This window comes from Pseudoalteromonas sp. McH1-7, from assembly GCF_013366255.1.
Taxonomy (GTDB): domain Bacteria; phylum Pseudomonadota; class Gammaproteobacteria; order Enterobacterales; family Alteromonadaceae; genus Pseudoalteromonas; species Pseudoalteromonas peptidolytica.
Map to the genome: position 1 here is coordinate 1 of NZ_JABWPQ010000022.1, position 104,305 is coordinate 104,305.

Here is a 104,305-nt window from a genome sequence, read left to right on the forward strand (position 1 = left end):
TGCCGTTAAAAAAACTAACAACAGAATCTCTCTACTAGAAACTAAGTATAAAGATCAAAGTAAAGGCTTATAACAAGTAGCTCAAAGTGGACGCAAAACAGTTGGCTTTCGCTCCTTCGTCGCTAATTTTAGCCAAGCATTTATGCGCCCATTAGTAAGGCGTTAGTATTCAATGGAGATTGACATTAAATTTCACCAATATATTCCCAGAATAGAAAATTTAAATGAGCAAGAAAGGTGTGACTTTTACCGTTGGTTGGCTCACTCTTTGACAGTTTCTATAAGGGTTACAATTTGTGATAAGACTCTGCCACAGAATGAAATTCTGAATCGCGTGAAGTGGCTTAATGAAATTGAGCATAGGGCTATCACCAAAACTTATGTAAGACCATTCGATATAGAAGATACATTAGACTTCTTTGACATGATCAGCGATTACATAGATAAAAATAATAATATCAGCTCTCAACTTCATCATTGTTTTACAAAATCTTTGAACCAGTTGAACAAATGAATACTAACAAGTTAATTAAACAGAGGACACAAAACAGCAGGCTTGCGCTCCTTCGTCGCTAATTTTAGCCTGCTATTTTGTGCCGTTTACGGCAAGCGTTATGTTTCAAGGAAAATTTGTGGATAATTCTAGAAAAGTGAAATCATTAAAGTCTATTGAGTTTGCAATTGAACATCCCCAAGAGCATGAATCCAAACTAATTAAAAAGAGTCGGCTTTTAGCTGTCGTTGCATGGATTGGATTCTTTGTTAGTTTTCTTTTGTATTTTCAAGAATTACGTGGTTTGTATTTACCTGCATTAGCATCATTTTCTGGAATCCTATATGGCTTGTCTATGTACCTTGATTTAACCATAAAACAGTGGCCCGTGGTCGCAAAGCACGTTGATATTGACTCGGTTAAGAAAGAAATCAGTGAGACTGAAACATAACAAGTTAATCAAACAATGGGCGTAAAACAGTAGGCTTGCGCTCCTTCGTCGCTAATTTTAGCCTACTATTTTTCGCCGTTTATTAAGGCGTTGGTATGACTTCCACTGTCAAGTTAAACACACTGATCCTTGCTTAACTTTAAGCCATAATTTCTAAACTCGAATTAGAGAGAGTTAATGTATAGGGTGAAGCAAGTAATTTCGTCGGTTTTCTTGCTGGTATTCGTTGGTTACTCATTTTCATGAGCAGAGCAGACCTTACTTAACTCGACCTATGCCGATTATCGGTGGCACCTGTTTTCAGTCTATGTTCGTGGTTCAATGCTGTGTTAGCAGCATTGCCATCCTAACGCCGTCGGTGGTTGTGCCACACCCGATGCTTGACCCAATACATTAACTCTAATTCGTTCATTTTAAGCTGGTACTCTTGATAATCTTAACTTAGGATTTATCGGCGAGAGTACAATCTGTTTTGCGATTGCCCAGATATAAGCGATCATTTCACGGGCAATGGCGGTGACAACGAGGTTGTAATGCTTGCCTTTATTTATGAGCTTTTTATAACGTTTACAGAGCCTTAATTGTGCTTTCCATGCGATATCAACAATCTACTTTGGTAAACCCTCTTGTCGTTTTTGTAACTCGGTCGATATGTTGGCTGCATGACGGTAACTGTGAGCACCTTCGACTAATAAGCGCCTTGCACGACCATTGCCACATTTAGTAATTGCGCCAATATGCCTTTTACCACCACTCGAGTGTTCACTCGGAACGAGCCCAAGATAACTCATGAGTTTTCGCGGATGGTCGAAGCGGGTTAAATCACCAAGCTCAGCGACAATACCAGCGGCCACGAGTAAGCGAACGCCGCGCATAGCTTGGATTGATTTAACTACAGGGTAGTAACGCCATTGATAAACATGATGAGAGAGCTCATTGTCAAGTCGCTCCAATCGTGCAGTTCGCTCGTTTATAGTTTGAATAAACTCTTGTAAAACGATTTGTTGTGCAGGATGTGGCAATACTAGTTCTGTGAGCCAACGTAAGTGTTTGAGAGACCAGTTTGCCGTGCCTGCATAGTTGATATTGTTTCGAAGAAGCAGTGCTTTTAGCTAGTACTTTGCATCTTTTAAATCTTTCATCGCAACTTCTCGAGCACGAGATAAATTACGAATAGCTTCATCTTCCGGCTCAGGTACATAAATAGGGGTTAAGTCTTCAGACTTAAGTAATTTAGCCAGTTTAAGTGCATCACGTTTGTCAGTTTTTATACGCTCGCCAGGTTTTTTAGGAACAAGCGATGGGGCAACTACGTAACAGCAATGTCCAAGAGAAGTAATTAAGCGGTAAATCCAGTAACCACAGGGACCAGCTTTATAAACGAAATGGAGCGTAGTGTTAGGGTATTTAGATTCAAATTGCCTGATAAGCTTTTTAATGGTGACTTTAGCTGAAGAAATACGACCGAAATGAATGGGTTGTGCGCCTCGGTTGTCTTCAATATAAGCAACTTCAATGAACTCTTTATGAGTATCTAAGCCAATGAAAAGTATGTTATGTTTAGTCATGCTAGCCTCTGCTATTTAGTTATTTGACAAACTAATTATGGCTCTGGCTTTAAGCTAACCCACGAAAATGCGGAGGCTAGCACCGTGTGGGAGTCATTATGTCTATATGCCTAAGGGAATTTATCATCAGCAAACTTCTTGAGAAGAAATTAATTCCGTTTGTCGGATTTCTACTTTTATTTGGTTTTAGTTGGTTTTTATTATCTGGTAAGGCACTTTATGCATTAAGTTTTGGTGGCGTGTTTGTATTGTTTTGTGCCGAACATGTTTTCAATTTTATTAATCGAACAAAAGTACGTGGCATTCGAAAGTTATCAGGCACAATAGTCCAAAGGCCTATATCTTTCTTGCTACCACTTTTTATTTTACTTTGTTTGTTTTGTACATTTGGCATATAACAAGTTAATTAAACCGTGGACGTAAAACAGCAGGCTTGCGTTCATTCTTCGCTTAGTTTAGCCTGCTATTTTTCGCCGTTTATTAAGGCGTTAGCTGTTTTATGAATAAAGCACTGTATTTGAGTATTGTTTTCTTACTACCAATCATATTTTATCCGATTGGGCTAAGTCACTTTCAAGATATTTGGATTTGGTATTACGTCCCATTTGGGGCTGTTTATGCGACTTATATTTGGTTTAAGCCCACAGGGAACATTACAAATTATATTGTGGCAACACCGCTAGTGTTTTTATTGGTTTTGTTTATAGGTGTTTTTGTCCCTTATGGTTTTAATAGTGGTATTGGTGCTGCTTTTGAATTCTTACCTGTAATGCTTATTGTTACTATACCAATAGGTTTTATAACTGGTTTACTATATGTGGTCTTAGCTTTGTTAATTTTAAAAGGCTTCGTTAAATTTGGTTATGGCTTCCAAAACAGCTAACAAACGCATCAACTAATAAAGCTTGGCTTGGTTCGTGCCTCACCAATTATAGCCAAGCTTTATTAGCCCGTTAGCTTTCAGGAGAACAAATTGAAGTGTGGATGTTGTGGTAAATATATAGGGGATATTTCTTTTGATAAAAGCTACAAAATGCCAGACGAAGCTTGGGCATTACCTGAAGCTGAAAAGAATAACCGCACGCAAATAGATTCTGATTTATGCAGACTTGATGAGCGCTATCTCCTTAGGGGCGTTGCTTATATTCCAGTTATAGATTCTGAAAAAAGTTATGGCTGGGGTGTTTGGGTGGAAGTTTCAGAACAAAACTTTTTTGAGTATGTAGATAATTATGAGAATGACAATAGCTCTAGACCTTCATTTCTCGGAGTGGTTGCTAATAAAATACCTAGTTATGAAAATACGTTAAGTCTAACTGTTCAAGTTCAGCTAGGAAACGAAACTCAGAGACCTACGTTTACTTTTATCGATAAAGAGCACTTGCTAACCCAAGAGCAAGTTAATGGTGTAAGTATTGAAAAGGTTCATAGTTTCAGTAATTGAAAGTTAACAAATTAATTAAACAGTGGACGCAAAACAGCAGGCTTGCGCTCATTCTTTGCTTAGTTTAGTCTGCTATTTTCAGCCGTTTATTAAGGCGTTAGCTATTTTTCTAGTTCAAAGGAAATTTTATGCATAGAAGCATCCATAAAGTATTATCAATTTTGATTGTTTTAGGTATCTGGCTGAGCCCAAGATTTTTAGGTATATATTCTACAACAAATAGTTTAGGTGAGTTCATTATATACAACATACTGATACCCGCCTTTGTCAGCGTTATCGGGCTATATTGTTTTTTAAAGTTTGTCCCTGTTAGATGTACCGTAAAAAACTGTAATGGTAAGGGATACTTGGAATCAGATACCGAAATTGTTGATAACATTTTAACACGTATTATTTTTGTAAAAGGTCACCGTTGCGAAAAGTGCGACACCCTGATTGACACGCATCCACTTCATTGAGATATAAAATATAAATAGCTAACAAACGCTTTAACCAAAGACGCAAAGTAGCAGGCTTGCGCTCCTTCGTCGCTAATTTTAGCCTGCTACTTTGCGCTGTTTATTAAGGCGTTAGCAATCATTATGAATAGTCTCATTACGCATAAAATTAGATTTCCTTTAGATGACCATCCTTCTGGATATGGTGGTGAATCATTATGGGCAGATAAAATCTCCGAAAATACATATCAGCTTAAAAATATACCCATTTTTGCTTATGGTGTTAACTTTGATGATGTAGTACTTGTCAAAGAAGATGAGGAGGGAGTTTTACAAGTGATAGAAAAAGTGGAATCTAGCAATCATCACACGATTAGAGTTTTCTTTGTAGACGAGCAGTCAGGGGATAGTAACTTTTCTAGACTTAAACAATTTAAGGGAGAAGGTATAGGCTCTGAAAAATGGAATGATGATTTATATGCATTAAATGTCACGCCGACTCGTGATTATGAAGAATTCATTGAGGTTTTAAACCATCAACAAGATTTAGGTGTTATCGAATACGAACTAGCTGGTGAATGGTCTGGTGGCTTTGATGGTTCGGAGTAAATAATTGCTAACAAGTAGCTCAAAGTGGACGCAAAACAGTTGGCTTTCGCTCATTCTTCGCTAATTTTAGCCAACAATTTTGCGCCGGATAAACGAGGCGTTATATTTTTATCTAAGATATTTTTGTATTGCATTTTACTAATTTTTAATTGTTCAAGCTTGTCGAGTTTAATAAGTTTTTATTGTGTTTTCAAAGGTTTTTTAAGCCGTTGAAATGGTATGTTTTTATTTTTACGTTGTTATATATAAGGTGTTTAAATGCTTGGGATGAAATTTTTATTCGTAATATTTATTTCTTTTTCTGTGAGCGCTCACTCTGGGGGTAATGATTTTCTTAGTATGATTGAGCGAGCGGAATCTGGGTCTACCATAGAGATAGAACCTGGAGATTATGATGTTTGTTCTACGGCGTATATTAAGAATAAAAATGACATTAAAATAATTGGTGTGGGTGAGGTTAAAATTAGAAAGTGTAACTCATTTAATGGTGAATACATATTGTCAGTCATTGATTCAGATAATGTATCAATTGATGGTGTTTCATTTTATGGTTTGACAGATGCTAAATATATTAATGAAAACACTACCAATATTGTCTGGGGAGAGCAGGGTGTGTTATTCTCTGGTACGTCGGGTTCGTCAGTTGAAAATAGTAATTTCTATAATTTTGGTGATGCGGCATTACGTATAACCTCATCCAGGAGTCATTATTCTGGAGAGCAAATTAATTCTAAAAATTTTCGTGCTGAAGGTAATGTTTTCTATAATGTAACTCAAGTTACAACTACACATCCATGGAGTAAGGATTTTGGAGGAACGAGGGATATAATCTTTAAAAATAACTTATTCTATGAAATGAAAGGAGGGTTGAAACTATCATCACGTAAAGGTGTATCTAATGCATTAGTAGAAGGTAATATATTTAATTTCATACATGGTTCTGCAATGGAGATTAATTATTATTCTAACGTTGTTATCAAGGATAATTCCTTTTCAAACGTTAATAAATTTATTCTCAATGTATTCCCAAACTCGATCAGTAATGTTAATGAAGCAATAGACTGGAATGGGTTGTCTTTTATAAAAAATACAGCATTCAAATCAAGAGGAGGCATCCGTATTGTTTCAGATATTGCGGGGGAGTTAATTTCTGGAAAGCATGTTTCAAATGTAATTATTAGTGCTAATAAGTTTGTTGATGTTGATATGAGTTTATATGGCGTATCTAATAGACATATTATTAATTTTTTAGAGAATGAAAAAAAGTTCATATATTCTGTGGTTAAGATGAATTCGTATAATACATCTGGTGATGTGTCACTATTGAATGTTGAACACTCTACAAATGTACAATCTTTGGATAATGTTGAACTAAAGCTTTAATAAGTTATATGGTGTTAACTCGTCTGTTTTATTCATTTTCCAACACAGGCTCCATATTTGACGGAGAGTCTGGAAATTTTGCGGTATATTAGACAATATCAAAAATAAAGATGTCCTAGTAATCACTGATAATGGGCAAATAACATGAGCTAAAAATGGTACTTCATTAACTGAAAGCTCCAAACCGAAAGAAAATACTAAGTCTGAGTATGTGGGAGGAAGCAGCGGTCATTGGATACAAGAAAATATTGATAGTGGAAAATTAATAATTCTAGAAGGCGGCTCTATTTGAGAAATAGAGCCTTTAGAGCAAATTGATGCAATGCTATGGCTTCCTATTTCAGAAATCACAGTTGCAACATCCGATAGGGGGTCTCCTGGATACGACTACTTACTTATCAATACTGATGATAATGAAAAAGCTCACGCCAAGTATTTAGGTAGCAAGTAAGACTAAATAAGTTAATTAAGTATGGGACTGCTAACGCTTGGCTCAGTTCCACTACACAAGTTTATCCAAGCATTATCAGCTCCTTATTGGGGCGTTAGAAATAAAATGGAGTATCTGCAATGAAGAAAGTCTTAGTGGTCTTTTTCACTTTATTAATTTTCGGATGTAACACTACACCTAAAGAATCTATTTCGACGGATAGCTTTAACTTAACGTCAAATGATCCTGAATACGGCTACACAGAGAAAAAGCCAATAGAATTGGGCAGTTTTTTACGTGGTACTAAAAATGCGAGTGCACACATAGAATATTTTGAAGGGCTAATAGGTCCGAACGGTGAAAAAGTTAAAGTGACACGGCTTGGGAGTTGCTGTGCATTTGAAGATAAATCCATGCCTTTTGGCGGTGGTTTATTAGATCGCTACCAACTGACATACGAAGGTCAAGAAAAGCCAGCTATTATTTACGTCAATTTATACAAATTTAATAAACCTTTAGCGCCTAAAGGTTTTTCATTGCTGTAAATTATTTCTAACAAGGCAGTTATATAACTCGGAGTTACATTGAGTTAAGATTTAAATTATAAATTTCGAATTTGATTACCTTCATGTGCCTATATGGCTGCACCTATGGTTCTTGGTTCATTTTTAATGCATTTACTATTAGTTACTAAAAATGCCGCTGAAGCTAATGTTTTAACGCTTCTCAACATTAAAGGTGTTACGGTTTGATTTACAAAAACAATACAGACATCCACTGTTATCTATTCACCATAGTTACGGCAGTTTCGACTTCGAATTGCAAAAAAGTGTTCGCCACCCATATCAAAAATGCTCCTAAAATAAGCTAATTATTGGCGTTTACGTATTTCTCGACGCCAAAATCAGCGTATCGCACACGGCATGGGGGAGACTGCGTTTCGCGCAGCTTGCGGGGTTATCGCGAAAAGTTTTATTTCGTTAGACCAACAAGCGTTCACAATTGGCTAGATTTGTGCGCCGTCGTTTTTTAAGTGTTTCACAGTAAGCGGTGAGTACTTGCTCTCGACCAACAGCACCATGGAAAATACGAGAAAATTGGGTTGTGAGTTTCATCCAATTATCAGGTTCGATATTGAGTCGAGACAAAATTGGTTGAGACTCTAAGATAGCGCCTTTTTTATCGGTGCGAATACATTTACCCGTAAGCTCTACTAATGCTAAGTAAGACTTGAGTTCAAAAGGCAGCCCTTTTGGCATGTGCTTCCGGGGGCTTCCCGCAAATCGCAATAGGCTGTTTGGTTGTTTCCCCTGCCTAGCATGGTCGATGCGCTTTTTGATACTGGTAAAATCAGAGGTCTCAGGGGTTGGGGCTAATTTGGCTCGAATGGGGGTTAAGTCGACTTATGCCATACAAGCAGCTAATGCAGCTTCGCCTAGCAAGGGTTGAGATTTGAATCTGCCTTCCCAAAATCGGCCTGTACATTCATCCTCTTTATTTGCTCTGCGGGCAATATGCTCGTTGAGTATCCGCATAAACCAACTAATATCTGTCAATCTTTGTCTGTACTTGGCAATATATTCACTGAACATCAACTGCTCTGACTCGCTTAGAGGCTCCTCCTCAATAAACTTCCACGTTACCCAGTTACCTTTAAACAGCTTGTGCCAGCGTATCACAATGGCTTTGTCAGATAAGCGCTTTGCCTTTTTATCATCAACATGCAATACAATGTGAGTGTGATTGCTCATCACCGCATACGCACAGACGTCGATACAAAAGACGGCAGACAATATCAGGAGCTTTTCTTCAACCCAATCACGGCGCCTTGAGTACAGAGTTAGAGCGTAGACGACTTTTAAAAAAGGCACAAATTAACAGTGGGTGTCTTTGGTTTCTTGCGATTCCCAAGTTCTAGGCGTTTTACAAACGCTATCCAAAGCATGAGTTTTGGTTAAACCTAAAGAATAACGACGCACGCTCATTCGAAACTCTATATGAGTATCTATATGGAAAAAATGTGGCCTTATTGTGATGACCTTTATAAACGATATGAAGTGGTTTAGTAACAAGGGGACGTCTTCACGGTTAGCGGATATTAATAATGTAAGCGTTGTCGGTTAGGCTTTTTTACGCTGGATGCGAAGCATAACTCCTGAGTGATTTAGGAGCACCGTTCTTTTAACACAGCCTTCGGTGACAATGTACTTTTAGGCCTACCCAAAACGCCTAGGATCAAGGTTGCAGAACTGTGAATCGGCTGCCTTTCTTTGGTATTGACATCGTTCGATTACCCAACTCTGCTATGACGTTGTCACATCAGGTATTGGTCTTACCACTAGAAATCTTAGTTTTTACGTGCAACCCATACTGTCAAAAACCATCAAAGCATTAACTAATAAACCCGGCTCACAAGCTTTAGCCAAGCTCTACTAGCCAATTGAACGAAATTTTTAAACGTCTGGTAGTTAACACTCAATTATTGCCTCTTCGAAGTTTTAACAGCCATGAAGACTTATTTTTTTCAGCGTCATAAAACACTGCCATGGTGAAAAAAAACATCAGTAACAGTATTACATGAGCTGCTAAGCTAATTCCAAAATATATTATACTTCCAAAATAGATAGCAAAAGAAAAGCTCCACATACCCGCTAATATTGTCATTATGTAGAATCTACTGACAGGGTCAGGAATATGCCTGAGAGGGTTTTTCTTTGAATCAAAAAAATATGTGTAGCACTCATATAATCTCAGTGTAAACATCTTCATAATATGCTCACCTTATCAACCATTTTTTCATGATCCAATACGGTTGAATTATCAATTTAGATCTTAAATTTTCACAAATTTAGCCATTATGATTTTAATGTTCATGTAACAAGCTGTTAAATAAGGACGAAATACAGTTGGCTTTTGTTCCTTCGTCGCTTATTCTAGCCAAAATTTTTTGCTTGTTATTTAGGCGTTACACCTTAAAAGGAATTACTATGTTAAAAGTAGCTACTTTAGTATTATCATTATTTGCATTCAATGCGTATGCTGATTTTTCAGCTATTGTAATCGCATACGATACAGGCGATGTTCCAGTAAACGGCTCCATTGATATTGAAGCCGAATACATAGCGATGTCTGTGACCCTGTCAAGCGATGCGAAGTATCCTTCTGAGAGAGCAAAACTTATTAAAAGCCTGCAGAACTCTATACGCTCAGCGGCATCAAAATCTGAAGGAATAGATTTTCAACAAGGTGTTATTTCGCTTTCGCCTCAAGAAAAATCATCTTTCTCTATATCTAAATCCTATGGTAGGAGTGCAGGCTCTAGCTTTTATATACTTTCTAAGTTACGCAAAGGAAAGGATGTCTACTCAGCCACTCAAGATATATACTCCTTCATAAATCGTATCAAAAGGCCTGAAGACACTAGCTTAAGGCTGGGCAATACTTCACTGGCCATAAGCTCGCCTAGTGAATATAGGGCATCTTTACTTGAAAAAATAAAATTAGAGATTAACACAACAAAGGAAGCCTTAGGAACAGGCTATAAGGTATCTATATCAGGCCTTGAGAACCCTGTGATCGTAAGGCAAAAGGATGATAAGCAGGTAACTCTTTTTATTGACTATCAAGTCCAGTTTAGTGAATAGATATAATAAGTCGATTAACTTCGCGCTTTCGGTGCCGGACGCAAAAAGCTGCGCTGGTTAGTGAGGCGCTATACCTAAGGGAGAATGTTGTAAATGGATGATCCAATAGATAAGTTTAATACCTTATGGGAGCAGGCGCTTTTGGATACGCCGCTCAAGCAAAAAAGTGCAGTCTGCGTTTCAACAATAAATGAAGACGGATTTCCTGAAAGTCGTTTTGTCGATTTAAAATCGGTAAGTAAATGTGGCTTGGTATTTTGCACATATCTTGATTCAAATAAAGGAAACGATATTCGCAGGGATCCAAAAGTTTCTTTAGCTTTATGGTGGGATCATATTGGCATTCAAATACGAGCCGTTGGCGTTGCGCAACAAATATCTGAAGAAGAAGCAATTAAATATTGGCAAACGCGTTCAAGGGATGCTCAATTGACCACAATGTGTTTTAACCAGAGTAAACCTCTATCTTCAGAATTAGAATTAATATCAAAATTTGATGATATAAAAGAACAAATGGCAGGTAACATCGTACCAAAACCAAAAAATTGGGGTGGTTACATAATAAAGCCTTTATCAATTGAGTTTTTGACATTTAAAGAAAACCGCTTACATCTGCGTGAGCTATACAAAAATGCGGATGGGCAATGGAGCAAGATGCTATTGCAACCTTAAATTCAAAAGGTATAACCAAGACTCAAAGCCGAACAGGTAACCGTTGGCTTGGTTTCACTTCGTTTCATAAAATAGCTAACCCACCGCTAAAGGCAGGGTTAGCTATTGAACGTAGTTAACATGCTGAAGTATATAATGAAAAGCAAGGGTGGGCTATTTCCTGGCGCTGGAACCTCTTTACGTACACTTGTTTTTCACTGCTTTTTAAACGCAAATTTTCAGCCAAACCAAGTACTATAGAGTCAGCAGGTGGATTCTAAGGAAGTTGATGGTTTGTAGAATGTTTCATCTAATGAACTGACCAAAGTGGAAAAAACGGTTTCGGACGATTCAAGTGTCAATGAACGAAGGGAGGAATGACTCGCAATTTACTATTCCTCAGTTACCTCAATTAATGAAGCTCCACAAAGTTTTTGCATCAACACTGACATTCACTATTATTTGCTGACCATGGCTAGGCTAGCTATTTATGCACAAATTTGACTTGTAGTAAGAAGTAACTTCAGACTAGAGCGATATTATGCTTTTGCTCATAGGTATGTTAGGCGATTAACTAACTTCTTTATAACGAGTTCAGATTAAAATAGAAATAGATCGGGTACAATGGAGTAAAAGAAGGAATCATGATGAAGTATCCTAAACCGTTAAAAGTGGGCAGTAAAATTGCGATTACGGCATTCTCTGCAGGTGTCCCTGCCTCTATGCACGCGAGATTAGACAATGCTTTGGGTTATCTAACGCAACAAGGTTTCGATCTCGTGGTTGGTGAATGCCTGCGAGATAACCACAACTATGTAAGCGCTGATGCCAAAACCCGTGTTAGTGAACTTATGGGATACTTACTCGATGACACAATAGACGCGATTATGCCGCCATGGGGCGGGGCAATTGCGATGGATGTTTTGAGCCAACTTGATTGGGAGCAGTTAGCACAAGCTAGGCCAAAGTGGATCATCGGTTTCTCTGACGTCAGCACTTTGCTTAGTGCCGTAACTTGCAAACTAGGTTGGGCAAGTGTTCATGGGACTAACCTTATGCAGTTAAATGGCCACCAGCAAGACCCGCTGACGGTAGGGCTTTTTGACCATTTGAGGTGCACGCCTAATAACTCCTTCACACAGTTTCCCTCTACTCACCATGAGGCTGAGCCACTCAATTTTGTTGACTTTCCCGATGCTGGATTTAACTTGTCTACCACGACTCAGTGGCGTACTTTAGCGAACCGCGAAGGCAGCAAGCGGTTTGCTGGTAGATTATTAGGGGGTTGTTTAGATATTCACATGTTATTGGCAGGCACTGAATATTTTGATTTGGACACTTTTTTACAGGAACATCCCAACGAATCAATAATTTTATACTTTGAAAACGGCGAAATGCCGCCTGCTGCTTACTATCGTGCGCTACAAAGTATTAAACTACGGGGCTGGTTTTCGAAAGTTGCAGGGGTCTTAATTGGTCGTAACCCCGAGCCGCTAGCAAAAGATAGCGACTGGACGCACGTAGATGCCTTGCAATATGTATTTGCTGATTGTGACTTCCCCGTGCTATATGATGTCGATATCGGCCATCAAGCACCGAATTTAACGCTTATTAACGGCGTATATGCTGAAGTGATATGTAACGACGCTTTTTCAATTACACAGACATTAATATGAACCTAGAATATAAAATTGGCTTGGTAGATGACCTCCTTGCGATAGAGAACCAAATTCCTGAATTTGCAACGCCAAGAAAGCGTGAGGAAGTCGTAGATAAGCTGCGAGATAAACAACATTTATTGCTGGTGGCGTATGACCAAGGTAAGCCTGTAGGGTATAAGTTAGGTCACGAACTACCAAACAATGAGTTTTATAGCTGGTTAGGCGCGGTTGTTCCTGAATATCGTGGTAATGGTATTGCGAAACAGCTATTGGTGATGCAAGAGGCTTGGTGTAAGGCACAAGGCTATAGCGCCATCAGAGTAAAGTCGAGAAACCTTTTTAAAAACATGCTATTGATGCTAATAAGTCGTGACTACCAAGTTGTAAAATGTGAACAGATCAATGGCGTATCAGATAGCAAAATTCACTTCTATAAACAATTATAAAAAGCCCAGTATTTGATACTCGGCTATGTTGTCATCAGATGAGCTGGTGGCGCTTCGCCGCCATATTCCTGCTAATATTGAGCCACTGATATTATGCCAAATTGAAAATAGGGTACCAGCCACAGCCGCCGCAGGAGTAAAGAATTTCATGGCAAGTGCGACGGCAAGCCCTGAGTTTTGCATCCCCACTTCAAAAGCCATTGTACGGCATACTTTTTCTTCAAAACCGAGTCTTTTTGGAATGAAATAACCCAAAAGTAATCCTGTGATATTGTGTAAGCTCACAGCGACCAGCACAACGAGTCCGATGCTTTCAAGCTTAGGTTGATTAAGAGAAACAATCACTGCAATAATAAAAATGATGGAGAGCATGGACAGTAAAGGTAAAATTGGGGTTGTATTGATCACAGAATGCGCCAATGGCTTTGCGAATAAAGTATTGAAGGCAACGCCAACAGCCACTGGAACTAGCACAATTTTTAGCAGGCTCATGAACATATCAGAAAATTGAATATCAACCACTTGGCCTATCATTACCGTAGTGAGTAATGGTGTTAAAAGCACGCCGAGTAACGTACTCGTTGCTGTCATAGAAATCGATAACGCGACATCTCCTTTGGCGAGATAACACAAAACATTACTTGCCGTACCGCCAGCAACTGTGCCCACTAAAATCATACCAATTAATAAGTCGGTTTCTAAGCTCATTGTGGTTGCAATAAAGTAGGCAACACTCGGCATCACTGTAAATTGTAGGCAGACCGCCACGATAATCGCTTTTTTGTTATCGAGAACACGCAAAAAATCTTTTGCGGTAAGGGTCAACCCCATAGTGAGCATAATAAACATAAGTAGAGGAATAATTGTACTTTTAAATGGGATCAAGAAGGCAGGGTAAAGGTATGCAATCATTGCTGCTGCGATAGCCCAAAGTGGAAATAACTGTAAGATTTTTTCATGATGTTTTGATTTGAGTGGGTAACCATGTATTGATACCCCGATACTAACGAACTTTTTAAAAAATACCTATGGCGTGAAGAGTTTGTAAGTTATTTATCCAAGCCTCAGGTTAATTAAATAACATAGATGGTTACACTTTAGGTCATATTCTCATTGAGATTGTTACTTGGCGCTGTGTATAGTTGTGAAAGTTACGTCAAGGTCCATGGAATATAAAAATGAAAACAATTTCTTCTAGCTTTAAAAAACTACTATTACTGGTTGCATTGATTTTAGTTGCGGGATTCTATGGGTATTCAAAATATCAATTTGCACTAACTGTAAGTAACGATGTAAAGCAGCTACAACCATACGGCTCAGAGCAGTTAGAGTTAATAGATGTCTCTGAGTCGGCAAAGCGTTTTACTGTGCGTATTGCCGTTAGCGGGCTGGAGCCTAAATTTGCGGAGTCGGCAGAATTACAGTCATATTACAGTAACATAGCACGCAACTATGTTTGCCAAAGTGATTATTTTGAGCCCAAATTTGAAGAAGGACACCAAATTAGCATTGAGTTTAGCAAAGCCGATTCTGCTCAAACCGTTTATGAAAGAGCCTCAGTGATAAAAAGTGACTGTAGTGTAAGCCGCAGTTAACGTATCTCAAAATTAACCTGAACTGGCTCGTTTGCTATGCACTAGCGCAGCAAATATAATTAGACTCCCGATCCCAAGTCGAATGAGATCGGCTTCTTTGTTCCAGATAAGTAAGTTGACTAAAATTCCCGCAGGGATAAGGGCGTTATTCATCACAGCTAACTCGCCGACAGATACGCGGGTTAATCCCACATTCCACACAAAATATCCTATACCCGAAGCAATGAGGCCTAAGTAAATCAAAATCCCCCACTGTTGGCCAGTAGTGGGTAGCTGTTGTAAATTACCAAATAAAACAAGGCCAAGAGCTAAGACACAAGATGCACCGATGAAGAAAAAGCCGAAACTTTGGCGATGAATTAGCGAGTGTTGTGCACTCAAGCGCTTATAACTGACTTGTCCTATAGCAAAACAAAGGTTTGCACCTTGTACCAATAATAAACCAAAAAAATAGTCACTCGTTAGCTCTGTAAATCGAACAGTAATTGCACCGAACATTGCGATAAGCGCTGAAGTTAAAAAAGTACGATTAAACGACTTGTTGAGTAAATCATTAAGAAGTGTAATGTAAACGGGGGTCATCACAGTAAATAGCAGCACCTCTGGCACACTGAGATATAAAAATGAGTGATAATAAAAGCTATACATTAAGCCAATCTGTACAGCACCAATGGCCATCAATTTTAGCATTAGCGTTTTAGTAACTGATGTAGGCCGCAAAAATGGCAGAAAAACCAGTGCTGCTAACACCGTTCTTGATAAAGCGCTAAACCACGGGTCTACATTTCCTGCCAAATAGACACCGATAAGTGAAAAGGAAAAAGCCCAAAGTAAGGTGATAGTCCAAAGTAAAGTCATAGGTGTTATTTTTTAAGTATTGATATAAGAGTGTATCACGAGCTGGATCATACAATGAATGTTCGAAAAAAGCGATGATAACAATCATTATAATGTGATTTTAATTTACAATATTTCGCATAAAATAACTCCCGTATTCACAGATACATCCCTTCATTGTTTTACCCATGATGTGTTTGGCCGCCGCTGCGGCCTTTTTTCTTTCCAAATATGTTTGATGATAACCGCCTGAAAAATCTCACTAGCAAATGCGATATTGAACAATCGCGACAAGTTAAATTTTTGATTGTGTAAACACAACTAGAGTCAGTTTATTTTTGAAGTTGGTTTTGCTGCGGTTTAATTGGTATTTAGACAAATCAGAGCCTGCGTAACAGAGTCACTTTATGTGATTTAAAAAGTAAAGACTTAGGGCTCCTGCAAAGCGCCTTAAGCCATTCAGAAAAATGAAAATTAAACAGCAAAAGTCAACAGGCTTTAGAATAAAGTGTTACAAATTTTACGGTATGAATCTTATTTGCTTCGTGTACTATTTTATGTGAATAAAATATTTTTTGTTGTTATGCGTAATCTAATTTGTAATCTTTTTGTCATATTGCCTACATTGTTATTCGTTGCAGCTGTTTGGGGTGAACACGACAACGCTCAATATCGCCTTGATACGGTTAATTATTTTTTAGAGTCCGATCCACACAAAGCACATAAACTACATCAAGCTATTGAATTAGAGGATTTTACTCCAGCCCATACCGCTCATTTTCATCATTTAGGCGTATCGATAGCGTTATCACTTGGTCAGTTAGAGCAAGCGCAGCGCGCATTAGCTGTATTGTTTCAGAAACCGCAAAATACGTATTTCAGCGAGCACAGGTTTTCACTTACTTATGATGCCAGTGTATGGCTAAGAAAAGGTGGTTATATTCGCCAATCTGAGCACCTATTACTGTGCGCGCTAAAAAGTGCACGGTCCGCGAAAGAAAAAATTAAAACGCTGAATGCCCTCGCGGTGATTGCCTATAATTACGGCGATAACATCTCGGCAAAAGACTATTTTGTGCGCTCTTTGGCTATAGGCACTCGTATTAAAAATCAGCGCGCGATGGGGATTATCGAAAACAACCTCGGGGTATTGGCACTTAAAACAAGTCACTTTGAGGATGCGGTTAACTATTTTAAGTTAGCCTATGCTAGGCATCAGCTAGCAGGAAGAGAAAGTAGTGAACTAAATACCGGTCTTAACTTGCTGTTTGTATATATATTACGGGGTGAAAAAGAGATGTACGAGCGTGTGTCTCCTCGCGTGTTAGCGCTTGTGCAAAAGCACAAAAATGCCGCTCAATCAGCCTATTCACTGTGGATCGAGCGTTTTTATGACGTTATTTTCACGGCAGCTAAACTATCAAAAAGAGAAAAAGCCGAGTTAATAGCAGCATTTAACAACCTCAGTGAAGCTGGTCTAAAATCACTCTTAAAACAGCATATAGGTAGGATAGCAGGCATTAATCCTACAACCTTACCTATTGCGGTACCACAAAAAATGATGTTGGAAACAACGAATAATCATTGGTTAAATAGCGCACTGTCTTGCAATTTCTAGTCAGACCAAAGGTAATACTTCAAGACTCACCTAAACTATACGCTGTCACGCCGTGTTCAAATTTATGAGTTCCATAAAGCTTCTGGTCTTCCTAAATCAGCTCGGCACACGTGAAAAGGTATCAGAAAACATTTCCTCTAAAATTTTTAAACTACTGATTTTAAATTGTAAATTTAAGGCTTTGGCAAGAACCATAGAGCGACCTCACCGTTACTAAAAATCTGAGCTTGACACTGCACTTTTATCATATAATAATTTTGTTATATAATTAAATTGTTATGTGTTTATGAAGATACTTTTTTTATGTTCGGGAAATGCGACGCGCTCAATTATCGCCCAAGCAATCGCGAACTTTCATGGTGGCGCTGATGTACAAGCCTTTAGTGCTGGCACTAGACCGAGTGAGATAAAGCCCGAAGTGCTAGCGCTTTTGCAGCACAAAGGCATAAAAACTGACAGCCTCTATAGTAAGCATCTTGATACCTACCAGGGCGAGCACTTTGATGTTGTGGTTACCCTTTGTGATGAAGTGCGTGCCGAATGTGAACACCAATTACAAGGTCAACACATCTTGCCGTGGGAAATAGCCAGTCCCTCAGCTCGACATAGTGCAAATGCCCTTCAACAAACGCTATTCGAAATAAACGAACAAGTAACTGCATTACTGCATGAAAAAAAAGTAAAGCCAGATGAAATCTCACCTTTGCAATTTTATAAGTGCTTAGCGGATGACATTCGCTTGAAGACGCTTGCCATGCTGAACGTTGAGGGTGAGTTATGTGTTTGTGAGTTGATGATTGCGCTAGAGCAAGAAAGTCAACCTAAAGTATCAAGGCATTTATCACAACTGAAAAAAGCTGGAATATTGTGTGACCGGAAATACAAAAAATGGGTTTTTTACTCAATCAACCCAACGCTTCCAGAGTGGATGCAGGCTGTTATAAACACGACAGTTCTGCATCAACCTAACTATATTGCATTGGAATTAAAGCGACTGTCTTCAATGGGTGAACGCCCTAGTCAGGCTGCTGCATGTTGCGAATAATTTAGTATTAAATTTATTAACTTTCATAGTAGGAGTACGTATGACAATTAAAGTTGGAATTAATGGCTTTGGGCGTATGGGGCGCTTAGCGCTTCGAGCAAGTTTCGATTGGCCTGAGCTTGAGTTTGTACAAATCAACGATCCTGCGGGCAACGCCGAGACTCTTGCCCATTTATTGGAGTTTGACTCGGTACATGGCAAGTGGGAACACGCAGTTTCTCATCAAGATGACCATATCATAATAGCTGGTCATCAGTTATCAGTAACCCAAAATAAAGACATTGCTGATACTGACTGGTCACAATGCGATGTCGTTATAGAAGCCTCTGGTAAAATGAAAACCAAAGCTCTACTACAACAATATTTAGATCAGGGTGTTAAAAGGGTTGTCGTTACTGCACCAGTAAAAGAAGATGGGGTACTAAACATAGTGATGGGTGTGAACGACCATCTTTATGATGAAAAGCCACATGAAATCGTGACTGCAGCATCTTGTACTACAAACTGTTTAGCACCTGTTGTTAAAGTACTACAAGACAAAATAGGTATTAAGCATGGCTCAATGACTACGATCCATGACATTACCAACACCCAAACTATCTTAGATGCACCGCATAAAGATCTGCGCAGAGCAAGAGCATGTGGCATGAGCCTCATTCCAACTACGACTGGTTCCGCGACAGCGATTACACATATATTCCCTGAGCTAAAAGGGAAACTCAATGGTCATGCGGTACGTATCCCACTGGCAAATGCCTCATTAACCGATTGTGTTTTTGAGGTAAAACGCCCCACTTCTGTTGAGGAAATCAATCAGTGGATGAAAGAAGCTGCACAGACTCATCTTGAAGGGATCCTTGGATATGAGCCAAGGCCTTTAGTTTCTATTGATTATAAAACGGATCCACGCTCAAGTATTGTTGATGCGTTATCCACTATGGTTGTAAACGGTACACAGGTTAAGTTGTACGTGTGGTATGACAATGAATGGGGTTATGCAAATCGTACTGCCGAGTTGGTTTTAAAGGTTGGGCTTTCACTGGGTAAATAAATACGATGACGTTACGTTCCTTACCTCAAGATATTAGACAGTATTTGATAGTTACCGGCAATTACTGGACATTCACGCTCACCGACGGTGCTTTAAGAATGTTAGTGGTACTGCATTTTCATAAGCTAGGCTACAACCCGTTGGAAATTGCGATGCTGTTTTTGTTTTACGAGATTTTCGGCGTTATCACCAATCTGGTGGGGGGCTGGCTCGGCGCTCGGATCGGGTTGAACCGAACAATGAATATTGGTCTTGGTCTACAAATAATCGCTTTATTAATGTTGGTTGTACCGGCAAATTGGCTGAGTATTCCTTATGTTATGGCGGCGCAGGCGCTCTCTGGGGTAGCCAAAGATCTCAATAAAATGAGTGCTAAAAGTGCCATAAAGGCGATTGTAAAATCTGGTCAGGAAGGAACGTTATTTAAGTGGGTGGCAATACTTACAGGGTCTAAAAATGCGCTCAAGGGGGTTGGATTCTTTCTTGGTGGCGTACTGTTGACATTACTCGGCTTTACGGAGGCCATGTGGGTGATGGCTGCCGCTTTGATGGCGGTGTGGTTTTTGAGTATGATCTGTTTGAAAAGTGAACTGGGGAAATCTAAGCATAAGCCAAAATTTACTGAGGTATTCTCAAAAAGCCGAGCAATTAACCGCTTGTCGGCTGCACGCCTATTTTTGTTTGCTGCCAGAGATGTTTGGTTTGTTGTGGCATTACCTGTGTATCTGTCAAAGCAATTTGCATGGGATCATTGGTGGGTTGGTGGATTTATGGCGACGTGGGTGATCGGATATGGATTGGTTCAGTCTTTGACACCAAACTTGCTCAACCGTGATAGCTACGCCCATAACCCACAAGCAGTTGCTATTTGGGCGTTTTATTTGGCTATTTTACCTATGGCTATTGCGGTATCACTTTACACAGAACATTGGCCTAACATTACGCTTGTGGGAGGGCTATTACTTTTTGGTGTTGTGTTTGCGATTAACTCCTCAATACACAGCTATCTAATTGTTAGCCTTGCAGATAGTGATGGCGTATCACTAGATGTCGGCTTTTATTATATGGCCAATGCGATGGGAAGATTAATAGGGACAGTTTTATCCGGTTGGGTATTTTTGCACTACGGATTGGTTGCCTGCTTGGTGTTATCAAGCCTCTTTTTGATATTAGCAGGCTACACGTCAAAAAGGATCTAAATGTACTCGTTTTGTATATTTGTTGGCCTTTTAATGTATTTATGCTCTACTTGTACCTGGATTATTCATAGTAATTATTAAGGAAAATATAAGTGAATAAGAATATAGCTAGAGCAATATTTACGTCAATTTGTCTTCTTGGCTTGGCGTATGTATCCGATGCTGAGTCTGCGACGAGAAAAATGTATGACTCAGAATTATGTTACACATGTGATACAGGAAATGCCCTGAGTTTTGCAAAGAAGTACGAGCCTGAAATAACGTGTTATGAGCACGGTGGTTCAGTTGATCATAACGACTCTCAACGCTGTTATTCAAACCCTAAAGATGTATTAATTATTAATGCAAACACAAATCAAAAGTGGCTGTATAAATTATCGCATTCAAACCAAGGTGGATGGCGCCATGAGCTGACGAATAACCTGCAGGCGGTTGCTCAGACGGTTCCTCATGATGCTAGTAATTTAGCGGATGAATTGATTAAGTACTATGATGCTTGGGATCGGGCAACAACCAAAGTTTCCCAAGAGTACAATTCATCTAGTATGCAATCCACGCTGGCTATCAGTACTAACACTATACTCCAGCAAATGTTATCTGAAAATAATTGTGAAAATGAAGCTTTTACCCGAGTCGCCAAACTAGCCTTTGACGGCAGGACAAAAACGACGCTGCAAGAACGTACAGAAAAAGCACTAATTGAGGAGTATGGTAGCTTAGGGGCGGCATTTGAGACTACTCGTATGACTCAGTTTGGCTACACGGTAGGTGTGGGCAATGTTGGATTCTCAGGTCAAGCAGAGTACGTACCAAAGAGAAGGATGATTGACTTAAAATTTCATGATGCCATCAATGGTAATCATCGAGTGGTGTATAACTTAGACTTTAGTAAAGGTATTCGCATGGATTTAAACAAAGACATGACGAAATTTGGCGGAGTCTCAGTGCGTTCACTGCATCAAAACCCAGCTAGCCGAAATAAAGTCTCAAACTGCATGCTTGAAACACTTAATATATATAGAGAAGCGAGTGTGAAAAGTAGTGGTACTTCAGGTGGTGGAATTGACTTACCGCCCGCAGTTATGGAGAGTCGGGTGAAGAGTTTTGTACATGGACATTCTATGACCCTTGGGGCGAGATACTTTTTACAATGATGGGAAGTTGCCCGTTATTTCCTAAGTAAAACAGGAGTACAGGTCGGTTTAGCACCTGTACCAAAAGCAATAGTTAGCTTTTCGGCTGCTTATTGCTTTGATAAGACCCGTTCTGAAATCCTCCACCATCAAAGTGAAGACACCTAAAATGAACTGAACAACAGGTCAGCCTACTGCAAACAAATTTAGTGTAGCAGCAAGGGATAACCGCAGCTAGGGAACAAATGATTACCCAGAGTTACGGTTTATTGAACCTTAGCGCCTTTCGTCTGAGGTTAAATAACTGGAAATAATAGATTATTATCGCAACTCCGTTTAAAGCGAATTAGTAATAAGGTATGATGCGCCTCACTTTTATTGCAAATTGTTATCATACTCAATGACATTAGATAAACTCCCCAAAAATAGCACCGCGACAATTACTTCATTAACCCACCCTGATACCGCGCTGCTAAGCCGAATAATGGCACTTGGTATTATTCCTAGTGAGCAAATAGAAGTGGTCAACGTCGCCCCACTTGGATGCCCGTTGCAAGTGAAAGTGGGTGATACCTTTGTGAGTGTGCGTAAGGCCGACGCACAGTTCGTGGAAATTAATACCAATTTGACTTAATACTTGCTCAATTTGAAGGAGCAAATCTGACGCTAACCGCGTTAAAAATTTCTTATTTAGAACAACTAAATAGCAAAATTTTTGCCGGGTTATCGACAAGATTTTCTCGCCTCCAAATAGACCACTTAATTAAGAAAATTGGCTTAAAACGTTATAATTTGAGAAGGTCATCGCGGATGAAAATTGCGTTAGTGGGTAACCCAAATTGCGGGAAAACCACAATATTTAACCGCCTAACAGGTTCAAAACAAAAAGTTGGAAACTGGCCAGGTGTTACAGTTGAAAAGAAATTTGGCTATTTTGCTTTAGAAAACACAAACGTAGAACTGGTTGATTTACCCGGGCTATATAGCATGGAGCAGATCGAGCCAAGTCAAGATGAACAGATCGCTTGTGACTTCCTAAAGCAAAATGAAGCCGATGTCATTATTAACATTGTAGATGCCGCTAACTTGCAGCGAAATCTGATATTAACGTCACAACTTAAAGAGTTAGGTAAACCGATCATCGTTGTGGCGAATATGGTTGATGTTGCGACTCAGCGAGGTCGGACACTTGATTTACCACGTTTGTCTGAACAACTAGGTTTACCAGTGGTGGCATTTCATGGAGCAAAAGGCACAGGGCAAGAGAAGCTGTTGGAGCAGCTTATTGAAATCACTCGGTTTCCTAGTAAGCCTGAGGGAGCAGAGCCTCCGAAACTTGAGCATGATCCATTGGAAAAAGCGATCGCACGCCATCAAGCGGTTAAAAAGCTAGCGGCTGGTGTAAGCACTATCACGCCAAAACGTGCAGATACAACAGAAACCCTTGATAGAGTAGTGCTGAATAAATGGTTAGGTGTTCCAATTTTTTTAGCCATGATGTACTTGATGTTCACGATAGCTGTGAACGTTGGTGCTGTTTTTATCGACTTTTTTGACATCGCCGTAGGTGCCATTCTCATTGATGGTGTAAAAGTGTTACTTGCAGATGTTGGTGCACCTCAATGGCTTGGCGTGTTACTTGCTGACGGATTTGGGGCAGGGGTTCAGCTAGTCGCTACTTTTATTCCAGTGATAGCCGTATTGTACCTTTGTTTGTCAATATTAGAAGATAGCGGTTATTTGTCTCGTGCCGCATTTGTTATTGACCGATTGATGTCCTCCATTGGGCTGCCAGGTAATGCGTTTGTTCCTTTGATTGTTGGCTTTGGTTGCAATGTACCTGCGGTGATGGCTGCTAGAACCATGGGGCGAGAATCAGACCGCTTATTGACAATTGTTATGGCGCCTTTCATGTCGTGTGGTGCGCGGTTAACTGTTTATGCGTTATTTGCTGCGGCTTTTTTTCCAACCAATGGTGCCAATGTTGTCTTTGGGTTATACCTACTAGGTATTTTAGTCGCTATCGGCTCTGGCTTTTTGTTCAGAAAGCAGGTGTTTAAAACCCAAAAGTTACCTTCTTTTACTGAAATGCCAGCTTACCATATGCCCATTTGGCGAAACATATTGATGACGACATGGCAGCGTTTAAGCGGTTTTATAAAACGTGCGGGTAAGACGATTGTGATGGTAGTTATTTTGCTAAGTGCGTTAAATTCAATTGGGACTGATGGCTCATTTGGTAATGAGAATACTGAACATTCATTACTGGCAAAAACGGCTCAAATCGTCACGCCAGTGTTTGAGCCTATTGGGTTAAAAGAGGAAAACTGGCCTGCAACGGTTGGAGTGGTTACAGGTATGTTTGCCAAAGAGGCGATCGTTGGCACGCTGGACGCACTTTATACAGGCTCAGCTGAAAATAATGACGCTTTTTCATTACTTGATTCAATGCAAGCAGCGTTAATGTCCATCGTTGATAATAGCAAAGACCTAATCGCCAACCTTGGCGATCCCTTGGGATTGAATGAACTTGATAGCGGGGAAGACAATGGCGCTGAGCTACTTACTGCCATGGCCGCTAAGTTCAACGGTCAGATTGGCGCATTTAGCTACTTGGTATTTATTTTACTCTACACGCCTTGTGTGGCCGTGCTCGGTGCAATAAAGCGTGAATCTGGTAGTAGATGGATGTGGCTGGTCATAGGCTGGACGACCTCAATTGCGTATATTATGGCAACGCTTGTCTATCAGTATAGCCAATTAGCGACATCAACGTTAAGCGCATCTTTATGGATAGTTGCTATGTTACTGTTTGGGTTCGCGTGGTGGAAAGGGCTTTCCGCGCTCGGGAATAGGTTGAATCAGCCCCCGACATACCCAATAGAGTTGCATTAACCTGTTTAACTGACGACACTTTGTGTGTCGTCAGTTATCTGTATCTCATTATTCGATAGTTATCTGCCACTTAATCTGGACTTTGGATAGCTAATGCCTTTCTAACATCCTGTTTTATCGCTAACCGCGTGCATTCACCTCACATAGCAAGAGCAGTGCGCGGCAGCGGTATTGCCCTTGCTATGGTGAGATAAAGAAATAATTTAATGTAATTTTAAAAATCAGGAATTAGCTCACTTGCTATCCAAACTTCAGGTAATTTAAGTGTGTCGACTGTGGCATACTGCTTTAACTCTATGTTGGCAGCATTGAAGTGGTGATTATAGTTTATAATTTTAGAATAGTGCATTTATGTAGATTAAGTGGTTAAATTAAGATCGTAAATTATAAAATATTTTTATATTGTTGTTTTTAATTTTATCTAGATCAAGTTTTTTATTATTTCCTCTTGTTTGTGTTTATTTATCTGTTATCTTTGCTCCGAATTTTGTGACTAACCAAAGGAAATTAATATGTTACTTAAATTAAACAAAAAACCAATGAAGAACCTGAGTACAGCTTCAGCTAAATTAAACCCTCAACAAACACCACAAGTTGCTGGTGGCGCAGGCATTGACACGCTTATGTGTTTAAGAACAATGCAGTGTCCTAAAACATGGCAATGTGCGTAAAATAAATGCAGCGATTAAAAATCAACCTAAAATCAATTTTTTCATGTCATTATATTTTTTAAATATTAAATTTATAGTTTATTTAATTTTATATTAAATTTTATGGCATAAATAACCTTTCCTTCTTGGTTTTAGGCTTGATATTTTTAGTAGGCTAGTTTTTAGCCTACTATCTGATCCTCTATACAAGTATTCCCTCTTTATGTACAAAATTATGTAATTTGATGTGGTAATGGCATGTTCTTATCGTCTTAACAGAACCTTGGGCAAAAATTATCTACAAAAAATTTTACTTTTCATTGTCCGTCTGATCGCTTACTTTAGTAGCCTATTCGTTATCAAGGGAGCATTGAATGATAATCACAGACACCACACAAATACTCACTCATCTTGATAAAATACACGCACTGATCTCTGGCTCTTATTGGGCGAAGCAGATCCCCAAATCTCTTTTGGAAAAGTCAATTAGAAATAGCCTAAGTTTTATGTCTGTTGATGATGAGGGTCAATTTCAAGGGTTTTGTCGTGTGATAACGGATTACGCCACATTTGCATATTTGGCTGATGTGATTGTTACAGAGCAAGAAAGGGGTAAAGGGGTGGCTAAAACTATCATGCAAGCCGTGATGACCCACCCAGAGTTACAGGGTTTAAGAAGATTTATGCTTGCGACTGCAGATGCTCACTCTCTATACAGTAAATTTGGCTTTAAAGCGATTGAGGACCCAAGTATCTTAATGCAAATAAACCAACCCAATCTTTACGCTAATTGAAATGAAATCACCTATCAATGCTCGGTTTTAAATGATTATCTCATTACATCAGTAAGTAAACCTGATATCAAACACGTAATACCAATTTGACTTAATACTTGCTCAATTTGAAGGAGTAAATCTGACGCTAACAGCGTTAAAAATTTCTCATTTAGAACAACTAAATAGCAAAATTTTTGCCTTGCCTATATGGATGTAGGTACCTTAGCGATAGCAGGACGCGGTAGCGGAGTTATCGATAAGGTTTTCTCGCCTCAAAATAGACCACTTAATTAAGCAAATAGGTATAATCCATTTTTTGGATGACTACGCTGGAACTGCAATAAAATCAGGCTTTTAAAAACGCTTATTGTTTGCTTGGTTGGTTGCAATCGTTCGGCGAATTGGCTCATCATGATCACCCAGTGATACTGAGAAAATGTGTTTCGTACATTCACCTTAGTGTAAAAACTGGATTATTCTTGCACCCCAAAACATAATAAAGACAACAATAAAATGGGATAAAACGACTATGCTATTACTGGCTACTATCTACCTTGCTGCAGCAATATTGGCGGTGCCAATCGCCAAACGCTTAGGGCTTGGCTCCGTGCTTGGCTATTTACTAGCTGGTATTTTAATTGGGCCCCACCTTTTGCACCTTGTAGGTGAACAAACAGACATTATGCACTTTGCTGAGTTTGGTGTGGTGATGATGCTGTTTTTAGTCGGACTAGAGCTGCAACCCAAAAGGCTCTGGACGATGCGCCGATCGATAGTTGGCCTCGGTGGTTGACAAGTGCTGATAACAACCGCTGTTCTTTATGTTGCAATTGATTTAGCGCTTGGCTTTTTGTGGCAACAATCAATCGCAATTGCGTTAATGTTAGCACTCTCTTCTACGGCTATTGCACTTCAGACGTTAAATGAAAAGGGTTTGATTAAACAATCGGGCGGTCAAAATGCGTTTTCTGTATTGTTATTTCAAGATATCGCAGTGATCCCTATTCTTGCGATTATGCCGTTGTTAGCATTTAGTGATTTAGCCGTGAGTGATGGACATGGAAACTTATTACATACTTTTCCTACTTACCTTCAAGTCATTATTTCTGTTTTTGTCATTTTAGCTATCATCGCTGCTGGGCACTATGTTGCCGCGCCATTATTTCGATATATCGCCAGTACTCGAATGCGCGAGTTATTTACCGTGGTTGCGCTATTTATTGTTATTGCAACCGCGCTATTGATGCAAAGTATCGGGCTATCTCCTGCGCTTGGGACATTTCTTGCGGGGGTTGTCCTCGCGGAAAGCGAATTTCGCCATGAATTGGAAGTCGATATTGAACCCTTTAAAGGGTTACTCCTAGGGTTATTTTTTATGACTGTAGGGGCATCAATCGACTTTTCTTTATTAGCAGAAAAGTGGCTATTTATCTTGGCTTCAGTCGCACTATTAATGGGATTGAAGGCGGCTATTTTATATTTGTTGGCAACAGCATTTTCACTGCACAAGCGAGCGAAATGGTTATTTACCGCAGCGCTTTGTCAAGGCGGTGAATTTGCTTTTGTGCTACTTTCCGTGACTGGTAGCTTAGCAATTCTAACACCTGATCAGGCCGCCCTAGTTACACTGGTGGTTGCGGTATCTATGCTTGGCTCGCCGCTCATTTTTATTCTTTACGATAAAGTGGTAGAGCGTCAGGCTAATACGACTCAAGAACAAGACAGCGTAGAGACGATGGAAGCGACACAAAATGTGATTGTGGTCGGTTACGGTCGTTTTGGTCAAGTGATAGGACGTTTGCTCCATGCACAGGGTTATCACTTGTCGATTTTGGATCACAGTCCGAGTCAAATAGAACTACTACGTCGCTTTGGCAATCAGGTATTTTATGGCGATGGTGCAAGACTAGATTTGCTTGAAGCCGCAGGAGCTCATGATGCACAAATGCTGGTTGTAGCGATTGATGAACCAGATAAGACCCTTGAAATCGTCAGGTTGGCACAGCAACACTTTCCTCATCTAAAGCTTGTAGTTCGTGCAACGGATCGTCGTCATGCCTACCAGTTAATAAAACTGGGGGTCACCGCTTTTGAGCGTGAAACGTTTGTCTCTGCGGTGAAGTTAGGTGAGCAGGCGCTCAAATTATTGGACCACAGTGATGAAGATGTCGAACGAGCGGGCGATCTATTTACTCAACACGATGTTGAGTCGATGCACATACTCGCTGACGTGTGGGGAGACGATGAAAGTTACGGTATTGCAATTCGTCAGCGGATGGCTGATCTGAAACAAGTACTTCAGGCTGACGAAAAAGCACAAGAAGATCTTAATACCTGTCATGGTGAACACTGCGACGATAAAACAAAAGAAATAACACCCTAGGCTAAGTAAGTATGCTAAGAGTAACGCTAGAGCAATGGCGAATGTTTAAGGCGGTTGTGGAATACGGTGGATTTAATCAAGCTGCTAAAAAAGTACACAAAAGCCAATCCAGCATCCACACCGCGGTACATAAAATAGAACAAGGGCTTGGCGTCAAGCTCTTTACAGTGCAGGGGAGGAAAACACAGTTGACGGAAGCTGGCGAGATGATGCTTCGCCGTGCAAATTTCCTGTTAGAAGAAGCTGCTAAAGTTGAGGCAGTAGGGCAGACATTGGGAGAGGGAATAGAAAGTCAATTACGCATTGCGGTTGATGAAATTTTTCCACAGCATTTACTGTATAAAGTGCTAGAGCAAACGTCCAATCAATACCCTTTATTGCGCATAGAGCTTATGGAGTCAGTCCTTACCGGGGGATCGGAGTTATTGCAAAATACAGATGTGGACATTGCAATATCACCTGTTGTTTTATCTGACGGATTCAGTGAAGAATTATGCCACATTGAGTTTGTTGCTGTCGCGAGTCCTGATCACGCTCTTCACCGTTATGAACGTGACCTCACTCTTGAGGATTTAAAATCACACCGACAAATTGTTGTGAGAGACTCAGCGATAGCCCGCAAAAAAGATGACGGTTGGCTCGGCGCTCATCAGCGCTGGACAGTAAGTCATATGACGACTTCTATTGATATGATAACCAAGGGATTGGGCTTCGCTTGGCTGCCAATTCCTGCAATTCAAGTTTTGTTAGATACTGGACGTCTAAAACCCCTCCCTTTGCTGCAACAAAGCCAACGAAAAGCACAGCTTCATCTAATTTTTAAAGATGGTGACAGACTTGGGCCCGCAGCACGTACGTTTATCGGTGAGTTAAGATATCAATGTATGCAGCTTGAAGAGGTAATGTGATAACGCGCAAATTGGCCGACTTAAAAGAGGTGTGAATGACAGAACCGTTACAACTTGTTGTAATTGCGCTTGTTGTGCTACTAAGTGGTATCTCAAAATCCGGTTTTGCAGGCGCACTAGGGGCGTTTTCTGTACCGCTGCTGCTGATGGTATTAGAACCAAAGGATGCAGTAGCCTTGATGCTACCGATATTGATAGTAGCCGACGTATTTAGCCTAAAAAGCTACTGGAAACAGTGGAATGTCGATGAATTAAAACGTTTGTTGCCAGGCACACTGCTGGGGATCGCTCTGGCGACAATATTTTTGCAAGAAGTCAGTGAGTTTTGGTTGACCATAGTTATCGCATTGATGAGTATCGGGTTTGCGTTAAAGAGTATTGTGGCTAATAAACAGCCAGAGCAAAGCTTACGCTTTTTCTCTCAGCATGTTTTGGCAATAAGTACATCTACTATGGCTGGTATTTCTACAACGCTAATTCACGCTGGTGGTCCGCCATTGATGATTTATTTTAACGCGCTCAGAGTGGCGCCCGCAGCATATATCGCGACCGTTGCAGTACTATTTGCTTTAATGAATGCCGTGAAGCTAGTAACTTTTACTGCCTCAGGATTGTTACAGCTAGAGCACTTCTTGTTGGCCGTTTGTTTTACTCCAATTGCCCTAATTGGTAATCGGCTTGGTGTTATATTAGCCAAAACATTACCAAGGCAGCAGTTTTTGTCACTCATGAACTGGCTCTTATTAATACTAGGATTAGCGCTAGTAATAATACCGATTAGACTTTATATTTGCTCAATTTGAAGGAGTAAATCTGACGCTAACAGCGTTAAAAATTTCTTATTTAGTACAACTAAATAGCAAAACTTTTGCCTTGCCTACAGGACGTAGGTACCTCGGCGTGAGCAGGACGCGGAAGCGGTGTTATCGACAATATTTTCTTGCTTCAAAATAGACCTCTTAATTAAGATAATTGGTATAAACCTGAGCTTGGGATGACTTTACTGTCACTTACAAGCTCAGGACGTAGGTTTTTGGGCGTTTAGTTTTAGTGTTTATTGCTGCTCTTCCATCTCTTTTTGATACTCCTGTGCAAGTTGCGATTTTTCACTTTTATCAAGTACCTTACCCGCACGCTGGAAAAATGCTTGCTCTTCGTCAGCTAAATGATGTTCGACTTTATCTTTGAGCTTTTTTAGTTTGCCAAGCCAACTGGGATCTGAAAACTCCGTATTATCTAGTGCCTCAATTAACTCATCGATTTCATGGTGCTCCGCGATACCGTGACGAGAGTCTTCAATCGTCATGTCGCTGTGCATTAATGGAGCGTAAAAGTACCGTTCTTCTGCGACAGCATGTGCCTCTAGCGCGTCTTTCAACTCTTGATAGTACTTTTCGCGGACTTTTGAATCACCGGAAGTCTCCGCTAACATGTTTAGAAGCGCACGTTGATGATCATGATCTTGTTTAATCGCGTTAAAAATTTCCATACCGGTACCTCGGGTTGTCTAGTTTAAAAGGTTAATTTGATTGTTTTTCCTGAAAAATGACATCAACTTGGCTCTGTGAGCCTCATTGTTGGCACAAATGATCAGCAGCCACTTGCCTTGTGCAACTTTTGATAACGCTGCCTGATTAAATGGGTCTTTGTCTGGGCGTAGCGATACTAAGCCTGATGCGAATAACCCCAAGAACAAGCCCGGACTGAGCAGTGCAATAAAGGTCAAGTAGGGGTTTGCTTGAGTAAACATTGGCCCATAATTGACTAACCATCCTGCTATCAAAAATGCCAAGATGAGTCCAATCGCGCCTAAATAGATATGCCAATTGAGCATGTTACTCGCCAGCTCGGGATCAGGTTTGCTAATTAATTGCTTTTCAGGGTCGCTTTGCTGGGGGCCAAGTAATGTTAGTTGTTGTTGCTGAACTAAACGTTCATTGAGCAATTCATCTTGTAATTGCCTTACCGCGGCTTTTTCCGACAAAACGGCGCCAACTCTATGATCTGAAAAGGATAAAATTTCTACACTCGTCACAACATTTCCCTTAACTATTGATGTCTTAGCGAAAGAGTTGCAAGCGTTATACCTAATTATTCAAGTATATGAAATATAAGTGTAATTTTATCTTTCATACGATTTCTAGTTGGCTAAGAGTCATTGATTGAGTAGGGATTACAGAGTAGAAATTACACATTTTGATATAACATAACTTATTGAATGTTTTAAGAAAGGGTAGACTGTTATATTCCCCGTTCTGTATCAAATTTTTTACATTTATATCGATGTGAAATATAAAGCTCTCCCCATTTTTAGTACGTATTTTGAGCAAACGCATGAAATTATTGCATAAATATTTAAGGTGAATTAAATATTATTAAAATGTTAACTTTGGGGTTTATTTATTTTCATTGCTGCCTAGTCTAATAAGACATGGGAAGCCAACATGTGTTTCCCATGTCTTCTGAAGTTGAAGGAGAAAGAAGTCATTTGTTATCGCTGGATGTAAAAAGCGAGAAAGTAAAAGTGACGATAAAACAACAATACTAGGAGTGTAATAAGTGAAATTATCTACAGTAACTATGGCTACAGCATGTGCAATTGCGTTTACGTCCTTGAGCGCTCAGGCTGCAACAAAACAATACTTAAATCAAAAATCAGATCTAAACACAATGTTAAAGTCGGCGTCTCAAACTGTACTCAGTACGCAGCCTAAGGTGCTTATTGGGTTAGAAAGTGCAAGCCAACTTAAAGAGTTAAAAAGCTTTAGCAATAAAAAGGGTGAAACGACCACACGCTTTCAGCAAACCTATCATGGCTTACCGGTGATCGGCGACACCGTTATTCTTACATTCGATGACGCTGGTACATTAAAAAAAGCACATGGTGCAGCGGTATATAACATTGCAGCGGATCTTGCTGCCGTTAAACCAACGCTTAACGCAGCTAAGGCGTTAAAAATGGCTGAAAAGCAGTCTTTGCAAAGCGAGAAACAGCACAAAAAGCACAACGAAAAGTCTCGTTTAGCAATTTGGCTCGATAGCAACTCGACAGCACGATTAGTTTATGAGATCACCTTCGTTACCTACGGGGATGAACCGAAACGCCCATATTTAATTGTGGATGCAAACACCGGCGAAATATTAGAAAGTTTTGACAACTTACAACACGCTAACGCAACCGGCCCGGGCGGTAACGAAAAAACTGGCCGCTATGAGTATGGTACTGACTACGGGTACTTGGATGTAGCACAGTCAGGCAATACGTGTTCGATGACTAATGCGAATGTTAAGACCATTAATTTGAACCATGGTAGCGGTGGATCTTCAGCACACAGCTTTACTTGTCCAGAAAACACCTTTAAAGAAATCAATGGCGCTTATTCTCCATTAAACGATGCGCATTATTTCGGTAACGTTGTTTTTAACATGTACAATGATTGGCTTGGTACTGCGCCGCTTTCATTCCAGCTGCAAATGCGCGTTCATTACAGTAACAATTATGAAAACGCATTTTGGGATGGTAGCGCGATGACCTTTGGTGACGGTGCCAATACTTTTTATCCTTTGGTCAGCCTAGATGTCTCTGCTCACGAAGTAAGCCACGGATTCACCGAACAAAATTCTGGCCTAGTATATCGCTATAAATCTGGTGGCCTAAACGAAGCCTTTTCTGACATGGCGGGTGAAGCGGCTGAATTTTATATGAAAGGCAGCAATGACTGGTTAGTAGGACAGGATATCTTCAAAGGTAGCGGTGCATTACGTTATATGAATGACCCTACCCGTGATGGCCGCTCTATTGACCATCAGTCGAATTATACATCAAGCATGGATGTCCACTACACATCAGGTGTGTTCAATAAAGCATTTTATAACCTTGCAACCACAGCTGGCTGGGATACTAAAAAAGCCTTTATCGTGATGGCTAAAGCGAACCAAATGTATTGGACAGCGAATACTGATTGGGATTTAGCTGGTAATGGGGTAATGGATGCAGCTTGTGACCTAGGCTATGAACCAAATGATGTAAAAGCCGCGTTAGCTGCGGTTGGCGTTAACTCTGACCTAAGTGCAGGAAGCAGCTGTTCAACAACACCGCCTCCACCTCCAGGCGGTGATGAAGAGTTAGTTAATGGTCAACCGCGTACCGATATTGATGGTGCAGCAAAAGCTCAAATGTTCTTCACGCTTGATGTGCCCGCTGATGCGACGAGCCTAAATTTCACAACTTCCGGTGGAAGCGGTGATGCGGATCTTTACGTGAAGTATGGCTCTCGCCCAACACTGAGTAGCTATGACTGTAATAGTACCACGTCTACAAGCAACGAAAGCTGCGATATTAGCAATATTCAAGCCGGTAGATACCACGTTATGGTAGAGGCATGGAACCAGATCTCTGGGGTGACATTAACAGGCACCTATAGTGCAGCCGGTGGAACGCAACCAATTGATCGCACTGAGTCTAATATTGACGTCGCTTCTGGTGGTTGGGCTCGTTTCACACAGGAATTAGCTGCGGGTTACAGCAACCTTGAAGTCAACATTTCTGGTGGCTCAGGTGATGCTGATCTATACGTCAACTTTGGTTCTCAATCGACAACATCAAGCTATCAATGCCGTCCGTTTAAAAACGGTAACAACGAGAGCTGTACAATTGCGAACCCACAACAAGGTACATGGCACATAGATTTAAGAGGTTACAATGCAGCAAGCGGCGTAACTTTGAATATTAAAGCGAATTAATCTGCCAATTCAATAGGGAGCGTAAGCTCCCTCTTACTTTTTAGGGCGATGGACTAATAACGTGAGCAACTGGTTAGTAATACTTTTCGCTTCATGCTTTGTAAGCACTTGATTGCAACTAATACCAATTTGACTTAATACTTGCTCAATTTGAAGGAGTAAATCTGACGCTAACAGCGTTAAAAATTTCTTATTTAGAACAACTAAATAGCAAAGTTTTTTCCTGGTTATCGACAAGATTTTCTCGCCTCAAAATAGACCTCTTAATTAAGAAAATTGGTATAACTTCAGCAACGACTGTTATGGGTAAGCAAGCCTAAAACAATACGTTGATTAACCTGAGGTTTGGATAAGAAATATTCCAATTCATTGTTGCTAAAGCACAACGCAGTTAACGCTAAGACTGACTGCAAGAAAGGCAGTAATTATCGGCAGCTCAAGTTTATTAATATCGCGCCAAACGATACTTAGTCTATCAACCATGATATTTCTCATTTGAACACGCTGATTTATATTGATGTATTTGGATAAAGATTAGGTTCAAGTGAGCAGAGGATACAACAATGAATGTTACCACCCCATTACTAATGAGTATGGCTTGCCTAAGTTGTGTAGCCATAGCATCTGAGGAAATATGGATCACCATGGATGCGGATTCAAGCCAACATTTTCAGGTGCATAACTCAATAAGAGGCAACCACTTTGAACAACTTTCGATAGCCAATAGCGACATTAAAGCGCTCAAAGTCCCAGAACATTATCACAGCGAGCTAAGTGCATTTATGCATGATGAATATCACCGCTGTGGTGGATTTGTAGCTCATGATTCTCTTGAAAGTGCGCAAAGCTACTTAGCGCAACTTGAAACCATAGATCCAGCGGCAACGTTGGTCAATTACAGCATTGATAACCCCGAGCGAGTCAATAGTCTGCTATCTAAGGTCAATACTGCTAATTTAAGTGCCACGGTTAGCTCACTGACTAGTTTTTATAATCGTTATTACACCTCACAATCAGGGATTGATGCTGCGCAGTGGGTAAAACAAAATTGGTCTGACATTGCGGCCAGTCGCTCAGATATTACAGTTGAATACTTCTCTCACAGCTGGGCACAGTCATCTGTAATTGTCACCATCGCTGGGAGTGAGCTTAGCGACGAAATTGTGGTGATTGGTGGACACCTTGATTCTATCAATCAGTCCAATAGTAGCGGCTTGGCACCCGGTGCTGACGATAATGCGTCAGGGATCGCGGTATTAACACAAGCGCTTAAAGCAATTGTTGCTGATGGATATAAACCACAACGTACTATTCAAATTATGGGTTTTGCCGCAGAGGAAGTGGGTTTACGTGGCTCCAAAGCGATTGCTCAGGCTTACAGTTCACAAGGTAAAAATGTAGTAGGGATGGCGCAGTTTGATATGACAGGCAGAAATGGTAGCAGTGCAGACATCGTGATGATGACAGACTATACCAATAGCGCTCAAAATCAGTTTCTAGGTCAGTTGATAGAAACCTATTTACCCAACCTAACTTATGCTTACGACCAATGTGGCTATGGCTGCTCTGATCACGCATCTTGGTATCAGCAGGGTTTTCCAGCTTCAATGCCATTCGAGTCTAGAATGTCAGATATTAATAGAAAAATTCATACAACAAACGACACTGAATTTGATGCAACTCATGCGCAAAAATTTGCCAAATTGGCGTTGGCGTTTGTTGCTGAAATCGGTAAGAATGCAGGAGACCCACCTCCTCCTTTACCTGATAATAAACTCGAAAATGGTGTTGCGAAAACGGGCATTTCAGGCAATGCGAAGAGCCAACAGTTTTTTATCATGGAGGTGGCAGAGGGGGCATCTAACTTAAGTTTTAGCACTTCAGGCGGCTCAGGTGATGCTGATCTTTACGTCCGATTTGATGCAAAGCCAACATTAGAAACGTATGACTGCAAAAGTACTAATTCTACTAGTAACGAGCAATGTGATATAACAACGGCACAGGCCGGTACTTACCATATAATGGTGGAGGCGTGGAACGCTATTTCAGGCGTCAGTCTGCTAGGCAAATATGATACCTCCAGTGGAAACCCTCCTATTGACAAGACCGTAGAAAACATAGCAGTTGCCAGTGGCCAGTGGCAATACTTTACCCAAGCGTTGGGTGCTGGATATCAAACGTTAACAATCAGTACTTCTGGCGGAACCGGTGATGCTGATCTTTATGTTAATTTCGGTACACAACCCGATACTGGTACATATCAATGCCGACCATACAAAAACGGCAACAATGAACAGTGTACTATTTCAACGCCACAAGCCGGTACTTGGCATATCGGTTTGCAAGGGTACCAAGCTGCGAATAATGTCACACTGAGTATCAGCGCTAACTGACGCCAGCTCGCAGTATCAAAAAAGTAGCTGATAACGATAAAAATACATTGATGTATCAGTGCGAGGAGAAAATCAGTCACTAAATAGGTTTAAATTTGCTATTTAGAACAACTAAGTAGTAAAGCTTTTACCAGCTTAAAAGGAACCAACTGCGGTGTTAGTGACAAGGTTTTCTCGCCTTAGCATAGGCCATTTAATTAATGGGTATAAAGATGTGATTTTATTGACATGTGGCTTCTGTTAGACTCATCGAGTCTGCTCAGGAGTCACATGTGTCGCATAAGTTCTCAATTAAGATATTAATTTACTTTTTACTATTATTGTGTGGGCTTTGGATAAGCTATTTTTTTAATGTCAAGCAGGATGAAGAGCGAATACTCAGCCAGACTAAAAGTAATTTGGAAAAGCTCAAGGGGTACGTTCAAGCTGAGTTTAGCCGTTACCAGGCGATACAATCTCAATTGAGTCAAAGTCCTTTGGTAAAGCTTGGCCTTCAGCCAAAAAGCGATGACAATGACAACGAACTCGATCGTTACCTTCAAGATATACAAATCTCCAGTGGTGCATCAGACATCTATTTACTAGACCTTAGCGGCACAGTGATCGCCAGCAGCAACTGGGACAAACTACATAGCTACAAGGGAAGCAATTTTGCTTTTCGTCCTTATTTCTACCAAACCATCAAAGGCGATGCCAATGTATCGTTTGCTCTGGGATTGAGATCTAAGACACGAGGCTTTTACTTTGCTAACCCTGTGTATGAGGACAGTTTGCTGTTAGGTGTAGTGGTCATGAAAGTGAATGCCAGTAAATTTGAGTCAGACAAAGCTCAACTAGATACCGGCACCAATAGCCACTTCTTAATCGCAGACAGTAATAATATTGTACTTGCATCGAATGTAGAGCAGTGGCGTCTGGGAACATTATTGGCATTATCGTCAACTCAACGTGAGCGAATCACTGTTGCAAGACAGTTTGAGAATGAGCCTCTAAAGCCTATTGGCTGGCGCGAATTGTCTGACAACCGAGCGTGGAGTGCGACGCACCTAGGGGAAGTGTTAGTGCAACAACAAGTACTCTTGCCGCAATACACGCTTTATTTGTTATACGAGGTGGCAGCAATTAAGTCAGCGCAGTGGGGACGGCTTGGGATCACAGCACTTATCCTGATAATTATATTCGCTGTCGCTGAGTATACATTGAGTAAGCTTACAGGCTATCGACAACTACTATACAGTCAGCGCACGTTGGAAGCTGAAGTTGCATATCGTCGGCAGGAGTTAGAGCATGCGCAAGATGCGTTGATCCGGGCGGCAAAACTTGCCACCATAGGGCAGTTGAGTGCGAGTATCAACCATGAGATAAACCAACCTCTTAGCGCCATGAGTGCGTATGTTGCAAGTGCCAAACGTCTTGCACTAAAAGGCGAGGTGCAGCCTGTTGTCGAAAACATGGTGTTGATTCAATCATTGATCACCAGAGTGCACAAAATTGTTGCGCAATTAAAGTCTTTTAGTCAGCATCATGATAATAAAATGCTGACGACTAGCCTCAAGCATTCAGTAGATAACGCTCTGGTGATAGTTGGCCCAGAGCTAAAGCGCACAGGTGTTGAAGTGCAATGCGAAGGCTTAGCGTGCAATATCTGGGTAGACCCATTTAAATTTGAACAAGTGTTGGTCAATATCATTAGTAACGCCTGTCAAGCACTGACTGAGCAGCATCAAAAGCGTATAAAAATATGTGCCCAAGCCCATGAAAGTAAAGTACAGCTGTCTATTATTGATAATGGCGAGGGAATTAAGCAACATGCTTTATCGACTATATTTGAGCCGTTTTTTACTACTAAAAGTGGTAACGGGTTAGGACTTGGATTGTCTATTTCAAAACAAATTATCGAGTCGTTTCAGGGTCAATTGAGTGCCCACAATCACCCCCAAGGTGGTGCAGAATTTTTAATTAGTTTATATATGAAGAACCCGCAGCATGACTGAAAACAAGACGTTGTTAATTATTGATGATGAACCAAGTATCCTCGATGCGCTCAAGCAGCTATTCGAAATTGAAGGATATGAAGTCCATTGTTATACCAATGCCGCTCCTGCCTTAAAAAAACTCTCGCGCCAATTTCAGGGGGTGGTGCTGTGCGACATTAATATGCCTGAAATGAATGGCATCGAGTTTTTGGAGCAATTAACTCAATTTGATTCTGAGCTACCGGTGGTGTTTCTCACAGGATATGCTGATGTAGAGGTCGCGGTTAAGGCTATTCAGAAGGGCGCTTATGACTTTTTTGAAAAGCCAGTGTCTGAACCTCTTTTAGACTGTATAGAGCGGGCGCTTGATAAGCGCCGCTTGGTGATGGAAAACCGCGCTCTTAAAGCTCAAGTGAAGAAGAAATCAGCCCCAGGTGTTAGGATCCTCGGTGAGACAAAGCAAATGCAACAAATGCTGCATTTACTTGATGCAATTATTGATACGCCAGCAGATGTATTAATCGAGGGTGAAACTGGCACAGGAAAAGAGCTGGTTGCACGTTATTTACACGACCACAGTGAGCGTTCTAAGCATAACTTTGTGGCCATAAACTGTGGTGCAATTCCAGAAGAACTTATAGAGAGTGAATTATTTGGAGCTAAAAGCGGTGCATATACTGGAGCAAAGGAGTCACGCGAGGGAAAGTTCTCTTTTGCTCAAGGAGGTACTTTATTTTTAGATGAGATTGAAGCAATGTCAGCTGCGCTGCAAGTTAAGCTGTTGCGAGTGCTTGAAGAGCGCAGTGTAACGCCAGTGGGTAGCAACATTTCTATCGCGCTTGATATTAGAGTGGTTGCCGCAACCAAAGTAGAGTTGCATGAACTTGTCGAGCAAGGTAAGTTCCGATCAGATCTGTACTACCGACTGAATCTTGTAAAAGTGAAGATCCCACCGCTGCGCTCGAGGAAAGCAGATATTCCTTTACTTTATAAGCATTTTAGCTCAATAGCAGCCACGCGGTTTCACAAGCCAATGCAACCGATAAGTCCAGAGCTTGAATCGCAACTATTGGCTCAGCCTTGGCCGGGTAACGTCAGGGAGCTACGCAATCATGCTGAACGACATATCTTGCTTGGTGGAGCGATGAGTGACAGCAGCATCAACCCAACTTGGTCTGAAGACACGCTAAGCTTGGCTGAAAAAGTCAGTTATTATGAGCAGTCTCTGATTGAGGAAGCCTTGGCTCAAAGCCAAGGCAGCATCAAAGAAGCCATGAGTTTGCTACAAATCCCAAGAAAAACACTTTACGACAAGATGAATAAATATGGCTTAAATCGCACTATGTTTGCTGGTGGGGATTAGCTTTTACGTGTAGCCACTCCCTCTTGATGTAAACTAAGGGCAGATTTAAACCACTGCTCAGTTAACCACTTCACACTACGCTCAATACATTCATAGTAATTAGGGGTCGTTGGCCTTTGCTGTTTGATTTTTGTTCCTCTGCATGTGTTTTGAACGCAACGCTCGACTTATCGCCTAATAATCCTAGCAAACGTTGAGTAACAATGAACAAAACGCATTCAGATGAACCCGAATGGCTGCGCTTGATTGGCATTTTATTGTGTTGCCCGACAAGGATATGGGGTAAGGTGACTTTGCAAAAATGGAGGAGACCCATATATGAACTTCGGATAATTAAAAGGTCTGTGAGCTTGCACGAGTGTGGGTGAAGTTAGTGACAAACATAAAGGTTGCGTGTGTGGAAAACCGCACACTATGTATCAATTAGTTGTAGTGAATTTTTATATCTTCATGATTCTAAATTAAAAAATAATGCTGGTCTCAGAATTGCGTTACACCGAGTGACAACAATCAAAAAAATGAGATAAGCAATGACAGCAAGTAAATTTATCGTGGCTGTGTTAGCCACATCAGCGACCGCCAGTGTGATGGCAGCAGACTATCGTATTTACGGCAAAGCAGAAGTCCAAATCGCAAATACGGATAAAGGGGTCATGCGATACACTAAAGCTGGGACGCAAATTGATGCACCGTTTTCAAGAATTGGGGTAAAGGGCGAGCATACGTTAGCAAGTGACCTAAAACTTGTTTATAAATATGAAGTGCAGGTAAAGGGCTTTGAACATGACGACACAACAGAGCCATTTTCTGCTAGAAACACCTATCTTGGCCTTGCTGGACAATTTGGCACTGTGCTAATTGGTCGCAATGATACTCGCTTTAAGTTTAGTGAAGGTAAAGTTGATCAGTTTAATGAAACACAAAGTGATATCGCCCAAGTCCTTGCTGGACAAGATAGAGTTGGAGACTCAATTACATACACTTCGCCAAATTGGAATAATATGTCGTTCTCTCTCACTTATACTCCAAAAGATGATGCGAGTAATGAACAAGCAGGGTTTGCTGCGACAGCAATTTATGGCGATCGAGCATTAAAAAATAAACAGTATTATATAGCGCTCAGTCATACAGACAGTATCGGCAACTTGCTAGCTACGCGCATTGCTCTGGCTTACAAGTGGCAAAAGTTACAACTTGGTGCCATTATCCAAGACAGTGAAAATCTGGCAAAAGATAAATCAGGCAAGGGCTATGTGGTGAGTGCCAGTTATCAGCTAAGCGATCATTGGCGTCCTAAATTACAGTTTGCCCGAGACACCAGCGGATTACGCCATAACGAAGATGCAACGCAATGGAGTTTGGGAACAGACTATCTCTTTGATAAGCAAACTAACTTGTATGCAATGGCAACACGGCTCGACCTTGATACAGAAGATGATACGAGTATAGCGCTTGGATTGAAGTACAGATTTTAAAGGGATCCGATCATGACAGTTGAAAGTACAAAAAACAAAAGGTCGCAATTATTCTTGTGGTTAGGTCCTATCGTTATGTTGATAGCGTGTTTAACCGAGCCACCAGCAGGTATGTCCATTGAAGCGTGGCGAACCGCGGGGCTAACATTTTGGTTAGCGTCGTGGTGGATAACGGAAGCTGTCCCTATCCCTGCGGCTTCTTTGTTGCCTTTAGTGGTTTCTCCCTTGGCCGGAATAACTTCAATGAAAAGTGCTGCAGCTCCTTTTGCACACCCTTTAATTTACTTGTTCTTGGGCGGTTTTCTTATCTCTATCGCGATGGAAAAGTGGGGGCTACACAAGCGTATTGCACTCAACACCATGTTAGTCGCGGGCAGCAAACCTAGCACTCAAATTTTGGCGATGATGGCCGTCACAGCTTTTTTATCCATGTGGATGTCTAACACAGCAACGGCAGTGATGATGTTACCAATTGCGCTCTCTGTTATTCACCTAGTGAGAGAGCAAGGTGGTGACAGTCAAAGCTTTGCTAAAGCGTTACTTTTATCTATTGCTTATGGTGCCAGTATCGGTGGAATTGCAACGCTCATTGGCACACCGCCAAACGCTCTAATGGCAGCATATTTGTCGGATAGCTATCAAATAGAAATTGGTTTTGCCACATGGATGATGATAGGTGTGCCGCTATCAATCGTGATGTTAGCATTTGCTTGGTTTTGGCTAACAAAAGTGACTTATAAGGTAGACCAAGAAGCGGTAAGTATTGATACCAAGTCTCTATTTACCAGTCAGCTAGCAGCGCTAGGTAACATGTCTAGGGCTGAAAAAGGTGTATTTGCCATATTTGTGCTTGCAGCGCTTAGTTGGGTTTTTAGGCCGCTTATTGGTGATTTTACTGGTTTAAAACTATCTGACACTGGTATCGCAATTGCAGCTGCATTACTGCTTTTTGTGTTACCGGCAAAATCAAATAGTGATGAGCGCCTACTTGATTGGGAAAGCGCAGCAAAAGTACCTTGGGGAATCTTATTGCTTTTTGGTGGTGGACTGTCATTGGCTGCGCAAATTAAGTCATCAGGCCTTGCTAACTACATTGCTAACCTGTTGGCTGGCGCGGATGCAATAGGGCTGGTACTGAGCGTGTTAGTGGTTGCGGCGTTGATCACGTTTTTAACGGAAATTACCAGTAATACTGCGACAGCGGCCGGGTTTTTACCTTTGCTTGGTCCCGTCGCAGAGTCGATAACAGGCTCGCCCTTAGTTTGGGTGGTGCCCGCTGCTATTGCTGCAAGCTGCGCATTTATGATGCCTGTAGCAACTCCACCAAATGCCATCGTATTTGGGTCAGGGCAGATAAGAATAAAAGATATGATCCGAGCTGGGTTCGTGTTGAACTTGGTGGCGATATGTTTAATTACGTTTGTAACCTTGACTTTAGCGAGCGCCATACTAGGGTTTTAAAGTTGCCATTCTCCACAGGCTGTGTCCATCGAAGGGCAACTCGGTCATACGCAGCCTGTCTCAACGAGTATAAAACCAATCTTCTAACCCATTTTTTCTAGTTAACCCACCGTTTACTGTTGAATCGCTCTTAGGGGTTATCCAAAATGTTATACCAATTATCTTAATTAAGTGGTTTATTTTGAGGCTAGAAAATCTTGCCCATAACCCCGCTACCGCTTTCTGCTATAGCCAAGGTACCTAGCTCCGTGTAGGCAAGGCAAAAATTTTGCTATTTAGTTGTTCTAAATAAGGATTTTCTAACGCTGCTCACGTCAGACTTACTCCTTCAAATTGAGCAAGTATTAAGTCTAATTGGTATTAATAGACCCTAGGTTTGTTCCTTGCTATATTCGAGTCGAGTGATAGTAGGATCTTACAATGATTGAAGACAATACCAGCAATTTAATTGCCACCTTCACACAGCTAAAAAGTCAGTTTAATCAAGAGCCTTACCCGGCTATTGAGAAGCGATTGCGTTTACTGCGTGATGTGAAAAGCAGAATGTTAAAACTTCAAGAGCAGTTTGTTGCTGCCGCAGACAAAGACTTTGGCAAAAGAAGTCGGTTTGACACACTTATTGCTGATATTATGCCGTGTGTTAATGCAATTGACTACATAAGTAAACACCTGCCCCGCTGGAGTAGAAGCAAGCGTCGATTTGCAGGTATACAGTGGCTACCCAGTCGCGCTGGTATTGATATTGTGCCCAAGGGAGTAATAGGGGTGATAGCGCCATGGAATTACCCGATCCAGCTTGCGATAGTTCCTGTTATCACAGCACTCGCTGCTGGCAATAAAGCAATGCTTAAACTCAGTGAGTTTACGCCAGCAGTCAATAAAGTGATCCGTACATTATTTGATGGGCTAGATAATGAGGTCAGTGTGATTGAGGGAGGCCCTGATATTGCCGCTATGTTCACTGAACAGCCATTTGATCACTTGCTTTTTACTGGATCAACTGAGGTCGGCAAAAAAGTAATGGCAGCAGCAGCGAAAAATCTGACTCCGGTGACCTTAGAACTCGGTGGAAAATCCCCTGTCATTGTCTTGGATGATGCCGATATTGATACAGCTGCAATGAGTATCTTAATGGGGAAACTGTCTAATTCCGGACAGATCTGCGTCGCACCTGATTATGTGCTGGTTCATCATGAACAGTTTGATGCACTGGTTGCAGCATTAAAGCGCCACTATAAGAAATCCTATCAGCCCAAAGTTGGCCTCAAAAATCAAACAGCCATCATTAATGAAAGGCAGTTTCAGCGCTTAAACACCATCATTAGCGATGCTAAAAACAAGGGGGCTAATGTATGGCAGGCAGAGCCGTCTCAAGATAACCGGCAATTACCACTACATATTGTCACTGAGGTCGACAAGTCTATGCGGGTGCTGCAAGAAGAGTTGTTTGGGCCCATTTTACCGATTTTAAAGGTAGCCAACCTACAAGGTGCGATTGCATATATCAGAGAAGATACAACCCCGCTTGCAAGCTACCTATTTACGCAGTCATCAGATGCGATTAATAAGGCCTCTAGGGAGTTAGCTGCGGGTGCGCTTGCTATTAATGAAACGATTATTCACGTTGCAGTAGAGTCATTACCATTTGGTGGGTTAGGGCATTCTGGAATGGGGCAGTACCATGGCGAAGAAGGGTTTTATACTTTTAGTCACAAGAAGTCGGTGTTGCACTCTAAAAACACCAAATGGCGCAATAAGATGCTGCTCGGTCATTCTAAGTTGTTAACCAAGCCCTTAGAGTGGTTATATTTGCGAAAATAATAATAAATATGGGGCGCTGAAATGCGCAGACCGCTTAGTAGCGATGCACTGGCCTAGCTTCCTAAAGCCAGTTCACCGCTACAACTGTGCTAAATTACTTAGTTCTTGTTTCAGCTACATATTTACCGGCTTGAATACGCTCGTAAATACTATTGGCAAGCTCCGTTGCTTGCTCTATTTGTGAAGGTGAAAGCTGTTTCTCATCAAGGAGGCGACTTTTTGTTGCTTCTGCATAACCATTGAACTCTGCTAAGGTGTTCCAAACATAGGAGCGCTCAATACTCTTTTCAACACCTAACCCCTGGAAGTACATCAAAGCTAAATTGAACATGGCTAAGGTATAGTTGTTTGCTGCAGCTTTTTCGTACCAGTTTAGAGCCTGACGGTAGCTTTGCGTTACGCCATCTCCGTTAGCATACATAAGTGCAACGTTAAATTGTGCTGCGGGCATGTTTTTGTTTGCCGCTCGTTTCATTAATTCAACGTACTTTGAACGATCTTTTTTTACACCGCGACCTTCGTCATACATCACTGCCAGAGCAAACATTGCATCTGCTTCCCCAAGTTTTACGGCTTGTTGAAATAACTCAGCAGCTTTGCGCTGGTTTTTGATAACGCCATAGCCACCTTCATACATTACACCTAATTGATAAATACCTGGGGCATAATTCATTTCTGCTAAATAGTTGAATTCTTGTAGCGCCTCTTCAAATCTGCCGGCATTAAGCGCATCAATACCTTCCTCTAATCCTGCGTTTGCAAATGGCGCTTGGCTAAGTAATGCCAACATGACACATGCCTTGGAAATTTTGCCTAACATCATAGATCTCCTTTAGGTAGCTATGCTTATTGTATTGTTTGTTATTCTAATCCCAGAAACAAGGATTTACAAAATTCAAATCTAAAATGCGATTGCTTACGTTAATATAAAATAATAAAAAAGAGCAGGGTAGTGGAATGAAAAAGGGCGTGCTATTGATTTTCTGTGTCACCATTTTGGTTGGTTGTAGCCAACGTTTGGCGTACAACAACCTTGGGTGGCTTGCGAGCTATTATATATCGGACTTTGTGGATCTCACCGATCAACAAGAAGACCAACTAGAGTCTGATGTTGAAGCCTTGGTCAATTGGCATAGACAATCAGAATTACCCAAATATCAGTCTCAAGTTCAATCACTTATCAACAATTGGCAGGAGATGACAGAAGCGGATGTAGTGGCACTGTTCGATACCACACGTCACTACTGGTATTCTGTTGTCACTCAAGTGTTTCCAAAGTTAGTGCATCATTTAAACACGTTAAATCGGCAACAAAAGGAGATGCTCATCACTAACTTGGAGGCTCAGTTGCTAAAGGATGAGTGGCAAGACGGAGATCAGTATCGCCGATATGAGCGTTGGCTTGGTAAGCTGAATAACGCTCAAAGAGCGATAATAAATGAGCATTACCAGCAAGGAGAATTTGCACGGCAAGTGTGGCGTGCTCATCAACAGCGCCGCTTCAACCAATTTAAGCAAGCGCTAATGCTCAGTAATGACGAGCACCTATCTACGGACTTATTTCAAAAAGCGATTGTTACTGAACCACAGCAGCTGCCTGCACGCATCGTTGAAATACAAAATAGAAGAATAGCTGCGACCGCATCTTTAGCAATACGGCTAAGAGCGACAATGAGCGATAAACAAGAGGCGCATTTTGAGGAAGAGCTCCGCGATTTGCTGGAGCTATTAAAGAGTTTGTAACGCCTTAACCTAATTTTTTAATGCGCGTCGGCTGGTGTGCTTTGGCATACTCAAGTCTATTTAAGCGTTTGGTTGTGTGATAACCGTCTAAGCTTGAAATTGCAACGCTCTCTAGTGCTTCTATATCAACATAGCCGTCTGGCTGTAGCGCAATTTCATCGACATGCAAAGCGGTTATCTCTCCTATGACCAACTCGGTATCATTGAGTTTTATGCGTTGGTGATCTCGTAGTTCGAGTGCGTACTTTAGACGGCTTTCTCCTACGAAGGGAGCAGAGAAACCGTTTAAATATTCAGCAGTAAGCCCTGTGTGCTCGAATTCGGACTCTGTTTTATCATACCGTGCTGAGGTTTGATGAGCTGCGGTATAAATCTGTGCATTTACTTGGTTAATAGTATAAGTCTTGGTTTCTAATATGTTTTCAAGTGTATGCCTTGAAACACTATGGGGGCGAAATATAACCCCAACTAATGGCGGACACGCACCGAGGTGAAACACAGAGCTAACAATAGAGAGGTTTTCTTGTCCTGCACTATCCACTGTACCAATTAGGTTTGCGCTTTTAAAACCAGAGAGAGAGTTTACCAACAACGCACGGTAACGCTGTTCAAGTTTGTTAATGTCTTCGTTTGAAAAGTGTTTCATTATTTATCTACCAATCGATCGGTTTATTTTGCCAGTCTACATAACTTACGGTGCCATCAACTTTTTGTCTCGCAATAATATCGCTGAGTTGTGCTGCTACGAATGTGGGACTAAACAGCTTTTGACTAGGTACATTGGCTTGAAAAGGTTTAGATAGCGGAGTATCGGTTGTGCCCGGGTGAAACAGTACCAGCTTGATGTTTTTTGCTCGCCTTGCAAGTTCCACGGCAGCGGACTTAAACATCATGTTTAAGGCGGCTTTAGAGCTGCGATAGCTATACCAACCGCCAAGTTGATTGTCACTGATGCTACCAACTCGGGCGGATAATGCTGTTACCACGCATGAATGTTTACCTTTCAAGGTTGGGAGCAGGGCTTGCAACCACAACATAGGCAGCATTGTATTTATGTTAAACAGCATCATGCTGTAATCGAGGTCTATTTCCTCCAGCTTTTTTTCTGGTAGCTTGCCATCTTCTCTGTGTAGCACTCCGTTAAAGATAGTAACGCCTACAATAGTGAGGTTGAGCTCTTTTATAGATTTACCGACTTGAGAAATTTGACTTGGTGAATAATCGCATTGAAAGTGAGCCGCTATATTTTGGTCATGACCGCTAGGTTTTTTTGAGATGCTAATCACTTTTAGGTCAGGGTTGCGATTGGCCTGCTCGGTGATAAAAGCTTTGGCAATCTCTGAACTGGCGCCAATCACCACAATCGCCTTATCTGTCACTGTCACACTTCCCTTTTTGATTAATACCACATTGATTTGGCATCAGTAAATTCGATATTTTCATTCTATGGGCTGCAAAAAATAGATAAAATTTGTCCGCGATAAACTTTACGCCAGGCAGGCGAAGTAACCCTAGCCAGCGATGCTTGCCTACTGTCCTCCATACGCCTACCGTGACATCTAGCCCGAGAAGAAGCTGGCCTTGATTGTCATAAGCATGGAGTTTGGTCATAGCGGCTTGTTTGCTAATTTCGGGGAAGTCCTGCTCAAAGCGCAAGCTATGAATGTTTACTAGATCTAGTTTATTTGCCTTGTCTGCACTTTTTAACGCGTCCATTTCTTTCATACATAGTGGACAGTTACCATCATAAAATACAATCATTCCCAAACCGTATTAACGTGATTCTTTGTCATTTTTTTACGTTATTGTCTTGAAAATAGATCGTTCGCAATTAAAAAAATTCTCGGTATAGTGAAGTTCGAGTATCTTTTCATCAAGGAGATTGTATGACAGAGCAATACACAAGCCTACGCAGTAACGTAAGCCTTCTAGGCCAGATGTTAGGACAGATAATTCAACAAGCACAAGGGCAAGAGACGTTAGACAAAGTTGAAGAAATCAGGCATTTGGCAAAATCCTCCAGAAGTGGGAACGAGTCAGATAGGCTGGTATTAATCGAAACGTTACGCAGTTTAAGTGACGAGGCTTTATTGCCTGTTGCCCGTTCATTCAATCACTTTCTAAACCTTGCAAATGTTGCTGAGCAATTTCACACCATCTCAAAATCGGGGGCGCCAGACGGCGTGATGGGTGAAATAGACCGCACACTCGACGAGTTACAAAGCAAAGTAGAAGCAGGTGAGTTGACTTTAAATGAAGTCGCTGACGTGATCAGCAAACTTAAAATTGATTTAGTGTTAACAGCGCACCCGACAGAAGTGACTCGACGAACCATAATCAACAAACATGTGGAGCTAAGCGAGTGTTTAAAGCTGTTGGAAAACATTTCAGGTGAAGACCCTGTTTACGATGAAGTACTTGATCGCATTGAACAGTTAATTTCTCAGGCATGGCATACCAGTGATATTCGAGAGAAGCGACCGACACCTCTGGACGAGGCAAAGTGGGGTTTTGCGGTTATTGAGAATAGCCTGTGGGAGGCAGTACCGAAGTTTGTTCGCTATTTTAATACGCAAGTTAAAACACGATTAAATTTACAATTACCTGCACACTTTAGCCCAATTCAACTGACTTCTTGGATGGGAGGTGACAGAGACGGAAACCCATTTGTTACCTCGCATGTTACTCAGTCTGTACTAGATCATGGTCGTTGGATGGCATTGGATTTATACCGTCGAGACTTACAAACGCTTGGAGCTGAGCTGTCGATGCGTCACGCGTCAGCACCTTTTAGTGAACGTGCCAATGGTAATCACGAGCCTTATCGCTATGTGCTCAAACAGCTGCGGGCCGATGTAGAAGAAACTATTGCGGCGCTAGAGTATAAGATCAAAGGTATGCCTTCTCAGTACCAAGATAAAATAAAAGAAGTGGTTCAAATCAGAGAGCCACTTGAAGCCTGTTATCAGTCTTTGGTTGCCTGCCGCATGAGTAATATTGCTGATGGATTACTATTAGATGTATTGAGACGAATAGACTGTTTTGGTGTGTCCTTGTGTAAATTGGATATACGTCAAGACTCGGCAAGGCACACTGAAGTATTTTCTGAGCTCACGCGTTATCTCGGGTTGGGCGATTATGCGCAGTGGCAAGAGGAAGATAAACAGGCCTTTTTGCTTACAGAGCTGAGCTCTAGACGGCCGTTACTACCGCGTCACTGGCAACCGAGTGCAAATGTCCAAGAAGTAATAGAAACATTTGAAGTTATTGCCCAGCAAGATAGCAGTGCTTTGGGTATTTATATTATATCAATGGCACAAAGTGCATCTGACATACTCGCGGTGTACCTATTGTTACAAGAAAGCGGTTGCCAATTTGATTTACCTGTTGCCCCATTATTTGAAACCTTAGATGATTTAAATAACGCACAAACAGTCATTTCCGGTTTGTTTGATAACACCTGGTATAAAGGAACTATTGGCGCAAAACAGTATGTAATGATTGGCTACTCCGATTCAGCAAAAGATGCGGGTATGATGGCTGCTGGCTGGGCACAGTATGAGGCTATGGAGCAGCTGGTTACGTTGGCTGATACAAAAGGTATTGAACTGGTTTTATTCCACGGTCGGGGTGGTACGATTGGTCGCGGCGGTGCTCCAGCTGCTCAAGCGTTACGCTCACAACCACCAGGCTCGTTAAAAAGTGGATTACGAGTCACCGAGCAGGGTGAAATGATCCGCTTTAAATTCGGTTTACCGAAAGTGGCGATGCAAAGTCTCTCTATCTATACCTGTGCAATTCTTCAAAGTAACTTATTACCTCCTCCAAAACCCGAGCCTACTTGGGTTGAAGTAATGCGCACAATCAGTGAGGCCTCTTGTCATAAGTATCGACAAGTAGTTCGGGAAACGCCTGAGTTTGTTCCTTACTTTAGAATGGCTACGCCAGAGCAAGAACTATCTAAGTTACCGCTCGGTTCAAGGCCATCCAAGCGTAACCCACAAGGCGGGGTTGAAAGCTTAAGAGCGATACCGTGGATTTTCGCTTGGAGCCAAAACCGCCTGATGCTACCTGCATGGTTAGGCGCTAAGGAAGGGCTCGAGGCTGCAATTGAAGCCTTTGGCAAAGACACCTTGCAGCAAATGAGTGCGAAGTGGCCGTTTTTTAGAACACGCCTTGAGATGCTAGAGATGGTATTTTGTAAAGCAGACCTTTGGTTGAGCGAAATGTACGATACCAGTCTTGTCAGCGCTGAATATAAAGGTCTTGGTGATGAACTAAGAGAAAATTTACAACAAGCAATCGAGCTTATTAGAGGGCTTGCGCCTGAGTCTTCATTACTATCGCAGCAGCCTTGGATTAAAGAGTCAATAGCACTTAGAAACCCTTATACTGATCCGCTGAATCTATTGCAGGTGGAGCTTCTTAAACGTGTGAGAGAAGACACAAATCATGACCTAGAGCTCGCCTTAATGATAACGATGACGGGAATAGCTGCTGGAATGCGAAATACTGGTTGATGTGCCATGTGGGATAATTTATTTACACGGTAATTAACATTTGTATTGATCATATTAAAAAAACCAATCCCAATGGATTGGTTTTTTCATTTTGTTTAGTTTTTTAATCTTATATTTGTTGACAGTAATTCTCATTGAGCTATAAAATGTGCGGCTGGTTCAACCAGTTATTATATTTGTTTTAGTCAAGAATAGTTCGGTGATAGGTTTTCGAAATATGCACAAAATTTCTACTAGCGTCACATTCGATGAGTGTCATGATTTAATTATGATGAAGGTCAGAGGTGTTGCTACTGCAAATGATGTTGTCAGCGCGTATGAAAAAGCTAATTTGTACGCTAAAAAGCATAATAGTAGTAAAGTCCTAGTAGATGTGAGCGAGCTGGAACACCGTTTTGCGGCTATTGATATTGTCAATATTATGCCAAAAGTTGTACATCATATTGGTAATCTGCATATCGCACGAGTAGTGGGTTTTGAAGGCTACATGCACGACTTATTCTTACAAAAAGTAAAACGCTTTAATATCAGCGCCGAGAATTTTGAATGCTTTAAATCTGCAAGAGAATGGTTGAGTCGACTCTAACTCTTGCGTAAACTATCCTGCCATAGATAAACATGACAACAATATGGCAAAACAAGAACTATCTCTAAAAAACGCGTTGAAGCAAGATGCCATAGCTAAACGCGGAATATTCAGTTATGACCTTTTAACTACCTACAAAGCACGCTTTCAATTGTCGGAGTCTGAACTGGAAGCGGTGTTACTTGAAGTTGCAGCAGAATTTGCAACGCCTCCTATTTCACATTTTTATGTTGGTGCTATTGCTTGGGACGATAAGTCCGGCCAAGCGTTTTTAGGCGCCAACCTTGAGTTTTCTCATCAAGCTCTCTCTTTGGTGGTACATGCTGAGCAAGCTGCAATCAACAATGCGTGGCTAAATGGGGCGGCAGAAATTTCAACAATGACAATCAATGCTGCACCTTGTGGCTTTTGTCGTCAGTTCATGAATGAATTAAGCACAGCTAAAGAACTTGATATTTTATTGCCTTCGGGCAAAACAACGCTCAATGCGCTGCTGCCGACTTCATTTGGTCCCGACGACTTAGACAACCAAGAAAAACTGTTTGCACAGCATCCACACAGCGAAGCAGTTTTGGGTCTTCCTGCAACGGTAAGTGACAAGTTGTATCAACACTATCTTGCTTCTTATTGCCCTTACACAAAAAATCGCAGTGCGGTGGAAATAACGTTAGCAACTGGAGAGCGCTTTTTTGGCCGATACGCTGAAAATGCAGCTTATAATCCAAGTTTGTCGCCGCTACAGAGCGCATTAAGTCAGTTGGCAATGTCAGGAAGAACGTTGTTGGACGCTGATGTGGAGTCAATTACACTTGTGGAAAAACGCGGCAAAGCGAACCAGCACGCGGTGAGTTTAGCTGTGCTCAGTGCCTATGACGCGCAAAATCTATTAAGGCATGTAGAGATTGAGTAACTACTCAATCTCTATCATTCTCGAGCCTTAGCAGCGAAGATCGGCTTGAACCTACTTATTACAGTTAAGATCAAGCAGAAGTAATTTTACTTGTGTTGATGTAAAAGGATGTCCGCCGCTTTTAGTACCGCAGTAACCGCTTTTTTCTCGACGTCATGGTGGTCGACATTAGGTATCTCTTGACGTGTTCTGTTCACGAGTACGCCTGCAAGGCAAGCTGCTTTTAACCCTAATGCTGCACACATAGTGAATAAGGTTGCAGACTCCATTTCGTAATTCATAACATTTAACTTTTGCCACTCAGCACACGAGCCTTGGTATGCCTTACGTACATATCCTGAGTAAGTGTCATAACGCTCTTGGCCTGGATAAAAAGTGTCGCTTGATGCTGTGATACCGACATGATGGGTAATACCAAGCGATTCACATGCTTGAACCATTGCTGAAGTTGCGCCAAAGTCGGACACCGCTGGAAATTCAATTGGTGCAAAATGTTGGCTAGCTCCATCTAAGCGCACAGAGGCAGTACTAACTAGGATATCCCCTTCATTGATGTGTGGCTGAATAGCGCCTGTTGTACCAATTCTTAGAAAAGTGGTGATACCAAGTTGGGCTAGCTCTTCAACAGCGATGGAAGTTGATGGACCACCAATACCTGTTGAGCAAATTACTACTGGACTTTCATTTAAAAAGCCAAGGTAGATATGAAATTCGCGAGTTTGTGCTAAGCACACCGGAGAGTCTAAATATTCAGAGATACGCTTTGAACGTTCTGGATCACCCGGAACAATTGCGAGTGAGGCGCCTTTTAGGTCGGCTTTGGTAAGACCTAAGTGAAATACCTTTTCCATAGTAAACCTTAGTGATTAGTAAAGCGTAATGTTTATAGTTAATGCCTTTCAAGTACAGGACAGATGTCCTGTTTGGGCGCGGCGATTCTTAAATTATAGCTTGTTCTAGCTTGCGGGATTGTCAATGTTCCACTAAACCTAAACATGAGAGCAACTACGAGGAATGGTTATGCCTGCTACACATTCTATAGATAAAAATCACCAGTTTGCGCGTTGCTTTGAGTGCAATAAAGTACCTGCGATGGCGCCGTTTCATTGGCTTGCACTAGCGTGCAAAGATTTGGCTAATGCCCCTTTACTAAGTTTACTATACGGACTGATCTTTACCTTAATTCCAGCTACCATCATGTGGCTTGTGTATCAATCTGGCACCCATTTGGTGATCCTGCCTGCCGCTGTTGCCTTTGCATTAATTGGCCCTGCTTTTGCCGCGGGGTTGTATGATGTTGCATGGGAACTGGAGAAAGGTCACAAGCCAACTTTGATACATAGCCTGAAGTCTATGTTTAGAAACCCCGCAGGAGAGTGGGGGTTTGCAGTGCTATTAATGGTTATCATGATCGTGTGGATGCGCCTTGCAGCACTAATTCACGCTTTGTATCCAAACGTACCCAACCCCACATTTGAGCAACTCTCAGCATTTTTAGCCTTGGGCTCTATTGTGGGAGGGATCTTACTGGTATGTGTGTTTGCAATTTCGGCATTTACCCCACAAATCATGATGGAGCGTCGCGTCGATATTATGACAGCAGTGATAAGCTCTATGCATGCCGTGAAAGAGAATTTCGGCGCTATGGTTGTGTGGTGTGGAATTTTGGTATTCCTCGTTATGGTCGGGTTTGCTACTGGAACTGCTGGTTTTATCGTGATTATGCCACTGCTTGCATACGCCAGTTGGCATGGGTATATCGCTGTTATTAAAACCAAAGTACCGCGTCATTACGAATAACTAAACATCCTCTATGAATAATCAACCAGAGTGTATTGCTTGCATCAATGCGCTTTGGTTGACTTCCCAATTTAAGCTGTTATACGTTCACCAACTTATATCTAATGCGCAGATTCAAGCTAACGAAAAACGAGTATGATAATTTGCTAAGTGCATGATTATTGTTAAGTTAACTTGTTTTCTGGCAATGTTTCTGAGATTTGGGCTGATCTTGAAGGCAACTCTTACACGAATACCGTGAATAAGTTGGCTGGAATTTTCCGAATCGCATGATTATTCACAAAAAAGGGGATAGCGATGTCTGATAGTAAACAACAATTCCACAAAAAACTGGAGCACTGTTTATGTCCACCGGGGGATGGTGTTTTCACCGTAAACACTGCAAAAGAGAGAAAGGATGCGTTGAGACAAAAGCTATATGGGCAAACTGAAGGTATTGACACCCTGTGGAAAGCATCTATGAATAGCCTTACTGATAGTGAAAAAAAAGCAGCCATTTTGGGGATTAGTTCAGATTGTGGTGGCGGTATTTTACGCGGAGCGAATTGGGGACCTCTATTTTTACGTTCCACACTAATAGAGCAACAGCCGCATACAAGTGCTTTTGATCTTGGTGATGTAAGAGTTATTCCGCATCTGCTTCATGATAAGTACCTAAATGAGAGTACGATCAGTAATTGTCAAAAAGCGCTCTATGCAGACCCTGAGAGCGAATATTACGTGTCACCTTTATCCATTACAGAAGATGTCTGTGATGGTTTTTACGAGAATTACCCTGATAAAGGTATCTTTGGTATAGGTGGCGACCATTCGATTAGCTATCCGCTTACCAAATCGTACCTGAAAGCAAAACGTGCTCGCGGTATAAAAACAGCAATTATTCATTTTGACGCGCATACGGATTTACTGGTTGAGCGCTTAGGTATTGATTTATGCTTCGGTTCTTGGTGTACACATATTTTGGAGTTTCTGCCTGCACCTTCTCACCTCGTGCAATTTGGGATCCGCTCAAGTGGTAAGCCTAAATCGCATTGGGAGTCGACATTTGGTGTGAAACAACACTGGGCGCATGAAATTAGAGAACGAGGAGCGCAAGCAATCGTTGACGAAGTTATCGCACAGTTAAAAGCTGATGGTGTTGAAGAGCTGTATGTTAGTTTCGATATTGACGCGTTAGATGAAGCATTTGCTTCAGCGACAGGGACACCTGAAGCTGGAGGCATGACGCCAGAAGAAGCGATGTTGATTTTAAGCGCATTGCATGAAGAGTTTAAGATAACTGGTGCAGATATGATGGAAATCGCGCCGTTCACCGACAGTTCTTTAGCCGGTCAATCAAGCTCAGAAACGACACTAAGAGAAGGTGCCAAGTTAAGCGCATTTTTAATCGATGCGATTAACAACAGCTAAAAAACCTTGCTTATGTCAGTGGTGGGTGATCTAGTTTTTACCCACCATATCTCCAGTTAAAAAACTAATACCAATTTTCTTAATTAAGTGGTCTATTTTGAGGCGAGAAAATCTTGTCGATAACTCCGCTACCGCGTCCTGCTATCGCTAAGGTACCTACATCCATATAAGCAAGACAGAAATTTTGCTATTTATATGTTCTAAATAATAAATTTTTAACGCTGTTAGCGTCAGATTTACTCCTTCAAATTGAGCAAGTATTAAGTCAAATTGGTATAACGTCTGCTCTTCTCCCAAAACTTTCCTTTTGTGTTAAAAATTGCTCAACTCCCAAGTTAAGACTATATTATTCAAGTTACTACGGGAGAGTTTCATGAAGGGTATACTTTGGTTTTGTATGGGCACACTAGTAATTAGTTTCTGTGCTGGCGCGTTTACCTTGAATATCGTGACTGAGAATTTTCCGGATTTTCAATATCAGAATGAAAAAGGAGAATTGATAGGGCGAGCGGCCGATAAGGTGAAAACGGTGCTTGACGATGCAGGGATAAAATACACCATTAACGTACTCACTTGGCCAGCAGCTTACAATGCCGCTTTAAGAAAAGATGATACTTGTGTCTTTTCAACTGCTCGAAACAACGTAAGAGAAAATGAGTTTGAATGGGTGTTTCCTATTGATGCCTTTACGACCTCTTTTTATGGGCTTCGCGAAAATGAAATTGAATTAGAGTCTTTAGAGGATGCCAAACGTTATCGCACGGCGGTAATAAGAGATAACTTTAGCCACCAGTTTTTAATGGAACATGGTTTTATAGAAGGAAAGCAACTGTTAATCATCAACTCTTTTGATAAAGTGTTTGAGTTGCTTAATACAAGAAAAGACTTTGTTGATTTGGTGGTATTGAGTGATGCTCAGTTTAGGTTTCGAAGAACACAAGAGCAAACGGCTTATTTATTGGAACCGGTGTATACTTTGGATGACTTCAGTACATCATTATATTTCGCGTGTAACAAAAATGTGCCCAAATACATTCTTAATAAAATACATGAAACCTATCAATCTCATTATTCAGTGCATTAGCTCAAACACCTCAAAAGCTTCAAAACAGGTAGCGATTATGATGCTAAGAATGGGCAAAAATAGGGCTTGGTAACAAGACTTTTTAACCTGGATAGGCTGTTTGTTCGAGCTCACCAGTATAGAGCGATGAGCTCGATTTTAAATTTGAAAATAGAAGGGGAGGTAAGCCGGACTATTTTTTTATCTCAGGCCATTGAAAACCATGAAAGGTGTCAAGGTATAGCTGTTCTACTTTTGCTCGAGCCCAAGGCGTTCGTCGTAAAAACTTTAAACTGGATTTGACGCTCGGGTTATCCTTAAAACAGTTTATGTCCACGGCGGCTGACATGGCTTTCCAGCCAAGCTGTTGCTCTAGTTTAATAATTATTTCTTCTAGCTTGACCCCATGTAGTGGGTTGTTTGCTTGGGTACTCATTAATTGCTTCTATATTGACGACTATAATTGTTGTTAGTTTACCTGAATTTTCTTGATAATTTCAGGCCTTATTGGTTTACCTGATGTATCTGCTTTAATCCAAATAAGCTGACCATTGTCTTCGTTGTGTTTTTTGGGAGCACATACAAAGAGCATATCGAATTGCTGCAACAGTGCGCCTTCGCTATATGACTCTCCTTGGTACCAACATACTCGTTTGGGTAACTCGCCATAAAGTCTTAACTCTTGGGGACTCAGTGCTAAAACACTGGGTGAGATCAAAGTTGCTGTTATTAAACCTATTAAAAACTTCATCAAATTTAAAATTTTGAACTAGAGTGTAAAAAGAATATAGAAGAATAAGGAAAAATGACAATGGCATTAGATCAAAAATTATTGGATGAGCTAACCTTACTTGCCAGGTTTCCTAGGCATAGCTTACATCAGGGGATTAAAATTCACAGTAATGCACCAGAAGGGATCCAGGGCGCTGCGATGCGTCTATTTGAAAAAGGGGTTATTGATAGCCCCGATGGAGGGTATTTAACCGATTTGGGCCATGACCTTATCGGCCATTTTGATCACGTTTATAGCGCGCTGAAATAAAAAGGTTTGATTTACGGGGTGATATGCCCAGCATATAACCCCATACAACAGATCTATCTCGTAATTAAGTTACTGTGCATCTAATTGATTTTCAGGCGCGGCATCAGAAAACGCGCTTAGCGTATTGCAATGCTCATATACTCGAGCGATCTTAGGAAATGCAGTCATATCCACTTTAAAACGCAGTGCATTAAATACTTGTGGCACTAAACAAACGTCGGCTAGTGTAGGCTCTGTACCAAAGCAAAATTGACCATCACCAATCATAGGTTCTAGCTTTTTAAAGCCCTCGATAACCCAATGACGATACCATTCGTTTTTCTGGTCGTCAGATGCGCCTAGCTCGTTTGATAAGTATTTAAGTACACGTAAATTATCAATAGGGTGGATATCACAAGCAATGGCATAGCAAAAATTTCTTACTTGTGCTTTTTGCCATGGATCTTGTGGTAACAAAGCTTGGCCGCTTTGCGTTTCTTCCAACCACTCCAGTATTGCTAAAGATTGCGCAAGGACGCCGTGCTCTGTTTCTAAAGCAGGAAGTAAGCCTTGACCATTTTTACTTAAATATGCCTCTGCGCTTTGCTCAGATTTAAGCAAGTTTACAGGCACTAACTCATGGCTCAAACCCTTTAAGTTTAAAGCAATACGCACACGGTAGGCGGCTGAGGAACGAAAATAAGTATATAGTTTCAACATAATCTTTATGCTCCTTTAAAGTACTTTTTAATGCCTTTCCAGCAATCAGCATAATTAGGCTGACGTGCTTTGCCTTCAAGAGCATACTTAGTTGGAGAGATAATGTAACGTGACTCAAACATAAACGCGAGCGTGTTTTCATAGCGCTGCGGCGCAAGCTCTGCATTGCTCGCTTTTTCAAATACATCCGCTTCTGGACCATGTGGAGACATGCAGTTATGCAGGCTCATACCACCTGGTACAAAGCCATGCTCTTTAGCGTCGTAGACCCCTTCGATTAACCCCATAAACTCACTCATGATATTACGGTGATAATAAGGAGGGCGGAAGGTATTTTCTGCCACCATCCAGCGCGGTGGGAAGATCACAAAGTCTACATTGGCAACACCTGGTGTGCCTGATGGCGAAGTCAGTACAGTGAATATTGATGGATCGGGGTGATCAAAACTTACTGTATTCATCACATTAAATCGCGCTAAGTCATATTTGTATGGAGCGCTATTACCTGTCCATGCAACCACATCAAGTGGCGAGTGGCCAATGTCACAGCGAAATAAGTTACCGTTGAACTTGGCAACCAGTTCAAAATCGCCTTCTATGTCTTCAAAGGCAGCCACTGGGTATTGGAAATCACGCTCGTTAGTATAACCATTTGCGCCAACGGGACCTCGCTCCGGCAAGATGTAGGGATTGCCGTAGTTTTCACAAATATAACCGCGAACTGTATCGCTGAGTAGCTCAACTCTAAATTTAATCCCACGAGGGATAACGGCAATCTCACCTGGTTTAATCGCGAGTTTTCCGCACTCGGTATGTAAAACGAGTTCACCTTGCTGTGGGACGAATAGCAATTCGCCATCCGCATTATAAAAGTAACGTCCCTCCATCGATGCGTTAGCAACATATACATGAATACCTATTCCGCTTTGTCCGTTGGCACTGCCGTTAGCTGCCATAGTGACCAAGCCATCAATAAAATCCGTTTTCTCTTGTGGTATATCGATAGGATCCCAACGCAACATAGAAGGTGGAGTCGCTACCTCTGTAATAGGGGCTGTGCGTAGTAAACCATTATCAATGGCCTCGTATTCTCCTTGTAAGACGGAAGGACGAATACGGTAAAACCAATTTCTGCGGTTATCAGCCCGAGGCGCTGTAAATGCTGTAGTGTTATATTGCTCTGCATAAAGGTCGTATTTTACTTTTTGCGGTGAAAATTGACCAATAGGTAAAGCGCCTGGCAATGCTTCACTTTCAAACTCATTACCAAACCCTGTTAAATATTGAAGTTCTTGGCTCATCTGTCTCGACTCCTTACTGTTTTATAGTAAGATACTCTCATGTGAGAGTATTTTCAATCTTCACCGTTGAGTAAGGCCGTAAAGTTATTATGACACTTAGGAGCAATTGATAATGACAAAAAAAGATGAAAAGCCACTGAATATTAAAGAGTTTTTACCATATCAATTAGTTTCGTTGTCAACAAAAGTGAGCAATGACTTTGCACAGGTGTATAAACAGCAAGGGAAACTGACACAGCCGCAGTGGCGGGTGCTGTCCCATGCGATACAACATAATGGGATCACAGCAGCACACATTTGTGAACTGGCAAACATGGACAAATCAACCGTTTCGAGGGCGATCAAGCAGTTACAAGACAGAGAGTTGATTGAGATGTTAGTGAGTTCAAGTGACAAGCGTGCAAAGACTATTGCGGTGACAGAGCAAGGAAGAGTGCTTTATCAAACGTTAACGCCACTTGCTCTAGCATGGGAAGCCGAGCTACTTAGTTGTTTTAGCGATGAGCAGAAAGAAAAGTTTATTGAATTATTAACGGTGCTTAATAATAGACTAGTGAATAGTGATACCAGCAATGCTGATTAACGAAAAAGGCCAGCATTTGCTGGCCTTTGGAAGGTTATCTAATTATCTGTTAGATATTAGAATGTGTAACGAATACCAATTTTAGCTTGCCATGCTGATGCGCCTTTATCGATAGTCGAGTAGTTACGAACATCTGCACCCTTATAACGAGGAGAGATAATGAGCTTGCCATCGTCGTCTAAGCCACCAAAGTCATAAACAGCTTGGTCAGAGTAACCTAATTTCTTCTCTATACCCCAGTCACTGTTTAGTAGGTTAGCAAAGTTTTCGATCATAAAGTAAAGCTCACCTTTATGCTCTTTGTAGAAACCTGGGATCTCTTGCTTAAAGCTTACATCCATAGTAGTAACCCAAGGTTGAGTGCCTGTGTTACGGTCAAGCAGTTGGCCACGCTCGGTGATACCAGCGCGATTAAGTAAGGTCTCTAACTCGTTCCAAGATAGTCTTGATTCTTCCCAATTTACATTGGCGTCATCAGGGCCCGATGGAATGTAAGCTAGGTATGCAGAGGTACCAGCAAAGTCGCGAGTATCACCAAAGTCATAGTCATTATAAGACCCCATTGTGTAGCTAAATGGACGACCAGAGCGACGCTCAAAGAATACGTTAAACTTAGACGCGTAACCGTCAAAGAATTCAGTTGTATAGCGTAGATTTAACTTGAAGCTGTGCTCAACTTCGTAGTGGCCGCGGCCAACCAACTCAACGTTACGGCTGTGCGTGGTTGCATGTTTATAGTTTCCATCAGCTTGAGATGCGCTGCCTGGAGAAACATCTTCAACATCTTGGTTTGTATAGCTTGCTGAAACATAAAGCCCGTTATCCCACTCTTTAGCAATAGCCGTGCTAATGATAACTGAACGCGCGTCTTTATCTGCGTTAGTCATCATGATGTCGTAGTTATCTCTTAACTCACCAGAGTACTTGTTTTCATATATGATACGACCTGTTGCAGAACGAACAATATCGCCGTTTTCATCAAGTTTAGGGGTAATAGAAGTATTCTTCCAAATCGCTTCATCTTGCTTATTGTGATAAGCAAGTTCAGCTGTCCACTTAAAGCCATCGCCTAATAGCTCTGAATCAAAGTCATATTCAAAGCCAATTTGAGCACGAATACTTGACGGTAACTCGAAGTTTGGATCTGTATAGGCTGTGCTACCTGCGCCTTGCTGTAGAGAATCTTGAATTGGTTGTGGCACACGAGTGAAGTCAACTTGCTCAACGCCAGCGAAGTAATCGTTGATAGCGTCTTGGTTTGCGCTAACCTGCGTTAACCCGTCTTTTTGGAATGGGTTGTTAAACCAAACATTTGGGATACCGCCGTGGAAGCGACCAACACCGCCATTAATGGTGAGTGATTCAGTGGCATAATACTTGAAGCCGATACGTGGTAAAATGATATCTGCACCATCCAAGTTTTCTTGGTTAGTATAGCCGTATGTTTCTTGGAATGCGGTATTTAACGTTGGCTTATCGCTTGAAGATAAGCGCTCGTAACGAACACCCGCCGTCATTTCAAGGTCGTCAGTCACATAGAACTTATCTTCAATATAAAGCGCAAGTTGTTCACGTGTAGCATCATAAGCTAAGTCATTGACATTGTTAGTATAAGCATTGGTATAAGAGAACTTATAGTCATCATACTTATTTAAGAACAGCTTTTTGTTTTCAAAATCTTTTATGCTACCAAACGTCCAGCTACCTCTTGAGTCTTCACCGAACAAGTTGTACAGGCGCTTGCTCTCGTACTGACCACCGAAGTTAATCTCGTGGTCACCCATTAGGTAAGTTGCATCAAGAGTAAACGCGTATGTTTCGGTTTCAGACTCGTTAACATGACGGTATCTATCGCGTCCAAACTGGAAGCCAGCACCGCGCTCACCAAAAAGGTTTACACGAATATTGCCTAGATCTGAGTTTGTAACGCTATCGTTTGTTACGTTTTTATACGCAAGGCCAACCTCTGTCGAGAAATCATCCGTCCAATCAGAGTATAATTTGGCAGCGAAATTATCGAATTTAGTCGTATAGGTATAACGACTTGACGCCATTGATACTGTGTCGCCACCTGTTGCGAAGCCTCTTGCATCTTCTTCATCTTGCCATTGGTAAGTGAAGTCTGCACGGTGAAGATCTGAAATGTTCCAGCTTAGCTTGATTAAGATGCTATCGCTGGTGTCTTCAGGGTTACCACCAAGCTCATCTTGAATACCATATACGCTGTTTAAAGCATTAACAAAATCGAGGTAATCCTTTTCACTAACGTCAAACTCATGAGCTGTACCTGAACCATCAAAACCGTAGTCCATGTCCATCTCTTGCTTCCAAGCGTTGTAGTTTACAAAGTAAAATAGTTTGTCTTGGATAATCGCACCACCGGTACTAAAGCCTAAACGCTTTTCGGTAACGATAGGATCTGTGCGTGCCACTTCATAAGTTCTATGGCCATCTTCATCAAGAATGTTAGAACCAGCGCGGTGGATTATTTTACCGTCAGCGTCTTTTATGTCTTCTTTGTATTTAACTTCTGAGATGTTATCTAGCTTACCTGCAAGGCTTGGTGTGCTAGTTTCGTAGAAACCAGTAAAGGTGTATTCATTAGAGCCTGACTTAGTAACTGCATTGATTGTACCGCCACCAAAGTTGCCTTTTTTAGCTGAGAAAGGTGAGGTATCTACAGAAATCTGCTCAATTGCATCAAGTGCTACCGGTGGTTGTGCTGTCGGATAACCGCCAAAGTTTAGACCGAAATCATCATTTTGACCGATACCGTCAACGGTTAAACCGTTGGTTCTTGGGTTATTACCCGCAATTGTTAGTTCGCCATTACCATTGATGCTGGCGAGTGGGTTTAAGCGTGCAATGTCTTTGATATCATTATTGAAGCTAGGTACATTTTCAATGGTATCTGCACCAAATACACTGCTTGAGCCACCAGCTTGTTGCACTAGTTTATATCCAGTGACTTCGATTTTTTCTATTTGTTGTAACGGTTGAAGCTGGTTGGTTAGGCGGTGAGTATCACCAAGCTCTAGATAAATATTGTCAAGTTGTGTATCTGAATACTTGTTAGAATCCAAGATTACGCGGTAAGGACCACCTACACGAAGGCCTTTTGCGATAAACGTACCTGACTCGTTAGTTAGAAAAGTACTTGTTGTTCCAGTTGGTTCGTGAATAACTGTAACTTTAACGTTTGCAGCGGCTTCACCGGTTGGTGTTGTAATTTTACCGCGCATTGCAGATGACGTGTCAGCAGCGTAAGCACTCACTGATACGCCAAGTGCCAGAGCTAATGCGCCAGCTACTTTAGTTAAGCGAACGTTTCTCATTATGTCATTTCCCGTGTGTTTTGACTGTTTCAATGTAAATTACTGCGAACACAACATTTTTATATCAATCCTAAAGACGTTGTGTTCATAAACATTTCTATCAACTGCGCTTTGGGTTTCTGAAGCCAGAGTCCCAAAATAGTGCTGATGAGAGTGTTTGGTCGATCTAAGTTGTGTTATCGACCTGGTATGCGCACACTAAGCTCAGTCTGTGTCGACTAAACAGTAAGCACCTCATAAGAGGTTCTCTTTCTTCCAAAACCACGTAATTAACGCTATTTCTTGATGTCAAAAAGGCCGCTTACTTAATGCGATTGGTATTAAATCAAAAAGAGCAAAAAATATACTATTCTTAATTCTGCATACTTGCGAATTATACAGTAATAATAGGGCGGTTATCAAAAGTTTATGCTTTACTTTTAAGGTTTTTTGATTGAAACAATGGTGAAAAGGTGGAGTCACTGGTGTTGTTATAACTGTTTGATAAATAAGGCTTTTGTCTTTTTTCGAGTTTGCAGCGGCCGGTACTTTGTAGTGATGATATAGGTTGTCAATACTTTCAGTTATCTTCAAAGACAACTATTCATTTACACCAAATATTTATATTTTATTTTTTGAATTTTATATTGAGCAATTTCAAAGGTTTAATAAAAATGCGTCACCTAGAGATAAAGGTGACGCATTTTACTTAAGCTGCTAACTTGTTAAGTATGCGTAGTAACTAGATATTAAAATTTATAATTAACACCTAGCTTGATACGCCATGAAGAGCGTTCCGCATCAAACGTAGTTGGTGCATCACTTTCATAACCTTCGCTGTAGATATACTGATTTGCAGCTTGGTCATACTCAACACCAACTAATTCGCGACCGTTAAAGAAGTCAGTTCTGTATACCTTACCTGCGCTACTATCAATTAAGTTAAGCAAGTTTTTCACTGAGAAGTAAACAGACCCTTTATGACCTTCCATAAACCCAGGGATTTCTTGGGTAAATTTGAAGTCTAGGCGTGTAGTCCAAGGACCATTAACAGTGTTTCTATCAACGATGCCGCCGGCTTGGCCCGCAAGACCGTGTTGATCAATTACTGCTTTCAATTGCTCATAGCTATAACCATCTGCATAGCGTACTTTGGCATCATCTGCACCAGTTGGGATGTAGGCTAAGAACTCACCATCATCGAAGTTGTTTTGTCCACCAAAAGTGTCGTAGCCATTAGCATAAATCCAGCTATATGGTCTACCTGAACTACGCTCACCTTGTAGTGAGAAAGTAGACTTGTAACCTTCAAACAATTCTGCTGCGTAAGAAATATTAAGTTTAAAGCTGTGTTCAATCTCATAGCGGCTGCGGCCAACAACTGGGTTGTTTCTATCAGCTGCATTATACTTCTCATAGTTTGAGTTCGCTGTTGACGAAGTACCGCCAACTAGAGAGGTTGCATCTTGGTTAGCGTATGAAGCGTTTACGTAAAAACCATTCTCAAATGCTTTTGACAAACTAAGTGTAAATGTTTTACGCGTACCGCCTTCACCATTGGTTAGCATGATATCTGCACGGTCACGTTCACCAGTACCTACGTAAATGTTACGACCATCAGGGCCTGTAACAACCTCTTGTGTTTCACGGTATAACTCTTTCCAGCGGACAGCATCTTTTTCGTCGACATACATAAAGCTCGCTTCTAGATCCCAGTTATCACCTAGGCCGAAATCAGAGAAGTCAGCTGAATAGTTAGCCGTGATGCCATAGCGCCACTCTGAAGGTAACTCGAAGCTTGGGTCAATTAGGTTAACGTCACCATTACCTGGAGATAAGATTGCACCCGCTGGCGCTTGTGTAAAGTCTGGGCTATTAAGGTCAACATCATCAGTATTAGCACGGACATTGATTTGGCCGTCGTTTGAGTATGAGTTTGAAATCCAAACGTTTGGTGTACCACCGTAATAACGGCCAACACCACCACTGATGGTTAAGTTATCCGCTGCTGTCCAGTTAAAGCCTACGCGTGGTAGGAAGATATCTTTTCCATCCAAGCTATTGGTATTCGAGAAGCTGTATAGGTCAGTGAATGTAGAATTCTCACGGATTAGGCCTGAAGTCGAGATTTTCTCATAACGAACACCTGCATTAATCCATAAATCATCGCGAATATCCCAACGATCTTCTACGAACATATGAAGATTTTTTACTTTAAAGTCAGCTGCAGCATCATTTGGGTTACCTGTGTAAGCATTTGAATAAGAAACGCTCTTCGCTTTACCAGCTTTAAAGTCCTCAAGTGAGGCAAATCTCCAGTCACCTCGAGAGAAAGGAACAAACTGGTTAAACACATCGATTTCTTCAACACCCACACCAAAGCTTAGGGTGTGATAATCAAATAGGTACTCACCCTCAACGTCAAAAGTAGTTGTAGTGTTCTCTAACTTATTAGCGTGACGGTAAGGATCTGTGCCGAAGTACACACGGTTATCATCAAAATCAATACGTACTTGACCAACTTTCGCATCGTTTAGCGTGTCAGAGAATGGGGCTTGGTTTGTTTTGGTGTCTTTGTATGACACTTTTACCTGTGTTGAAAACTCATCCGTCCAGTCTGAGTAAAACTGTGCTGCATAAGAGGTAATTTCTCCCTTTTTATCATACCAGTTACTCAATAATGAAAAACGACTACTATTAGTGTTTTGAGGCGTAATCGAGTTGTCTGTAGAGTCTTGGTAAGTAAATGCTGCACGATGGTAGTCATTAATATTCCAGTCAAGCTTTACGAGTAGTTTCTCACTGTCGTTATCTAGCCCCTTAGGAGTGCTACCAGTATTAACATTGTACTTGCTACTCGCAACGCTTTGGATCTCTTCAAGCTGAGCACCAGTTAACCAATCTAGTTCATTTGCCGCGCCAGAGCCGTCTACTCCCCACTCAGTAACGAATGGAGTAGTCGATTCTTCATAGGCAACAAAAAAGAATAGCTTGTCTTCGATAAGCTTACCACCAAGCGCAGCACCAAATGTTTTACGCTCATATTCTAAGTCTACATCAGTACCATCTTCACGTTTTGGCGTACCAGCCATAGAGTCATCTTCATACTCATAGAAGAATTCACCAGATAACTCATTGGTACCTGACTTTGTCACTGCATTTACAGAAGCACCGGTAAAACCAGATGCTTTTGCATTAAATGGTGTGATGTCTACTGACACTTGGTCTATAGCTAATAATGAAATCGGTGAACCATTCGTTGGGTAACCATTATCGTTTAAGCCAAAGTCATCATTTTGTTTAACGCCGTCAATAGAAATACTATTGAAGCGCGGGTTTACACCACCTACTGACATCTCACCGCGAGAGTCATCAGAGATATTAACAAGCGGGTTTTGACGCACGATATCTTTTATGTCACGGTCAAATGAAGGTGAACGCTCAATATCGCCTGCACCATAAACACTTCCCATTGTGTCTTTTGAGGCATTGATAATTGAGTGACGAGATGCACCTGTGATGGTGATTGTTTCGATATCAGAAGTTAGTTCTATATCCAGTGCCGAAGTTTTGCCAAGCGTTAGGAATAGATCTGTTAGTGTTTTATCTTTATGTTTCTTAGAGTCAATTACAACAGTGTATGGACCACCTACGCGTAAGCCAGACGCATTAAAAACACCACTCTCATTGGGAGAGAGGGTTTTCTTTGAACCTGTTGGTTCGTGAATAATTGTTACGACAGAAGAAGTATCTGGGTTACCTTGTGGCCCCACAATAGTTCCTTTAATCGTCGATGTTAAAGAGTTTGCACTGGCTGCGCCACTAACACCTACAGCTGCAACTATCGCTACAGAAAGTGCTGTTTTGCGTAAAATAGTGTTCATTATGTTGTTTCCCGTATTTTTAGAACTAGCTACAATTATATTATTTCGCAGTCACAGAAGTCTTTAGTGCTTCTTTTAGTGGCTGCGAGTCCTTATCAAAAATTTGGTTTAATAAACCAGCAAGTCTAATACCGCCTTGTTGCAGTCTAAACTTCACTGTTGGCATATGCTTGTAAATGTACCCATAACTTATTTCAGTTTCATTGCTGTTATATACATTTTCGGCAATATTATTTGATTCAAGTAGCCAATCAGCTGGTGCGCTGTTTAAATATTCAGCAATTATTTCAGAGTTTGTGGTTTGAATAAAGCGAGTAAACTCAGTAAACGAGAGATTTTCGTTCTCAATTAATTTGGTATCCCACGTGCTGTGTAAATTAGAGTCGCTACCGAAAAACTTTACTTTAATCATATTGCCCCCACGATCCTCACCCCTGCCGGCGTGGAAAGGTTGGTGACTATCGCCTACAAGGTGGACAAGGAAGCGTAACGCAAAACGTTTTTCGTCTATAGATTTGGAGTCGGATTGGAGCGTGTTGATAGAGTAATAAATGCCATCTAGAATATTTTTTACTTTTTCTTTGTCGTCTAGATTTGAATGGACATGTTGGTGCATGTTTTTAGGATCTTCGATATTAATGTAATGCCATTTCGAAGACTGTTTGCGCCAAAAGGTGCTTGGATCTGAGCGCATCTCGTCAGCCCATGTGGATACTTCAGCTAAAGAATCGCCTTCTAGTAAAGGCTTAATAGCAAGGCGGGTGTGGTCAGTTAAATGTAATTCAGCTAATTCGCCAATGATCCTGTGCCCATTTTGGCCCCATGCTGCTGCATCTGAAGTGGTTAACGTCATTCCTACTGCAAAAAGTAATGAAATGCTTTTACGTAACATTTTTATCTCTTGTGGAAAAGGGAACAATCTTCCCAATAAAAAGTGAGGCCAATTGTCCGCATTTTTCAACAAAATAAAAGGACTCAATAAGATTCATAATTTCTTATCAATAAAGTATTTAAATCAATTGTTTATGTCTTTTTAGTAAAATTACCTATTGCAATAAGTAAAGAAAATTGATCTAATAGACGACAAGAAATGGTAGGTTATGTGTAAATGTGATATATAGTAACGTTTTGGTTAGTAAAGCAGCAATTTTCGCCGTGTTTTTTACAGGTGCATTATTGTGTTGGTTCCTCGGTAGTAGGCTGGTATCTGTTAAACCTTTGTCAATCGAACCAGTTGTGCAATATTCAAGTTCGTGTAAAACGCGCTCTGTTTCCAATATCAACACGCTAAAAGTACATGTACCTATTAAAAGTCTAGCTTTGGAAGTGCTTGTTAGAGCCTGCGAAAATGACGTTGTTACTAGGCAATATGGTGAGGTAAAGGTATATTGGGGTGGCAGCCTAGGAGAGCAAATTGAATTTTTGGCCAAAGGTATTGCTGACGTAATCTTGACCAAAGACAATATTATGTCGGCATTAATGGCCGAGTCTACACATAGTTACAAACCGGTTATTGGGTATCCTGCTTATTCTGCATTTTTTATTTCAAACACCGAAAAACCGACTTTATCCAAGTCTTACTTTTTGGACAAAAAGATCGGTTTACTAGATTATCCAACTAGCCGCTCGGGGCATATTCTGCCAAAAAGTGCGCTCAAAGACCTAGATATAGATATTAACGCGCTCGACATTACGTATTTGAGTTCTCATCAAGCACTGCGTGAACGACTTGCATCCGGAGAAGTAGATATTATCGCTTCGTACTGGTCTGATGAAGATGAGGTGAGGTTTTCAAAAAATTATATTACACCGATTGCGGATAATGTCAGCGGTAGTAAGTGGTATTTGAAAATGAACAACAATAACACCGATTTAGTGTGTGCGTTGCAGGGGGTTGTACACCAGATAGCTCAGTCAAGAACATCCAGCTATTTTGATAAAGTAGATACCTATTGGCAGTGTGAGAAGGCTCCTTACCGCTTTATTGGAGAAAAAAATGGAGCTAAATAAACGTAATATATTTTTATTTATGGGCTTATCTTTGCTTTTTTGTTGTATTTTCCACTTATCTCAAACTACCACAGTAACAGATGTGTTAAAGCAGCAAAAAGAAGCAGTTGCATTGAGAGTGGCTATCGATTTAAATAAACTCCCTGTAGCAGACCCATTTTTACACTACGCGGGGAATGAAGTTGAATTAAATGAGTATATCAACGCTTTAAATTTATCTTTGCAAAATAAAGGTGCTCGACTTACTGTTTTAGATATTAATACCTCAGGTGCTGGAGAAAGTAAAAATAGTGAAATACTGACATTAACCGCCCCACATAGAAATTTTTATGTAGCTATTTCTATCGATAACTCTAAACCTGTTTTTACTTTTATATTTCCTTTCATCATGGCTTTAATTGGCGTCGCTTTTTATAGTTGGAATAGAAAGAAGCATATCGCAGCAAAGGTTAATAAAGTTGAACTAGCAGAAAATTTACCTGAATTTAAGCTGATTATTGATTTACACTCAAAAACAGTAACCACTAACCGTGATAAACAGGTAAGGGTACAGCTTGCAAATAAGCCATTATGCTTTTATTTGGCATTGATAGAATATTGTGATGTCCACCCAGATGTTATTTTGAACCAAAACAAAGCGATGCCAGAGCCATTGCTAGAATTGGCTGATAAATACTTTTATCGACTGGTTGAGCTTGGTCACACTATCAGAAAACGGCCAAATTTTACTAATAGTCTTGAGAAGACACTAAGTGAAATTAGAGCTGCTTTAGATGAAGCACTAGAAGCATTTCCAGAGAAAAAAGCGCTGTTTTATCCACCCAAAGCCCATGGGGAAGGTTCACGCTCTAAGCTTCATAGTTATGGGCTTAATGGAGTTAAAAAGTCAGAAGTAGAAGTGATAGGTAAGTGATACCAGCATCATTCAAACAACCTTAGGTTTGGATAAGGAGTGCTCTAATTTGTCTCTGGGTCAAACTAGAGAGTTTTAGGGGAAGTGGTGTTATCGACAAAGTTTTTTGCCTCAACATAGCAAGCTTAATTAAGATAATTGGAATAAGCGAGCGACTCTTCTACTATCTACAGACGCTAATCGAGTAACAACGTTAGGCTCTGTCTGCCACTTTTATTAGGCTAGCATTAATATAGATAACACCTAAGAGCGCTATCTAATATTAATGCTAGTTTCCGTATCACAGATCGACTGCTTTGATCGGGCTGTGCTTTTGCAGGTAATCCTTCAGTACTTGAGCATCAGTGAAGTCTGTAGCGGTATATTCTGCAAGTTGGTTAACTTTAGGGTAGCCATCACCACCTGCGGCATTATAGCTGTTAATACTCATACGGTAGCGTTGATTAAGCGCCAAAGGCTGCCCTGCAATTTTTACATTAACCACTTTATTATCTTTTAAATCAAAAGTAATGTGGTGATACTGCATATACGCACCAGAATCTGGTGGAAATTGTGCGACTGTATTCAGGTAGTTGATTAGATCTTTACCTTGCCAGTCGACGTAAGTAATGCGGTTTCTAAAAGGGTGTACCTTTAATACATCTTTATAGCTTATATCACCTTGTTCAATACTGTCTCTGATCCCGCCGCCACTGATAATACCAAAATCTGCTTCCACAGCGGCCATCTGAGCATTAATAATCAAATCAGCGAGCTTGCTTTGTTTAAATCTAACCGTGCTTCGACGGCCATCAAGAAAACTATCTACAGATCCAACCGCACCAGCTATTTGCGCTTGCCCTTTATCTTGAAAGGGCTTCAAGAACGCAAGAAGTTGTAAATCTTCTTCGATACTTTCCCCAATTACCACACCTTTGTCATCCTTAAGATTGACTGGGATCAGGTTGTAACTGACCAAGGTTTTAGTATCTCCGCTGATTTTAAACACGGCTTTACCCACATACTTACCCCATTCATGTGCTTGCATTATCCAAGTACCATTTTGGTTGTCGGGTTTACATGTTTTGCCCGGAGAAAAGTGCGTATTCTCTTTACCGCTTTTATCTACGCAAACAGGCTCTTGAGAGTGCCCGCCTACAATTAAGTCGAGTGTGCCGGGGGCGAGCTGGCGTGCTAGCGTCACATCACCTGGTGCATTGATCCCATGTGCAGCATCATGATAATGACCCATATGAGTCACTGCTATCATCACATCAGGGTTATATTTCGCTTTTATCTTAGGTGCCCAGTCTTGTGTCGCAGCCAATGGCTCAATAAATGTCAATCCATCAATATGCTTAGGGTTTGCTATCTTTACCGTATCAACGGTCGTCAGACCAAGCACGGCAATCGTTAAGCCTTCCTTTTTTATAATAGTGTATGGAGTGTAAGCTGGGGATTGAGAGGTGTTGTCGATGATATTAGCTGACAAAATAGGGAAACCAGCCCACTCAATTTGTTTCGCGAGGACATCACGACTGTTATCAAATTCGTGATTACCGAGCGCCATAGCGTCATAACCTAACTTTTTCATTCCTTTAAAGTCGGGCTCTGCAAATTGCAAATCTGATTCTGGAACACCGGTATTAATATCTCCACCCGAAAGCAAGATAACGGCATGACCTGAATTTTCGGCGTCGCTCTTTAGTTTATCGATTAAGGTTTTTCTTGCGGCCATACCATACTCACCCTTATCATTTCGCCAGAAGCGACCATGGTTATCGTTGGTATGTAGCACAGTCAGGTACTGTGTAGATTGCGGCTCATTGGGAGAATACTGACAAGCTGATAACAGCAATGCCGTTGAAAAAATCAAAATATTGCGCATAATTCAGTATCGTTAGTAAATTATGCGCGTATTTTAGAACAATAAAATTATTTTAATAGTGCTAACACTCAAAATCGCTAAATTTTCTATTACTATTTTCAGCGGCACAAACCCGCCTGTTAAGTTCCACTTTTGCGTACTCTCGTTTGTCATGGCCTGTTTCAACCATCCAATTTAAAAAGCTTGCTGGTAGTGATGAATACGGTTCACCAGCATGAAGACCAAAGTCGCAAATAAGATTATCCTGTTTCATTTGATTGCCCCTGTTGTTCTTTTAATCATCGACATGCTAGCAAATTGGTTCAGACTTTAAAGAATAGTTAGTTAAAAGAGATGGCTTTTTTAGTCCTTTTGGTTATATAAGTGTTAATATAAGCGTGAGCCATTGAGCTAGTACGAATACGCAGCCGGTTAAATAAAGCCTAAAGCGTAAAGTCAGGTGATTGCTACCAATATGCACGTATGAATGCGCGATACGACTAAATACAAATAACAAGGCAAAAAGACTAAACCATAATGTGACTAGTTTTAAAGAAAGTGCTGCGAGGGAGACAACAAAGAATAGAATGGGGATCTCAAACTGATTACTAAAATTACGTGAAGCGAGTATGACTTCTTCTGGAGCGTCGTTAAGCTGCATAGTCTTGAACTGATCGATGTGTATTAGGCTTTTCTTTGCTGCAGCAAAGCGTCGCTTTCCCATTACCAGCATCACACTAAAAGTTAACAGCGTCTGTAAAAATAGTGCTACGAGTAGTATATAAATAGAAGTTGTCATCATTTTCCAATTTACGAAGTGTTACAAAACAAAAATATCGAGTGTTGCAAAAGGCTAACGCAATGACCATGATAGTGTGACTATTAGTAGTCATTTATCACCATAATGGATTGTTTTATGAAAAAGCTATTCGCAATTAGTGCCCTTACTGTAGCAGTTATAACCGGGTGCAGTACAACTTCTTCGTTAAATAGCACGTCTGTTAAGTCAAATTTACTCTCACCTAAACTTATCGTCAGTCCAAACGATGACAGACAATATCAAACACTGACTTTAGAAAATGGCATAGATGTCATCTTGGTATCTGACCCTTCGGTGTCCAAGTCAGCTGCTGCGTTGAGTGTTGGTGTTGGCTTACTTCATGATCCTATGTCGCAGCAGGGAATGGCGCACTATTTGGAGCACATGCTGTTTCTCGGGACAGAAAAGTACCCCGATAGCAAAGGGTATTCAGAGTTCATGACCAATAACGGTGGTGCCCATAATGCTTATACATGGCTAGATATCACCAATTATATGTTTAAGGTAAATAATGATGCTTATGATGAAGCGCTAGACCGCTTTTCAGATTTTTTTAAGTCACCTAAATTGTACCCTGAATATACCGAAAAAGAGAAAAATGCGGTAAATGCTGAATGGTCAATGCGAAGAGAAATGGATTTTTTTGGCCAGTTTAAGCTTGCGAGAAACATGATGGGCGAGCACCCTGCAAACCGATTCTTGATCGGAAATCTTGAAACCTTAGGGGATAAGGAAGGGAGCAACCTTCATCAAGAAACTGTCAATTTCTACAACAAATATTATTCGGCGAATATTATGAAATTAGCGATGATTTCAAATGAGCCGATTGAGCAAATGGTCGCCAAAGCGAAAAAGCATTTTACTTCAATTAAAAATAAGCATATTGAAAAACCTTCAGTAACACAGGAACTTAACTATAACAAAGTAGGGCAAAAGCTTGTTCATTATAAGCCCAACGAAGATGTAAAGACGCTGAAACTTGATTTTACGATTGAAAATAATGCGGCAGAGTTTGCAGTTAAGCCCAACTACTTCATCACTTATCTATTAAGCAATGAAATGGCAGGAAGCCCTGCACAAGTGCTAAAAGAGCAGGGGCTTATCTCTTCATTGACCGCTTATGCTACGCCAAATAGTTATGGTAATTATGGCACGCTCCAAGTTGATATTCAGTTAACTGATCAAGGTATTAAGCAGCGTGAGTTAATCACAGGCACTGTGCTAGATTACATTGAGTTAATTAAGCAGCAAGGTGTCGATAGCCGCTATTTTAAAGAGATCCAAACATCGCTAAACAATCAATTTAGGTTTTTGGAAAAAGGAGATGAATTCGGCTACGTCAGTAATTTAGCCGATAGCATGCAGCATTTTCCAGTAAACCACGCCATCAACGCAAGTTATTATTACGCTCAATTCGATGCTGATGCGGTAAACGCTGTATTAGAGCAATTAACTCCAGAGTACATGCGAGTGTGGTACATCAGTAAAGATGAACCTACCGAAGATAAGCTGCATTTTTATGACGGTGAATATAAAATTGTAGATCTAAAAGAAAGCGACTTTGAACACTGGAAAAAAGCTGCAAACTTTACCTTATCACTCCCTAGCGTAAATACGCTCTTACCGGAGCACTTTGCTTTAAAAACTGTGCCAGCTGATGCAAAAAAAGGCGTACAAAAAGTAATTGATGCTGATGGGGTAACAATCTGGCATGCAGCCAGCGAGCGATTTTATGCTCAGCCAAAGGGCAGCTTAAAAATTTATATCAATAACCCAGAATCATTGGATGATATTAAAACTGAAGTCGCATTGGCGATTTGGTCAGATTTATATCGATTAGATAAAGCGAAATTGATGACAGAAGCAAGTGTTGCAGGAATGTATTTAGGCCTCACGCCGAGCAACGGTTTAATGCTGGATATTTCAGGTTTTACTGACAAGCAATCGCTGCTATTAAAAGACGCATTATCTGGACTGCAAATCAGTGTCAGTGAGCGGGCTTTTGAGCAAGCAGTAGACCGCTACGTGAGAGGCATTCAAAACCAAGCTAAAGAATTCCCATTTAGACAGGCATTTAGCGTCTACCAAAAGCTAGTACGTTCTGGTAGTTATGACGATGCTGCATTAATTGCGGCCGCAAAATCGCTCACAGTGGGCGATTTAGAAACAGTGCAAGATCACGTGCTGAGTAATAACCAAGTAAGAGTATTTGCCTACGGCAATTATGATAAATCGGATTTAGAAGTACTTAAATCAACGCTCGACAATACTTTGGCAAAACGCAAAAATATTACCCAATATGCCCGAGCTGCTTACTGGAAACCTGAGAAAAAACAAACCTTAGTGTGGCAGCAAGATATAGATGTCGCAGATGTGGCTGTGATTGATTTTGCAGTACACCCCGTGCCAGGCTACGCGCAAAAAGCGGCGGCGATGATACTGCAAGGGCACCTCAGAACTGCTGCATTTGAGCGCCTGAGGACACAAGAGCAGTTGGCTTATGCCGTAGGCGCGACAGGTGTTGCTATTGATGAGTACTCTGCGCTTGGGTTTTACATTCAGACTCCAGTGAAAGACGCAAAAAGTATGCAAGCTCGCTTTGATGAATATAAGCTAGAATATGCTGAGGAACTGAACAAGTTAACGTCTGAAACATTTACGCAGCTTAAAAATGCGGTGTTGGTGTCGTTGACCGAAGCGCCTAAAAACTTGTCTGAAGAGTTGCAGCCATTGTTAGGTGACTGGTTTAAAGAAAATATGGAGTTTGACTCTAAAGCTAAATTGATAGCGGCTGTTGAAGCGATAACACTGGCGGGTATAAAAGATTACTACCAAAAGACGGTAATGAATCCAGATGCTGCTCGACTGAATATTCAACTTCGTGGCAGCAAATTCAAATCTGAACCGTTTGCTGATCTGCCCATGCAAATTAAACTAGACTCATTAGAGCAGGCTAAAAAGCAAGTTAAATTTCACCCGTAAAATAAAAGTAGGCAATTTCGTAAAAGCTGGTTCGGGTAGTCCTGCCAGCTTTTTTATTTATAAATAACCTAAGCTACGGATAATTAATACCTTTCTATCAGCCGAGTGTTAGCGCTAACGGCGTAAACTCGGCTGGCCTATAGAATGTAGGCAAGGCAAAAATTTTGCTATTTAGTCATTCTAAATAAGAAATTTTTAACGCTGTTAGCGTCAGGTTTACTCCTTCAAATTGAGCAAGTATTGAATCTAATTGGTATAATATCAATAACATCACGAACAACCTGTACAGGAAGCATTATGGTCATAGCAAAAGGAAAGCGTGTTTATTTGAGAAAGGCCAACTTAAATGATACTGGTTTTATGCTCCAGTTACTTAACCAAAAAAGCTTTATAGATAATATTAAAGATAAAAATATTAAAACCCATCGTGAGGCGCAAGAACACATTGAGCATGCGTATCTCATTCCGTATCAAATTGGCTTACCTGCACCTTACATTGTTGCACAAGCGAGTAGCGGTGAGAGTGTTGGTGTATGCGGTTTATATCAGCGTAATTTTCTCCGCTACCCTGATGTTGGCTACGCGTTTTTAGATTGCTTCACCGGCAAAGGGTATGCAGCAGAAGCAGTAATGGCACTCATAGAATATGTTAAATTGCACGAAAGCTATCAATGCCTTAGTGCAATAACGCTAGAATCAAATACAGCGAGCATAAATGTACTGAAGAGGACGGGTTTTACAAGTTGTGGCGCAATTATTATTGATCAAGACCACAAGCCTGTGGTTGTGTTTGAACGCAATTTATAATGATTGATTTATATGTAAACTCAATTGTTTAACATTTTTCTGGTGCGCGGCCACTAACGCGTTAAAACCATCTTGTGCTAATTCAGTTTCAAAGTGAAATGGGTGCACTTGGCTAAGTTGGTAGCTTTTGTCTTTGTAGGTATACAAGTACCATGTGCCACTCATTACGGCACCTTTTTCAAAATGACCAGCGAACTCATCCACTTCAACAACGAGACGCCGATGTTTTTCATCATGAAGATAAAATTTATCGCTCTTTATTGCGGTGCTATCCGAAGCGGTATTTAGTCCGTTGATTAAATGCCAAGTCAGCATATCAGAGGGGGGTTGTGCCCAAAAATGGAAGTTTGCAATATTCACTTTATTATTGGGCTGAAGCTGCACGAGGGCTTGTTGATTAAACAACTCAATTAACTGCACCTTGTCAACGATAATAATATTGCTCGATTGTGATAGTGCAGAGGCTTCACTGAGAGTCTGCGTTGTGCTCAACTGGTAATAGCTTACTGGTAACGATTTATTTGTCATACACCCAGCGAGCAAAACACACAACATAGATACAGTGAATCGTGTTTTCATTTAGTTTTCCTTGGCTGTGGATCTGCCTCAGCCTCTTTGTTAAAAATCAGCATATTAGGTTGTTCGTTCAGTCCTTTTGAAATGGGCTTTAAGCGATTTGAAAGACTCTCAATTTCTTCTAGTGTGCTGCTCAACTGTTCCATCACGCCAGAGCCTTTTTGATACTGAGTCATTGTTTGTTCAAATTGTTTTAAGCTGGAAGTAAGCTGATTTAATGTGTCTTTAAGACTGGTTAAGTTGCCACCAACCTTTTCTGTAATGTCATTCTCGTTAACAGATTTTACGAGTTGATTCATTTCCATTGCTAGTAACCTGTGTTGCTGAAGGGCGCCTTCTAATTCCTTAACAGTTGTTTCAAGAGGTAACCCATTTAGTTTGTTTAATAAGCTGGTGACTTGTTCCGAAAGTGCAGTGATCCCGCTTGAAACGCTCGGCAACACTGGGTAAACAGTCACTTTATCGGTACTTACGATTTCAGCACTTGGGTAGAAATCTAGCTCTATATATACCGCACCTGTTAACAAATTGCCACTTTTTAGTGACGCTCTTAATCCATTTCTAATCCATTTTTCTATATTGGTTGACCAATACTCTTGTGCCAGCTTCGCATCTTCATAAATGCGACCGTATTCAATTTTAACTAAAACAGGAACGGATGTATTGTCTCTTTGAAAATAAAGTGGCCTGTCGTCACTGACACCCGTTGCGGGAACTTGCTCAATTGTACCTATTCTCATTCCTCTGTATTCTACGGGAGCACCTGCTTTTAAGCCTCGAATAGATTGTTCAAACTCAACAAGATAGTAATCAAAGTGATCGAAGCGTCGCTCGAGCGCCATAGAAAAGTTTTTATGTAGGGCATAGCTTTTATTTTCGGTAGAAACCTTACCACTAGGCATTGAAGGTGGGTAGTCAACGGAGATCCCTCCTTTGATCATCTTGGCTAATGACCCAGTTGAGACTTCTACGCCTTCGGTTGACAGCTTAAAGTCAATCCCAGAGCTAATCCAAAAAATAGCATTGTCTGTAATGAGTTTATTGTAGGGAGAGTAGATAAAAATACCATATTCCATTTTTAGGCTTTCAACACTGAAATGTGCAGATTCCACCTGACCAATTTTAAAGTTTCGGAAAAATATACTAGAACCAACATCCAAAACCTCGGCATCTGATGCTACCAGTTTATAACGTTTCCCTTCAACCTCTGCACTAATGAGGGCTGGTTCATCCATTAAGGTAAAAATGCTAGAACGAACTTTCGCTTCGCCAGGTGATAACTCGATGTAAACCCCAGACAGAAGGGTGTTCATACCTGAAATTCCAGACTCATCTATCCGTGGTTTAACGACCCAAAAGGATGAGTCTTCCGCGAGCAAGTCGCTGTAAGGTTGCAATACTCTGACTTTGGCGACAACAGCATTTTGATTAAGCTCTAACTTTAATGATTCAACCAAGCCAACTTTCACACTTTTAACCCGTACCTCAGTTTTACCTGCAATAATGCCATCGGCATCATTCATCTTGATGAAAATGGTATGGCCTTTATTTATTTGGTGTTGATATAGCATCCAGCCTGTAATCAGCAACGCGATAATAGGAATTATCCATATTACGGAAAATTTTGGTTTGTCTTCGATATCGGCTTGAGTAGTCATTGATTATTTTTATCCCACAATAATCTTGGATCAAAACTATTAACGGCAGCTATCTGGCAAAGCACCATTAGAGTAAAGAATACAATGCCAATTTCCGGTTCCACATTCAACACTGTACCAAGTTGAACCAAAGAGACCAAAATAATGACAACGAAGACATCAATCATCGACCAGCGACCAATAAATTCGAGTAATCGATACACTTTTGTCGCTTTTAGCGGATCCTTTGGTATTTTCACTCGGATCAGCAAGTAACTCAATAATAACGCTTTTAGCACGGGAATACATATACTTGCGAGAAAAATAAGCGTAGCGACAGGGTAGGAGCCATCTTCCCATAAAACTTGGACGCCGGAAAAGATAGTCGCCGGTGTATGCAAGCCAAGGCTTATAGTATCCATAATCGGAAGAAAGTTAGCTGGAATAAGTAGCACCACGCTGGTAAGCATCCAAGCTAAACTTTTTTGAATAGATTGAGCTTTTCGATATTTTAATTTTGCATAACAACGTTGGCACCTATCACCTTCTCCTAAAAAACCACAGACCTTACAGCGCTTTAATACTGCGGGTAGAGTGGTAGCATTCTCTTTAGGCTCAATTAGGTGTAGATTGCACTGAGTTTGATTGCGCCACATAAATTCATGATCAAATAGAGATAGAGCTTCGATAAAACACAGTACAAATAGTATGTAAGCCCAAAAACCTAATCCCATTTCAAGTTCAGCAAAAGACATCAGTTTAAATGCACTGACAAGCACCGCGACCAGGAATATATCGGTCAGGTTAAGTGGCTTAAGTGCTGATAGTAGTTTTGCTAAATGTCTAGCATTGTGTGCGTTAATCACTTGCCAATAATTAGTGTGTGCAAGAAGTAGTAACAGGCTAACTGCAATAGGCATGATCAAAATAGTAAACGCAAATAACCCAGCTAAGAAGTAGCTGTAATGATCTGCAAGTAACATCAACGCTTGCCAAAGGCTCACCACCTGAGTGATACCGTGTTGAGTGTAGGTAATGAAGTTGGGGAACAAACTTGCACATAAAAATAACAGGGCTGAAAAGCTAAAAGCCTGTATCAGTTGATTATGATGGCCTTGCACGTGGCAAAGTACGCACCGACAATTTGGGCATACCGCACGTTTTTGCGAGTCGATCTGATCAATTTGAACGAGCGTGTCGCATTCTGGGCAAGCTGTTAACACACAAAAATCCGTTGATTTTATTTTTATCTAGTTTGCTTGATGCACTTAAATAATTCAAATATTTAAGGTCGTTGAGGTCGTGAGGCAGCTCGATTGGTGGGCATAGACTTTTTTAGAATAAGCGCAAGCGATGGTTATATGATATTTTGAATTTCTACATTCTAATCAAGCTGCGATTTGGATAAGGAATGCGCCAACTCCTTATCCTGAGTTTAGCTTAATCAAATACCGCAACTGTTTGACGGCTCAGTGCGGCCAATTTACCATCTTGTGTCCAAATTTTTGCATCTTCTATCCCATAGCCGTTGTTGCTGTGGTGTGTAATAGCTTCAAAACCCAGCCAAGATTGAGACGATAGGTCAATATCACTCAGAAACTCAATATACCATGACATACTACTAGCAGGGCTTGGTGCTTTACACATTTGCAGTAGAGTCGGTGGCCACGCATCCGCTAGTGCTAGCACGTGCAGCTCATTCATGTTGGCATTTTGCTGCTTGAACCTCATCCATCCACCTAAATTAGAAGATGCAGCGCCTGAAAAAGGCAATGCTCCTTGCTGGGCATTTAAGGCAACATGTTGGAAAAACGCTGGCATAACACCTTCTTGATACGGTAAAACTGCTGCTGTATTGACTTCCTGTAGAGAAGGGCGTTCATTATTTGAGACAGCAATGGCTGACTCTCTATCTTTGCCAAAACAACCGATAGCAATTAAACATACTTGGCCTGATTGAACTAATTGTGTTTGCATTTGAGTTGCATTTTTGCCGCTACGTAGAATAGTTGTAGATACTGTAAATGGAGTACCTTCAAGCAATGGGCCTACAAAGTTTACACTCACGGAGAGTAACCGACGAGGCTCATCAAGTTGGTGCTTCATGTTTTGTACCGCAATAGCTGCTGATAATCCGCCGAATGCAGTGCGACCTTGACACCAGCTTGCTGGGAAGGTCATTTGTGCTTCTTTCTCTTTTAAGCACGGAGAGTGAATAAGTTCATCAAATGTCATGTTGTCATTTCTCATTATTTATTATGTTTGCAATTAGCATAACTGGTCTAACCAGGTAATCAAGAGAGAAATGTTAGAACCATTATTATGTAGTAACACTAAATCGACGTATTCATTGGTCGCTTTAGGTCGATGCTTGAGCAATGGTTTATCAGTTGTCGATTTACATAAGGCTATTACGAAATAGGCAATAAAAGTTGATTTTTTGAGCGAAACACATGAAACAGGAAAAAAATTCGATTTTTTTTAATTTTTTTTAGTTGTGACGCTTGAATTACAAATTGGCGGCCCTATTTATCAAAGCAACTAACTGAACAACGAATTTTGAAGTCGGAGATGATTCATGGGTAAAATTATTGGAATCGATTTAGGTACTACTAACTCTTGTGTAGCGGTACTTGATGGTGACAAGCCGCGCGTTATTGAAAATGCTGAGGGCGACCGCACAACTCCTTCTGTTATTGCATTTACAGATGATGGTGAAACACTAGTAGGTCAGCCGGCAAAACGCCAGGCGGTGACTAACCCTAAAAACACACTATACGCGATCAAGCGTCTAATTGGTCGTCGTTTTGAAGATGAAGAAGTACAGCGTGACCTTAGCATCATGCCTTTCAACATCGTAAAAGCGGACAATGGTGACGCTTGGGTTGAAGTGCGTGGTGAGAAAAGAGCTGCACCTCAGATCTCAGCTGAAGTTCTTAAGAAGATGAAAAAAACAGCTGAAGACTTTCTTGGTGAGGCAGTAACAGAAGCTGTTATTACAGTTCCTGCATACTTTAACGATTCACAGCGTCAAGCAACAAAAGATGCAGGTCGTATCGCAGGTCTTGAAGTTAAGCGTATTATCAATGAGCCAACAGCAGCAGCTCTTGCTTACGGCATGGATAAAAAACAAGGCGACAATGTTGTTGCAGTATACGATTTAGGTGGTGGTACATTCGATATCTCAATCATCGAGATTGATGAAGTTGAAGGCGAGCACACATTTGAAGTACTAGCAACCAACGGTGACACTCACTTAGGTGGTGAAGACTTTGATAACCGCGTTATCAACTACTTAGTTGCTGAATTCAAAAAAGATCAAGGTATTGACCTGAAGACTGACCCGCTAGCGATGCAGCGTGTTAAAGAAGCTGCAGAAAAAGCAAAAATTGAGCTTTCATCTGCACAGCAAACAGAGGTTAATCTACCTTACGTAACTGCTGACGCGACAGGTCCTAAGCACATGAATGTTAAGCTTACTCGTGCAAAACTTGAGTCACTAGTTGAAGACTTGGTTGCGCAATCAATCGAGCCACTAAAGCGTGCATTAGCTGATGCAGATCTGTCTGTAAACGACGTGAACGACATCATCCTAGTTGGTGGTCAAACACGTATGCCACTGGTACAGAAGAAAGTTGCAGAGTTCTTTGGTAAAGAGCCTCGTAAAGACGTAAACCCTGATGAAGCGGTAGCAGTCGGTGCTGCGGTTCAAGGTGGTGTACTTGCGGGTGACGTGAAAGACGTACTACTACTTGACGTTTGTCCTCTGTCTCTAGGTATTGAGACTATGGGTCAAGTAATGACTGCGTTAATCGAGAAAAATACGACTATCCCTACTAAAAAGTCGCAAACTTTCTCAACAGCAGAAGACAACCAGTCTGCAGTAACAATTCACGTACTACAAGGTGAGCGTAAGCGCTCAAGCGATAACAAGTCTCTAGGTCAATTCAACCTAGAAGGTATTCGTCCAGCTCAGCGTGGTGTACCACAAATCGAAGTTACTTTTGATGTGGATGCAGATGGTATCTTACACGTATCTGCGAAAGACAAAGATACAGGTAAAGAGCAGAAAATCACTATCCAAGCTTCTTCAGGTCTAAGCGATGATGAAGTAGAAAAAATGGTACGTGATGCAGAAGCAAATGCTGAAGAAGATAAGAAATTTGAAGAGCTAGTTGGCGCTCGTAACCAAGCTGATGCACTTGTTCACGCAACACGCAAGCAAGTGGAAGAAGCGGGTGACGACCTTCCTGCTGATGACAAGACAGCAATTGAAGCTGCACTTGGCGAGCTAGAAGCAGCAATTAAGGGCGACAGCAAAGAAGAAATCGATGCTAAGACACAAGCGCTAGCAGAGAAATCTCAAAAGCTAATGGAAATCGCTCAAGCAAAAGCGCAAGCTCAACAAGCTGGCGGTGATGCAGGTGCCCAACAAGATTCAGCGAAAAAAGACGATGACGTAGTTGACGCTGAATTTGAAGAAGTTAAAGACGACAAGTAATTGTAGGTCTTAAAGGAGGGCGCGCTGGCTGTATGGCTTGTCGCGCCCTACGTGTTTATAAATTAGACTGTTGTCTCGCAATTATTTGCAAGCGACAGGGCTCAATAGAGTCTGCAACGACATAAGTTGCCAAGAAAGAGTAGTGTGATAAAAATGTCTAAACCTGACTATTATGAAGTATTAGGTGTTGCAAGAGACGCCAGTGAACGTGACATTAAAAAGGCGTATAAACGTCTTGCAATGAAGTATCACCCTGACCGTACTGCTGGTAACGCTGAACTCGAAGCGAAATTTAAAGAAGTAAAAGAAGCTTACGAGATATTGACTGATAGTCAAAAACGCCAGATGTATGATCAATACGGCCATGCAGCTTTCGAACAAGGCGGTGGTGCTGGTCATGGTGGATTTGGCGGTGCTGGCGACTTCGGCGATATTTTCGGGGACGTATTCGGTGATATCTTTGGTGGTGGCGGTGGCCGTCGTCAATCAAGACAACAACGTGGTGCTGATTTAAGATATAACCTTGAGTTAAGTCTTGAAGAAGCGGTACGTGGTAAGCAGGTTGATATTCAAGTTCCAACTTGGGTGAGCTGTAAACCATGCGATGGCAGTGGTGCAAAAGCTGGCTCGAAGCCTAAAACTTGTACAACTTGTCATGGTGCAGGCCAAGTTCAAATGCGCCAAGGCTTTTTTGCTGTACAGCAAACTTGTCCAACTTGTCAGGGCACAGGTCAGATAATTTCAGACCCATGTAACAGCTGTCATGGACAAGGGCGTGTAGAAAAAACGAAGACACTGAATGTTAAGATCCCAGCTGGGGTTGATACGGGTGACAGAGTACGTTTATCCGGTGAAGGGGAAGCCGGTGCACATGGTGCTCCAGCCGGTGATTTATATGTACAGGTGAGTGTAAAAGAACACCCTATCTTTGTACGCGATGGCAATAACTTATACTGTGAAGTGCCTATTAGCTTTACAACAGCAGCACTTGGTGGCGAAATTGAAGTCCCGACGCTAGATGGTCGTGCAAAACTGAAAATTCCATCAGAAAGCCAAACTGGTAAAATGTTCCGTATGCGCGGTAAAGGTGTGAAGTCTGTGCGCAGTGGTGCGGTAGGTGACTTAATTTGTAAAGTCGTACTGGAGACGCCAGTAAACTTAAACGAGCGTCAAAAAGCGCTTCTTCAAGAATTTGAAGACTCTATGGGCGAAAATAATGGTAAAAACCGCCCTAAAGCGCAAGGCTTTTTTGACGGCGTTAAAAAGTTCTTTGACGACTTAACTAAGTAGCTTGAATTTCGGATAATCAATGCTGTTCTAGTCGTGGACTTTTGTCCTAACAGCATTGAATGTACGTTTGGTAGCTAGCTTACTTATAATGCCCACAAATAATGTGGGCATTGTTGATTGGAAAGAATATTACGATTCAACAATCAAGATGTGCGTTGGTGCTTTTCCGCAATAACAAACAGCACCACTGATCTTGGCGTGCACGCGAATATTTTTCGTCGCTGTGAGATGGGCACACTTATTACTGCATAGCTGCATGGTTTTCCAATGTTCATACTCTTGACATAAAACTAATACCAATAAGAAGAACCCGACAAGGCAAAACAGATATTTAACTATCAATATTTTCATTACCTTCCACCGAAATAACAGGAGGTGCTTGTCCTTCGCCGTTTGGTTTTTATTCTCCTTAGTGTATTTTGGTCGCAACACTCTACTTGCCGCCAGTAATCTAAGCAGAAGTTGAGTAACAATGTACAAAATCACTTAGGTGGACTCAAAGAGAAGCGCTTGATCCACATTACTACTATGTTGCCATACAAGAATACAGGCTAGGGTGGCTTTGCAGGTGCACAGGGCCTTTATCGCCTGACTCACATTGAGTAACTATGGTGCGTAGCGGCTGCCTCATATCAGTACTAATACCAATTTGACTTAATACTTGCTCAATTTGAAGGAGTAAACCTGACGCTAACAGCATTAAAAATTTCTTATTTAGAACAACTAAATAGCAAAATTTTTGCCTTGCCTATATGGATGTAGGTACCTTAGCGATAGCAGGACGCGGTAGCGGAGTTATCGACAAGACTTTCTCGCCTCAAAATAGATCACTTAATTAAGCAAATGGGTATAACCAAACTGCTACAAAAACAAACTTAAAAAATAAGCAGAGCTAAGATCCTCACCTGAAATCTAGACTTGCTTGTTTGGTATTTATCAGTATAGACAAGATTGACATCTTAAAGAGAAAGCGCATTAATATCAGAATACTTGCGCAATAGTAACAGAAGTGTAAAAGGAAGCTTGATGACTCCAGCGATTAACTTACTCAAAAAGACTAACGTTGAATTTAAAATACTGCAATTTGAGCATGATCCTAACGACAATGACTTTGCAAATGAGGCTGCAACAAAGCTTAACTTAGATAGAGAAAAAGTATTCAAAACATTATTAATAGAGGTTGATGGGCAACTATATGTAGCGGTATCACCAGCAACTAAACAGGTGGATCTGAAAGCATTTGCAAAGGCATGTGAAGGTAAAAAAGCGCAGCTTGCTGAACAGCTGTATGCACAAAAAGTTACCGGTTATTTGGTCGGCGGGATTAGCCCATTTGCCCAGAAAAAACAACTGCCTACATTACTCCACGAAAGTGCTTTGTCATTTGAGCAAGTGTATGTGAGTGCAGGGAAACGTGGAGTGGAAGTGGCCATTTCGCCGACAGATATAAAAGCTATTTGCAAAGCAAAAATAGCATGTTTTTAGCGTCACAACTTTGCACAGCGTTTAGTTATCAGTGTGGCTAAGAAACGTTTATTTCATAATGAAGGTAACTGAAGCTTGGGATCAAGCAAAAATCGCCGACTACACCTACCTTAGGTTATAGCTTTGGTGCGCTACGATGACGCCCAAAAGACTATTATACCGGATGAATAAGGTGCTCTATTGTAGCTGTTTTTGACGAAATATTATTTGTATTGATGTGATAAGCCATTACTTTTAAGGAGCTAAAACGCTTCATTTATTAGTACCAAGACGTTGTTGTGCATTGTAAGTTATAGCCAAAAAATAGCGCCATACTGAACAGCATGTCTTGCTACTTCATGATATCAAGCCGTCTTCATTTTGGGCGTAAGCTAACATCTATCTCAGCTTCTCTTATGTCACAACGGAGAGCTTCCCTTTTTTAAGCATATTTTTGTCATCGCTCTGCAAAATATTACTTTCAACTTACACGTGTAAGCTATTAATTTTGCAGTCATTTATATTAATCGCTAGATAACTCAGTAAAAAAAGCGTTAAAAAGAGAGGTAGAGTAATTGATCTAAACGCATTTTTATGCCGTAATGTAAGTATATTTATCTGGTCGGATGAGTTAATTATGAGCTTAAGAACGAATTTAAGAAAGATCCTCCCAAGCATTTCTATCACAGAACAAGAAGCATTAGATGCCGGTGATGTTTGGTTAGAAGGATCGATTTATCAAGGTAAACCTGATTTTGCAGCACTACGCGCTGTGCCAGAAGCCAAGCTAAGCACTGAAGAACAAGCGTTTTTAGATGGTCCTGTGAAAGAACTCATGGGTATGATAGATGACTCAGAAATTCAAAATGGCAAACACTTGCCAGAGCATGTGCTTGAATTTTTGAAAAAAGAAAGATTTTTTTCACTAATCATTCCAAAAGAGTACGGTGGTCTAGAGTTTAGCCCTTACGCCAACTCAACGATTGTTGGCACGATTGCTACCAAGTCTTCAGCTGTAGCGGTAACCGTTATGGTTCCAAACTCGCTGGGTCCTGGCGAGTTGTTGCTCCACTACGGTACTAAAGAACAGCAGGCGCACTACCTTCCTCGTCTAGCCAATGGCCGTGATATTCCGTGTTTCGCATTAACAAGTCCAGAAGCGGGTTCTGACGCCGGTGGCATTCCGGATCAAGGCATTGTTACAAAAGGTGTGCACAATGGTGAAGAAGTTCTAGGTCTCGAAATAACTTGGGATAAACGCTACATTACTCTTGCGCCAATCGCAACCGTTCTTGGTCTAGCATTCAAAGTACTTGATCCAGAAGGTTTGCTTGGCGGTAAAAAAGAACTTGGCATTACCTGTGCGTTAATACCGCATGATCACCCGGGTGTGCAACTTGGTAATCGTCATGACCCAATGGGAATTCGCTTTTATAACGGTACAACCCGCGGTGAAAAAGTCTTTATTCCTATGGACTTTATTATCGGCGGCAAAAAGAATATTGGTCGTGGCTGGCAAATGCTGGTCAGTTGCTTAGGTGCCGGTCGTGGTATTTCATTACCTGCGCTTGGCGTATCGACAAGCCAAGTAGCACTAAAATCGGCATCTGAATACGCGGCTGTCCGTGAGCAATTTGGCCTGTCTATTGGTCAGTTTGAAGGTATTCAGGAAAAGTTGGCGGATATCGCAGGCAAAGCATATTTGCAAGAAGCAATGCGAGTGCTAACTACTGAAGGTTTGGGGATGGGTCTTAAGCCATCAGTAGTGACGGCTATCGCTAAATATCACATGACGGAAACTGGTCGTGACGTGCTTGACTCAGCGATGGATATTCTTGCTGGTAAGGCAATCCAAAACGGTCCGCAAAATACACTTGCAAGCGGTTATGTTGCTCAGCCAATAGCGATCACGGTGGAAGGGGCAAATATTTTGACTCGTAACCTGATGATTTTTGGTCAAGGTGTAATGCGTTGTCACCCTTACTTGCAATCAATGGTAGAGTCAATCCACAGCGAAGAAAAAAATGCTGACAGTAAGTTCAGAGGTATTCTGACCAAAACGGTAAGCTACAGCGTTGCAAACAGCTTACGCGCATTCAAGTACGGTGTGATGCCATTTACTGCTGATGCTAAGTCATCACTGCCAGAAGTTCGAGAGTATGAAAAAGCGGCACATAGGCTTGCTGCTAAACTTGCCGTATATGCTGACTTTTCATTACTTGTGTTGGGCGGTAAATTGAAGCAAGCAGAGATGCTCTCCGCCCGACTAGGCGATGTTATGAGTTACCTATATGCAGCAATGGCGTCCATTAAATACTATGAGCAGAAAGTTGCGGTATCTGAGCGTGAGCAGGCGGCTCCTTATTTCCACTACGCAACAAGATACGCGTTAACTAGCGCAGAAGAAGCACTGCATAAGTTCTTGGACAACTTCCCTGCGAGCGGTACTCGTAAATTCATGCGTGTAATCACGATGCAGTTTAGTGGAAAACAGATGCCGAAAATAAATGATAACATGGTGCGCGAGCTCGCCGCTGCTGCACAAATGGATACACCATTTAAGGCTCAATTAACCCACCTTGTTAAGCCTACAGCAGGTGACGGACACGATATTAATGAGCAGGCATATAAAGCTAAAATGGGCTGTTTAGATTTACTTGCTAAGGTGAAAAAAGCCGTTCGTCGACGTGAAATTCAACCTGGTGTTCGTTTTGAGCAAACTCTTGATAATGCACTAGTTGCAAATCTTATCAATGAAGAAGAATACGCAAAATTAGTTGACTACAATCGTAAGCGTGAAAAAGCCATTCGCGTAGATGAGTTTGACTTTGATTTAAACTTACTTAATGAGGAAACCGCAAAAGAAGCTGTCAAGCAAGCGGTAAACGAATAAGTTAGCCATTCACTTGTTGGTAAACTTAAAAGCCCTTAGCCGATTGGTTAAGGGCTTTTTCATGTTGGGTAAAGATAATAACAGCAGCTATACTAAGAGTCTCACGGGACAATAGCTTGTTTATATTAGGTGACCGAGTGTTGTTGATTTTGACGCTCAGGGCTTATCAAACGAGCAGGCTTTGGTGTTGTGTTTGAATAACTTGGGCGAATAATTAATCAGAGAGATTGATTAATTACATTTCAAGTTAAATAACAAAAAGGGTATAACTCAGTGAAAATAATTATTCCTAATGATGTAATTTCTGTGCCCATCTCATTAAAAAGAAATCAGCAACTTTGGAGCGGTTGTGGTGATATGCTGTTTATCAACCATGACGTTGGTAAATTAGCGATAAAAAGAACCAAAGTGCCTAAGCAGGTAACACACTCACGCATTTCACAGTCAGCCGTGGCCTTAAAGAGAAAAGCACACTCATACCAAGTAGAAAGGCACTTTTATAAATACCATGCTTGCGAGCTTATACCGCCTTGTAATACCGCGAGTTATTTAGGGGAAGGTGGAGCTAATGGTATGGATTACATTGTATTTAGGGACTTCTCTAGTCAGGGTTTTGTGCAAGTTGATAAACCATCTGAAGCACAAATAATGGCTGTGATTGGCTGGCTTGCCAAGTTTCATGCTCACTTTTTACAAAGCCCCGCAGAGCATGTTTGGGAGCAAGGAAATTACTGGCACCTAGAAACTCGTCCTGATGAATTTAAAAGAATGGCTGATGGTGAAGTAAAGCAAGCCGCCAGTTTATTGCACCATAAAATAAAAAATAGCTACTGGCACACATGGATCCACGGAGATGCAAAATTAGCTAATTTTGCATTTAATGGAGAGCAAGCGCTGGGATTTGATTTCCAATACGTGGGCAAAGGCATTGGAGTTTCAGATTTAATGCTGTTCATTACCTCGGTTTTAGATGAGCAAGCACAACTACTTTATGCGGATGACTACCTTAAGTTGTACTTAGATACCTTACGGGTCGAGCTGTTAGGCAAAGCAGCCTCAATAGACGTAGCACAGCTACTTAGCGAGTGGGAAGCGCTGTGGCCGGTTGTGTGGGCTGACTTCTATCGGTTTTTGTTAGGCTGGAAGCCTGATCACTTTAAAATTAATAAATACATGAAGTTTCAAACTCAAATTGCTTTACAACAAGGGCGGTAAATGGCGGTTGCCCTACTAAGCGCTTTACACTGGGCTATTTTTGATTTTTTAAGAAAAAGGCTAGCGAGCTATTATAGCGTGGCACAGATGTCAGTGATGTTGAGTCTGCTTGTGCTACCAGTCTACCTTGGTTATTGGTGTTTCGTTGATAAGCAGCTACCTGATTGGAAATATTTTAAACCTGCGCTAATTAGCGGAGTACTTGCAGCTATTGGTAGCGTCAGCTTTATTCAAGCGTTGGCACTGGGCAGGATGGCATTGATCTTACCTCTGTTATCGGTTACTCCTGCTGTTGCTGGCATTTTTGCTTGGCTATTACTGGGGGAATTATTAACCTTACATCAGTCACTTCTTCTTACGGTGATTGTGAGTGCGTCTTTCATATTGCAAGGTGGCAAATTTATCTTTCAAGAGCCTGGTGCAAAACAAGTAACTATCACATCATTTTGTTGGGGGTTATGTATTGTTTTTGACAAGCAAGCATTACAGTACAGTTCGCTTTCTTTTCATGCCACGTTTATTACCCTAATGGTGCTTATGGTTAACTTCATCTTTCTACGCCCGAGGTATTCATTTCAAGAGCTAACAAAGCATGCTGGGCTTTGGGGGTTGTCGACGCTTGTGTTTGCCATTGCTGTTATTGCCCAGATGCAAGCATTAAGTGGGCTACAGCCTGGGATGGTGGAGGGGCTGAAAAGAGCCATTGGTATCGTCAGTGCGAGTTTGCTCGGCATGTGGTGTTTTAAAGAACAGCTATCAATAAGAGAGTGGTGGATGATATTAGTTATCTTGATTGCCAGTGTTTTGTTAGCAATGAGTAGTGGTGCTTAAACACCACTACTCATCAAGTTGTTATTTACACTGTGCCACCTTTGTCCAAACATTTGAGTAGATTTCAGGGCTTGCACCTTGTGACCAGTATGTAGCTTTGTACTCGAAGCCTTTGAATGATACTCGGTCACCTTTATAGTAGCGCTTTGTCGCATTCCATTCTTGGATACCTTTACATCCTGTAGGTGCGCCATCTACTGTAACGGAAACTGTTTTTGATGCTGTTTTATTGTTTGCAGCAGTTACAGTTAATGTCACTTGATAAGTACCAGCTGAAGCATAGGTATGTGATGGGTTTGTTTGCGAGCTCGTTGCACCATCACCAAATTGCCACTGGTAGCGACCAGACGTCGATTGGTTACTGAATGTAGCGGTCATACCATCTACTGTAACGCTAAAGTTCGCATTTACAGCGCCTGAGGTATCACAGCCATTCGCAGTTAAATAATCTACAGCAGCTTTCGCTTGGACAATACCGTGACCATAAGACGTATCACGTCCGGCTTGGCCTTTATCTTTTGCAGTTGCATTTAACACATTTCGGATTTGCTTGGCTGTACATTGCGGGAATTGACTCCAAACCAATGCTGCAACGCCGGAAACGTGAGGTGTTGCCATCGATGTACCACTAATGCTTCTGTAAGCACCGTTATTCCATGTAGAGTTAACACCAACACCAGGCCCTGCAATTTCAACCTGGCTGTTGTACTGTGAGAATGAAGCTTTAGATTCTGAGCTATCTACCGCAGCAACTGACACAACTGCATCATAAGATGCCGGATAGCTTAGCGAGCTGTTACCGCCGTTACCTGCTGCGGCAATATGTAGCATGCCACGTTGATAACTTTGTTCAAAGGCGTTTCGTTCCGCCGTAGAGCTGCCACTGCCTCCTAAGCTCATGCTGGTTACGTTAGCGCCTGCTTGCTCACACTGCTCAATCGCTTTAATAAGATTAGAGCCATATGCCCAACGGCCTTGGTCGTTAAATACTTTAACAATATGCAGACCTAATTGACCTGATGGGTTTACACCAACCACACCTGTTCCATTACCACCAAGCGCTGCTATTGTACCAGCTACGTGAGTGCCATGTCCGTTGCCGTCATTACTCCATAAACCTGTATCGTAATTACCATAGCCATCATTACCGGTGATCCCAGTATTAGGTAAGTCTTGATGACCTAGCGTGTAGCCTGTATCCATGATACAAACCTTGCGATTACTGCTGTAACTATCTGAAACCTGATCAGCCTGTACCATTCTAATTCCATATGGAGTGGCTTCTGCTAGCAAGTCAATTGCAGTAGGCTCTATCGCCGGCAAGTAACGCTTTGGGTCAATCTCAACTTGAGCAATATTCTTATCTTCCTGCAGTTGTTGCATTTGTGCCGGAGATACCTCTGCAACATACGCATTGACACTCGGAAGTGTGCCCAAAGCCGTTGTACCTAATGTTGTGTATGCCGCCTCCGAAAGGATCTGAGACTTCAAATGCGCGGCTTCAAGATCGTTTAGCTGTAGCGGTAATACGTTAGTTGTGGCGTTATCTTTTAATGTCACGATAACACGCTGAGTGTCCGCCTGCGCTACTGATGAGAGGCTCGCGCAAACACATACGCTTAACGCCGAAAGCTTGATAAATTTTGTTGCTTTTTTACTGTTTTTCATAAGTTCACCTGTTTTACATGTTGTTTACTTTTGTAACTAAAACAGGTGTTGACATCGCTGTCAATTGGAAGGTGCCATTAGTTTCCAAATTGCATTATTTATAGTTTTTAATTTCTGTATTTGAATTAATAATTTTAAAAGTATAAATATATGGGTGGCTTATTGTTGTTTTTTTTGCTTTATTGAGTTGTTTATTTCCCGTATTGTAAATTGCTCTGGCTCATTAATGTAACGTGAAAATTCCAGCTGTCCAATAAAGTTTCCATGGATCGCGTTAAAAAGAAGTAAGTTTGACGTGTCTAGTTGTTCGAAAATTGATACTTTTAAATGTCCAATGTAGTTTTGGAATTGATGATAGTGGGCAAGCCTAGTAAGTGTGTAAGCCCCAAGAAGAACATGACCACCTATAGAAACGTCAAGTTGCGGGGCAATATTCTTATCCCAATTAATACCACCTACGACTACTTTTCGCTGCAGTTCATTTGCAGCTTTTAAGGCGCCAATGGCTATTGGATCATTGGCAGCCCATATTGTTGTAATTGATGGATCTCGACGTAACCATGCTGCTGTTATTCTGTACGCTTCTTGTTGTGACCACTGACTGTTTTCTTCAGCGATTAACTCAATCTCTTTATTATGTTCAAGGTAGGCTAGCATGCCCTTCTGTCTATCCAATGCAGCTGCAGTTGCGACATCACCTAGCAGTGCTAACAGGTGTTTAGATGGGGCGGTGGACTTCATTGATTTTCTCGCAAGTTGGTGCATTAACTTAAACCCGGCTTGGAAATTATTAGGTTCAATAGTGCCAATAATTTGATGTCCTGCATTGGCTAGCGCGAGTTCTGCTTCTTTTGACGGGCCGTTTAGCAAAAATATGATTTTTACGTTTGAGGCTGGTATTGATAATAAATAAGGAATAACGCTGGATTTCTCATCTACGACAATAAGGTAGTCTGGCTGATTGGATAATGCTTGGCTTATCAGTTGCTTCATTAAAATATGATTGCGCTCAGCATAGCTAATTTTTAACTCGATATTTAGGTTATTGGCGCTTGCTTGCATAATCCTGCTTACATTACGCCAGAAGTCTCCTGTGGGGTTTTCGTTGGCAAAGCCTGGATTCACAAACGTAACACTGAATCGTGGTGCAGCTAAAGCTATCTTTGAGGTAATTAAGAGCAGGATGAAAAGTACGAGTTTTTTGAACATAAGCCATAGCTGCGAAATTGTATTGATAAGTCAAAAGAACCGTTGCTTTACAAATTATAGCTCATAAATGCGCTTTAGTGACTGTCATTGTCACGCACATCATGTGGCTTAATAAAGGAGGGTCGGGTACTAGTTGTTTTAAGCCAGCTGTTTACGAAGGTACTTAGGTTATCAACAATAAATGTAGCTCTGATTGCATTTGCTTTATACTAAGCGGCAAATCTAATAGGGAGACCCTCATGATAAAAGTAATTTACGCTATCATATTTTTTGTTGCTACTTCTGTCATCGCAAACGAGCAAAGTGACCTGAATAAAACAATGAAAAAGATGGGACATATATACAAATTAGCAGTGCAGTCTGAAACAAAACAACAAATGCAGGTACATCTAGATGAATTTAAGCTACTTGTACGTGAAAGCAAAGCGTTTAATTTTAAGAAAACGGTAGCTTCAGAATCATTAACCGGTCTTGAGCAAGTATTAGAAACTGTGGCGTTAGTTGAGCAGCGACTTGCGTCAGGCGAACTTGATGCTGCACGTCAAAAATTACTGGAAGTCGATAAGTTGAGGAAGAAATATCACGAGCTCCATGAGCCACCAAGCTTTTGGGAACTGTTATTTGGAAACAAGTGATAGTAAAGTCTATTCTAATCAAGTGCCGATCAGCGATGTTGATTGGCACTTGTTTATACATTTAGCGCTTTTTCTTTTTACCCTGTACCGCCTTAAATCTAGGGTTAGTTTTACAGATCACATACACTCTGCCTCTTCTTTTCACAACTTGACATCCTGGCCTATTTTTAGCGCTTTTAAGTGAGCTTAAGACTTTCATGATTTTTATCCTTTTTTAGACGCTAAATTTTTAAAGCGACGATTAAATTGCGCAACGCGGCCATCACTTGCAACAAGTTTTTGCTTACCTGTATAGAAAGGGTGAGAAGCGCTAGACACATCGATCGGAAAATAGGGATAAGTATTACCATCTAACTCAATCGTTCGGTCAGTTTTAATAGTGGATCCCACGATAAAGTATTTGTCTACAGATGTGTCATGAAAAGCAACAAGTTGATAGTCAGGGTGAATATTTGGTTTCATTACAACGATTCCTACATTTATGTGTTGTTATACCATATCAAATATAAATTAAATAAAAACTATTCTCAACAACTAAATTTTGATGAGATGATATTTACAGCATAATGGTTGTTTTATCGTCGCCATCAACATGAAACTGAACGTATCTTGAGCAGTTAAAAAAAAGGGGGTTACTTTCCTCAAAATTGCCTGATATAACTAATGCTGCATAACAGATCATTATGATATGCGTATCAAAAAATTAGAGTAGTGCAGGTATATTGTTCATACCTGTTTTTACGGTAATTTGATTCGAAGCCATATAAATGTAAGGGCAGTTTGCATAACGACATTATTATTAGTCAAAAGCTTTTACCGAAGCTAGGAGTGGACTTTATCCTCCCGACTTGTTGGTGGAAGAATGTAACTCGTATTACGTACATCGTGCGTGGTATAAAGCAGTAGCCTCATAAATAACTAAAACCTAGTACAATGGTTTGCAACAGAGCATCGTTGTTGACCGATATAAATACAGATAAAAGAGCATTCATTATGGATAAACAAGCTGAATTAGATAACTCAATTTTAGCTAAACTGCAAAGCAGCGATGATTCTGCACTACAGCAAGAGCTGGATTCTTTGTCTTGTACACACAGCGATATTGTGACGCTATTAGCGCAGTATCAGACACTTAGCGAGCAAGAAGATGAATTGTTTGATGCTTGGTATGACAGTTTATGTGAAGATCAATTGAAAGTATTAAAAGCGTTTGAGATTATTCGTGCTCATATTGAGCAGCAAATATAGCCACAGCTTCTCTCGCTGTAATTACAAACGACCAATACCAAGGATTAGTGTTTAAGAAAAGTGCTATCGACAAGGCTTCAAGCTCCAGAAACAGCACATCTATTCGTGCTGTTATCAATAATTCATCAGAGCTTTAGACAATCACGGTTTTATTCGCTTGAAGCTAGCACCAGTCTGTAGGTGCAACCGCCCATAGAGGGAGTTAGGCGATAAAGTGTCTTGTACCCGAAGAAGTACATATTGGTATCTGATTTGTTCCAAGAAGTATTTAATTTTTGCGAGCAAGACGAAGCCTCTCTTTTGACGCTCAGCGAAGTCAGTTAAGTATGATATTAAATTTACGCTACTTTATAGACAAATCATACTTACGGATTAACTGATCAATGTACTTTGACCGTAGCGACTCAGTTTGCTCAGCTTGAGTGTTTGCTGCTAACGCTTTGTTGAGTAATTTCATTGCATTGTGCACTTGTTCTCGTTGCTCAGCTGCAATATTACTAGCTGTTCTGGCTTCTGTAATGTCGTCAATAATGGCACGGCCTAAATCAATATACAGCGCTTCTTCAATGAGCCCATTTTGGCTAATAACGCCGTATTTACCACACAAAAACTGTTGCCACACCTGCTGAACATGTTCAACTAAATCATCACTAAACGACGGATCTTCAGTATAAAAGCCTTTTTCTACACATCTACCCAATGCTTCACAATATTTTTGTCTAAAAAGTTCAAAGGCATTACTCGATTGATCTATTTTGTGTTTTTGTATCAATTGACCCCAATTTAATAAGCCGCGAGCGTAAAAGTCGGTGTACTCTTCGCATTCATAAAGTCCGAAGTAAGAACTACACTTTATTTGGTTCTGAATGCTGTAGCTTGGGTTAGGAAAAAGACTCAGACTTTGCCATTCGGCCAGTCGGTCTTCGGTAATTTTTAAGCTACTGCTCAGCTCAGCAGTGGTATAAAAGTGCGTATTTAAAAAATGTGACAATCCCATAAAGTTAACTGGATGGATATACAGTGGATGTAATTCTGATGGATCTTTACGCAAATAACAAGTGTGCAAAGGCAAAATTAATCAGTTTTAATTGATTTTCATGATTTTATGGGTCGGATCTCCGTCGTATTTATGGTAAAAATGGCGGTTAACAGAATGAGTAATAGAAAAACCATGTATCATATCCAATCAATAAAAAAATCGAGCTTAATCACAGCAATTAAAACGCCTTATACCATGGCGGGCGAAATAGATTTAGATACCTTTGATAAATTGGTGGAAGCCCAAATTACGAACGGTGTAGACGGTATCGTAGTTGCGGGTACGACTGGTGAAGGTCAACTAATGAACTGGGAGGAGCACTTGATGCTGATTGCTCACTCAGCGAATAAGTTTGGTGATAGATTATTAATTGTTGGTAATACAGGAAGCAACAACACCAGAGAAGCAAAAAAAGCAACTGAATATGGCTTTGCTTCAGGCATGCACTGCGCGCTTCAAATTAACCCTTATTACGGCAAAACTTCGATTACAGGCGTGAAAGCGCATTTAAACGAGGTGTTAGAAATCGGTCCGGCCTTTATCTACAACGTGCCGGGTAGAACGGGGCAAGATCTTACCCCCGACATTATTGAACCGCTTGCAAATCACAAGCACTTCGTTGGCATGAAAGAGTGTGCCGGTGATGCTCGTATCGCTCATTATGAGGCAATGGGGATTGCTTGTTGGTCTGGGAATGATGATGAGGCTCATGATAGCCGCCATAAAAGCCAGTCCCACGGTGTTATCTCTGTGACGTCAAATTTGGTACCAGGGTTATTCCGGCAATTAATGGACGCACCGAATGACGCGCTTAACAAATCTTTGCTTCCACTAATGAAGTGGTTATTCTGCGAGCCAAATCCAATCGCGATTAATTCCGCTTTAATCATGACCGCAGCGGTAAAGCCCGTATTTAGATTACCTTATGTGCCGCTTTCTGTTGCACAGCAACAAGAGGGGATTGCGCTTCTTTCGCAATTGAAAGAAAGCGATTTTATTGGCGCTACACCAAAATTAATCGACGAAACGCTGCTTAAGTTTTGTTAAAAGCCCGTTTGTCATTTATAATCTGCGACCGTTTTTGATTCGGTCGTAGGTTATTATGGCAACGTTTTCTTCATTTAGTTTCGCACAGCCTCTTTTAGATGCGCTGCAAGACATCAATTTTCACACATTAACGCCAATTCAGCAGGCCGCAATTCCTGCCATTCGTCAGGGCAACGATGTGCTCGCTACAGCGCAAACTGGAACAGGGAAAACCGCAGCGTTTGCATTACCTATTATCCAAAAATTGCTAGAGACTGAGTCGCAGCTAACACCTCGTGCGCTTATTCTGGCTCCAACTCGAGAACTTGCTGAGCAAATCGCCAATAATTGCGCTACGTTTGCAAAATATACAGACTTAAAAGTGCAAGCGCTTTTTGGTGGAGTCAATGTTAACGGCCAAGCTGAGCGTTTAAAACAGGGAGTTGATATTCTGGTCGCTACGCCAGGTCGCCTGTTAGATCATATCCGCCTTGGTAATGTTGCTTTGAACACAGTAAAGTATCTCGTGCTGGATGAAGCTGACCGTATGCTCGACATGGGCTTTATCACAGACATGCAAAAGGTAATTGCATCGGTAGATGAGAACAAGCAGTTGTTACTATTCTCGGCGACTTTTCCGTCAGCGATGAAGCAATTTGCCAAACAAGTCCTGAATCAACCTAAGCTTATTCAGACAACACCTGACAATAGCACTGCAGAGACTGTTCGCCATGTTGTATATCCAGTCAAAGAAGAGCGTAAACGGGAGCTACTCTCGGAACTAATTGGTAAAAAGAATTGGCAACAGGTGTTGGTATTTGTCAACATGAAAGAAACAGCGGACAAACTGGTTGAAGAGTTAAAGCTCGACGGGATTGACGCGAATGTTTGTCATGGTGATAAAACTCAAGGAGCCCGTCGCAGAGCGCTAAGGGAATTTACTGAGGGTAAAGTGCGTGTGATGGTCGCCACTGAAGTAGCAGCCCGCGGCCTTGATATTGTTGGTTTACCACGAGTAGTGAACTATGACGTCCCTTATCTGGCTGAAGACTATGTACACCGTATTGGTAGAACAGGACGTGCAGGGCAGTTTGGTTACGCCATTACTTTTGTGAGCCGTGAAGAAGAGTCGGATCTGATCCATATCGAGCAGTTAATTGAACAGCAGATCTCGCGTTACTACTTACCAGGGTATGAAGTCGCTAATCGGGAAAAACTAGTGGAAACAATTCAGAAAAAGCCTGCACATCAACGTCGCAAAGCTCGTGTGAACAAGCCATCGAACCAAGCAAGTGCAGAAGCTCGATTAAAAAACCGTTCTCGTATTGCAAATGTGCGCAAGCAGCAGAAGCAAAAATAATCGTTAGTTAATTCACTTCAGCAACAACGCCAGTCTTTATGCTGGCGTTGTTGATCTTACTCAGAGTGATACTTCCTTAATATTTACTCAATTTGAGTGATTAAATCAGCTGCTAATGGCAGAACAGATAAACAGTTTTCTTTACGGTTACAGAGACTATCGTTGACAGCTGGACACGACATCAGTGTTATCGACAAGGCCTTTGCGTCTCAAATGGGGCGCTTTTCGTAAAGCAAGTAGGTATAGTAGGTTCTAATATAGTAGAATGTTCGAATACAACACAGCTCTGATGTAATACCAATTTGACTTAATACTTGCTCAATTTGAAGGAGTCAATCTGACGCTAACAGCGTTAAAAATTTCTTATTTAGAACAACTAAATAGCAAAATTTGTGCCTAGTTATCGACAAGGTTTTCTCGCCTCAAAATAGACCACTTAATTAAGAAAATTGGTATAAAAGAGCGTCATTCATAATTTAGCGTTGAATCGATAACAAGGAAAAGAGATGTATTCGAGTTTTTTCGCACAGCTATCCGCTTGTTTAATTTTTAGTAGTGTACTTTTCACACACCCTGCCATGTCTCAAACTGCTCGGGTACTATCACCAACAAATGATGCTATTGGTGTTTTTCCACAGCGAGGTGGGGTTGCAGATCCGGTTGTTTATCTTAAAACTCGTAAAAAAGCGTTGTTTTTTGTACGTGAAGAGCGCTGGCAACAGGCGTTACCTCTATTACAAAGCTTAACATCGTCTTATAAAGATGATGGAGATACTTGGTACCTACTTGGGTTGACGCAGATGCAATTGGAGCATCATGAGCAAGCGATAGCCGCTTTGAAAAATGCACTGACGCTTGGGGTAAACGTAACCAATATCCCAAATGCTTCACGCCCTTCAAACGACATCATGATAAAAGTGTCGGAGGCTTATGCACAGCTTGGGAATATAGAGCAAGCACACGAGTGGCTAAGAAAATCTCTGTCAGCGAGATATGATGAGCGCAGCAGTATAGCGGGAAAAGCCGCATTTGATGCTATCAAAGATAATACGCAATTTCAGATATTGGCAGGACAGTACAAAGACCCCACACTAACACGGGTGCAACAATGGCGTGCTGATTTGGAATTTTTACTTGCTGAAATTAATCGCTTACATATAAATGAAATGGCTGGCACCAACGCTGAGCTGGTGGCATTGGCGAAGAGTTTACACGCGGATATACCAAACCTTAATGACCAGCAAATTGTATTTAGAATGATGGAACTAGTTGGCACCTTAGGTAATGGCCATAACCTTATCGTACCAACCTTTGGAGAAAAAGGTAATTTCAGCCGTTTGCCAGTGCAGTTTTACGTATTTACAGATGGACTCTATATCGTTGATGCAACACCAAATTACTCTGCTTTGATAGGTCAAAAAGTCATGGCTTTTGAGGGCACTTCTAGCGAGGAGGCAATCGCAAAAGCAGCAAAAATAAACCCTCGTGATAATGAAATGCAGCAGCTTTGGTTAGCGCCTTATTATTTAGCTATGCCTGAAGTGTTAACTGGGTTAGGTATTGCTGATAGTACAAATAAAATTACTATCACAGTTCAAAGTACTGATAATGTTACAGAAAAAATTCATCTTGAGGGGCAAGCATTTGCATTTAGTGGTTTGCCCACACTTCCAAAAAATCATAAAAATGCGCCAGAGTACCTACAGCATAAAGACAAGCACTACTGGCAATACTTAAATAAATCTAATGGGGTACTACAGGTACAGTTTAATGCAGTGGCACAAATGAAAACACAGTCGCTAGCCCAATTTAGTAAGACGTTAATCGACAGGGTTAAACAGGATGAAGTAAAGCATTTAGTACTGGATTTACGGCACAACAGTGGCGGGAACGGCTCTATTTTACCGCCTTTACTAAAAGCGTTAATTTACTTTGAGGCAGCAAAACCTGATGGCAAACTATTTGTTATAATGGGTCGCAACACATTTTCGGCTGCTCAAAATTTACTGACCAATATAAATCTTTTCACTGATGCTATTTTGGTTGGTGAGCCAAGCGGTTCTAGACCTAATCATGTCGGTGAAGCTGGGCGGTTCAAGTTGCCTTATAGTGGGGTATTTGGTCTGATTTCATCTCAGTTTCATCAAACATCTCGTGCGGAAGATCACCGTATATGGGTACCGCCACATATGCCTATACTACCTGATTCGAAAAGTTACTTTGCAGGTATTGATCCTGCGATAAACGCTATTTATCGGCTATTAGATAATTTATGAAGATAACAGCTTCATTTGGTTGAGATCTATCCTATCAATCCCTTTTTCTATATGCTAGCTTTACCAATAAAATCATATAAATGGAATAATAATAAATGATAATTGGTAAAGCGGCTCAATGGTTTTGCACGGTTTTTTTTGTAGTTTTTCTCTCGTGTTCTGCAATGGCTCAGGACACTCAAAAAGCAAATAAAGAATACGATCGACACACAAAAACGCTAAACTCAATAGTGCTCGGTGAAACGCGCACTGTTACGATACAACTTCCTAAAAGTTATCACACCAATTCTAATAAAACATATCCTGTAATATATCGCCTTGACGGTAAAGGGAGCCTTCCACTTATGAGTGCAGTGCTTGAACGTTTGCAAAAGACAAGCGTCTCTGCTGCACCTGAGGTCATAATTGTTGCTATTGAAAATACAGATCGGTTGCGAGATCTTTATCCAACAAAAAACAAAGAGCCAGCAGGCCCGATGAACATGGGCGGTGGCGCACCAAAGTTTTTAGAGTTTATCGAGACAGAGCTTATTCCTTTTGTAAATAAGAAGTACCGCACTCACGATTTTAAAGTGATTGCCGGCGCATCGGCAGCTGGTACTTTCGTACTCTACGCGTTGCAGACTAAGCCTACGTTATTTCAAGGCCACATAGCATATAGTCCAGCGGTATGGTGGAATTTTGGTGCCACCGCAAAAAGCACCAAAGCATTTATATCCAAAACCAAGCAATTAAATAACTTTTTATTTATTGCAATTGGCGAAGAGGGGGGCGTGATGCGCGAACGGTATGAAGATATGGCGCACTTTTTAGCTGATAACAAACCTGTAGAGCTGCGTTTTTTCAGCGAGGCTTACGATAATGTCCCTCATGGGCTTGTCTCTAGCGCCGGTATTTTTAGTGCGTACCAAAAGCTGTTTTTTCCGACCCAAATGCCAGTTCGTGCTTATAACGGCGAATTGAGCTCCATTAATGAGTATTATCAGCAGCTATCCGTTCAGTATGGCGAAGTGATTGAGCCTCAAGAATCGACGATAAGAGGGCTCGGCTATCACCATGTGAGTACGGGTAACGTGAAAGAAGCAATTAAGTTGTTTAAGTATGGCATTTCACGCTATCCACATAATGCAGACGCATACAACGGTTTAGCTTACGGTTATGAAACCGATAAACAATATCGAGCATCGTTAGAGCAAGTAAACAGAGCGCTAGCATTATCATCGAAGGATGATGATGGCTACGATGTTTTTGTTGCTCGTAAAGAGCGATTAACTAAGTTACTTGGTGAGTGAGATTTCAAATACGTAAATAGACCACGCAAGTATTTGACTTGGTCTATTTGCTGGGTATTTAGTGCTACTTAAAAATAGTGGCGAATACGTTTAATTTTTTCGCCGCTAAACTCAAACAGTGTCACAAGCTTTTGCTTATTTTCTTTTTCATTCGTGTTACCTTGCTGATCAATGCAAGGGTGTAAATACTCAACGGTCACTGCATTAAGGCCTTCAATGATGTTTGTTACTTGGATATCGCACTTTGTGTATTGGCCTAGATAGCTGAGTCAGCCCGCCTTATATTCTTCTTTTGATAATATGGCATTAAACCTAGGATGCTCGAATGTGGCATCGGGTGTTAAAAGCATCAGTAGATTGGTAACATCAGATTCTTTTGAATGTTGGTGTTCAACGGCTTTTTGGGCGTCAAAATAAGCGTTGACCTTGTCACTCAGCGCTTCTGCAGAGCAAGCACTTGAAACAAGCATGAATGGTAGCAGTGCATATAGCGCTTTCATTTTCATTATGATTTTCCCTAATTTATTGTTTTTACTCTGTATAGAATGCAGCGTTTCGACCGGGAAACGCAAGTTTAGAAAATGGCCACGCCGTTTTTAACCAATGAGTAATTGTTTGATAGAGTAGGTCATCCAATGCTATATCTTCTGACCCTATCCACAGATACACATCACAATCAAAATCTGAAGATTGAGGCGGATCGATATAGACACAACCGATATACCTTTCACTGTGTCTGGTGTAAACCGCATAAGCAAATGCTGCTCGCGACATAAATTCTTCCCTGTGCGTGGCTAAACTTGCAATGTTTTCCTCAAAAGTCATAGAAGCTTTTGGCCAGTTTGAACTTGGGCCAAATATGCCCTGTAAGCGTGGTTGATTAGCCATCACCAATTCATAATCTGCAGTCGCAATTTGCTCGTCTAGCACGGTAAAAGAAAAATGAGATGTGCTAACCCTTTTTGGTGGTTCAAAAGAATCGGGAATAAAGGGCTGACCTTGTTTTTGTTGCTTAGTCACTGTTACTGGCACTCATTAACAACGGAAGCTTTTTCATCGAAGCATCTCTTTTATAATTAGTTACAGCACGTTATCATTTGGTTGTAGCCAATACAATTACAAAAGCCATAAACTCAGTGACACATCGGCTAGGAACATAACCAGTACTTTGGCTTCGTAACACTCATCGATAAAGAAGAAAACCAAAAGAAAGAAGAAGAAAAGAAAACCAAAGACAAACAAAACCAAAAGAAAACCAAAAGAAAACCAAAGACACCCAACAAAACCAAAAAAACAAAACCAAAGACACCCACCACTAATTTGTGCCTTTTTTAAAAGTCGGCTACGCTTTAACTCTGCACTCAAGGATTGAG

At 41.1% G+C, this 104,305-nt stretch carries 87 protein-coding genes and 3 pseudogenes; 55 read left to right on the forward strand and 35 right to left on the reverse strand.

Annotated elements, in window-relative coordinates; genetic code table 11:
• Nucleotides 1-632: 632 nt before the first annotated feature.
• Entirely contained in the window at nucleotides 633-944 is a 312-nt protein-coding gene (locus HUZ36_RS15535; protein ID WP_176033326.1) for a hypothetical protein, read from the forward strand.
• Nucleotides 945-1,357: 413 nt separating this feature from the next.
• On the opposite strand, the pseudogene HUZ36_RS15540 reads toward HUZ36_RS15535, so the two are convergent.
• Nucleotides 1,358-2,512: pseudogene (locus HUZ36_RS15540) on the reverse strand (IS110 family transposase).
• 499 nt (nucleotides 2,513-3,011) lie between these two features.
• On the opposite strand from HUZ36_RS15540, the gene HUZ36_RS15545 reads away from it, so the two are divergent.
• The 5 genes from HUZ36_RS15545 (at nucleotide 3,012) to HUZ36_RS15565 (ending at nucleotide 7,360) form a co-directional block, all read left to right on the forward strand.
• Complete coding sequence (locus HUZ36_RS15545; RefSeq protein ID WP_176033327.1) at nucleotides 3,012-3,395, forward strand: hypothetical protein; 384 nt, start codon at nucleotides 3,012-3,014, stop codon at nucleotides 3,393-3,395.
• Nucleotides 3,396-3,485: 90 nt separating this feature from the next.
• Nucleotides 3,486-3,956 carry a DUF2199 domain-containing protein gene (locus tag HUZ36_RS15550; RefSeq protein WP_176033328.1) on the forward strand — a complete coding sequence of 157 codons (471 nt, stop codon included), beginning with the start codon at nucleotides 3,486-3,488 and terminating at the stop codon, nucleotides 3,954-3,956.
• Nucleotides 3,957-4,537: 581 nt separating this feature from the next.
• Nucleotides 4,538-5,002 (forward strand): DUF4265 domain-containing protein, encoded by a 465-nt coding sequence (locus HUZ36_RS15555; protein WP_176033329.1) that lies wholly within the window; start codon nucleotides 4,538-4,540, stop codon nucleotides 5,000-5,002.
• A 258-nt stretch (nucleotides 5,003-5,260) separates the two neighbouring features.
• Nucleotides 5,261-6,385 (forward strand): right-handed parallel beta-helix repeat-containing protein, encoded by a 1,125-nt coding sequence (locus HUZ36_RS15560; RefSeq protein WP_176033330.1) that lies wholly within the window; start codon nucleotides 5,261-5,263, stop codon nucleotides 6,383-6,385.
• Nucleotides 6,386-6,955: 570 nt separating this feature from the next.
• Nucleotides 6,956-7,360 (forward strand): hypothetical protein, encoded by a 405-nt coding sequence (locus tag HUZ36_RS15565; protein ID WP_176033331.1) that lies wholly within the window; start codon nucleotides 6,956-6,958, stop codon nucleotides 7,358-7,360.
• 435 nt (nucleotides 7,361-7,795) lie between these two features.
• Here HUZ36_RS15565 and HUZ36_RS15570 read toward each other — a convergent pair.
• Nucleotides 7,796-8,686, reverse strand: a pseudogene (locus HUZ36_RS15570) (transposase).
• Nucleotides 8,687-9,802: 1,116 nt separating this feature from the next.
• On the opposite strand from HUZ36_RS15570, the gene HUZ36_RS15575 reads away from it, so the two are divergent.
• From HUZ36_RS15575 to HUZ36_RS15590, 4 genes are all read left to right on the forward strand, one after another.
• Nucleotides 9,803-10,459 (forward strand): hypothetical protein, encoded by a 657-nt coding sequence (locus tag HUZ36_RS15575; RefSeq protein ID WP_128731705.1) that lies wholly within the window; start codon nucleotides 9,803-9,805, stop codon nucleotides 10,457-10,459.
• A gap of 93 nt (nucleotides 10,460-10,552) precedes the next feature.
• The gene (locus HUZ36_RS15580) at nucleotides 10,553-11,131 is read left to right on the forward strand and encodes a pyridoxine/pyridoxamine 5'-phosphate oxidase (RefSeq protein ID WP_176033332.1); all 579 of its coding nucleotides are present in this window, start codon (nucleotides 10,553-10,555) and stop codon (nucleotides 11,129-11,131) included.
• Between the two features lie 623 nt (nucleotides 11,132-11,754).
• Nucleotides 11,755-12,786: a S66 family peptidase gene (locus tag HUZ36_RS15585; protein ID WP_252095863.1), complete on the forward strand. Its 1,032-nt coding sequence runs from the start codon at nucleotides 11,755-11,757 to the stop codon at nucleotides 12,784-12,786.
• Nucleotides 12,783-13,217 (forward strand): GNAT family N-acetyltransferase, encoded by a 435-nt coding sequence (locus tag HUZ36_RS15590; RefSeq protein WP_176033333.1) that lies wholly within the window; start codon nucleotides 12,783-12,785, stop codon nucleotides 13,215-13,217. The genes HUZ36_RS15585 and HUZ36_RS15590 overlap by 4 nt, the downstream gene beginning before the upstream one ends.
• On the opposite strand, the gene HUZ36_RS15595 is transcribed toward HUZ36_RS15590, so the two are convergent.
• Nucleotides 13,212-14,207, reverse strand: coding sequence for a bile acid:sodium symporter family protein (locus HUZ36_RS15595; protein ID WP_368659802.1), 996 nt, complete (start codon nucleotides 14,205-14,207; stop codon nucleotides 13,212-13,214). The two genes, HUZ36_RS15590 and HUZ36_RS15595, sit on opposite strands and share 6 nt — an antisense overlap.
• A gap of 188 nt (nucleotides 14,208-14,395) precedes the next feature.
• Here HUZ36_RS15595 and HUZ36_RS15600 point away from each other — a divergent pair, with 188 nt between their 5' ends.
• Entirely contained in the window at nucleotides 14,396-14,812 is a 417-nt protein-coding gene (locus HUZ36_RS15600; RefSeq protein WP_176033335.1) for a hypothetical protein, read from the forward strand.
• 12 nt (nucleotides 14,813-14,824) lie between these two features.
• On the opposite strand, the gene HUZ36_RS15605 is transcribed toward HUZ36_RS15600, so the two are convergent.
• Entirely contained in the window at nucleotides 14,825-15,670 is an 846-nt protein-coding gene (locus HUZ36_RS15605) for an EamA family transporter (protein ID WP_176033336.1), read from the reverse strand.
• Between the two features lie 562 nt (nucleotides 15,671-16,232).
• On the opposite strand from HUZ36_RS15605, the gene HUZ36_RS15610 reads away from it, so the two are divergent.
• From HUZ36_RS15610 to HUZ36_RS15665, 12 genes and pseudogenes are all read left to right on the forward strand, one after another.
• A complete protein-coding gene (locus HUZ36_RS15610; protein ID WP_176033337.1) occupies nucleotides 16,233-17,267 on the forward strand; it encodes a hypothetical protein in 1,035 nt (344 codons plus the stop codon).
• A gap of 286 nt (nucleotides 17,268-17,553) precedes the next feature.
• Complete coding sequence (locus HUZ36_RS15615) at nucleotides 17,554-18,312, forward strand: metalloregulator ArsR/SmtB family transcription factor (RefSeq protein WP_176033338.1); 759 nt, start codon at nucleotides 17,554-17,556, stop codon at nucleotides 18,310-18,312.
• A 40-nt stretch (nucleotides 18,313-18,352) separates the two neighbouring features.
• On the forward strand, nucleotides 18,353-19,363 hold the full coding sequence (locus HUZ36_RS15620; RefSeq protein ID WP_147390843.1) for an ArsJ-associated glyceraldehyde-3-phosphate dehydrogenase: 1,011 nt from the start codon (nucleotides 18,353-18,355) through the stop codon (nucleotides 19,361-19,363).
• Nucleotides 19,364-19,368: 5 nt separating this feature from the next.
• Nucleotides 19,369-20,562: an organoarsenical effux MFS transporter ArsJ gene (gene arsJ, locus HUZ36_RS15625; protein ID WP_176033339.1), complete on the forward strand. Its 1,194-nt coding sequence runs from the start codon at nucleotides 19,369-19,371 to the stop codon at nucleotides 20,560-20,562.
• Between the two features lie 92 nt (nucleotides 20,563-20,654).
• Nucleotides 20,655-21,716 carry a hypothetical protein gene (locus HUZ36_RS15630; RefSeq protein WP_254879564.1) on the forward strand — a complete coding sequence of 354 codons (1,062 nt, stop codon included), beginning with the start codon at nucleotides 20,655-20,657 and terminating at the stop codon, nucleotides 21,714-21,716.
• A 379-nt stretch (nucleotides 21,717-22,095) separates the two neighbouring features.
• Entirely contained in the window at nucleotides 22,096-22,329 is a 234-nt protein-coding gene (locus HUZ36_RS15635; RefSeq protein WP_176033340.1) for a FeoA family protein, read from the forward strand.
• A 176-nt stretch (nucleotides 22,330-22,505) separates the two neighbouring features.
• Nucleotides 22,506-24,590, forward strand: coding sequence for a ferrous iron transport protein B (gene feoB / locus HUZ36_RS15640; protein ID WP_147391431.1), 2,085 nt, complete (start codon nucleotides 22,506-22,508; stop codon nucleotides 24,588-24,590).
• Nucleotides 24,591-25,102: 512 nt separating this feature from the next.
• The gene (locus HUZ36_RS15645; protein ID WP_161972751.1) at nucleotides 25,103-25,261 is read left to right on the forward strand and encodes a hypothetical protein; all 159 of its coding nucleotides are present in this window, start codon (nucleotides 25,103-25,105) and stop codon (nucleotides 25,259-25,261) included.
• 353 nt (nucleotides 25,262-25,614) lie between these two features.
• Nucleotides 25,615-26,034, forward strand: coding sequence for a GNAT family N-acetyltransferase (locus HUZ36_RS15650; protein WP_125253444.1), 420 nt, complete (start codon nucleotides 25,615-25,617; stop codon nucleotides 26,032-26,034).
• Between the two features lie 511 nt (nucleotides 26,035-26,545).
• Nucleotides 26,546-28,399, forward strand: a pseudogene (locus tag HUZ36_RS15655) (monovalent cation:proton antiporter-2 (CPA2) family protein).
• Nucleotides 28,400-28,410: 11 nt separating this feature from the next.
• Entirely contained in the window at nucleotides 28,411-29,307 is an 897-nt protein-coding gene (locus tag HUZ36_RS15660; protein WP_176033341.1) for a LysR family transcriptional regulator, read from the forward strand.
• 35 nt (nucleotides 29,308-29,342) lie between these two features.
• Entirely contained in the window at nucleotides 29,343-30,110 is a 768-nt protein-coding gene (locus tag HUZ36_RS15665; protein ID WP_176033342.1) for a sulfite exporter TauE/SafE family protein, read from the forward strand.
• A 251-nt stretch (nucleotides 30,111-30,361) separates the two neighbouring features.
• Here the strand turns inward: HUZ36_RS15665 and HUZ36_RS15670 are convergent, their stop codons facing one another.
• Complete coding sequence (locus HUZ36_RS15670) at nucleotides 30,362-30,796, reverse strand: hemerythrin domain-containing protein (RefSeq protein ID WP_125253448.1); 435 nt, start codon at nucleotides 30,794-30,796, stop codon at nucleotides 30,362-30,364.
• Between the two features lie 18 nt (nucleotides 30,797-30,814).
• A complete protein-coding gene (locus HUZ36_RS15675; RefSeq protein ID WP_176033343.1) occupies nucleotides 30,815-31,342 on the reverse strand; it encodes a hypothetical protein in 528 nt (175 codons plus the stop codon).
• Nucleotides 31,343-31,866: 524 nt separating this feature from the next.
• Here HUZ36_RS15675 and HUZ36_RS15680 point away from each other — a divergent pair.
• The 7 genes from HUZ36_RS15680 to HUZ36_RS15710 all read left to right on the forward strand — a co-directional run bounded on the left by HUZ36_RS15680 (nucleotide 31,867) and on the right by HUZ36_RS15710 (nucleotide 44,539).
• Nucleotides 31,867-34,050, forward strand: coding sequence for a M4 family metallopeptidase (locus HUZ36_RS15680; protein ID WP_176033344.1), 2,184 nt, complete (start codon nucleotides 31,867-31,869; stop codon nucleotides 34,048-34,050).
• 563 nt (nucleotides 34,051-34,613) lie between these two features.
• Nucleotides 34,614-36,443, forward strand: coding sequence for a M28 family metallopeptidase (locus tag HUZ36_RS15685; protein ID WP_176033345.1), 1,830 nt, complete (start codon nucleotides 34,614-34,616; stop codon nucleotides 36,441-36,443).
• A 272-nt stretch (nucleotides 36,444-36,715) separates the two neighbouring features.
• Nucleotides 36,716-38,437, forward strand: coding sequence for a sensor histidine kinase (locus HUZ36_RS15690; RefSeq protein WP_176033346.1), 1,722 nt, complete (start codon nucleotides 36,716-36,718; stop codon nucleotides 38,435-38,437).
• Nucleotides 38,430-39,782 (forward strand): sigma-54-dependent transcriptional regulator, encoded by a 1,353-nt coding sequence (locus tag HUZ36_RS15695; RefSeq protein WP_125253453.1) that lies wholly within the window; start codon nucleotides 38,430-38,432, stop codon nucleotides 39,780-39,782. Before HUZ36_RS15690 ends, HUZ36_RS15695 begins: the two co-directional genes overlap by 8 nt.
• Before the next feature lie 530 nt (nucleotides 39,783-40,312).
• Nucleotides 40,313-41,257: a porin gene (locus HUZ36_RS15700; protein ID WP_147391200.1), complete on the forward strand. Its 945-nt coding sequence runs from the start codon at nucleotides 40,313-40,315 to the stop codon at nucleotides 41,255-41,257.
• Nucleotides 41,258-41,269: 12 nt separating this feature from the next.
• Nucleotides 41,270-42,718 carry an SLC13 family permease gene (locus tag HUZ36_RS15705; RefSeq protein ID WP_176033347.1) on the forward strand — a complete coding sequence of 483 codons (1,449 nt, stop codon included), beginning with the start codon at nucleotides 41,270-41,272 and terminating at the stop codon, nucleotides 42,716-42,718.
• Nucleotides 42,719-43,138: 420 nt separating this feature from the next.
• On the forward strand, nucleotides 43,139-44,539 hold the full coding sequence (locus tag HUZ36_RS15710; protein WP_147391019.1) for an aldehyde dehydrogenase family protein: 1,401 nt from the start codon (nucleotides 43,139-43,141) through the stop codon (nucleotides 44,537-44,539).
• A gap of 94 nt (nucleotides 44,540-44,633) precedes the next feature.
• Here HUZ36_RS15710 and HUZ36_RS15715 read toward each other — a convergent pair whose 3' ends face one another.
• Nucleotides 44,634-45,359: a tetratricopeptide repeat protein gene (locus HUZ36_RS15715; RefSeq protein WP_147391025.1), complete on the reverse strand. Its 726-nt coding sequence runs from the start codon at nucleotides 45,357-45,359 to the stop codon at nucleotides 44,634-44,636.
• A 137-nt stretch (nucleotides 45,360-45,496) separates the two neighbouring features.
• Here HUZ36_RS15715 and HUZ36_RS15720 point away from each other — a divergent pair, with 137 nt between their 5' ends.
• Nucleotides 45,497-46,282: a DUF6279 family lipoprotein gene (locus HUZ36_RS15720; protein WP_176033348.1), complete on the forward strand. Its 786-nt coding sequence runs from the start codon at nucleotides 45,497-45,499 to the stop codon at nucleotides 46,280-46,282.
• Nucleotides 46,283-46,286: 4 nt separating this feature from the next.
• Here the strand turns inward: HUZ36_RS15720 and HUZ36_RS15725 are convergent, their stop codons facing one another.
• From HUZ36_RS15725 to HUZ36_RS15735, 3 genes are read right to left on the reverse strand one after another with little or no spacing between them, the layout of a single operon-like run.
• Entirely contained in the window at nucleotides 46,287-46,928 is a 642-nt protein-coding gene (locus HUZ36_RS15725; protein ID WP_125253458.1) for a flavin reductase family protein, read from the reverse strand.
• A gap of 7 nt (nucleotides 46,929-46,935) precedes the next feature.
• A complete protein-coding gene (locus tag HUZ36_RS15730; protein WP_147391021.1) occupies nucleotides 46,936-47,661 on the reverse strand; it encodes an SDR family NAD(P)-dependent oxidoreductase in 726 nt (241 codons plus the stop codon).
• Nucleotides 47,651-48,043, reverse strand: coding sequence for a thiol-disulfide oxidoreductase DCC family protein (locus HUZ36_RS15735; RefSeq protein WP_147391022.1), 393 nt, complete (start codon nucleotides 48,041-48,043; stop codon nucleotides 47,651-47,653). The genes HUZ36_RS15730 and HUZ36_RS15735 overlap by 11 nt, the downstream gene beginning before the upstream one ends.
• Before the next feature lie 125 nt (nucleotides 48,044-48,168).
• Between HUZ36_RS15735 and ppc the strand changes: the two genes are divergently transcribed.
• The 3 genes from ppc to cdd all read left to right on the forward strand — a co-directional run bounded on the left by ppc (nucleotide 48,169) and on the right by cdd (nucleotide 52,298).
• The gene (gene ppc / locus HUZ36_RS15740) at nucleotides 48,169-50,802 is read left to right on the forward strand and encodes a phosphoenolpyruvate carboxylase (protein ID WP_176033349.1); all 2,634 of its coding nucleotides are present in this window, start codon (nucleotides 48,169-48,171) and stop codon (nucleotides 50,800-50,802) included.
• A gap of 217 nt (nucleotides 50,803-51,019) precedes the next feature.
• On the forward strand, nucleotides 51,020-51,388 hold the full coding sequence (locus HUZ36_RS15745) for a hypothetical protein (RefSeq protein ID WP_125253462.1): 369 nt from the start codon (nucleotides 51,020-51,022) through the stop codon (nucleotides 51,386-51,388).
• Nucleotides 51,389-51,431: 43 nt separating this feature from the next.
• Entirely contained in the window at nucleotides 51,432-52,298 is an 867-nt protein-coding gene (cdd, locus tag HUZ36_RS15750; protein WP_176033350.1) for a cytidine deaminase, read from the forward strand.
• Between the two features lie 86 nt (nucleotides 52,299-52,384).
• Here cdd and udp read toward each other — a convergent pair whose 3' ends face one another.
• Nucleotides 52,385-53,149: a uridine phosphorylase gene (gene udp, locus HUZ36_RS15755; protein WP_125253464.1), complete on the reverse strand. Its 765-nt coding sequence runs from the start codon at nucleotides 53,147-53,149 to the stop codon at nucleotides 52,385-52,387.
• Between the two features lie 169 nt (nucleotides 53,150-53,318).
• On the opposite strand from udp, the gene HUZ36_RS15760 reads away from it, so the two are divergent.
• The 3 genes from HUZ36_RS15760 (at nucleotide 53,319) to HUZ36_RS15770 (ending at nucleotide 56,592) form a co-directional block, all read left to right on the forward strand.
• Nucleotides 53,319-54,098: a DUF2189 domain-containing protein gene (locus HUZ36_RS15760; protein ID WP_125253465.1), complete on the forward strand. Its 780-nt coding sequence runs from the start codon at nucleotides 53,319-53,321 to the stop codon at nucleotides 54,096-54,098.
• 297 nt (nucleotides 54,099-54,395) lie between these two features.
• On the forward strand, nucleotides 54,396-55,508 hold the full coding sequence (locus HUZ36_RS15765) for an arginase family protein (protein WP_176033351.1): 1,113 nt from the start codon (nucleotides 54,396-54,398) through the stop codon (nucleotides 55,506-55,508).
• A 373-nt stretch (nucleotides 55,509-55,881) separates the two neighbouring features.
• The gene (locus HUZ36_RS15770) at nucleotides 55,882-56,592 is read left to right on the forward strand and encodes a substrate-binding periplasmic protein (RefSeq protein ID WP_176033352.1); all 711 of its coding nucleotides are present in this window, start codon (nucleotides 55,882-55,884) and stop codon (nucleotides 56,590-56,592) included.
• A 172-nt stretch (nucleotides 56,593-56,764) separates the two neighbouring features.
• Here the strand turns inward: HUZ36_RS15770 and HUZ36_RS15775 are convergent, their stop codons facing one another.
• Nucleotides 56,765-57,007, reverse strand: coding sequence for a VF530 family protein (locus tag HUZ36_RS15775; RefSeq protein ID WP_125253468.1), 243 nt, complete (start codon nucleotides 57,005-57,007; stop codon nucleotides 56,765-56,767).
• Between the two features lie 33 nt (nucleotides 57,008-57,040).
• A complete protein-coding gene (locus tag HUZ36_RS15780) occupies nucleotides 57,041-57,322 on the reverse strand; it encodes a DUF1496 domain-containing protein (protein WP_176033353.1) in 282 nt (93 codons plus the stop codon).
• 60 nt (nucleotides 57,323-57,382) lie between these two features.
• Between HUZ36_RS15780 and HUZ36_RS15785 the strand changes: the two genes are divergently transcribed.
• Entirely contained in the window at nucleotides 57,383-57,613 is a 231-nt protein-coding gene (locus tag HUZ36_RS15785; protein WP_125253470.1) for a TIGR02647 family protein, read from the forward strand.
• 69 nt (nucleotides 57,614-57,682) lie between these two features.
• Here HUZ36_RS15785 and maiA read toward each other — a convergent pair whose 3' ends face one another.
• Both maiA and hmgA read right to left on the reverse strand, forming a co-directional pair.
• Nucleotides 57,683-58,309, reverse strand: a complete 627-nt coding sequence (gene maiA, locus HUZ36_RS15790) for a maleylacetoacetate isomerase (protein ID WP_176033376.1) — start codon at nucleotides 58,307-58,309, stop codon at nucleotides 57,683-57,685.
• Nucleotides 58,310-58,317: 8 nt separating this feature from the next.
• Nucleotides 58,318-59,613, reverse strand: a complete 1,296-nt coding sequence (gene hmgA / locus HUZ36_RS15795; protein WP_125253472.1) for a homogentisate 1,2-dioxygenase — start codon at nucleotides 59,611-59,613, stop codon at nucleotides 58,318-58,320.
• A 112-nt stretch (nucleotides 59,614-59,725) separates the two neighbouring features.
• Here hmgA and HUZ36_RS15800 point away from each other — a divergent pair, with 112 nt between their 5' ends.
• Complete coding sequence (locus HUZ36_RS15800; protein WP_176033354.1) at nucleotides 59,726-60,196, forward strand: MarR family winged helix-turn-helix transcriptional regulator; 471 nt, start codon at nucleotides 59,726-59,728, stop codon at nucleotides 60,194-60,196.
• Nucleotides 60,197-60,252: 56 nt separating this feature from the next.
• On the opposite strand, the gene HUZ36_RS15805 is transcribed toward HUZ36_RS15800, so the two are convergent.
• The 3 genes from HUZ36_RS15805 to HUZ36_RS15815 form a co-directional block, all read right to left on the reverse strand.
• Complete coding sequence (locus tag HUZ36_RS15805; RefSeq protein WP_176033355.1) at nucleotides 60,253-63,531, reverse strand: TonB-dependent receptor; 3,279 nt, start codon at nucleotides 63,529-63,531, stop codon at nucleotides 60,253-60,255.
• 728 nt (nucleotides 63,532-64,259) lie between these two features.
• The gene (locus HUZ36_RS15810; protein ID WP_176033356.1) at nucleotides 64,260-67,394 is read right to left on the reverse strand and encodes a TonB-dependent receptor; all 3,135 of its coding nucleotides are present in this window, start codon (nucleotides 67,392-67,394) and stop codon (nucleotides 64,260-64,262) included.
• Nucleotides 67,395-67,434: 40 nt separating this feature from the next.
• Nucleotides 67,435-68,286 (reverse strand): S1/P1 nuclease, encoded by an 852-nt coding sequence (locus HUZ36_RS15815; protein ID WP_147390608.1) that lies wholly within the window; start codon nucleotides 68,284-68,286, stop codon nucleotides 67,435-67,437.
• A gap of 344 nt (nucleotides 68,287-68,630) precedes the next feature.
• Between HUZ36_RS15815 and HUZ36_RS15820 the strand changes: the two genes are divergently transcribed.
• Together HUZ36_RS15820 and HUZ36_RS15825 are read left to right on the forward strand one after the other, a co-directional pair.
• Complete coding sequence (locus HUZ36_RS15820) at nucleotides 68,631-69,404, forward strand: PhnD/SsuA/transferrin family substrate-binding protein (RefSeq protein WP_318671466.1); 774 nt, start codon at nucleotides 68,631-68,633, stop codon at nucleotides 69,402-69,404.
• A complete protein-coding gene (locus tag HUZ36_RS15825; protein ID WP_128730699.1) occupies nucleotides 69,391-70,317 on the forward strand; it encodes a hypothetical protein in 927 nt (308 codons plus the stop codon). The genes HUZ36_RS15820 and HUZ36_RS15825 overlap by 14 nt, the downstream gene beginning before the upstream one ends.
• A gap of 280 nt (nucleotides 70,318-70,597) precedes the next feature.
• Here HUZ36_RS15825 and ushA read toward each other — a convergent pair whose 3' ends face one another.
• The 3 genes from ushA to HUZ36_RS15840 all read right to left on the reverse strand — a co-directional run bounded on the left by ushA (nucleotide 70,598) and on the right by HUZ36_RS15840 (nucleotide 72,962).
• A complete protein-coding gene (gene ushA / locus HUZ36_RS15830) occupies nucleotides 70,598-72,184 on the reverse strand; it encodes a bifunctional UDP-sugar hydrolase/5'-nucleotidase UshA (protein ID WP_176033357.1) in 1,587 nt (528 codons plus the stop codon).
• Nucleotides 72,185-72,245: 61 nt separating this feature from the next.
• Nucleotides 72,246-72,437 carry a hypothetical protein gene (locus HUZ36_RS15835; protein WP_125253479.1) on the reverse strand — a complete coding sequence of 64 codons (192 nt, stop codon included), beginning with the start codon at nucleotides 72,435-72,437 and terminating at the stop codon, nucleotides 72,246-72,248.
• A gap of 102 nt (nucleotides 72,438-72,539) precedes the next feature.
• Nucleotides 72,540-72,962, reverse strand: coding sequence for an MAPEG family protein (locus tag HUZ36_RS15840; RefSeq protein WP_147390605.1), 423 nt, complete (start codon nucleotides 72,960-72,962; stop codon nucleotides 72,540-72,542).
• Between the two features lie 117 nt (nucleotides 72,963-73,079).
• Between HUZ36_RS15840 and HUZ36_RS15845 the strand changes: the two genes are divergently transcribed.
• Both HUZ36_RS15845 and HUZ36_RS15850 read left to right on the forward strand, forming a co-directional pair.
• Nucleotides 73,080-75,965, forward strand: coding sequence for an insulinase family protein (locus tag HUZ36_RS15845; protein ID WP_176033358.1), 2,886 nt, complete (start codon nucleotides 73,080-73,082; stop codon nucleotides 75,963-75,965).
• Between the two features lie 297 nt (nucleotides 75,966-76,262).
• Nucleotides 76,263-76,772, forward strand: coding sequence for a GNAT family N-acetyltransferase (locus HUZ36_RS15850; protein WP_176033359.1), 510 nt, complete (start codon nucleotides 76,263-76,265; stop codon nucleotides 76,770-76,772).
• On the opposite strand, the gene HUZ36_RS15855 is transcribed toward HUZ36_RS15850, so the two are convergent.
• From HUZ36_RS15855 to HUZ36_RS15870, 4 genes are all read right to left on the reverse strand, one after another.
• Nucleotides 76,767-77,351 carry a PqiC family protein gene (locus HUZ36_RS15855; protein WP_176033360.1) on the reverse strand — a complete coding sequence of 195 codons (585 nt, stop codon included), beginning with the start codon at nucleotides 77,349-77,351 and terminating at the stop codon, nucleotides 76,767-76,769. The genes HUZ36_RS15850 and HUZ36_RS15855 overlap by 6 nt on opposite strands.
• The gene (gene pqiB, locus HUZ36_RS15860; protein WP_176033361.1) at nucleotides 77,348-79,006 is read right to left on the reverse strand and encodes an intermembrane transport protein PqiB; all 1,659 of its coding nucleotides are present in this window, start codon (nucleotides 79,004-79,006) and stop codon (nucleotides 77,348-77,350) included. The genes HUZ36_RS15855 and pqiB overlap by 4 nt, the downstream gene beginning before the upstream one ends.
• Entirely contained in the window at nucleotides 79,003-80,208 is a 1,206-nt protein-coding gene (locus tag HUZ36_RS15865; RefSeq protein WP_176033362.1) for a PqiA/YebS family transporter subunit, read from the reverse strand. The genes pqiB and HUZ36_RS15865 overlap by 4 nt, the downstream gene beginning before the upstream one ends.
• Nucleotides 80,209-80,425: 217 nt before the next feature.
• A complete protein-coding gene (locus HUZ36_RS15870) occupies nucleotides 80,426-81,220 on the reverse strand; it encodes a thioesterase family protein (RefSeq protein WP_176033363.1) in 795 nt (264 codons plus the stop codon).
• Nucleotides 81,221-81,563: 343 nt separating this feature from the next.
• On the opposite strand from HUZ36_RS15870, the gene dnaK reads away from it, so the two are divergent.
• Entirely contained in the window at nucleotides 81,564-83,486 is a 1,923-nt protein-coding gene (gene dnaK / locus HUZ36_RS15875) for a molecular chaperone DnaK (RefSeq protein ID WP_176033364.1), read from the forward strand.
• A 153-nt stretch (nucleotides 83,487-83,639) separates the two neighbouring features.
• The gene (dnaJ, locus tag HUZ36_RS15880; protein WP_125253487.1) at nucleotides 83,640-84,776 is read left to right on the forward strand and encodes a molecular chaperone DnaJ; all 1,137 of its coding nucleotides are present in this window, start codon (nucleotides 83,640-83,642) and stop codon (nucleotides 84,774-84,776) included.
• Between the two features lie 129 nt (nucleotides 84,777-84,905).
• Here dnaJ and HUZ36_RS15885 read toward each other — a convergent pair whose 3' ends face one another.
• Both HUZ36_RS15885 and HUZ36_RS15890 read right to left on the reverse strand, forming a co-directional pair.
• Nucleotides 84,906-85,127, reverse strand: a complete 222-nt coding sequence (locus HUZ36_RS15885; protein WP_176033365.1) for a hypothetical protein — start codon at nucleotides 85,125-85,127, stop codon at nucleotides 84,906-84,908.
• Nucleotides 85,128-85,302: 175 nt separating this feature from the next.
• Nucleotides 85,303-85,476 carry a hypothetical protein gene (locus HUZ36_RS15890; protein ID WP_176033366.1) on the reverse strand — a complete coding sequence of 58 codons (174 nt, stop codon included), beginning with the start codon at nucleotides 85,474-85,476 and terminating at the stop codon, nucleotides 85,303-85,305.
• Between the two features lie 326 nt (nucleotides 85,477-85,802).
• Between HUZ36_RS15890 and ybaK the strand changes: the two genes are divergently transcribed.
• From ybaK to HUZ36_RS15910, 4 genes are all read left to right on the forward strand, one after another.
• A complete protein-coding gene (ybaK, locus tag HUZ36_RS15895) occupies nucleotides 85,803-86,261 on the forward strand; it encodes a Cys-tRNA(Pro) deacylase (protein WP_125253489.1) in 459 nt (152 codons plus the stop codon).
• Nucleotides 86,262-86,877: 616 nt separating this feature from the next.
• On the forward strand, nucleotides 86,878-89,133 hold the full coding sequence (locus HUZ36_RS15900; RefSeq protein WP_176033367.1) for an acyl-CoA dehydrogenase: 2,256 nt from the start codon (nucleotides 86,878-86,880) through the stop codon (nucleotides 89,131-89,133).
• Between the two features lie 273 nt (nucleotides 89,134-89,406).
• Nucleotides 89,407-90,348 (forward strand): phosphotransferase, encoded by a 942-nt coding sequence (locus HUZ36_RS15905; RefSeq protein ID WP_176033368.1) that lies wholly within the window; start codon nucleotides 89,407-89,409, stop codon nucleotides 90,346-90,348.
• On the forward strand, nucleotides 90,349-91,179 hold the full coding sequence (locus tag HUZ36_RS15910; protein ID WP_176033369.1) for an EamA family transporter: 831 nt from the start codon (nucleotides 90,349-90,351) through the stop codon (nucleotides 91,177-91,179). It begins immediately after the preceding gene.
• Nucleotides 91,180-91,200: 21 nt separating this feature from the next.
• Here HUZ36_RS15910 and HUZ36_RS15915 read toward each other — a convergent pair whose 3' ends face one another.
• Together HUZ36_RS15915 and HUZ36_RS15920 are read right to left on the reverse strand one after the other, a co-directional pair.
• A complete protein-coding gene (locus tag HUZ36_RS15915; RefSeq protein WP_128732321.1) occupies nucleotides 91,201-92,847 on the reverse strand; it encodes a S8 family serine peptidase in 1,647 nt (548 codons plus the stop codon).
• A 159-nt stretch (nucleotides 92,848-93,006) separates the two neighbouring features.
• A complete protein-coding gene (locus tag HUZ36_RS15920; RefSeq protein ID WP_176033370.1) occupies nucleotides 93,007-94,056 on the reverse strand; it encodes an ABC transporter substrate-binding protein in 1,050 nt (349 codons plus the stop codon).
• 239 nt (nucleotides 94,057-94,295) lie between these two features.
• Between HUZ36_RS15920 and HUZ36_RS15925 the strand changes: the two genes are divergently transcribed.
• Entirely contained in the window at nucleotides 94,296-94,691 is a 396-nt protein-coding gene (locus HUZ36_RS15925) for a cytochrome b562 (RefSeq protein WP_176033371.1), read from the forward strand.
• Between the two features lie 61 nt (nucleotides 94,692-94,752).
• Here the strand turns inward: HUZ36_RS15925 and ykgO are convergent, their stop codons facing one another.
• The gene (gene ykgO / locus HUZ36_RS15930) at nucleotides 94,753-94,890 is read right to left on the reverse strand and encodes a type B 50S ribosomal protein L36 (protein WP_080672543.1); all 138 of its coding nucleotides are present in this window, start codon (nucleotides 94,888-94,890) and stop codon (nucleotides 94,753-94,755) included.
• Nucleotides 94,891-94,895: 5 nt separating this feature from the next.
• Nucleotides 94,896-95,153 (reverse strand): type B 50S ribosomal protein L31, encoded by a 258-nt coding sequence (locus tag HUZ36_RS15935; RefSeq protein WP_125253496.1) that lies wholly within the window; start codon nucleotides 95,151-95,153, stop codon nucleotides 94,896-94,898.
• Between the two features lie 531 nt (nucleotides 95,154-95,684).
• Between HUZ36_RS15935 and HUZ36_RS15940 the strand changes: the two genes are divergently transcribed.
• On the forward strand, nucleotides 95,685-95,939 hold the full coding sequence (locus tag HUZ36_RS15940; RefSeq protein ID WP_125253497.1) for a hypothetical protein: 255 nt from the start codon (nucleotides 95,685-95,687) through the stop codon (nucleotides 95,937-95,939).
• A 343-nt stretch (nucleotides 95,940-96,282) separates the two neighbouring features.
• On the opposite strand, the gene HUZ36_RS15945 is transcribed toward HUZ36_RS15940, so the two are convergent.
• Complete coding sequence (locus HUZ36_RS15945; RefSeq protein WP_176033378.1) at nucleotides 96,283-96,936, reverse strand: DUF6058 family natural product biosynthesis protein; 654 nt, start codon at nucleotides 96,934-96,936, stop codon at nucleotides 96,283-96,285.
• Between the two features lie 174 nt (nucleotides 96,937-97,110).
• Here HUZ36_RS15945 and HUZ36_RS15950 point away from each other — a divergent pair, with 174 nt between their 5' ends.
• The 4 genes from HUZ36_RS15950 to HUZ36_RS15965 all read left to right on the forward strand — a co-directional run bounded on the left by HUZ36_RS15950 (nucleotide 97,111) and on the right by HUZ36_RS15965 (nucleotide 102,932).
• A complete protein-coding gene (locus HUZ36_RS15950) occupies nucleotides 97,111-98,025 on the forward strand; it encodes a 4-hydroxy-tetrahydrodipicolinate synthase (RefSeq protein ID WP_128732325.1) in 915 nt (304 codons plus the stop codon).
• A 55-nt stretch (nucleotides 98,026-98,080) separates the two neighbouring features.
• Nucleotides 98,081-99,364 carry a DEAD/DEAH box helicase gene (locus HUZ36_RS15955; protein WP_176033372.1) on the forward strand — a complete coding sequence of 428 codons (1,284 nt, stop codon included), beginning with the start codon at nucleotides 98,081-98,083 and terminating at the stop codon, nucleotides 99,362-99,364.
• Nucleotides 99,365-99,870: 506 nt separating this feature from the next.
• The gene (locus HUZ36_RS15960) at nucleotides 99,871-101,640 is read left to right on the forward strand and encodes a hypothetical protein (RefSeq protein ID WP_176033373.1); all 1,770 of its coding nucleotides are present in this window, start codon (nucleotides 99,871-99,873) and stop codon (nucleotides 101,638-101,640) included.
• Nucleotides 101,641-101,804: 164 nt separating this feature from the next.
• Nucleotides 101,805-102,932 carry an alpha/beta hydrolase-fold protein gene (locus HUZ36_RS15965; RefSeq protein WP_252096027.1) on the forward strand — a complete coding sequence of 376 codons (1,128 nt, stop codon included), beginning with the start codon at nucleotides 101,805-101,807 and terminating at the stop codon, nucleotides 102,930-102,932.
• A gap of 269 nt (nucleotides 102,933-103,201) precedes the next feature.
• Here the strand turns inward: HUZ36_RS15965 and HUZ36_RS21780 are convergent, their stop codons facing one another.
• The 3 genes from HUZ36_RS21780 to HUZ36_RS21630 form a co-directional block, all read right to left on the reverse strand.
• On the reverse strand, nucleotides 103,202-103,438 hold the full coding sequence (locus HUZ36_RS21780) for a hypothetical protein (RefSeq protein WP_252095841.1): 237 nt from the start codon (nucleotides 103,436-103,438) through the stop codon (nucleotides 103,202-103,204).
• Between the two features lie 25 nt (nucleotides 103,439-103,463).
• A complete protein-coding gene (locus HUZ36_RS15975; protein WP_125253511.1) occupies nucleotides 103,464-103,952 on the reverse strand; it encodes a hypothetical protein in 489 nt (162 codons plus the stop codon).
• 96 nt (nucleotides 103,953-104,048) lie between these two features.
• A partial coding sequence (locus HUZ36_RS21630; protein WP_217704692.1) for a hypothetical protein occupies nucleotides 104,049-104,305 on the reverse strand: 257 nt, incomplete at its 5' end.

Excerpts from the sequence above, each read along its gene's own strand:
- HUZ36_RS15800 (WP_176033354.1), top strand. The coding sequence starts at position 59,726 with ATGACAAAAAAAGATGAAAAGCCACTGAATATTAAAGAGTTTTTACCA.
- HUZ36_RS15835 (WP_125253479.1), bottom strand. The coding sequence starts at position 72,437 with ATGAAACAGGATAATCTTATTTGCGACTTTGGTCTTCATGCTGGTGAA.
- ybaK (WP_125253489.1), top strand. The coding sequence starts at position 85,803 with ATGACTCCAGCGATTAACTTACTCAAAAAGACTAACGTTGAATTTAAA.
- HUZ36_RS15940 (WP_125253497.1), top strand. The coding sequence starts at position 95,685 with ATGGATAAACAAGCTGAATTAGATAACTCAATTTTAGCTAAACTGCAA.
- HUZ36_RS15600 (WP_176033335.1), top strand. The coding sequence starts at position 14,396 with ATGAAAACAATTTCTTCTAGCTTTAAAAAACTACTATTACTGGTTGCA.
- HUZ36_RS15585 (WP_252095863.1), top strand. The coding sequence starts at position 11,755 with ATGATGAAGTATCCTAAACCGTTAAAAGTGGGCAGTAAAATTGCGATT.
- HUZ36_RS15945 (WP_176033378.1), bottom strand. The coding sequence starts at position 96,936 with ATGGGATTGTCACATTTTTTAAATACGCACTTTTATACCACTGCTGAG.
- ushA (WP_176033357.1), bottom strand. The coding sequence starts at position 72,184 with ATGCGCAATATTTTGATTTTTTCAACGGCATTGCTGTTATCAGCTTGT.
- HUZ36_RS15560 (WP_176033330.1), top strand. The coding sequence starts at position 5,261 with ATGCTTGGGATGAAATTTTTATTCGTAATATTTATTTCTTTTTCTGTG.
- HUZ36_RS15700 (WP_147391200.1), top strand. The coding sequence starts at position 40,313 with ATGACAGCAAGTAAATTTATCGTGGCTGTGTTAGCCACATCAGCGACC.
- udp (WP_125253464.1), bottom strand. The coding sequence starts at position 53,149 with ATGGAAAAGGTATTTCACTTAGGTCTTACCAAAGCCGACCTAAAAGGC.
- HUZ36_RS15805 (WP_176033355.1), bottom strand. The coding sequence starts at position 63,531 with ATGAGAAACGTTCGCTTAACTAAAGTAGCTGGCGCATTAGCTCTGGCA.
- HUZ36_RS15575 (WP_128731705.1), top strand. The coding sequence starts at position 9,803 with ATGTTAAAAGTAGCTACTTTAGTATTATCATTATTTGCATTCAATGCG.
- HUZ36_RS15555 (WP_176033329.1), top strand. The coding sequence starts at position 4,538 with ATGAATAGTCTCATTACGCATAAAATTAGATTTCCTTTAGATGACCAT.
- HUZ36_RS15785 (WP_125253470.1), top strand. The coding sequence starts at position 57,383 with ATGGCATTAGATCAAAAATTATTGGATGAGCTAACCTTACTTGCCAGG.
- HUZ36_RS15695 (WP_125253453.1), top strand. The coding sequence starts at position 38,430 with ATGACTGAAAACAAGACGTTGTTAATTATTGATGATGAACCAAGTATC.
- HUZ36_RS15760 (WP_125253465.1), top strand. The coding sequence starts at position 53,319 with ATGCCTGCTACACATTCTATAGATAAAAATCACCAGTTTGCGCGTTGC.
- HUZ36_RS15775 (WP_125253468.1), bottom strand. The coding sequence starts at position 57,007 with ATGAGTACCCAAGCAAACAACCCACTACATGGGGTCAAGCTAGAAGAA.
- feoB (WP_147391431.1), top strand. The coding sequence starts at position 22,506 with ATGAAAATTGCGTTAGTGGGTAACCCAAATTGCGGGAAAACCACAATA.
- ppc (WP_176033349.1), top strand. The coding sequence starts at position 48,169 with ATGACAGAGCAATACACAAGCCTACGCAGTAACGTAAGCCTTCTAGGC.
- ykgO (WP_080672543.1), bottom strand. The coding sequence starts at position 94,890 with ATGAAAGTCTTAAGCTCACTTAAAAGCGCTAAAAATAGGCCAGGATGT.
- HUZ36_RS15610 (WP_176033337.1), top strand. The coding sequence starts at position 16,233 with ATGCGTAATCTAATTTGTAATCTTTTTGTCATATTGCCTACATTGTTA.
- HUZ36_RS15605 (WP_176033336.1), bottom strand. The coding sequence starts at position 15,670 with ATGACTTTACTTTGGACTATCACCTTACTTTGGGCTTTTTCCTTTTCA.
- HUZ36_RS15615 (WP_176033338.1), top strand. The coding sequence starts at position 17,554 with ATGAAGATACTTTTTTTATGTTCGGGAAATGCGACGCGCTCAATTATC.
- HUZ36_RS15710 (WP_147391019.1), top strand. The coding sequence starts at position 43,139 with ATGATTGAAGACAATACCAGCAATTTAATTGCCACCTTCACACAGCTA.
- dnaK (WP_176033364.1), top strand. The coding sequence starts at position 81,564 with ATGGGTAAAATTATTGGAATCGATTTAGGTACTACTAACTCTTGTGTA.
- HUZ36_RS15645 (WP_161972751.1), top strand. The coding sequence starts at position 25,103 with ATGTTACTTAAATTAAACAAAAAACCAATGAAGAACCTGAGTACAGCT.
- HUZ36_RS15915 (WP_128732321.1), bottom strand. The coding sequence starts at position 92,847 with ATGAAAAACAGTAAAAAAGCAACAAAATTTATCAAGCTTTCGGCGTTA.
- HUZ36_RS15715 (WP_147391025.1), bottom strand. The coding sequence starts at position 45,359 with ATGTTAGGCAAAATTTCCAAGGCATGTGTCATGTTGGCATTACTTAGC.
- HUZ36_RS15780 (WP_176033353.1), bottom strand. The coding sequence starts at position 57,322 with ATGAAGTTTTTAATAGGTTTAATAACAGCAACTTTGATCTCACCCAGT.
- HUZ36_RS15925 (WP_176033371.1), top strand. The coding sequence starts at position 94,296 with ATGATAAAAGTAATTTACGCTATCATATTTTTTGTTGCTACTTCTGTC.
- HUZ36_RS15825 (WP_128730699.1), top strand. The coding sequence starts at position 69,391 with ATGGAGCTAAATAAACGTAATATATTTTTATTTATGGGCTTATCTTTG.
- HUZ36_RS15890 (WP_176033366.1), bottom strand. The coding sequence starts at position 85,476 with ATGCTGTTAGCGTCAGGTTTACTCCTTCAAATTGAGCAAGTATTAAGT.
- arsJ (WP_176033339.1), top strand. The coding sequence starts at position 19,369 with ATGACGTTACGTTCCTTACCTCAAGATATTAGACAGTATTTGATAGTT.
- HUZ36_RS15955 (WP_176033372.1), top strand. The coding sequence starts at position 98,081 with ATGGCAACGTTTTCTTCATTTAGTTTCGCACAGCCTCTTTTAGATGCG.
- HUZ36_RS15545 (WP_176033327.1), top strand. The coding sequence starts at position 3,012 with ATGAATAAAGCACTGTATTTGAGTATTGTTTTCTTACTACCAATCATA.
- HUZ36_RS15855 (WP_176033360.1), bottom strand. The coding sequence starts at position 77,351 with ATGAAAACACGATTCACTGTATCTATGTTGTGTGTTTTGCTCGCTGGG.
- HUZ36_RS15845 (WP_176033358.1), top strand. The coding sequence starts at position 73,080 with ATGAAAAAGCTATTCGCAATTAGTGCCCTTACTGTAGCAGTTATAACC.
- HUZ36_RS15900 (WP_176033367.1), top strand. The coding sequence starts at position 86,878 with ATGAGCTTAAGAACGAATTTAAGAAAGATCCTCCCAAGCATTTCTATC.
- HUZ36_RS15810 (WP_176033356.1), bottom strand. The coding sequence starts at position 67,394 with ATGAACACTATTTTACGCAAAACAGCACTTTCTGTAGCGATAGTTGCA.
- HUZ36_RS15565 (WP_176033331.1), top strand. The coding sequence starts at position 6,956 with ATGAAGAAAGTCTTAGTGGTCTTTTTCACTTTATTAATTTTCGGATGT.
- HUZ36_RS15950 (WP_128732325.1), top strand. The coding sequence starts at position 97,111 with ATGTATCATATCCAATCAATAAAAAAATCGAGCTTAATCACAGCAATT.
- HUZ36_RS15910 (WP_176033369.1), top strand. The coding sequence starts at position 90,349 with ATGGCGGTTGCCCTACTAAGCGCTTTACACTGGGCTATTTTTGATTTT.
- HUZ36_RS15735 (WP_147391022.1), bottom strand. The coding sequence starts at position 48,043 with ATGATTGTATTTTATGATGGTAACTGTCCACTATGTATGAAAGAAATG.
- HUZ36_RS15590 (WP_176033333.1), top strand. The coding sequence starts at position 12,783 with ATGAACCTAGAATATAAAATTGGCTTGGTAGATGACCTCCTTGCGATA.
- HUZ36_RS15815 (WP_147390608.1), bottom strand. The coding sequence starts at position 68,286 with ATGTTACGTAAAAGCATTTCATTACTTTTTGCAGTAGGAATGACGTTA.
- HUZ36_RS15725 (WP_125253458.1), bottom strand. The coding sequence starts at position 46,928 with ATGAAACACTTTTCAAACGAAGACATTAACAAACTTGAACAGCGTTAC.
- HUZ36_RS15920 (WP_176033370.1), bottom strand. The coding sequence starts at position 94,056 with ATGTTCAAAAAACTCGTACTTTTCATCCTGCTCTTAATTACCTCAAAG.
- HUZ36_RS15960 (WP_176033373.1), top strand. The coding sequence starts at position 99,871 with ATGTATTCGAGTTTTTTCGCACAGCTATCCGCTTGTTTAATTTTTAGT.
- pqiB (WP_176033361.1), bottom strand. The coding sequence starts at position 79,006 with ATGACTACTCAAGCCGATATCGAAGACAAACCAAAATTTTCCGTAATA.
- HUZ36_RS15720 (WP_176033348.1), top strand. The coding sequence starts at position 45,497 with ATGAAAAAGGGCGTGCTATTGATTTTCTGTGTCACCATTTTGGTTGGT.
- HUZ36_RS15635 (WP_176033340.1), top strand. The coding sequence starts at position 22,096 with ATGACATTAGATAAACTCCCCAAAAATAGCACCGCGACAATTACTTCA.
- HUZ36_RS15935 (WP_125253496.1), bottom strand. The coding sequence starts at position 95,153 with ATGAAACCAAATATTCACCCTGACTATCAACTTGTTGCTTTTCATGAC.
- HUZ36_RS15665 (WP_176033342.1), top strand. The coding sequence starts at position 29,343 with ATGACAGAACCGTTACAACTTGTTGTAATTGCGCTTGTTGTGCTACTA.
- HUZ36_RS15705 (WP_176033347.1), top strand. The coding sequence starts at position 41,270 with ATGACAGTTGAAAGTACAAAAAACAAAAGGTCGCAATTATTCTTGTGG.
- HUZ36_RS15670 (WP_125253448.1), bottom strand. The coding sequence starts at position 30,796 with ATGGAAATTTTTAACGCGATTAAACAAGATCATGATCATCAACGTGCG.
- dnaJ (WP_125253487.1), top strand. The coding sequence starts at position 83,640 with ATGTCTAAACCTGACTATTATGAAGTATTAGGTGTTGCAAGAGACGCC.
- HUZ36_RS15770 (WP_176033352.1), top strand. The coding sequence starts at position 55,882 with ATGAAGGGTATACTTTGGTTTTGTATGGGCACACTAGTAATTAGTTTC.
- HUZ36_RS15850 (WP_176033359.1), top strand. The coding sequence starts at position 76,263 with ATGGTCATAGCAAAAGGAAAGCGTGTTTATTTGAGAAAGGCCAACTTA.
- HUZ36_RS15840 (WP_147390605.1), bottom strand. The coding sequence starts at position 72,962 with ATGACAACTTCTATTTATATACTACTCGTAGCACTATTTTTACAGACG.
- HUZ36_RS15965 (WP_252096027.1), top strand. The coding sequence starts at position 101,805 with ATGGCTCAGGACACTCAAAAAGCAAATAAAGAATACGATCGACACACA.
- HUZ36_RS15685 (WP_176033345.1), top strand. The coding sequence starts at position 34,614 with ATGAATGTTACCACCCCATTACTAATGAGTATGGCTTGCCTAAGTTGT.
- HUZ36_RS15745 (WP_125253462.1), top strand. The coding sequence starts at position 51,020 with ATGCACAAAATTTCTACTAGCGTCACATTCGATGAGTGTCATGATTTA.
- HUZ36_RS15870 (WP_176033363.1), bottom strand. The coding sequence starts at position 81,220 with ATGACATTTGATGAACTTATTCACTCTCCGTGCTTAAAAGAGAAAGAA.
- HUZ36_RS15660 (WP_176033341.1), top strand. The coding sequence starts at position 28,411 with ATGCTAAGAGTAACGCTAGAGCAATGGCGAATGTTTAAGGCGGTTGTG.
- HUZ36_RS15765 (WP_176033351.1), top strand. The coding sequence starts at position 54,396 with ATGTCTGATAGTAAACAACAATTCCACAAAAAACTGGAGCACTGTTTA.
- HUZ36_RS15885 (WP_176033365.1), bottom strand. The coding sequence starts at position 85,127 with ATGAAAATATTGATAGTTAAATATCTGTTTTGCCTTGTCGGGTTCTTC.
- HUZ36_RS15580 (WP_176033332.1), top strand. The coding sequence starts at position 10,553 with ATGGATGATCCAATAGATAAGTTTAATACCTTATGGGAGCAGGCGCTT.
- HUZ36_RS15620 (WP_147390843.1), top strand. The coding sequence starts at position 18,353 with ATGACAATTAAAGTTGGAATTAATGGCTTTGGGCGTATGGGGCGCTTA.
- HUZ36_RS15650 (WP_125253444.1), top strand. The coding sequence starts at position 25,615 with ATGATAATCACAGACACCACACAAATACTCACTCATCTTGATAAAATA.
- cdd (WP_176033350.1), top strand. The coding sequence starts at position 51,432 with ATGGCAAAACAAGAACTATCTCTAAAAAACGCGTTGAAGCAAGATGCC.
- HUZ36_RS21780 (WP_252095841.1), bottom strand. The coding sequence starts at position 103,438 with ATGAAAATGAAAGCGCTATATGCACTGCTACCATTCATGCTTGTTTCA.
- hmgA (WP_125253472.1), bottom strand. The coding sequence starts at position 59,613 with ATGAGCCAAGAACTTCAATATTTAACAGGGTTTGGTAATGAGTTTGAA.